Origin of the sequence: Croceitalea sp. P059 (genome assembly GCF_031846365.1) — a bacterium.
Taxonomy (GTDB): domain Bacteria; phylum Bacteroidota; class Bacteroidia; order Flavobacteriales; family Flavobacteriaceae; genus Croceitalea; species Croceitalea vernalis.
Map to the genome: position 1 here is coordinate 403700 of NZ_JAVRHW010000001.1, position 115343 is coordinate 519042.

109 protein-coding genes and 2 tRNA genes (2 of these 111 running past the window's edge) are annotated in these 115343 nt (G+C 34.9%); 72 read left to right on the plus strand and 39 right to left on the minus strand.

The genetic code is table 11. From position 1 onward, the window contains the following. The 3 genes from RM542_RS01745 to RM542_RS01755 all read left to right on the plus strand — a co-directional run. Positions 1–974 carry the 3' portion of a permease gene (locus RM542_RS01745; protein ID WP_311383985.1) on the plus strand. It extends 160 nt beyond the left edge of the window, so the window shows 974 of its 1134 coding nt (coding positions 161–1134); the start codon falls outside the window, past its left edge; it ends in the stop codon at positions 972–974. A gap of 78 nt (positions 975–1052) precedes the next feature. After that, entirely contained in the window at positions 1053–1808 is a 756-nt protein-coding gene (locus RM542_RS01750) for a DUF6090 family protein (RefSeq protein ID WP_311383986.1), read from the plus strand. Next, positions 1801–2556 (plus strand): DUF6090 family protein, encoded by a 756-nt coding sequence (locus RM542_RS01755; RefSeq protein WP_311383987.1) that lies wholly within the window; start codon positions 1801–1803, stop codon positions 2554–2556. The genes RM542_RS01750 and RM542_RS01755 overlap by 8 nt, the downstream gene beginning before the upstream one ends. Positions 2557–2576: 20 nt before the next feature. Here RM542_RS01755 and RM542_RS01760 read toward each other — a convergent pair whose 3' ends face one another. After that, on the minus strand, positions 2577–3050 hold the full coding sequence (locus RM542_RS01760; RefSeq protein WP_311383988.1) for a CYTH domain-containing protein: 474 nt from the start codon (positions 3048–3050) through the stop codon (positions 2577–2579). A gap of 27 nt (positions 3051–3077) precedes the next feature. On the opposite strand from RM542_RS01760, the gene dinB reads away from it, so the two are divergent. Further along, entirely contained in the window at positions 3078–4184 is a 1107-nt protein-coding gene (dinB, locus tag RM542_RS01765; protein WP_311383989.1) for a DNA polymerase IV, read from the plus strand. Between the two features lie 4 nt (positions 4185–4188). Here the strand turns inward: dinB and RM542_RS01770 are convergent, their stop codons facing one another. After that, positions 4189–4641 (minus strand): small multi-drug export protein, encoded by a 453-nt coding sequence (locus RM542_RS01770; RefSeq protein ID WP_311383990.1) that lies wholly within the window; start codon positions 4639–4641, stop codon positions 4189–4191. Positions 4642–4822: 181 nt separating this feature from the next. On the opposite strand from RM542_RS01770, the gene RM542_RS01775 reads away from it, so the two are divergent. Together RM542_RS01775 and RM542_RS01780 are read left to right on the plus strand one after the other, a co-directional pair. Continuing rightward, positions 4823–5401, plus strand: a complete 579-nt coding sequence (locus RM542_RS01775) for a TetR/AcrR family transcriptional regulator (protein WP_311383991.1) — start codon at positions 4823–4825, stop codon at positions 5399–5401. 274 nt (positions 5402–5675) lie between these two features. Next, a complete protein-coding gene (locus tag RM542_RS01780) occupies positions 5676–6197 on the plus strand; it encodes a PAS domain-containing protein (protein WP_311383992.1) in 522 nt (173 codons plus the stop codon). Here the strand turns inward: RM542_RS01780 and pyk are convergent. The 5 genes from pyk to RM542_RS01805 form a co-directional block, all read right to left on the minus strand. Next, on the minus strand, positions 6194–7636 hold the full coding sequence (gene pyk, locus RM542_RS01785; RefSeq protein WP_311383993.1) for a pyruvate kinase: 1443 nt from the start codon (positions 7634–7636) through the stop codon (positions 6194–6196). The two genes, RM542_RS01780 and pyk, sit on opposite strands and share 4 nt — an antisense overlap. Positions 7637–7638: 2 nt before the next feature. Further along, positions 7639–8100, minus strand: coding sequence for an IPExxxVDY family protein (locus tag RM542_RS01790; protein ID WP_311383994.1), 462 nt, complete (start codon positions 8098–8100; stop codon positions 7639–7641). Positions 8101–8213: 113 nt separating this feature from the next. Continuing rightward, a complete protein-coding gene (rnc, locus tag RM542_RS01795; RefSeq protein WP_311383995.1) occupies positions 8214–8951 on the minus strand; it encodes a ribonuclease III in 738 nt (245 codons plus the stop codon). Positions 8952–8959: 8 nt separating this feature from the next. Next, complete coding sequence (fabF, locus tag RM542_RS01800) at positions 8960–10210, minus strand: beta-ketoacyl-ACP synthase II (RefSeq protein ID WP_311383996.1); 1251 nt, start codon at positions 10208–10210, stop codon at positions 8960–8962. Between the two features lie 101 nt (positions 10211–10311). After that, complete coding sequence (locus tag RM542_RS01805) at positions 10312–10545, minus strand: acyl carrier protein (protein ID WP_047247024.1); 234 nt, start codon at positions 10543–10545, stop codon at positions 10312–10314. 156 nt (positions 10546–10701) lie between these two features. On the opposite strand from RM542_RS01805, the gene RM542_RS01810 reads away from it, so the two are divergent. The 4 genes from RM542_RS01810 to RM542_RS01825 all read left to right on the plus strand — a co-directional run bounded on the left by RM542_RS01810 (position 10702) and on the right by RM542_RS01825 (position 14855). Continuing rightward, on the plus strand, positions 10702–11274 hold the full coding sequence (locus tag RM542_RS01810; RefSeq protein WP_311383997.1) for a phosphoribosylglycinamide formyltransferase: 573 nt from the start codon (positions 10702–10704) through the stop codon (positions 11272–11274). Beyond that, positions 11267–11902 (plus strand): ribonuclease H family protein, encoded by a 636-nt coding sequence (locus RM542_RS01815; protein ID WP_311383998.1) that lies wholly within the window; start codon positions 11267–11269, stop codon positions 11900–11902. The genes RM542_RS01810 and RM542_RS01815 overlap by 8 nt, the downstream gene beginning before the upstream one ends. A gap of 86 nt (positions 11903–11988) precedes the next feature. Next, positions 11989–12915, plus strand: coding sequence for a PfkB family carbohydrate kinase (locus RM542_RS01820; RefSeq protein WP_311383999.1), 927 nt, complete (start codon positions 11989–11991; stop codon positions 12913–12915). Between the two features lie 41 nt (positions 12916–12956). After that, on the plus strand, positions 12957–14855 hold the full coding sequence (locus tag RM542_RS01825; protein ID WP_311384000.1) for an amidophosphoribosyltransferase: 1899 nt from the start codon (positions 12957–12959) through the stop codon (positions 14853–14855). Between the two features lie 656 nt (positions 14856–15511). On the opposite strand, the gene RM542_RS01830 is transcribed toward RM542_RS01825, so the two are convergent. Beyond that, positions 15512–16120, minus strand: coding sequence for a superoxide dismutase (locus RM542_RS01830; protein WP_311384001.1), 609 nt, complete (start codon positions 16118–16120; stop codon positions 15512–15514). Between the two features lie 116 nt (positions 16121–16236). On the opposite strand from RM542_RS01830, the gene RM542_RS01835 reads away from it, so the two are divergent. The 4 genes from RM542_RS01835 (at position 16237) to RM542_RS01850 (ending at position 24823) form a co-directional block, all read left to right on the plus strand. After that, positions 16237–19356, plus strand: a complete 3120-nt coding sequence (locus tag RM542_RS01835; RefSeq protein WP_311384002.1) for a UvrD-helicase domain-containing protein — start codon at positions 16237–16239, stop codon at positions 19354–19356. 2 nt (positions 19357–19358) lie between these two features. Continuing rightward, positions 19359–20552, plus strand: a complete 1194-nt coding sequence (kbl, locus tag RM542_RS01840) for a glycine C-acetyltransferase (protein WP_311384003.1) — start codon at positions 19359–19361, stop codon at positions 20550–20552. 113 nt (positions 20553–20665) lie between these two features. Then, positions 20666–22024, plus strand: a complete 1359-nt coding sequence (locus tag RM542_RS01845) for an OmpA family protein (protein ID WP_311384004.1) — start codon at positions 20666–20668, stop codon at positions 22022–22024. 63 nt (positions 22025–22087) lie between these two features. After that, positions 22088–24823, plus strand: coding sequence for a PD-(D/E)XK nuclease family protein (locus tag RM542_RS01850; protein ID WP_311384005.1), 2736 nt, complete (start codon positions 22088–22090; stop codon positions 24821–24823). Here RM542_RS01850 and RM542_RS01855 read toward each other — a convergent pair whose 3' ends face one another. After that, positions 24824–25534, minus strand: a complete 711-nt coding sequence (locus RM542_RS01855; RefSeq protein ID WP_311384006.1) for an SDR family oxidoreductase — start codon at positions 25532–25534, stop codon at positions 24824–24826. A gap of 86 nt (positions 25535–25620) precedes the next feature. On the opposite strand from RM542_RS01855, the gene RM542_RS01860 reads away from it, so the two are divergent. The 6 genes from RM542_RS01860 to RM542_RS01885 all read left to right on the plus strand — a co-directional run bounded on the left by RM542_RS01860 (position 25621) and on the right by RM542_RS01885 (position 31706). Beyond that, complete coding sequence (locus tag RM542_RS01860) at positions 25621–26688, plus strand: galactokinase family protein (RefSeq protein ID WP_311384007.1); 1068 nt, start codon at positions 25621–25623, stop codon at positions 26686–26688. Continuing rightward, the gene (locus RM542_RS01865) at positions 26685–27557 is read left to right on the plus strand and encodes a sugar phosphate nucleotidyltransferase (protein WP_311384008.1); all 873 of its coding nucleotides are present in this window, start codon (positions 26685–26687) and stop codon (positions 27555–27557) included. The genes RM542_RS01860 and RM542_RS01865 overlap by 4 nt, the downstream gene beginning before the upstream one ends. A 21-nt stretch (positions 27558–27578) precedes the next feature. Continuing rightward, entirely contained in the window at positions 27579–28157 is a 579-nt protein-coding gene (locus tag RM542_RS01870; protein ID WP_311384009.1) for a bifunctional precorrin-2 dehydrogenase/sirohydrochlorin ferrochelatase, read from the plus strand. A 4-nt stretch (positions 28158–28161) separates the two neighbouring features. Next, positions 28162–28557: a DUF7009 family protein gene (locus RM542_RS01875; protein ID WP_311384010.1), complete on the plus strand. Its 396-nt coding sequence runs from the start codon at positions 28162–28164 to the stop codon at positions 28555–28557. 233 nt (positions 28558–28790) lie between these two features. Next, on the plus strand, positions 28791–30047 hold the full coding sequence (locus tag RM542_RS01880; protein WP_311384011.1) for a site-specific integrase: 1257 nt from the start codon (positions 28791–28793) through the stop codon (positions 30045–30047). A gap of 855 nt (positions 30048–30902) precedes the next feature. Further along, positions 30903–31706, plus strand: coding sequence for an alpha/beta hydrolase (locus tag RM542_RS01885; RefSeq protein WP_311384012.1), 804 nt, complete (start codon positions 30903–30905; stop codon positions 31704–31706). Positions 31707–31860: 154 nt separating this feature from the next. On the opposite strand, the gene RM542_RS01890 is transcribed toward RM542_RS01885, so the two are convergent. Continuing rightward, positions 31861–32772, minus strand: a complete 912-nt coding sequence (locus RM542_RS01890; RefSeq protein ID WP_311384013.1) for a helix-turn-helix transcriptional regulator — start codon at positions 32770–32772, stop codon at positions 31861–31863. Between the two features lie 166 nt (positions 32773–32938). Between RM542_RS01890 and RM542_RS01895 the strand changes: the two genes are divergently transcribed. Genes RM542_RS01895 through RM542_RS01905 form a run of 3 tightly spaced genes read left to right on the plus strand, consistent with a single transcriptional unit; the run spans position 32939 to position 36153 of the window. Continuing rightward, entirely contained in the window at positions 32939–33391 is a 453-nt protein-coding gene (locus RM542_RS01895; protein ID WP_311384014.1) for a nuclear transport factor 2 family protein, read from the plus strand. Between the two features lie 28 nt (positions 33392–33419). After that, the gene (locus RM542_RS01900; RefSeq protein WP_311384015.1) at positions 33420–33881 is read left to right on the plus strand and encodes a 2Fe-2S iron-sulfur cluster-binding protein; all 462 of its coding nucleotides are present in this window, start codon (positions 33420–33422) and stop codon (positions 33879–33881) included. Between the two features lie 19 nt (positions 33882–33900). Beyond that, positions 33901–36153, plus strand: a complete 2253-nt coding sequence (locus RM542_RS01905) for a molybdopterin cofactor-binding domain-containing protein (protein WP_311384016.1) — start codon at positions 33901–33903, stop codon at positions 36151–36153. Between the two features lie 267 nt (positions 36154–36420). On the opposite strand, the gene RM542_RS01910 is transcribed toward RM542_RS01905, so the two are convergent. Together RM542_RS01910 and RM542_RS01915 are read right to left on the minus strand one after the other, a co-directional pair. Next, positions 36421–36494 (minus strand) — tRNA-Ala (locus RM542_RS01910). 52 nt (positions 36495–36546) lie between these two features. Further along, positions 36547–37344: a universal stress protein gene (locus tag RM542_RS01915; protein ID WP_311384017.1), complete on the minus strand. Its 798-nt coding sequence runs from the start codon at positions 37342–37344 to the stop codon at positions 36547–36549. A 53-nt stretch (positions 37345–37397) separates the two neighbouring features. Between RM542_RS01915 and RM542_RS01920 the strand changes: the two genes are divergently transcribed. From RM542_RS01920 to RM542_RS01945, 6 genes are all read left to right on the plus strand, one after another. Then, complete coding sequence (locus RM542_RS01920; RefSeq protein WP_311384018.1) at positions 37398–37898, plus strand: GNAT family N-acetyltransferase; 501 nt, start codon at positions 37398–37400, stop codon at positions 37896–37898. Positions 37899–37902: 4 nt separating this feature from the next. Further along, complete coding sequence (locus tag RM542_RS01925) at positions 37903–39243, plus strand: MATE family efflux transporter (protein ID WP_311384019.1); 1341 nt, start codon at positions 37903–37905, stop codon at positions 39241–39243. 28 nt (positions 39244–39271) lie between these two features. Then, positions 39272–40039 carry an enoyl-CoA hydratase/isomerase family protein gene (locus RM542_RS01930; RefSeq protein ID WP_311384020.1) on the plus strand — a complete coding sequence of 256 codons (768 nt, stop codon included), beginning with the start codon at positions 39272–39274 and terminating at the stop codon, positions 40037–40039. Between the two features lie 26 nt (positions 40040–40065). After that, a complete protein-coding gene (locus tag RM542_RS01935) occupies positions 40066–40542 on the plus strand; it encodes a DUF4199 domain-containing protein (protein WP_311384021.1) in 477 nt (158 codons plus the stop codon). Positions 40543–40744: 202 nt separating this feature from the next. After that, a complete protein-coding gene (locus RM542_RS01940) occupies positions 40745–41158 on the plus strand; it encodes a DUF3592 domain-containing protein (RefSeq protein ID WP_311384022.1) in 414 nt (137 codons plus the stop codon). A 28-nt stretch (positions 41159–41186) separates the two neighbouring features. Then, complete coding sequence (locus tag RM542_RS01945) at positions 41187–41954, plus strand: UDP-2,3-diacylglucosamine diphosphatase (protein ID WP_311384023.1); 768 nt, start codon at positions 41187–41189, stop codon at positions 41952–41954. A gap of 183 nt (positions 41955–42137) precedes the next feature. On the opposite strand, the gene RM542_RS01950 is transcribed toward RM542_RS01945, so the two are convergent. From RM542_RS01950 to RM542_RS01960, 3 genes are read right to left on the minus strand one after another with little or no spacing between them, the layout of a single operon-like run. Further along, on the minus strand, positions 42138–43397 hold the full coding sequence (locus RM542_RS01950) for an MFS transporter (protein ID WP_311384024.1): 1260 nt from the start codon (positions 43395–43397) through the stop codon (positions 42138–42140). Between the two features lie 3 nt (positions 43398–43400). Further along, positions 43401–45089, minus strand: coding sequence for a single-stranded-DNA-specific exonuclease RecJ (gene recJ, locus RM542_RS01955; RefSeq protein ID WP_311384025.1), 1689 nt, complete (start codon positions 45087–45089; stop codon positions 43401–43403). Positions 45090–45099: 10 nt separating this feature from the next. Beyond that, on the minus strand, positions 45100–45528 hold the full coding sequence (locus RM542_RS01960; RefSeq protein WP_311384026.1) for an OsmC family protein: 429 nt from the start codon (positions 45526–45528) through the stop codon (positions 45100–45102). Between the two features lie 47 nt (positions 45529–45575). On the opposite strand from RM542_RS01960, the gene RM542_RS01965 reads away from it, so the two are divergent. The 3 genes from RM542_RS01965 (at position 45576) to RM542_RS01975 (ending at position 46962) form a co-directional block, all read left to right on the plus strand. Then, positions 45576–46178 carry a carboxymuconolactone decarboxylase family protein gene (locus RM542_RS01965; protein ID WP_311384027.1) on the plus strand — a complete coding sequence of 201 codons (603 nt, stop codon included), beginning with the start codon at positions 45576–45578 and terminating at the stop codon, positions 46176–46178. Positions 46179–46360: 182 nt separating this feature from the next. Continuing rightward, entirely contained in the window at positions 46361–46765 is a 405-nt protein-coding gene (locus tag RM542_RS01970) for a hypothetical protein (RefSeq protein WP_311384028.1), read from the plus strand. Continuing rightward, positions 46762–46962 (plus strand): helix-turn-helix transcriptional regulator, encoded by a 201-nt coding sequence (locus tag RM542_RS01975; RefSeq protein WP_311384029.1) that lies wholly within the window; start codon positions 46762–46764, stop codon positions 46960–46962. The genes RM542_RS01970 and RM542_RS01975 overlap by 4 nt, the downstream gene beginning before the upstream one ends. On the opposite strand, the gene RM542_RS01980 is transcribed toward RM542_RS01975, so the two are convergent. The 4 genes from RM542_RS01980 to RM542_RS01995 are packed head-to-tail and all read right to left on the minus strand — an operon-like array spanning position 46943 to position 49264. Further along, complete coding sequence (locus RM542_RS01980; RefSeq protein ID WP_311384030.1) at positions 46943–47518, minus strand: uracil-DNA glycosylase family protein; 576 nt, start codon at positions 47516–47518, stop codon at positions 46943–46945. The two genes, RM542_RS01975 and RM542_RS01980, sit on opposite strands and share 20 nt — an antisense overlap. Beyond that, positions 47515–48186, minus strand: coding sequence for a 16S rRNA (cytidine(1402)-2'-O)-methyltransferase (rsmI, locus tag RM542_RS01985; protein WP_311384031.1), 672 nt, complete (start codon positions 48184–48186; stop codon positions 47515–47517). Before rsmI ends, RM542_RS01980 begins: the two co-directional genes overlap by 4 nt. 9 nt (positions 48187–48195) lie before the next feature. Beyond that, on the minus strand, positions 48196–48549 hold the full coding sequence (locus RM542_RS01990) for a DoxX family protein (protein WP_311384032.1): 354 nt from the start codon (positions 48547–48549) through the stop codon (positions 48196–48198). 40 nt (positions 48550–48589) lie between these two features. Further along, the gene (locus RM542_RS01995; protein ID WP_311384033.1) at positions 48590–49264 is read right to left on the minus strand and encodes a hypothetical protein; all 675 of its coding nucleotides are present in this window, start codon (positions 49262–49264) and stop codon (positions 48590–48592) included. A gap of 231 nt (positions 49265–49495) precedes the next feature. Between RM542_RS01995 and RM542_RS02000 the strand changes: the two genes are divergently transcribed. The 19 genes from RM542_RS02000 (at position 49496) to arfB (ending at position 65998) form a co-directional block, all read left to right on the plus strand. Next, positions 49496–50140 carry a thymidine kinase gene (locus tag RM542_RS02000; RefSeq protein WP_311384034.1) on the plus strand — a complete coding sequence of 215 codons (645 nt, stop codon included), beginning with the start codon at positions 49496–49498 and terminating at the stop codon, positions 50138–50140. Further along, positions 50133–51236 (plus strand): alanine racemase, encoded by a 1104-nt coding sequence (gene alr / locus RM542_RS02005; RefSeq protein WP_311384035.1) that lies wholly within the window; start codon positions 50133–50135, stop codon positions 51234–51236. The genes RM542_RS02000 and alr overlap by 8 nt, the downstream gene beginning before the upstream one ends. Positions 51237–51312: 76 nt before the next feature. Continuing rightward, the gene (gene mscL / locus RM542_RS02010) at positions 51313–51717 is read left to right on the plus strand and encodes a large conductance mechanosensitive channel protein MscL (protein ID WP_311384036.1); all 405 of its coding nucleotides are present in this window, start codon (positions 51313–51315) and stop codon (positions 51715–51717) included. Between the two features lie 164 nt (positions 51718–51881). Continuing rightward, positions 51882–52670, plus strand: a complete 789-nt coding sequence (locus tag RM542_RS02015) for a hypothetical protein (protein WP_311384037.1) — start codon at positions 51882–51884, stop codon at positions 52668–52670. A gap of 134 nt (positions 52671–52804) precedes the next feature. Next, a complete protein-coding gene (locus RM542_RS02020) occupies positions 52805–53203 on the plus strand; it encodes a hypothetical protein (RefSeq protein WP_311384038.1) in 399 nt (132 codons plus the stop codon). A 6-nt stretch (positions 53204–53209) separates the two neighbouring features. Beyond that, positions 53210–53632: a c-type cytochrome gene (locus RM542_RS02025; protein ID WP_311384039.1), complete on the plus strand. Its 423-nt coding sequence runs from the start codon at positions 53210–53212 to the stop codon at positions 53630–53632. 135 nt (positions 53633–53767) lie between these two features. Further along, a complete protein-coding gene (locus RM542_RS02030) occupies positions 53768–54955 on the plus strand; it encodes a Xaa-Pro peptidase family protein (RefSeq protein WP_311384040.1) in 1188 nt (395 codons plus the stop codon). Positions 54956–55239: 284 nt separating this feature from the next. Next, a complete protein-coding gene (locus RM542_RS02035; RefSeq protein ID WP_311384041.1) occupies positions 55240–55785 on the plus strand; it encodes a Crp/Fnr family transcriptional regulator in 546 nt (181 codons plus the stop codon). A 79-nt stretch (positions 55786–55864) separates the two neighbouring features. Next, entirely contained in the window at positions 55865–56230 is a 366-nt protein-coding gene (locus RM542_RS02040) for a hypothetical protein (RefSeq protein ID WP_311384042.1), read from the plus strand. Next, positions 56217–57029, plus strand: coding sequence for a sterol desaturase family protein (locus tag RM542_RS02045; RefSeq protein ID WP_311384043.1), 813 nt, complete (start codon positions 56217–56219; stop codon positions 57027–57029). The genes RM542_RS02040 and RM542_RS02045 overlap by 14 nt, the downstream gene beginning before the upstream one ends. Before the next feature lie 157 nt (positions 57030–57186). Beyond that, positions 57187–57837 (plus strand): hypothetical protein, encoded by a 651-nt coding sequence (locus RM542_RS02050; RefSeq protein WP_311384044.1) that lies wholly within the window; start codon positions 57187–57189, stop codon positions 57835–57837. 138 nt (positions 57838–57975) lie between these two features. Further along, positions 57976–58500 (plus strand): 2'-5' RNA ligase family protein, encoded by a 525-nt coding sequence (locus RM542_RS02055; RefSeq protein WP_311384045.1) that lies wholly within the window; start codon positions 57976–57978, stop codon positions 58498–58500. A gap of 119 nt (positions 58501–58619) precedes the next feature. Continuing rightward, positions 58620–59330 carry a DUF6090 family protein gene (locus tag RM542_RS02060; protein WP_311384046.1) on the plus strand — a complete coding sequence of 237 codons (711 nt, stop codon included), beginning with the start codon at positions 58620–58622 and terminating at the stop codon, positions 59328–59330. Between the two features lie 55 nt (positions 59331–59385). Next, on the plus strand, positions 59386–60111 hold the full coding sequence (locus RM542_RS02065; RefSeq protein WP_311384047.1) for a DUF6090 family protein: 726 nt from the start codon (positions 59386–59388) through the stop codon (positions 60109–60111). Positions 60112–60279: 168 nt separating this feature from the next. Beyond that, complete coding sequence (locus RM542_RS02070) at positions 60280–61035, plus strand: DUF6090 family protein (protein WP_311384048.1); 756 nt, start codon at positions 60280–60282, stop codon at positions 61033–61035. A 126-nt stretch (positions 61036–61161) separates the two neighbouring features. Further along, positions 61162–62151 carry an aspartate-semialdehyde dehydrogenase gene (locus RM542_RS02075; RefSeq protein ID WP_311384049.1) on the plus strand — a complete coding sequence of 330 codons (990 nt, stop codon included), beginning with the start codon at positions 61162–61164 and terminating at the stop codon, positions 62149–62151. Between the two features lie 185 nt (positions 62152–62336). Continuing rightward, positions 62337–64505: a prolyl oligopeptidase family serine peptidase gene (locus tag RM542_RS02080; RefSeq protein ID WP_311384050.1), complete on the plus strand. Its 2169-nt coding sequence runs from the start codon at positions 62337–62339 to the stop codon at positions 64503–64505. A gap of 66 nt (positions 64506–64571) precedes the next feature. Beyond that, positions 64572–65552 carry an ABC transporter ATP-binding protein gene (locus RM542_RS02085; RefSeq protein WP_311384051.1) on the plus strand — a complete coding sequence of 327 codons (981 nt, stop codon included), beginning with the start codon at positions 64572–64574 and terminating at the stop codon, positions 65550–65552. A 41-nt stretch (positions 65553–65593) separates the two neighbouring features. After that, entirely contained in the window at positions 65594–65998 is a 405-nt protein-coding gene (gene arfB, locus RM542_RS02090) for an alternative ribosome rescue aminoacyl-tRNA hydrolase ArfB (protein ID WP_311384052.1), read from the plus strand. A 5-nt stretch (positions 65999–66003) separates the two neighbouring features. On the opposite strand, the gene RM542_RS02095 is transcribed toward arfB, so the two are convergent. The 4 genes from RM542_RS02095 to RM542_RS02110 form a co-directional block, all read right to left on the minus strand. Then, on the minus strand, positions 66004–66381 hold the full coding sequence (locus tag RM542_RS02095) for a SnoaL-like domain-containing protein (protein ID WP_311384053.1): 378 nt from the start codon (positions 66379–66381) through the stop codon (positions 66004–66006). A gap of 89 nt (positions 66382–66470) precedes the next feature. After that, positions 66471–66914 carry a 3-oxoacyl-ACP synthase gene (locus RM542_RS02100; protein ID WP_311384054.1) on the minus strand — a complete coding sequence of 148 codons (444 nt, stop codon included), beginning with the start codon at positions 66912–66914 and terminating at the stop codon, positions 66471–66473. Positions 66915–66920: 6 nt separating this feature from the next. Continuing rightward, complete coding sequence (locus RM542_RS02105; protein WP_311384055.1) at positions 66921–68264, minus strand: ATP-binding protein; 1344 nt, start codon at positions 68262–68264, stop codon at positions 66921–66923. Then, positions 68264–69628, minus strand: coding sequence for a sigma-54 dependent transcriptional regulator (locus RM542_RS02110; protein WP_311384056.1), 1365 nt, complete (start codon positions 69626–69628; stop codon positions 68264–68266). The genes RM542_RS02105 and RM542_RS02110 overlap by 1 nt, the downstream gene beginning before the upstream one ends. 15 nt (positions 69629–69643) lie before the next feature. On the opposite strand from RM542_RS02110, the gene RM542_RS02115 reads away from it, so the two are divergent. The 15 genes from RM542_RS02115 to RM542_RS02185 all read left to right on the plus strand — a co-directional run bounded on the left by RM542_RS02115 (position 69644) and on the right by RM542_RS02185 (position 96776). After that, complete coding sequence (locus tag RM542_RS02115; RefSeq protein ID WP_311384057.1) at positions 69644–69793, plus strand: hypothetical protein; 150 nt, start codon at positions 69644–69646, stop codon at positions 69791–69793. Positions 69794–69930: 137 nt separating this feature from the next. Then, positions 69931–71271 carry a TolC family protein gene (locus tag RM542_RS02120; protein ID WP_311384058.1) on the plus strand — a complete coding sequence of 447 codons (1341 nt, stop codon included), beginning with the start codon at positions 69931–69933 and terminating at the stop codon, positions 71269–71271. A gap of 7 nt (positions 71272–71278) precedes the next feature. After that, a complete protein-coding gene (locus RM542_RS02125) occupies positions 71279–72529 on the plus strand; it encodes an efflux RND transporter periplasmic adaptor subunit (RefSeq protein WP_311384059.1) in 1251 nt (416 codons plus the stop codon). 60 nt (positions 72530–72589) lie between these two features. Then, positions 72590–73285 (plus strand): ABC transporter ATP-binding protein, encoded by a 696-nt coding sequence (locus tag RM542_RS02130; protein ID WP_311384060.1) that lies wholly within the window; start codon positions 72590–72592, stop codon positions 73283–73285. 34 nt (positions 73286–73319) lie between these two features. Then, positions 73320–74081, plus strand: a complete 762-nt coding sequence (locus tag RM542_RS02135; protein ID WP_311384061.1) for a GIN domain-containing protein — start codon at positions 73320–73322, stop codon at positions 74079–74081. A gap of 3 nt (positions 74082–74084) precedes the next feature. Next, the gene (locus RM542_RS02140; RefSeq protein ID WP_311384062.1) at positions 74085–76469 is read left to right on the plus strand and encodes an ABC transporter permease; all 2385 of its coding nucleotides are present in this window, start codon (positions 74085–74087) and stop codon (positions 76467–76469) included. 24 nt (positions 76470–76493) lie between these two features. Further along, the gene (locus tag RM542_RS02145; RefSeq protein ID WP_311384063.1) at positions 76494–78893 is read left to right on the plus strand and encodes an ABC transporter permease; all 2400 of its coding nucleotides are present in this window, start codon (positions 76494–76496) and stop codon (positions 78891–78893) included. A gap of 174 nt (positions 78894–79067) precedes the next feature. Continuing rightward, positions 79068–81482 (plus strand): ABC transporter permease, encoded by a 2415-nt coding sequence (locus RM542_RS02150; RefSeq protein WP_311384064.1) that lies wholly within the window; start codon positions 79068–79070, stop codon positions 81480–81482. Between the two features lie 21 nt (positions 81483–81503). Beyond that, on the plus strand, positions 81504–83888 hold the full coding sequence (locus tag RM542_RS02155; RefSeq protein WP_311384065.1) for an ABC transporter permease: 2385 nt from the start codon (positions 81504–81506) through the stop codon (positions 83886–83888). A gap of 18 nt (positions 83889–83906) precedes the next feature. Beyond that, entirely contained in the window at positions 83907–86294 is a 2388-nt protein-coding gene (locus RM542_RS02160) for an ABC transporter permease (protein ID WP_311384066.1), read from the plus strand. A gap of 170 nt (positions 86295–86464) precedes the next feature. Then, positions 86465–88825, plus strand: coding sequence for an ABC transporter permease (locus RM542_RS02165; protein ID WP_311384067.1), 2361 nt, complete (start codon positions 86465–86467; stop codon positions 88823–88825). Positions 88826–88850: 25 nt separating this feature from the next. Continuing rightward, on the plus strand, positions 88851–91229 hold the full coding sequence (locus RM542_RS02170; protein WP_311384068.1) for an ABC transporter permease: 2379 nt from the start codon (positions 88851–88853) through the stop codon (positions 91227–91229). A 25-nt stretch (positions 91230–91254) separates the two neighbouring features. Next, complete coding sequence (locus RM542_RS02175) at positions 91255–93639, plus strand: ABC transporter permease (protein ID WP_311384069.1); 2385 nt, start codon at positions 91255–91257, stop codon at positions 93637–93639. A 25-nt stretch (positions 93640–93664) separates the two neighbouring features. Further along, the gene (locus RM542_RS02180) at positions 93665–96097 is read left to right on the plus strand and encodes an ABC transporter permease (protein ID WP_311384070.1); all 2433 of its coding nucleotides are present in this window, start codon (positions 93665–93667) and stop codon (positions 96095–96097) included. 13 nt (positions 96098–96110) lie between these two features. After that, positions 96111–96776, plus strand: a complete 666-nt coding sequence (locus RM542_RS02185; RefSeq protein ID WP_311384071.1) for an ABC transporter ATP-binding protein — start codon at positions 96111–96113, stop codon at positions 96774–96776. Between the two features lie 11 nt (positions 96777–96787). Here the strand turns inward: RM542_RS02185 and RM542_RS02190 are convergent, their stop codons facing one another. From RM542_RS02190 to pdxA, 8 genes are all read right to left on the minus strand, one after another. Then, positions 96788–98464 (minus strand): amidase, encoded by a 1677-nt coding sequence (locus RM542_RS02190; RefSeq protein ID WP_311384072.1) that lies wholly within the window; start codon positions 98462–98464, stop codon positions 96788–96790. Positions 98465–98598: 134 nt separating this feature from the next. Next, positions 98599–99711: an FAD-dependent oxidoreductase gene (locus RM542_RS02195; RefSeq protein WP_311384073.1), complete on the minus strand. Its 1113-nt coding sequence runs from the start codon at positions 99709–99711 to the stop codon at positions 98599–98601. A gap of 32 nt (positions 99712–99743) precedes the next feature. Continuing rightward, positions 99744–101096 carry an acetyl-CoA carboxylase biotin carboxylase subunit gene (accC, locus tag RM542_RS02200; protein WP_311384074.1) on the minus strand — a complete coding sequence of 451 codons (1353 nt, stop codon included), beginning with the start codon at positions 101094–101096 and terminating at the stop codon, positions 99744–99746. Between the two features lie 92 nt (positions 101097–101188). Next, entirely contained in the window at positions 101189–101674 is a 486-nt protein-coding gene (gene accB / locus RM542_RS02205; RefSeq protein ID WP_311384075.1) for an acetyl-CoA carboxylase biotin carboxyl carrier protein, read from the minus strand. A 21-nt stretch (positions 101675–101695) separates the two neighbouring features. Further along, the gene (locus RM542_RS02210; RefSeq protein ID WP_311384076.1) at positions 101696–102691 is read right to left on the minus strand and encodes a beta-ketoacyl-ACP synthase III; all 996 of its coding nucleotides are present in this window, start codon (positions 102689–102691) and stop codon (positions 101696–101698) included. 173 nt (positions 102692–102864) lie between these two features. Then, entirely contained in the window at positions 102865–103065 is a 201-nt protein-coding gene (gene rpmF, locus RM542_RS02215) for a 50S ribosomal protein L32 (protein WP_311384077.1), read from the minus strand. Positions 103066–103071: 6 nt separating this feature from the next. Further along, on the minus strand, positions 103072–103605 hold the full coding sequence (locus RM542_RS02220; RefSeq protein WP_311384078.1) for a DUF177 domain-containing protein: 534 nt from the start codon (positions 103603–103605) through the stop codon (positions 103072–103074). 97 nt (positions 103606–103702) lie between these two features. Continuing rightward, the gene (gene pdxA / locus RM542_RS02225; RefSeq protein WP_311384079.1) at positions 103703–104764 is read right to left on the minus strand and encodes a 4-hydroxythreonine-4-phosphate dehydrogenase PdxA; all 1062 of its coding nucleotides are present in this window, start codon (positions 104762–104764) and stop codon (positions 103703–103705) included. Between the two features lie 49 nt (positions 104765–104813). On the opposite strand from pdxA, the gene RM542_RS02230 reads away from it, so the two are divergent. Beyond that, complete coding sequence (locus tag RM542_RS02230; protein ID WP_311384080.1) at positions 104814–105404, plus strand: riboflavin synthase; 591 nt, start codon at positions 104814–104816, stop codon at positions 105402–105404. A 26-nt stretch (positions 105405–105430) separates the two neighbouring features. Here RM542_RS02230 and RM542_RS02235 read toward each other — a convergent pair whose 3' ends face one another. Next, on the minus strand, positions 105431–106516 hold the full coding sequence (locus tag RM542_RS02235) for a heparan-alpha-glucosaminide N-acetyltransferase domain-containing protein (protein ID WP_311384081.1): 1086 nt from the start codon (positions 106514–106516) through the stop codon (positions 105431–105433). A 10-nt stretch (positions 106517–106526) separates the two neighbouring features. Further along, positions 106527–108338, minus strand: a complete 1812-nt coding sequence (locus RM542_RS02240) for a sodium:solute symporter family protein (RefSeq protein WP_311384082.1) — start codon at positions 108336–108338, stop codon at positions 106527–106529. Between the two features lie 193 nt (positions 108339–108531). Between RM542_RS02240 and RM542_RS02245 the strand changes: the two genes are divergently transcribed. From RM542_RS02245 to RM542_RS02255, 3 genes are all read left to right on the plus strand, one after another. Continuing rightward, positions 108532–109287: a sulfite exporter TauE/SafE family protein gene (locus RM542_RS02245; protein WP_311384083.1), complete on the plus strand. Its 756-nt coding sequence runs from the start codon at positions 108532–108534 to the stop codon at positions 109285–109287. 48 nt (positions 109288–109335) lie between these two features. Further along, positions 109336–109563, plus strand: a complete 228-nt coding sequence (locus tag RM542_RS02250) for a CDGSH iron-sulfur domain-containing protein (protein WP_311384084.1) — start codon at positions 109336–109338, stop codon at positions 109561–109563. 112 nt (positions 109564–109675) lie between these two features. Then, on the plus strand, positions 109676–109852 hold the full coding sequence (locus RM542_RS02255) for a hypothetical protein (protein WP_311384085.1): 177 nt from the start codon (positions 109676–109678) through the stop codon (positions 109850–109852). Positions 109853–109854: 2 nt separating this feature from the next. Here the strand turns inward: RM542_RS02255 and RM542_RS02260 are convergent, their stop codons facing one another. The 6 genes from RM542_RS02260 to mce form a co-directional block, all read right to left on the minus strand. Next, entirely contained in the window at positions 109855–110448 is a 594-nt protein-coding gene (locus tag RM542_RS02260) for a hypothetical protein (protein ID WP_311384086.1), read from the minus strand. 108 nt (positions 110449–110556) lie between these two features. Then, positions 110557–110952, minus strand: a complete 396-nt coding sequence (locus RM542_RS02265) for a response regulator (RefSeq protein WP_311384087.1) — start codon at positions 110950–110952, stop codon at positions 110557–110559. A gap of 11 nt (positions 110953–110963) precedes the next feature. Then, positions 110964–112754, minus strand: a complete 1791-nt coding sequence (locus RM542_RS02270; RefSeq protein WP_311384088.1) for a PAS domain-containing protein — start codon at positions 112752–112754, stop codon at positions 110964–110966. A 123-nt stretch (positions 112755–112877) separates the two neighbouring features. Next, positions 112878–113279 (minus strand): response regulator transcription factor, encoded by a 402-nt coding sequence (locus RM542_RS02275; protein WP_311384089.1) that lies wholly within the window; start codon positions 113277–113279, stop codon positions 112878–112880. A gap of 524 nt (positions 113280–113803) precedes the next feature. Then, positions 113804–113877 (minus strand) — tRNA-Ile (locus RM542_RS02280). A gap of 144 nt (positions 113878–114021) precedes the next feature. Next, complete coding sequence (gene mce / locus RM542_RS02285; protein WP_311384090.1) at positions 114022–114426, minus strand: methylmalonyl-CoA epimerase; 405 nt, start codon at positions 114424–114426, stop codon at positions 114022–114024. A 106-nt stretch (positions 114427–114532) separates the two neighbouring features. On the opposite strand from mce, the gene rbfA reads away from it, so the two are divergent. Continuing rightward, the gene (gene rbfA, locus RM542_RS02290) at positions 114533–114925 is read left to right on the plus strand and encodes a 30S ribosome-binding factor RbfA (protein WP_311384091.1); all 393 of its coding nucleotides are present in this window, start codon (positions 114533–114535) and stop codon (positions 114923–114925) included. A 3-nt stretch (positions 114926–114928) separates the two neighbouring features. Continuing rightward, on the plus strand, positions 114929–115343 hold the start of the coding sequence (locus RM542_RS02295; RefSeq protein WP_311384092.1) for an FtsX-like permease family protein. It continues 794 nt past the right edge of the window; the window shows 415 of its 1209 coding nt (coding positions 1–415); its start codon is at positions 114929–114931; its stop codon lies beyond the right edge, outside the window.

Genomic DNA, 115343 nt, shown 5'->3' on the forward strand with positions numbered 1-115343 from the left:
TTCAGATTGAATTGAATTTGTTGTTGTTACCCCTTTTGGCACTTGGGCTTAACCTGCTTTTATTTTTGATTTTTCCTTTAGTATTGCCCCTTTTAGGAATTAAAAAAAATACTTCAGAATTTAGAACCGCCAGATTGCTGGTACCATCATTGGCACCCGGTTTATCATGTTTTCCATTTATTCTAGAATTTTTAGGAGAAGATTATTTGGCCAAAGCTGCAATGGCAGATTTAGGTAATAAAGTCTTTGTTTTGGTCATTTTATACTTAGTTGCTATGAATTGGTACTTAAGATTGCATGACAAAAAACAAAAAGGTGGTTCTTCCAAAATAGGTTCATTACTTAAGGCCATGATTTCTGAACCCGTAAACATCTTTATTGCCGTCGCCTTAGTGTTATTAGGTTTTGGCCTAAATATGAATTCATTACCATTTGTAATAAGTGAAACTCTTGAGAAATTGAGCTTGATAATGACCCCTTTAGTACTTCTATTTATTGGGCTGGCTGTAAAAATTAAAAGAAAACAATTCGTTCAAATCTTTTCTTTATTGTCTTTAAGAGCTGGCTTAGTATTCATGATATGCGGCCTTTTTGTTCTACTTACCGGTTTACGAGCACAAAATGAAATATTACTATTACTTGCATTTGGACTAAGCGCCTGTAGTTTTTGGCCTTTTGCACATATTTCAGCTATTGATACCCTAGAAAAAGAAGGCAAAGCAAAAAAGAAAACCTTTCATAACAATTATGCTATTAGCATACTTGCAATGTCCTTTCCCTTATCCACCTTACTTATTTTGGGGGTATTAAATACAGGTACGGTTGTAACTGTTCTACCTAATATTTTTCTTATTGCTGTTATTTTAGGTGTTTTAGGATTTTCAGTAGCATTATTTTCTTGGTTAAAGAAAAGCCTAAAAAAGCAAAAACTGTTGAACCCTAAACTAGATTCAGCAAGAGCAGAGCACATCTAATCAATTTTTAGAAGTATTTGATTAACTTTCAAGAAGTTATCAATCTAAAACCTCTAGCCATAGTTGGCTATCTCTTTCATGTTTAAATTTTTTCGCCGCATTCGACAAAACGTAATTTCAGAAGGTAAAACTGGCAAATATCTAACATATGCCTTTGGGGAAATTGTGCTTGTAGTTATTGGTATTTTAATTGCATTGCAGATTAATAACTGGAATGAGGAACGAAAGACTACTGAACAACTTCATGGCTATTTAAGCGGCTTGAGTAAAAACATACAATCAGACACCCTAAAAATTAATCAGGTTAAGGCTCTTAGAATACGTCAAAACATTGCTGCAGCAGACTATATAAATTATACTTACCTAGATTCTATGCCTATGAACTTAGTGCCGCGAATAGTTCGGATACTTGGGGAACAATATTTAAATGTCAATCAATCTGGTTTTGATGCACTAAAAAGCTCTGGGTATATCGCTAACCTGAAAGGTAAACGGCTAGAAGATGCCATTTTCGATTATTACGCCTATTTTGAAGAAATACATGAAAGTGAAATAAGCTTAAACAACTTCATAGAAAATATGGAAGCAGGGCTCTATGATGTAAGCTATAAAGACATCGTAATGGTTTATAAAGTTTTTGGAAGTTCTAAAGCACCACACGAATTCTCAAAAAAAGACCAAGAAAAAGCCTTAGAGCAAATTTATCAAAACTCAAAAATGCTTGGTATCATGCAACGAGTTGCCACTGAAAAATATTTTTATGTTTATGACAGCCTAAAAATAAAAGGGCAAAGAATTGTAAAATTGATTGAAGAAGAAAAAACCAATGATTAAATTCTTTAGAAAAATTCGTCAAAACCTCCTTTTAGAGGGTAAAACTACCAAATACTTTAAATATGCAGTTGGTGAAATAGTACTAGTTGTCATTGGCATTTTGATTGCTTTGCAGATAAACAATTGGAATGAAAGCCGAATACAGGATAAACAGGAATTAAAATTATTACAACAACTAAGAGCAGATCTTTATGAAAATGAAAATGAACTTCAGATTTTAATAAAAAAGGTGAGGGTAAATGGTTGGGCTATGGATAGCTTACTTGTTCGTCTTAATGAAAAAAATTACGATAAATCTATTTCCGTTTATACCGCATTAATACATCGGAAGAGCTTTTTTAATAATTCAAACTCTGGTTATAAATTATTGGGTAATGGAATGGCAAAAATAATTTCAAATGACAGCTTGCTCAATGGTATTCTATCACTTTATGAAAAAGACTTTGCCAATATAAAAACGAGAGAGAATATTATGAATAACAAAATTGAAAATAAACTATATCCTCTAACAAACCAATTGTTTAAAATAAACCCTAATTTATCTATTCGCTTAAAAGAGTTTGATGTCGTTGCAACCGAAGTTTATAGTCCAATAAATTATGAACTATTAAGCGTTAATCACGAGTATTTAAATAATCTCTTGCAATTAAATAATACTTTTAAAACAAGACGCTCATATTTAAAAATAACAGAAAAAAGACTGGCTAATGTTCTTAAAATACTTGATACGGAATTAAACAAACATTAATTTTAAGTAATAAGTATAAGCTACCAATTAATAAAAGATTTTTTAGTTAACTGTGAGTTATAGTATTTTATTTGCCCAGTTACCTCATCACCCAACCAATCTGGTTTATCAAAGCGTTCATCTTCATTTTGTAATTCTACTTCAGCAACTACTAATCCTTCGTTCTCCCCTAAAAACTCATCTATTTCAAAAAGATGCTCACCAGCGGGCACCTCAAAACGTATTTTTTCTAGAATTCCAGGTTCGCATAAATCAATAAGATTTGTAGCATCATTAAAACTAATTTCTTTTTCCCATTCAAAACGTGTAGTGCCAGATTCGTTTCCTTTTCCTTTTATAGTTAAGTACCCCTTATTGCCTTTTATTCGAACCCGTACCGTTCTCTCTGGCGCAGTATTTAAAAAGCCTTGCACTATTCTAGTTTCTGAAGTTGCATCTTTTTTATAAGCGTCAGATACTACCAAAAACTTACGTTCTATTTCTAAATGTTCCATCAAACTAAATATACCCTAAATTTGAGTATGGAATTTGATTTTCCATTACGAAAAATCATTCATGTTGATATGGACGCCTTTTATGCTTCAGTAGAACAGCATGATAATCCTGAGCTCAAAGGCAAGCCCATTGCAGTTGGTGGGGGCTCAAAACGTGGCGTAGTTTCAGCCGCTAGTTATGAAGCGCGTAAATTTGGTGTACGAAGCGCTATGAGCGGTTATATTGCACAGCGTAATTGCCCAGATTTGATTTTTGTAAAACCACGTTATGAAAGGTATATTGAAATTTCAAAACAAGTTCGAAAAGTCTTTTTTGAATATACTGACCTAGTAGAACCATTATCCCTAGACGAGGCTTATTTAGACGTTACTAAAAACAAAAAAGGAAACCCTTCCGCAACTTTAATCGCTAAGGAAATTCGACAAAAAATACTAGATGAGACTGGTCTAACAGCCTCAGCTGGAATTTCAATTAACAAGTTCATAGCCAAAATAGCAAGTGATCACAACAAACCCAACGGTCAAAAAACTGTTAACCCCGAGGAAGTAATTCAATTTTTAGAAGATTTAGACATTCGTAAATTTTATGGCGTAGGTAAGGTAACTGCGGAAAAAATGTACAAACTGGGCATCTTTACTGGAAATGATTTAAAAACCAAATCCTTGGACTTTCTTGATGAGAATTTTGGTAAAAGTGGTAGCTACTACTACGATGTAGTTAGAGGAAAACATTTAAGCGAAGTTAAACCAGATCGCATACCTAAATCGGTAGGAGCGGAACGCACTTTTAGCGAAAATTTGAGTAGTGAAATTTTTATGCTCGAACGTTTAGAACATATTGCAAATGAGTTAGAACGTCGACTTTTAAAATCTAATATTGCGGGAAAAACAATTACCCTTAAAATCAAGTACAGCGATTTTACACTCCAAACACGTAGTAAAACCCTACCCTATTTTATTACCGAGAAAGCCTTGATTCTTGAGACAGCAAAAGAGTTACTTTACCAACAAGAACTACAAAACTCTGTTCGTCTATTAGGTATTTCATTAGCAAACCTGAATACAGAAGACAAAAAAATTAAAAAATCAGATGACCTAAAAAAGCTCTTGGTGCAGTTAAAATTTGACTTTTAAAAAACTACATAGACTTAACGGAAACCGTTAAAGCCCATATAATTATGGAAGAAAAGAAAATACCAATAGCATTAGCTATAAATGCCTTTTTTCTTTCAATTCTAAACAAGTATGATGCAATACTTCCTGCATAGACTCCTGTTCCGGGTAAAGGAATCATGACGAACAATGCTAGACCTAATACTCCAAATCGTTGAATTTTATCACCAGTACCTGTCTTAGCTCTTTTTGCAACCCATAAAGCCACTTTTTTATAAGGTCTCCATCGTACAAGACCTTTATTGATATTATCTAAAAAATACATCATTATTGGAAAGACCAATAAATTGGCCAAAAAACAGGTGATAAAAACAAGATAGCTATTCACTCCTTGAGCAATACCATATGGAATACCAACCTTGGATTCACCAAACGGTGAAATACTCCAAAGAATGGCCGTTATCAATTCTAATATCACTGTAACAATTTTTTTGCAAAACTATAGTTGAAAAAATAATTTTGAGCCAATAAAACGCTAATTCTAACTAAAGATTTTATAGAATCCCCATTTAACTACAGTTTTTTACTAACCACCGTTAGTTTTAGATTGAATATGGAAAATTTGTTTATTGACTGACCAGTCGGTTTATATTTGTAGTATGCAAAAAAGTAATATCAAAGAACACATCATTACCGTAGCGAGTAAACTGTTCTATACAAATGGTTACAACGCAACAGGTATTAACGAAATTATTGCAAAATCTGAAATTGCAAAAGCCACCTTGTATCATCATTTTAAATCAAAAGAAGATGTATGTGTAGCTTACCTTGAAGTGCGTCACCTTAAATTTATGGACGACTTAAAAAATTATATTTCAGATAAAAATGAAGGAAAACAAAAACTAGTTGGCATTTTTGATTTTTTAAGAGATTTATATAGACAAGGTGACTTCCATGGTTGTTGGGGCATTAAAACTCTGGGTGAACTACCTCCAGAAAATGAAAAAATAGTTTCGGTAATTCAACGACAGAAAAAAGAACTCCTCTTATTTTTAGGTGAAATAGTGGGTGACACAATTGCTAACATTTCATTAGCAGAAACAGAAAAAATATCAGGTGGACTATATTTACTTTATGAAGGGGCTATTACTGAGAGTCATTTGCACAGAAATGATTGGCCTATACATTTAGCAAAAAGTATTGCACCTTCAATTTTTGCTGAATCAAAATTGAAATAAGAAATATCAAATTCGAAAGTGTCAAAGTGTTAGTTTTTGTTTTTGTTTTTGTTTTTGTTTTTGTTTTTGTTTTTAACAACCTTAAAAATAGCTTCATTAACCCTCTTGAAATACTGAGTTCTTACTGATTTATTGGTGTTTATGGCCTTTAAGTCAAAAAATTCTGTTCATACTTACACGGTTTTAATACCCATTTAGCCCAAATTATTTCAACAGAACTGTTAATGATTGTTACAAACTTTTTCAAAATGCTAAATTTTTATAGTATTGAATAATGAAAGAGTTACAACATTACGATAAGGCGGCATATAATTTCTACTCTAAGCAGGGTGTTTTAAATCTACCTGTCTCTGGTTGGGATGTATTTTCGAAGTATTTCCAAAAAATGTGTGATAACCTAAGTGACTTGGGAATATTGAAGTCACTTTCTGAACAAAAGACCTGGGAGAATAAATTTCCATTCGAAAAAGAAATTATTCAAAAGGAACATATTATTGTTGTTACTGATGCGCAACTAAATATTGTACATGCGACTAAGAATATTTTTCATATGAATGGCTACACACCTGATGAAATAAAAGGTCTAAAACCAAAAATGTTCCAAGGCGAAAAAACCTGTAAAGAAACTGCCTCAAATATCGCAAAAGCTGTTAAAAATGAGCAGCCTTTTGAAGCGGTAATTTTGAACTATCGCAAAGATGGTTCAACCTACAACTGCTGGATTAAGGGTGCGCCTATTCGCAACAAAAAAGGCAAAGTAGTAAACTTTATTGCTTTTGAAAGAGAAGTTGCTTAGAAATTACTTGTCTCGATTTCTGTAACCCTCAATGTATTTACCATTCCTTTTTCTTTCATAGGCATTGCCGCTAAACTAATAAGCATATCACCATTCTGTAAAAACCCTTTTTTTAATGCAATTTGGTTTACATCTTCGATAGTCTCATCTGTTGATACGTATTTGTCATAATAGAATGCCTTAACACCCCAAAGCAAATTCAATTGTGTTAATATTCTTCTATTAGAAGTAAAAACTAGAATATGAGCGCTAGGTCGCCAAGCCGAAATTTGAAAAGCCGTATACCCACTATTTGTTAATGTCGAAATCGCTTTGGCTTGAATTTCATTGGCCATTAATGCAGCATGATAACAAACCGACTTCGTGATATATCTTTTTGTTTTAATATGAGGTGGTGTCTGAGGCACATTAATTAAACTAGATCCCTCAACACTTGATAAAATACTTGTCATTTTCTCAATCACTTGAACTGGGTAATTACCCACAGAAGTTTCCCCAGATAGCATAACAGCATCAGCCCCATCCATTACAGAATTAGCAACGTCGTTTACCTCAGCCCTTGTTGGTGTTAAACTTGTAATCATGGTCTCCATCATTTGGGTAGCAATAATTACAGGTATTCTAGCCTTTTTGGCTCTTAAAACCAATTGTTTTTGAATTAAAGGAACCTCATGAGCAGGTACTTCAACTCCCAAATCACCTCTGGCAACCATCAAACCATCACAATAAGCAACAATCTTATCTATATTCTCTACAGCCTCAGGCTTTTCTATCTTCGCAATGATTGGAATTTTGTGCTCTGAATGTTCTTTAATTAAATTTTGAAGATCTATCAAATCTTGGCTAAATCTAACAAAAGAAAGTGCGATCCAATCTACATTTTGACCAACAGCAAAAATGGCGTCTTTTATATCCTTCTCTGTTAAGGCTGGTAAAGAAATATTAGTATTGGGTAAGTTGACACCTTTTTTAGATTTTAAAGGCCCACCTTGAATAACCTTAGCCTTTACTTCATTCTCACCATTGGTAGAAACTACCTCGAACATCAATTTTCCATCGTCTAAAAGTATATTTTCTCCAGCCTTTACATCCCTAGGAAATGCTGCATAGTTCATATATACCTTTTCAGCATTGCCTTCAAATGGTTCTCCTGTTACAAAAAGAATTTCATCGCCAGGCGCAACCACCACTTCACCACCCATTACACCAACTCTTAATTTTGGTCCTTGTAAATCAGCCAAAATTGCGGTGCTCATTTGCATCTCTTCATTCAACTCACGAATCATTTTAATCCGCTCAGTAACATCATCATAACTAGCGTGTGAAAAATTAATTCTAAACACATCCACTCCTGCCAGTATCATTTCTTTTAAAACTTCCTTTTTACTGGTAGCTGGGCCGAGAGTTGCAACAATTTTAGTTTTCTTCTTAGTTGGCATTATTAAAAAATTAGGTTTTTCTTTGATTTTAAACTCCTTACATCAATATCGTAAGCAGTGACTACTTTTGGTATCTTTTTAATTGATGAAACCACCTCATTCAATGAATAATTTTCATCGACATCAATTTTTAAAAAGTAATCAACTTCTTTTCGTTCTTCAATTAGGTAGTGTGTTCTTTCTTCACTTTCCTCTTCAAAAAAACCAAAAGATTCGGTTCTTTCTATTCTCTTGATTGTGTTACTAACCAAGGTCCAATTGGTGTCATTACTATCGTCTTTCCATTCAAAAATTGGAAACGAAAAATCAGCAACGTCCAAGTCTTGTTCGCTTCTTTCTAATTTTAATTGTACAACCTTATTAATGCCATAAGCCATTGCGTAATCTCTCAAGCTACAATGCAATGCAATGAGCTTAAAAGTATCATCATATAACTCTGCAGCTATCTTATGAGTTGTTACCATCAAATTAATGCGAATTGTAAATATAGTTCTAATCCTTAAACCAGCCTAGTGTATGGAATGGTTTAGAAAATATGAAGGGCACGAAAACGTTGGAGTTTACCGTTTCTTAACGATTAATGACTTTCGATTTTGTGCTGAAGAGCAAAGTAGGCTCTTTTTGAAGCTTTTTCTTCTGCCTTCTTTTTTGAAGTAGCTCGTGCTTTTGCTAATATCTTTTCGCCAATGGTTAATTTAACTGCAAAATGTTTTAAAACATCATTGCCTGTATCTTCATAAACATCATAATGAAAACTCTTTTTTTGCTTTTGGCACCATTCAATTACCAAACTTTTATAGCTGATGACTTTACCTTCTAATTGTTCTATGTCAACATAAGGCTCAATAACCCTAGATTGAATAAATTTTTCGCAGAAAGTATAACCGCGGTCCAAATAAATAGCACCAACCAAGGCCTCAAAAACATTACCATGAATATTTTCTCCAAAATGTGATTTTGGAATCCTACTCTCCACATAATTTAATAAGCCTAAGTCTTTTCCCAGTTCGTTTAAATGTTTTCTGCTAACAATTTTAGACCTCATTTTGGTAAGATAACCCTCATCTCCCTCAGGAACACTACTGTATAGATGTCTAGAAATAATAGTGCCGAGCATGGCATCGCCTAAAAACTCTAAACGTTCATAGTTCATAGGATTACCTTCTTGATCACGTTTGTTCATGGAACGATGTAAAAAGGCTTTCTTATAGACTTCAATATTCTTAGGCTTAAAACCCAAAATACGTTTAATGCCTAAAAAAAAATCCCCATCCTGTTTAGGATGGGAATTAAATATTTTAGGAGAAAACTTCATCTATTAAATTAACTAAGTTTTTTAAATAAAACACAAGCATTGTGCCCTCCAAAACCAAAAGTATTGCTCATAGCAACATTTACTTCTCGTTTCTGAGCTTTATTCAATGTCAAATTTAATAATGGATCAATATTTTCATCAATTACACTGTGATTTATGGTTGGCGGTACTAGGCTATGTTCCATAGCTAAGATTGATGCAATTGCTTCAATTGCACCAGCCGCTCCTAATAAATGACCAGTCATTGATTTAGTAGAATTAATATTAATATTCGCTGCATGTTCACCAAATACCTTAGATATCGCTTTAAGTTCAGCGACATCACCTAATGGAGTTGATGTGCCATGTGTATTGATAGCATCAACATCTGAAGCTTTTAAGCCAGCATTTTCTAAGCAATTCTCCATCACCTTGACTACACCTATACCTTCAGGATGTGGTGCTGTCATATGATAAGCATCACTCGAAAGACCACCACCTAAAACCTCAGCATAAATTTTTGCGCCTCTGGCCTTAGCATGCTCATATTCTTCTAATACCAAAGCTCCAGCACCTTCACCTAAAACAAAACCGTCTCTAGTTGCATCAAATGGTCTTGACGCAGTTTCAGGGCTTTCATTTCTAGTTGATAGTGCATGCATGGCATTAAATCCACCCATACCAGCAATGGTTACTGCCGCTTCACTGCCACCAGTCACAACAACGTTACAATGGCCTAATCGAATATAATTCAAGGCATTAATTGTTGCATTCGCAGATGATGCACAAGCAGAAACAGTCGTATAATTTGGCCCCATAAAGCCATGTTTGATAGAGATATTACCTGGAGCAATATCTGCAATCATTTTTGGTATAAAGAAAGGATTGAACCTTGGAGTGCCATCACCAGCAGCAAAATTCAATACCTCATTTTGGAAAGTTTCTAAACCTCCAATACCAGCTCCCCATACTACACCTACTTTAAATTTATCAATTTTATCTAAGTCTAGCCCAGAGTCAAGAATTGCTTCATCAGAAGATACCAATGCATATTGTGCAAAACGGTCTAGCTTCCTAGCTTCCTTTCTATCGAAAAAATTTAAGGGATCGTAATTTTTAAGCTCGCAGGCAAATTTTGTTTTAAACTTTTCTGTATCGTAATATGTAATGGGAGCAGAACCGCTTTTTCCGTTCTTAAGTGCATCCCAATAGGTTTTGATATCGTTCCCGATCGGTGTCAGAGCACCTAGACCGGTAACTACAACTCGCTTTAACTGCATAGAACTAATTTTTAACCTATTTACGCTTGAATTTAAAAAAAATTATCCATGTGGAAGATTACCACATGGATAATTGTTAATCTTTAGTAAGATAACATAAATTACTTTGCTTCTTCTATATAGCTTATTGCTTGACCAACAGTAGCAATGTTCTCCGCTTGATCATCTGGAATTTGAATATCGAATTCTTTTTCAAATTCCATAATAAGTTCAACAGTATCCAATGAATCAGCGCCTAAATCGTTGGTAAAACTTGCTTCAGAAACAACTTCATTTTCATCAACACCTAGTTTATCAACGATGATAGCTTTTACTCTTGATGCAATGTCTGACATAATAATATCGGTTTTAAAATTTAATCTCGGCAAAAATATAAAACTTTGGATTAAAACCATCATTTGTCGATAAAATGTGCTGTAAATTACTGTTTTACCCATCTTAGGCTTAATTTAGACCCCTAGAAAAATGATAAAACCGTCTTTAAAAACACAATGAATAGAATAGTTATACTTGCTTCAGGTTCTGGTTCCAACGCAGAGAATATCATTAATTATTTTGAAAAAACTATCAAAACTAAAGTTGTTTGCGTACTAACTAATAAAGTATCTGCCGGCGTAATTGATCGTTGTAATAGACTAAAAGTACCTTGTTTATCTTTTAATAAAGCCGCTTTTATTGAAAATGAAACCGTTCTTTCAGTTTTAAAGTCGCTAAAACCTTCTCTTATCGTTTTAGCTGGTTTTCTTTGGAAAATCCCCGAAAACTTGATTTTAAGTTTTCCTGATAAAATTATAAACATTCATCCCTCACTTCTTCCTAAATATGGTGGAAAAGGTATGTATGGCGATTATGTTCACGAAGCCGTTAAACTCAATAACGAAACTGAAACCGGTATAACCATTCACTATGTGAATAATAAATACGATGATGGAACCGTCATTTTTCAGAAATCAACTCAGATTTCAATGTCTGATTCCGCTAGTGATATTGCAAGTAAAGTACATGCTTTGGAATACGAGCATTTTCCAAAAATAATTGAACAATTGCTAGAAGCTCATGGCTAAAAAACAAAAATTTTATGTGGTTTGGAAGGGCAAGCATACTGGTATTTTTGAATCTTGGGACGATTGTAAAGCTCAAATTGAAGGAATAAAAGGAGCTCAGTATAAGTCATTTTCAACTTTCGTTGAAGCCAAAAAGGCGTTTAACAGTAATTACTTAGAATACAAAGGAAAAAGTAAAGGCAAGTCAGAATTAACACCTGAAGAATTATTGAGAATAGGTGAACCCAACATGAACTCTATCTCAGTTGACGCAGCCTCAAGTGGCAATCCAGGTGTAATGGAATATCAAGGTGTTGATACAAAAACAAAAAAGCAATTATTCAAACAAGGGCCTTTTGATGAAGGCACTAATAATATTGGTGAGTTTTTGGCTTTAGTCCATGGATTGGCCTTTTTAAAACAACAGAATAGCAAGCGAATTATTTACTCTGACTCTAGAATAGCTATTGGATGGGTGCAAAAGAAAAAATGTAAAACGAATTTAAAACCTAGCTCGAAAAGTACTGCTGTTTTTAAATTGATTCAACGAGCTGAGAATTGGTTAAAAAATAACGACTACAATACGCCAATTGTTAAATGGGAAACCAAAGCTTGGGGTGAAATTCCTGCAGATTTTGGAAGAAAATAGCTCAAGAACTGTTCGGTTTATTTTTAAAAAATCACTCCTTATTTTATGTATAATTTACGGTATATTTGCAGCAAAATTCCAAGTTAATGGGTAAGCTTTTGATTGTTGGTACACTTGCCTTCGATGCTATTGAATCTCCTTTCGGAAAAACGGACAAAATTTTAGGTGGAGCGGCAACTTTTATAGGTTTAGCAGCATCCAAATTTCAAGTTGACTCGGCCATTGTTTCTGTAGTTGGAGATGACTTTCCGCAGGAATACCTTGATTTATTGACTAATAGAAATATTGATATTTCAGGAGTTGAAATTGTACAGGGTGGTAAAACCTTTTTTTGGAGCGGTAAGTATCATAATGATATGAATACCCGCGATACACTTGTAACAGAATTAAACACCTTAGCAGATTTTAATCCTATAGTTCCAGAAGATTATAAAAATGCTGATATTGTAATGCTCGGTAATTTGCATCCTTCAATTCAGATGGGTGTAATTAATCAATTGAGTACCCGACCAAAACTCATTGTTTTAGATACAATGAATTTTTGGATGGATAATGCGCTTGATGAACTTATTGAAGTGATAAAACATATTGATGTTATCACCATAAATGATGAAGAAGCAAGACAACTAACTGGTGAATACTCTTTAGTAACTGCAGCTGAAAAAATAAGTGCTATGGGTCCTAAATATGTGGTTATCAAAAAAGGTGAGCATGGTGCTTTACTTTTTGACGAAAAGAACATCTTTTTTGCTCCGGCTTTACCATTAAAAGAAGTTTTTGACCCTACAGGTGCTGGAGATACATTTGCTGGTGGCTTTTCTGGATATTTGGCAAGTACTGAAAATATTTCGTTTGAAAATATGAAAAATGCCATCATACATGGCTCTAATTTAGCTTCATTTTGTGTGGAGAAATTTGGAACAGAACGGATGCAATCGTTAAAAAAAGAAGAAGTTGAAGAAAGGCTCCATCAATTTAAAGCCTTGACACAATTTGATATTGAAATAAAATAACCCATGCCCTGAAAATTCAGGGCTTTTTTATTAGTTAGAACATGAGTGATGCTATAAAGCACGAATGTGGAATTTCGTTGATTCGATTATTAAAACCTCTTGAATATTATAAAGAGAAGTATGGTACCGCTTTTTACGGTGTAAATAAAATGTACCTAATGATGGAAAAACAGCATAATCGCGGCCAAGATGGTGCCGGTTTTGCAAGCATCAAGTTAGATATGGAGCCTGGGGAGCGATACATGAGCAGAGTAAGGTCTTCTCAACAACAACCGATTCAAGATATTTTTAAACAAATTAATGACCGTATAAATTCTGCCCTAGTTGATAGTCCTCAATTATGGGATGATGTTGCCCAACAAAAAAAGGAGATTCCATACATTGGTGAGCTATTATTGGGTCATGTTCGTTATGGTACTTTCGGTAAAAACAGTATAGAAAGCGTACATCCATTTTTAAGACAAAACAACTGGATGCATAGAAACCTCATTGTTGCAGGTAACTTTAATATGACCAATGTTGATGAGCTTTTTGGAAGCCTCATCGAACTAGGTCAGCACCCAAAAGAAATGGCCGATACCATTACAGTGATGGAAAAAATTGGTCACTTTCTAGATGATGCAGTAGCTAAACTCTACAAACAAATTAAAAAAGAAGGTTTTAATAAAAGAGAAGCTTCACCCATAATTGCTGAACGTTTGAACGTTGCCAAAGTTTTAAGGAAGGCAGCTAAAAACTGGGATGGTGGATATGCCATGGGAGGTTTACTAGGGCATGGTGATGCATTTTTACTTAGAGACCCCGCAGGTATTAGACCAAGTTATTATTACCAAGATGATGAGATTGTTGTAGTTGCTTCTGAAAGACCGGTAATTCAAACTGTTTTCAATGTGAAATATGAAGAGGTTAAAGAACTAGATCCTGGTAATGCGATTATTATAAAAAAGAATGGGAATGTATCTTTTGAAGAAATATTAACGCCAACGGAAAGGAAAGCCTGTTCATTTGAACGAATTTATTTTTCTCGTGGCAGTGATAAAGAGATTTATCGTGAACGCAAGATGCTTGGCAAACTGGTATTTCCTGAAATATTAAAAGCAATTGATGATAATCTAACAGATACCGTGTTCTCCTATATTCCTAATACAGCCGAGACTTCTTTTTTAGGTATGGTAAAAGAGGCTCAAAATTACCTCAACAATAAAAAAGAAGAACAAATATTAGCTTTAGGCAACACTATAACCAAAGAGCAGCTTCATAAAATATTAGATGTTCGTCCTCGTATTGAAAAGGTAGCAATAAAAGATGCTAAACTGCGAACTTTTATTACTCAAGACAGTAGTAGAGATGATTTAGTGGCACACGTTTATGACATTTCTTATGGCTCAGTAAAAAAGAATGACAATCTTGTTATTATAGACGATAGTATTGTTCGGGGAACTACACTTAAGAAAAGCATACTTCGAATGCTTGACAGACTAAACCCTAAGAAAATAGTAGTAGTTTCTTCCGCTCCTCAAATTAGATATCCGGATTGTTACGGTATTGATATGGCTAAACTAGAAGACTTTGTAGCATTTAAAGCCGCACTAGAGCTTCATAAAGATCATAACACCACTAATAAAATTGAAGAAATTTATCATAAGTGTGTACAACAAGTCAATTCGAAAGATAAAGATGTCATCAATTACGTAAAGGAATTCTATGAACCTTTCTCACAAGAAGAAATTTCTGATAAAATTGCTGAAATATTAAGTCCCAAATCCATTGGTGCCGAAGTAAAAGTTATTTATCAAACCATAGATAACTTACATATTGCATGCCCTAATAATCTTGGAGATTGGTACTTTACCGGAGATTATCCAACACCCGGAGGAAACCGTGTCGTCAATAGAGCTTTCATTAACTTTTTTGAGGGTAAAAACGAACGCGCATACTAAAATATGTATTTCATCCTATGGTGTATGCATTTCATCGATGAAAAATGCACTTTGACGTCTTTTTAACATTCCAGCCCTACAGCAATTTATATTAGTACTTGCCATAGCATAAGTAGGTTAAGTTCATGGTAAGATTTGGGGCAAAAAAGGTGGAGACTTCTCCACCTTTTTTATTTTATTGAATTTCTTCACCACTTGTACTCCTTTTCTTTAGCTTTTATAATCCGTTTTAGGTGTAATGGTATTTCAACCTAATAAAAGGACTTTTATCTAAAAGCTTTTACAGTGGAGAACTGTTAAGATACATTTGTAGAACCATAGCATAAGTAGGTTAAGTTCATGGTAAGATTTGGGGAAAGAAGGCGGACATTGTTCCGCCTTCTTTATGTTTGACTGCCAACGTATTATGCCCATTAAATGTTAAATTTTGGCATTTTCTAATTCTTTCGCGCTTTAAAAACTCATAAAATTTCTTTGTTATTTGCCACAATACCAGTAATTTAGTTTTGCCATAGCATAAGTAGGTTAAGTTTATGGTAAGATTTGGGACGAAAAGGGTGGAGGCTTCTCCACCCTTTTCTATTATTATATTTTGAGATTAAAACAAAAAAAGCGCAGCTAAACAACTGCGCTCTTAATTTTACAAAATATTGCTGCTATTTTCCGGCAGCATAGTTCTCAGCAACCTTATCCCAATTGATAACATTGAAAAAAGCAGAAATATAATCTGGTCTTCTATTTTGATAATTCAAGTAATAGGCATGTTCCCAAACATCTAAGCCTAATATTGGATGACCTTCGCACTCAATACCAGGCATAATAGGGTTGTCTTGATTAGCAGTTGAGCAAATCTCAAGCTTTCCTCCCTTATGAACACAAAGCCATGCCCAACCTGAACCAAATCTCGTACCTGCCGCAGCGGTAAACTTTTCTTTAAAACCATCAAGTGATCCAAAAGCATCATTAATAGCACTTGCAAGATCACCTTCTGGACTTCCACCACCATTTGGTGACATTACTTCCCAGAAAAGCGAGTGATTGTAAAAACCACCTCCATTATTTCTTACCGCACCATTACTCATGTCCATATTAGAAAGAATATCCATAATGTCTTTCCCTTCCAAATCTGTTCCTGAAATAGCACCATTCAATTTTGTTGTATATCCATTGTGATGCTTTGTATGATGTATCTCCATAGTACGAGCATCAATATGTGGTTCCAACGCATCATATGCGTACGGTAACTTAGGCAATTCAAAAGCCATAATTTTTATGTTTTTAGTTATTATTTCTGTTCATCAAAAATACTGTTTTAACAAACAAAATCGTCATAATATATGTTAACAAGATGGTAAGAATGCGTACTTTGCAATAAAACAATTTGAGTAACGTAGGCTTTAAAATTTATAATGCTTCTGCAGGTTCTGGTAAAACATACCAGCTTACCAAAAACTATCTTACACAAATACTTGCTCCAAAATCAAAATTAAAATATGCTCAACTTTTAGCCCTGACTTTTACCAATAAAGCAGTAGGTGAAATGAAAGAGCGTATTCTTCAAAGTCTTCATGAATTTAGCATGGACAATCTGCCAAAAAGCAGTCAGAGCCTTTTTGAAGACATTAAAAATCATTTAAATTTTAACTCTGAGCAACTTAGACAAAAGGCACAAAACACGTTAAAAGAGCTATTACATAATTACGCCTTTTTTGAGATTTCAACTATTGACAAGTTTAACCATAAAATAATTAGAACTTTTGCTAGAGATTTAAAAATAGCTCAAAACTTCGAGGTAGAACTTGATACGGATTCTTTACTAAACCAAGCTGTAGCCAGAGTTTTAAACCAAGCCGGAAGCAATAAAGAACTAACTGACTTTTTAATTGATTTTGTTATCGAAAAAATTGATGACAACAAAAGCTGGAATATTGCTTATGACCTTAATGAAATTGGCAAACTTTTGTTTAGAGAGCAACACATTCCTCATTTAAAAAAACTTACTACTAAAAATATTAGTGATTTTGTTGGGCTTAAAAAAAAGATAGCAACTGATATCAACACACAAAAAAATAGTGTCATAGAAAAAGCTAAAAAAAATTTAGAGCTAATCGCTGAAAGTGGTTTAGAGTTTGGAGATTTTTCTAGAAAATACTTTCCAAAATTCATGGAACAAATTAGCCAAGGTAATTTAGAAATTAACTTTGATGCTGGTTGGAAACAGAAATTTGAAACCACTCCACTCTATAACAAAAGTTGCCCAGAAAATATTAAAGCTATTATTGATGAATTACAATCAGAATTCTCTAAAAACTTTAACTATATAAAACACGCCTTTGAAAATATTTCGTTTCTGTCGAAGGCCTATAAAAAGATTGTTCCTTTAACGCTAATAAATGAAATATCTAAAGAATTAAAAAAAATACAAGAAGAGCAAAATCTATTAAATATCTCAGAATTCAACACTATCATCTCTAATGAGATAAAAAATCAGCCTGTCCCTTTTATCTATGAAAGATTAGGAGAAAAATATAGACACTATTTCATTGACGAATTTCAAGACACTTCGCAATTACAATGGGAAAATCTTATTCCATTAATTAGTAATGCTTTAGAAAGCGAAAATGAGCTGGGTCAAAAAGGCTCGCTTTTTTTGGTAGGTGATGTAAAGCAGGCCATTTATAGATGGCGCGGAGGAGAAGCCTCTCAATTTTTAAACCTGTCCTTGAAAACTGAAAAAGCTTTTGTAGTTGAACCTTCTGTTGAAAATCTTGGTAAAAATTGGAGAAGCGCCACAACACTTGTTGATTTTAATAATGATTTTTTCTCATTTATTGCCACAAAACTTAAGAATGATATATATCAACACTTATACGAAGAGGGAAATCAGCAAGAAAAAAATGACCAGTTAGGTGGTTTTATTGAGCTATCTTTTCTTGAAGAGGATAAAGAGATTGATGCTCACCCTCATAGCATTAAAACCCTTGAAAACATTAATGCCATTTTAAGTAAAGGGTATACTTATAAAGACATATGTATCTTGGTCCGAAGCAATAATCAAGGCGTTGTAATAGCCGATTTTCTCTCTAAAAACGAAATTCCGATAGTATCCGCAGAAGCTTTATTGCTAAAAAATTCAACAGAGGTAAATTTTCTTGTATCCTTAATGTACCTTATTGAGCAACCAGAAATTAAAGAACATCAATTTACCATTCTAGAATACCTAGCTAAAGATGAAACTATAAAACATGATTTCATATCAAAAAACATTGGACAATTTCCCATGTTTTTGAAGGACGTTTTTGATTTTAATATGGATGAAGCGAAACTAATGACACCTCTAGATATGGTTGAGGTCGCAATTTCAAAATTTGATTTGGCCCCTAATTCCAATGCGTATATCTCTTATTTCTTAGATGAAGTATTTGCTTTCGGAAAAAAACAAAACCTTTCAATTTTTGATTTTTTACAATTTTGGGAACGTAAAAAAAACAAGTTGTCTATCGCGGCACCTGATGATTTAGATGCGGTTAACATCATGACAATCCATAAATCTAAAGGATTAGAGTTCCCTTTTGTTATTATACCTTTTGCTGCAGCTAAGATTGATGAAAAAAGAAAGAGTAATGACCTATGGGTTCCGGTAAATGAAGAAGAATTTTATGGGTTCAATGAGCTCATGCTTAAAAACTCATCTGACCTTAAAGCTTTTTCTGAAGAGGCTGCGGTTATTTATAAGAATGAATCTGAAAATGCAGAATTAGACGATTTTAATGTGCTATATGTTTCTCTAACTAGAGCGATTAATGGCCTTTTTGTAATTACAGCTCCTCCAAGTAAAAACTCCAAAGGCGACAATAACATGTCTTATGCTTCCTTGTTTGCTGACTATTTAAAAGAAAAAGACTTTTGGAGTGAATCTCAGACCACCTATTCATTTGGCGAATTAACTGCGAACCATTCTTGTAAAACTGAGACGATACATCAATTGGCTATACCTTATATATATACTTCAAAAGATGATGCTCAATTTAACATGGTTACTTCAAAGTTTAAAAACCTAGAACCAAAACAAGAAAAGGCAATACATATTGGAAATTTATTACATCAAGCTTTAAGTCTAATTTATACGGAAGATGACATTGAATCCGTTCTTTCAAATTTTGTGAATAATGGTGAAATAAATCAGAAAGAACAATCTTATCTAGAAAGAACCTTGAACAAGGTAGTTACTCATGAATTACTAAATAAATTTTACACAAAGGGTTTAACAGTTTATAATGAAATTGAAATACTTAATCCTAACAAATCTTTAGTTAGACTAGATCGCTTGGTGATTGATGACATGAGTGCCTGCATTATTGATTATAAAACAGGAGAACCTCACACTTCACATAAAAAACAGTTAGATGATTATGAGGAGATTCTTTTAAAAATGGGGTACTTTGTAACTGACAAAATACTTGTCTATATAGATGAAAATATTAAACCAATATTTGTTTAATTATGTACGGAAAAATTAAAAAGCATTTACAGGAAGAATTAAACTCGATTGAACAAGCAGGCCTTTATAAACGAGAACGTATCATAACATCTCAGCAAGGTGCAGTCATAAAAATAAGCACAGGAGAAGAAGTTATTAATTTTTGCGCTAATAACTATTTAGGCCTATCGTCTCACCCAGACGTGGTCAAAGCAGCCAAAGACACCCTTGATTCGCATGGGTTTGGTATGTCTTCCGTTCGTTTTATTTGTGGTACTCAAGACATTCACAAAGAGCTTGAGAATAAAATAGCAGAGTTCTATCAAACTGAAGACACTATTTTATACGCTGCGGCATTTGATGCTAATGGTGGTGTTTTTGAACCTTTGTTAACGGCTGAAGATGCTATTATTTCTGATTCACTCAATCACGCATCGATTATAGATGGTGTTCGATTATGCAAAGCGAAAAGATATCGTTATGCTAATAATGATATGAGTGATTTAGAAACTCAACTCAAACAAGCTAATGCTGATGGCAATCGATTTAAGATAATTGTAACTGATGGTGTATTCTCCATGGATGGTAAGCTTGCGCCTTTAGATAAAATTTGTGACTTAGCAGATGCTTATGATGCATTGGTTATGATTGACGAATGTCATGCTACAGGTTTTATTGGCGAAACAGGCCGTGGGACTTTAGAAGATAAAAATGTTATGGGACGCATTGATATCATAACCGGAACTTTAGGTAAAGCATTAGGTGGCGCTATGGGCGGTTATACAACAGGTAAAAAAGAAATAATTGAAATTTTAAGACAACGGTCACGACCTTACTTGTTTTCTAATTCTCTGGCCCCAACAATAGTGGGAGCATCTATCAAAGTCTTTGATATGCTTCAAAATGACACTTCATTGCGAGATAAGCTTCATGAAAACACACTTTATTTCAAAAAAGGAATGAAAGAAGCAGGCTTTGATATTATTGATGGGGAATCCGCTATAGTACCAGTAATGCTGTACAATGCTAAATTATCACAACAAATGGCCGATATGTTACTGGAAAAAGGTATTTACGTCATAGGTTTCTTTTACCCTGTAGTTCCTAAAGAGAAGGCTCGTATAAGGGTTCAACTCTCCGCCGCGCACGAAAAGGAACATTTAGACAAGGCCATAAATGCGTTTATCGAGGTTGGAAAAGCATTAAAAATCGTTTAAATGCTTAAAAAAATCTATGTAATACGTTAAAAAAAAAAGAAAATTGATTTTGTTAATAGTTCTTAACAACTTACATTTGCAGCTGATAAACACTTAAACGTAAAATTTTGAACATGAAACATCTTAGCAAATTATTAGTTGTTGCCTTATTAGTTTTAGGCGTAAACAACATACAAGCGCAAGACGAGAATAATCCTTGGCAGATTAGCTTTGGTGTAAACGCAATTGACGTTTATCCAACTAATGACGCTTCTGCTTCTTACGAAACAGGTACATTATTTTCTGAGTACTTTAATGCAAACGATCACTGGAACATTATTCCTTCTGTATCTTATATCGGAGTGTCTAAGTACATTGGCGATGGCTTTTCAGTTGGCGCTAGAGGGTCTTTAAACAGAATTGAAAAACTTGGAGACGTTAGAGTTGATGACCTTTCTCACTATGCTGTAGATGGTACCATTAAATATAACATCTTAAAAAACACAAAACTTGATCCTTTCGTAGAGATTGGTGGTGGTTACACTTGGGTTGATGAAATTGGCGCAGGTACTTTTAATGGTGGTTTAGGTTTAAACTACTGGTTCAGTGACAATGTTGGTCTTACTGTTCAATCTTCTTATAAGCATGCTTTCGAAGATTACGGAGTAAAACATTTCCAACACTTAGCGGGTATTGCAATCAAATTTGGTGGTACTGATACTGATGGTGATGGTATATATGACAAAGATGACGCTTGTCCTGAGGTTGCTGGTTTAGAAGCTTTCAATGGTTGTCCTGATTCTGACGGTGATGGCATCGAAGATGGTAAAGATAGTTGTCCTGACCAAGCTGGTTCAAAAGAAATGAACGGTTGTCCTGATGCTGACGGTGATGGTATTGCTGATAAAGATGATGCTTGTCCAAACGAGGCTGGTATTGCTGCTTTAGCTGGTTGTCCTGATGCTGACGGTGACGGTGTTGCTGACAAAGATGATGAGTGTCCAAGTGAAGCAGGTCCTGCTGAGAACAAAGGATGCCCATGGCCTGATACTGATGGTGACGGAGTTCTAGACAAAGACGATCAATGTCCAGAAGTTGCAGGAACTGTTGCAAACAATGGTTGCCCAGAAGTAACTGAAGAAGTTCAAAAACAATTAAACGATTACGCAAGAACAATCTTGTTTGATACTGGTAAAGCTTCAATTAAAGCAGAATCTACTTCTGTAATGGTTGACATTATCCAAATCTTAAGTGAGTATCCAACTGCTAAGTTCACAGTAGAAGGTCACACTGATAGTGTTGGTAGTGCTAAACTTAATCAAAGTCTTTCTGAGAAACGTGCTAACTCTGTTAGAGATTTCTTAATCGACAAAGGAATTGGTTCTGATAGATTAACTGCTATCGGTTACGGTGAAGACAAGCCAATCGCAACGAACAACAATAGAGCTGGTAGAGCTCAAAACAGAAGAGTTGAAATCAACTTGGTAAAATAAGAGTTTTATTACATACTTATATAAAAGCCTCGACAATTGTCGAGGCTTTTCTTTTTTAAATACATGAGTGCATTTTTAAAATATGTAGTCCAGAACACCTATAACAAATATGGTTCTTTTGAAAATCTGGTTTTTGTTGTACCAAGTGTACGATCAAGTACCTATTTAAAAGCTCATATTGCTGAACTTATTGAAAGCCCTATTTTCAGCCCCACTATTCTCAGCATTGAACATTTTATTCAAGAAATATCGCAGCTTAATAAAACTAGCAATACCGAATTACTCTTTAGGTTATATAGTATTTACTTAAACTCAGAACTAAAAGAAAAAGACGACTTTTTCTCTTTTACGCGCTGGGGACAAACCTTGTTGAGTGATTTTGATGAGCTTGACAGGTACCTCATTGATACCAAAAGTATATTTGATTACTTAACTGCTTTAAATAAATTAAATGCTTGGGGTGGAAAAGATGGTTTAACAACTATGGTTACCGATTATGTTAAATTCACTCAAACCTTTAAATACCTCTATGACGAATTTACAAGTCATCTATTAAGTACAAAAGACTCCTATCAAGGACTGCGTTATAAACTGGCTTATAGTAAAATTCACTCCTATATAAGTCAGACTTCCAAAAAGTCCCATGTTTTTGTTGGTTTTAATGCCCTAAATAAATCGGAAGAGTACATAGTTCAAAAAATATTGGCTACTTCCACGTCAGAAATTTATTGGGATATTGACTCCTATTTTCTAAATGATCCATTGCATGACGCCAGTTATTTTATAAAAAGACACAAAAAGAATTGGCCCTACTTATCAGGTAAAAAACTTCAAGGTGTTCAATCTAATTTTCTAGAAAATAAGAACATTGAGATTATTGGTATTCCTAAAAATATTTCTCAAGCTAAGTACATCGGTTCTTTAATTTCAAACATTTATTCCTCCAATACGCAAAACAAGCCTATTGCTCTAGTATTAGCCGATGAGACTTTATTGCCAGCAATCCTTAATTCTATTCCTGAAGAAGTAAAGGAGATTAATATTACTATGGGTTATCCACTTAGTGACACTTCTATTTCTAATTTTTTTACTGTTCTTATCGACTCCTATATCAATATAATCAACAATAAATGGTACTATAAAGATATTCTTAGAATTCTTTCGAACCCTATTGCGGTTAATTTACTGAATAAAGAATCTGACTTTACCGCTAATATCATTAATAAAATACTCAAGAATAATTATACCTATTTGACTCCTGAAGAGTTGAGGTTATTGACCGACTATGACAATGATAATTTTAATCTCATCTTTCCTATTCATAAGTTGAATTCAAAAGAGTTCATCACAAGATCTCAACAAATTATTACTTTATTACAAACGTCTTATAATCAAACCCATCAACTTATTGAACTTGAAAGTTTACAATTATACCATAACCTGTTTAATCAACTTAATAAGTATGTTGCTGAGCAAGAATATTTAAATGAACTTAAAACTCTTAAATCAATATTGCTCGAATTAATTGCCGAAGAACAATTAAATTTCCAAGGAAGTACAACTGATGGGTTACAAATAATGGGGATGCTAGAAAGTAGAACTCTAGATTTTGAAACGGTTATAATGAGTTCTGTCAATGAAGATATTCTACCTGCAGGTAAAAGCAATAATTCATTTATACCCTTTGATGTAAAAAAGGAGTATAACATGCCTACATTTAAAGATAAAGATGCTGTTTATACTTATCATTTTTACAGACTTCTACAACGTGCTAAAGATGTTTATTTAACTTACAACACTGAACCAGACGTTTTAGAAGGCGGCGAAAAGAGCAGATTTATTCATCAGCTTTTAACAGATGCTAACCTGAAGAACTTTGTTAAGCATAAAATTGCCGTGCAAAACAGCATGCCTAACCCCATTGAAGAAAAAACAATAGAAAAAACCCCCAAATTAATTGATGAGATTAAAGTAATTTGTTCCTTCGGCTTATCTCCTACTTCATTGACCAATTACATTAAAAACCCTTACGGTTTTTATAAAAAACATATACTTAAAATTAGAGAACAACAGCAAGTTGAAGAGACTATTGCACACAACACTTTTGGAACAATAATTCATGATGTTCTTGAAGCTTTATACACCCCACTCATAGGGCAATACCTCAACAAAACAATTTTAGAGCAGACAAAAACTAAAATCAATAGTACCGTTCAAGAGCATTTTAAAAGAACCTATTCAGATAGGAATGTTGATAAAGGGCAAAATTTTATTGTTCTTAAAGTTATTACTAAATACATTGAGTCCGTTATTCAGTTTGAAATAAATCAAATTGAAAAACATCAAATTAAAATTCTCAGTTTAGAGCAAGAGTTAAAGGTCATACTAGATATTCCAGAACTTGACTATCCTGTAAACCTTAAAGGTAAGCTTGATCGTATTGATGAAATTGATGGGCAATTAAGAATTTTAGATTATAAAACTGGCAAGGTTACCAAAAGTGAGGTTGAAATCTTTTCTTTTGATGAACTTACTTCTGACGATAAAAAAGCAAAGGCCTTTCAGTTACTATGTTATTCTCTTCTTTCACAAAATTCAAAGCCTATAGTTTCAGGCATACTCCCAGTTAAGAATCTCAACTTGGGAATCTTAAGTTTTGCGAAAAAGTCAAATTCTAAACCTATAACTAAGGACCATTTGATTACAGATGTCGTATTAAATGAGTTTAAGTCTGAATTAAAACGCCTTATTCTAGAGATAGCAGATCCTAAAACTCCTTTTAAAGAAGTACTATTGTGATTATTTTAAATCAGGCCTAGTTGGCCTCACTTCTATTTTACTAGGCAAAGTTCTCGGATTCATTTGTAAAAGATCTACAACTAATTTTCCAATATCTTCTGGTTGTATTTTCCAAGCATCTTTTTCTGACGGCTCATTGCCATTAAAATGAGTTGCAACGGAACCGGGCATTATTGTAGAAACTTTAATTCCATACTTTCTTAAATCTAACATCACAGCTTGGGTAAAGCCAACTACACCAAACTTAGTGGCATTATAACCAGCACCAGAGGCAAAAAAATTGGTTCCCGCTAAACTTGCCAAGGTCATGAAGTATCCCTTAGAGTCCTTTAAGGCCTCAACTGAAGCCTTGAGTGTATAAAAAGCACCTGTCAAATTGGTACTCATCATTTGATTCCAAGAATCGATAGTCATTTCATCAACTGGCGCAAAATAACCTACACCAGCATTCGCTAGTACAACATCTAATTTTCCCCAAGTTTTGAGAATTGTTTGTATGGCTGTATTTTCATCTTCATACGAACCTACATCAGACTGTACACCAAGTACCGCACCTTCAAACCCTAAAGTTTTAACCGCCGATTGAACAGCAAGGTCATTTCTTCCACTAATGGCTACTTTCATTCCCCTTTCTAATAACGCAGCTGCTACACTATATCCAATTCCCTTACTGCCTCCAGTAATATAAGCCACTTTACCTGTCAAATCCATATGTAAAATTTATAGTTCAAAAATAACAAGTTAGCTTCTAAAAATCCTAATTTGTACTTCAATTCAAGCTGTGTCTATTTTTCAAAATGATTAAAATTAAAGCCCCTGGAAGAGTATGTTTATTCGGAGACCATCAAGACTATTTAGGGCTCCCTATAATTGCTTGTGCAATTAATAGACATATTGGATTAGAAGCTCATTTAAATAACTCTGAGTTGCTTAAAATACGTTTTATAGACATTAATCAAACCCGTTCCATTACGATACCTTATAATTTTAATAATTACAACCCAGAAGATACTTTTATCGCAGTTTTAAAAGTACTTGAAAGATATGGTTGTAAACCCAATCTTGGTTATGATATTTCAATCACAGGGAATATCCCTATTAATGCGGGCTTATCAAGTTCTTCTGCCTTAATTTTAATATGGATAAGTTTTTTGGTAAAGGCATTTGGCCTCAAAGTAGAATGCAATCAAGAACTACTTGCTAAAATAGCCTATGAAGCTGAAGTTTTGGAAAGAAATGGACCTGGAGGTAAAATGGACCAATTTAGCATTGCTTTGGGAAACATAATTTATTTAGAAACTGACGAAAAAGCCGCTTATAAGACTTTCAATCGAGAACTACCTGGTCTTATTATAGGAGAATCTGGTATTCCCAAAGACACACTTGGTCTTTTAGCAGATAGAAGAAGGTTAGCTCTTGAATCCATCGTTTTCCTAAAAAATTTGAATCATGGGTTTGACGTTAAGAATATTACAGAAAATACGATAGAACATTATTTAGATCAATTGCCGAATACGTTGAAACCTTATTTTAATGCAGCTGTTAGAAATCATTTAATTACTCAAAAGGCCTTATCAGAATTTGAAGAGGAATCTCTTGATATACCAATATTGGGTAAGTTGATGAATCAACATCATTCCATCTTAAAAAACGATTTAAAAATTACTGTACCGAAAATTGATAAAATGATTGACGCAGCTTTATTAGGTGGTTCTTATGGTGCAAAAATCGTAGGCTCAGGGGGGGGTGGCTGTATCATTGCTTTAGCTCCCGAGAACAAAGAACAAAAAATCATAAAACAATTGAAACTAGCAGGGGCAGTAAATGCCTATAAAGCAGAAGTGTCAGAAGGAATACTACTATGATTAATAACCTTATCATTTTAGCAGGTGGAGCTTCTTCAAGAATGAAGAAAGAAAGTACCTTAAAAGGCCTATCTGAAAAAGCCGTCCGACAGGCCAATACTCGAAACAAAGGTCTTATAGAAATCGGAGAAAAGAACACACCATTTTTACACTACCTTTTACATAACGCCAAAACAGCAGGGTACTTAAATATCTATATTGTTATTGCTGAAAAAGACGATTTATTTCAAGCAGTATATGGAAAAAACGAAGCTAATAATAGTTATAAAGGACTTACTATTTCTTTTGTTCGTCAACACATTGTAAACGGCAGGTCAAAACCTCAAGGTACTGCCGATGCTCTTTATCAAGCGCTAGAACAATATCCTATTTTAACAAAAAGCTCTTTTGTAGTATGTAATTGCGATAATTTATATTCTACCAAAGTTTTTACCGAACTAAAAAAGGTTAACTCACGAAATGCTCTAATTGGTTATGATAGAGAGGGTCTTAATTTCTCTTCTGAAAGAATTGGAAAATTTGCTTTAATGAAAATTGACGAAGATGGATATCTTATGGATATCATAGAAAAACCTTCACCCGAAGAAGCGCTTAGTTATCAAGATGAATTTGGTAAATTAAGAGTGAGTATGAACATTTTTAAATTTGACGGAAGTCTTTTTTATCCCTTCTTAAAAAATTGCCCTATTCACCCAGAAAGAGACGAAAAAGAATTACCTACAGCTTTACTTAAAATGATAAGAAAAAAGGACTATAATGTAAAAGTAATTCCCATTTCGGAACATGTGATTGACTTGACAAGTAAGGATGATATATCGGTTGTAGAAAAGTATTTAAAAGAACACTATCCCAAGGGGTTAAAATGGTAATGTCTAATAATTTGAAGCTAGATGGAACGAAATGAATTATATCCTGTATTTCTAAAAGTAAATAACCTAAACGTACTTATCGTAGGTGGTGGTAACGTCGCTGAAGAAAAACTTACCTTTTTGTTGAAATCGAGTCCTAATGCCAAGGTCGAAATGATATCGCCAATGTATAGAGAAGCTACTAAAGAACTAGCTAAAAATCATCAGGTAAAATTGTATAAAGGCAAGTATAAAAAACGTTTATTAAAGAAAAAACATATTGTAATAGCTACAACTGATAAACCTTCTGTAAATGAAAAAGTTTATGCAGATTGTAGAAAGCGTTCAATTTTAGTTAATGTTGCTGACAATCCTCCCTTTTGTGATTTTTATATGGGAGGTATTGTTACAAAGGGCAATGTAAAAGTGGCTATTTCAACCAACGGAAAATCACCGACCACAGCCAAAAGACTGCGTCAATTTTTCGAAGATGTAATTCCTGAAAATATTGATGATTTAGTTAAAAATTTAAATGAATACCGTAAGACAATCAAAGGTGATTTTGAAGAAAAAGTAGAAACATTAAATGAATTCACTAAAGGGCTAGTGAATAAAAAATAAGATAATGAAGATAAGAATTAAAGGGAATTCCGTTCGATTTAGATTAACAAAAACAGAAGTTGAATTGTTCTGTAAACAGGGGCAAATTTCAGAAGTTACCGAGTTTCAGTCAAAAAAATTCTACTATGCTTTAGAGATAAAATCTGGAATAAAATCGTTACAAGCCGATTTTACAAATGATACTATAACCCTTTTTCTTCCTGATAGTGTGCAAACTTCATGGGCAACTGATAACGTAATCGGCCATAGTAATGAAGTGGATTGGAATGACAAAAATACGCTATCATTACTAGTGGAAAAAGATTTTACTTGTTTGGATAATACTATTGAAGATCAGTCAGATAATTATCCAAATCCTAAATTAAGTAGTGAAAAATCAAAAAAGCCCTCACATTTGTGAAGGCCTGTATTTACTGAGTGGAGAATACCGGAGTCGAACCGGTGACCTCTTGCCTGCCAGTTTCCGAATTAGCATTCTTCTAAAATCTAAAAATCATTTTATTTATCTGTTTTTCAGAGTGTTACACCCATTTTCATAAAATTTGAAATCATTCAATATCATCTGATTTCAACAAAAAGTGTGCACAAACTGTGCATTTTTATTCCTAACTTGATGTTAATAAAGCATCATAATTGGCAAAAGTTAGGCTCATTTTAGACACTCGAAAGTCATCGAAAAGTTCCAATTCGGAACTATTTCCGATTGCATTACGAGTCTATCATATCAAACCTAGAATGATTCGTTTACCATATCATACTTCCAAAATTGGTTGGAACGACAAGAATCAAAGTTTAAAAAAATCAGCCGCCATAAATAAAACTTTAGATTGTGATAATATTAATCGAATACTATACAATAAACTTCATGATGCTAAAAGTCTTATTCATGAATTGGGAGACGGAATTCAATATATGGGTATTGATGTTTTAATAAATGAAATCAAAACCAGGTGGCAAGATAAAATCAGTCCACAGCTCAAAAGTAAAATGTCCAACGGTTTAATGTTATCGGATTGGGGCAAAGTAATTATTGAGCGTAAAAGAAAACTGAACAAACCAGGTTCGGCGGAATGGTATCACTATGCAATAAAAGATTTTATAAAGTTCAATAATAATAAAGACTTCCCCTTAGACCAATTAAGTGTTAGTATATTAAAAGACTTTGAGATTTATAAAGAAAGTAAAGGGCTAAAACCCAATGGTATCAATTCACATATTAGAGCATTAAGAGCTTTATTCAATGCTGCACTCTATGAAGATAAAATAGATGTGCTAAAGAATCCTTTTAAACGCTATAAAATACCTTCTTCAAATCCTACCAAGAAAAGAGCTATCCCAAAAGAAACCTTCTTGAAAATTAGGACTGTACATTATCCTGAAGGTTCTGCGTTATGGCATACCAAAAATTATGCTTTAATTATGTTCAATTGTAGGGGCATGAACCTTATCGATTTAGTAAAGCTCAAAAAGTCGAATATCAACCAAGACAGATTGTTTTATGGCAGAAGTAAAACAGGCGACCCTTTATCGGTAAAACTTACTCATGAATTGAAGCAAATTCTAAGCTACTACTTAAAACAAGAATATAATGATGGTTTCTTATTTCCATCAAACTATGATGGAAGTACTTTACATCACGAAAAATATAAAACCATCAGAAGAAGAGTAAACCAAAGATTGAAACAAATTGCTCAAGATGCAGGTATAAAAGAACATTTTACTACTTATTCCATTCGTCATTCATGGGCTACTATAGCAAAACATATGGGAATCTCCACTGCCATTATAAGCGAAGGGCTCGGACACAGTTCACTTAAGACTACAGAAATTTACTTGAAACGTTTCGACAATGCTACTTTAGATGATGCAAATGAATTAATAGTTGCCTAGTTTCAATACCTCGCTCAGTAGTATTAGTTTTAGTAAGATTTGGGCTTGCAGTACGAAACAAGGTTTCGCTCGCTTTATTTCCGTTTACAAGGAAGCTATCTTTTTGCAACAATATATTTGTCCCATTTCTTACCTGAATACTTAGCGAATGGATCCTTTTTCGATTTTATAGTGTTCGGGAAGATAAACGTAAATAAAATTGAAATAGGGCGCTCCTACTTTTGATGTTTTAATCAACTTTTTTCTTTTGCAACCATCGGGAGCAAAGCAAGATTGTCATGACAATGATACATCTTGAATTGCTGCTCTATAGCAAAAAATTTTCATGAATAAATTCTAAAAGAAGCTGCCGTTAATTCTGTTTTTTACTAAAAAATTAATTGATTTTCAGTGCGTTAAGACCGTTTTTACTAAAAAACCAAGACTTGGTAGTTTTTTGACATTGTTAAATAGCTGAATAACAAAGAATTATAAAATATAACCTGCGCTAGCAGGTTATCCTCTTGCTTCTCCAAACTTCTTAAACATTAGGTGCCGCTTTTAGAGAAAAAATATGAAGGAAAAAGTTGTATGTTAAAAGGCTAATTAACGAGAATACTAAAAAAGACCAAAAATGGGACACTCTTTGATGATTCAGGACAAACTTGTAAAAAGGTATCTTAAAACGGCAGTTTTATATGATCGATTATTTTGTTTGAATTTTCTTAAGAACGATATTGCTTCATCCTTCCAAATGTATATTATTCTGACTGATCTTCGCAATGGCCTATAAACACTAGAATATTTATATATTAGGAACATAACAACTTGTTACTATACACTATTGTTCCTACCTATTTAAAAAACGACACTAAATTGCAGAAAGAAATAAAAATTAAATTAGAAGAAATCGCAATTAAGCGAACTGACGGATTTCCCGATAGACCGACAATTATTTTCTTGCACGACTCTTTGGGATGCATAAAATTATGGCGGGATTTTCCTGAAAAAATTGGCGAGCTCACCAAATGCAACATACTAGTTTACGACCGACAAGGATATGGCAAATCTTGTCCATTTTCATATTCCAAAAGAGATAACTATTATATGGAGCAAGAGGCGGATTTGCTCAATGAATTGTTAAGCTTTTGGCAAATCGACAAGGCAATTCTTTTTGGACATAGTGATGGTGGCTCAATAGCATTGATAGCAGCAGGAAAGTATCCCGACAAAATACAAGGAATAATTACCGAAGGAGCGCACATATTTGTAGAGGACATTACCATTAAAGGAATTGAAGAAGCCATAAAGCTTTATAAAACGACTGACTTAAAAACCAAATTGGATAAATATCACGGAAACAAGACAGACGAAATGTTTTGGGCTTGGGCTTCTACTTGGACATCAGACCAATTTAGAAATTGGAATATTGAAGGGTTTTTACCGAAAATCAAATGTCATATTCTAATAATACAAGGCGAAGAAGATGAATACGGAACATTAAAACAAGTAGAAAATATCATAACACAAATCAACGGAAAATCAAATCAATTAGTTATCCCAAGTGTTAAGCATACACCACATAAAGAAGTTTCGGAACTTATTTTACAAAAAGCAAGTGAGTTTATTAACGGAATAAATGAATATAAGACGGGTGCCGAAAATGAATATAAAAAATAGGCGAAATAGCAGTAAAATCAAAGCTTTGGCTTTGTATCAAAATTCTTCGCTAGCATCGTAAATCTGCCGTTCTGTGGAACTCATACTTTTTTTAACCAGTAAAATCTCAAAAGACGCTTGTATCGGAAGTAGATGAAACTCTTAAATTCAGAACTCAATTCAGCATTCGAAACTCACTTGGCGAATACCCGACTTGGCGTTTGAACAGTCGACTAAAATGCTGTGGATACTTAAAACCTAATTCATAGGCAATTTCACTCACCGATTTGTTAGGTTCGAAAACGCGTTCTTTGGCAACAGTGATAAGTTTGTTCTGAATGTATTCTTGGGCTGATTTTCCAGTTTCCTTTTTAATCAAGTCCCCAAAATAATTGGAAGACAAATGCAATTGGTCGGCAAAATAGCTTACTGAAGGCAAGCCTTGTTTTTGTGGCTTTTCCGAAGTAAAATAATCGTTCAATAGAATATCGAATTTTTCCATGGAACTTTGGTGGGCGGTTTCCCTAGTAAGAAACTGTCGGTCATAGAAACGCATACAATAATCCAAAAAGAGTTCAATATTGGCGACTATTAATTTCTTACTGTGCTTATCTATGGTCTGCTCCAACTCAAACTGTATTTTATCCAACAAACTCACAATTACTTTGCGTTCTTTTGCTGAAATGTGCAAGGCCTCTTTTACCGAATAGGCGAAGTAATTATAAGTACGGATTTTTCTTTCCAAATCAGTGCCTGCCAATATATCTGGGTGAAATAACAGTGCATATCCCTTCGGAACAAAATTGGGGTTGTTTTTGGTCAATCCAATCTTTTGGTTCGGGCCAACAAAAACCAAAGTGCCCTCATCATAGTCATAATCTTTACCTCCATATTTTAATTTACATCCCTTAGCGTCCTTTAAGAAAATCGCGTAGCAATTAAAAAGTAGTGCGTCATGGCTTGGAGCCGTCTTCGCTTTTACATCCACAGTTTTAAAATCGACCAAACCGACCAAGGGGTGCAAGACTTCCTTGTCTCGTAATTTGAGGTAATCACTTACGGAATCGATACGATATACATTTTCCATGCTCCAATTAAATTAAAGTTAAAGATAAGCTATTGATTTCCAGATACTCCAATTACCTATCGAATAACAGTAATAGTGGTATGCATATCCGTTATTTAGGTAAGTCATTTGTTTTCAACGGATTGTACTTTTGACCAAATCGATTACAATTTTAAAATAATATGCTATGAGAACCTTACTAATCGGACTCTTTTTAATTGCCATTTGTTCGCCATCATTCGCCCAAGATGCCACCATTGAAGAAGAAATCAAGGAGCTTTCCAAAACCAAATGGCAATGGATGGCCGATAAAGATGTGGATAAACTAGCCACCCTATTTCATGACCAATCCAAATTTGTGCATATGAGTGGCTCTTGGAAAAAAGCCCGTGAACTCGAAATTATCGAAAGTGGTAGTATTTGGTATAAAAATGCCGATGTACACGACGTTGCTGTCGAAGTTTTTGGAGATGACACCGCAATTCTTTGGAACAGAATAACCCTCGTCGCCCATGTACGAGGTGATGATGTTTCGAATGAATTTACCGTAACAGAAATCTATAAAAAAGAAGGGGGCGATTGGAAACTGCTGGACTTAACCTTCAGCAAGGTTCGCGATACCCATTCAATTGAGCATTAATTTGTAACTTCAAAGAAATCATTTCATCATGGCAAAATATACTCTAAACATCAACGGAGAAACCAAAGAAGTTGATCTTGACCCATCAACACCCATGCTTTGGGTGCTACGCGACCATGTCAAATTGCTCGGAACAAAATACGGCTGTGGTATAGCTCAATGCGGGGCTTGTACGGTGCATCTAGGTGACAATGCCGTGCGCTCTTGTCAGCTAACCGTTTCGGCGGTGGGTGACCAAGAAATTACAACTATTGAGGGACTTTCAGAAAACGGAGACCATCCTGTGCAACAAGCTTGGATGGAAGTCGATGTTCCGCAATGCGGCTACTGCCAAGCGGGTCAGATTATGACCGCTTCGGCTTTGTTGAAAAGAAACCCTAGTCCATCAGATGCTGAAATTGATTCGGCAATGAATGGCAACATCTGCCGATGTGGTACCTATACGCGAATTAAGAAAGCTGTGAAAATAGCTTCGGAATCCGTGGTTTAATCCAAAAAAGAGAAATCCAATGACAGCTATAAAAACAAAATTCGGAAGACGTGCCTTTATCAAGAACACGAGTCTTGCCAGTGGTGGAATGATATTAGGATTTAATCTGTTGGCCTCTTGTAAAGACAAGACGGTTGAACAGGTCATGCAAATGCCAAAGGAGTGGTTTGAAATCAATAGCTACTTAAAGATTGGTGACAATGGTTTGGTAACGGTGTACACCCCAAACCCAGAATTCGGTCAGAACATCAGAACTTCCATGCCGATGTTGGTCGCTGAGGAATTGGATGTGGATTGGGAAAGCGTCCTTGTCGACCAAGCCCCCTATCACAAAGAAAATTTCGGATTCCAGTTTACAGGTGGCAGTCAAGGCATTCGCAGACGATGGGAATCTCTGCGAACCGCTGGCGCAACGGCCAAACATATGCTTCGCGAAGCAGCAGCTCAAACTTGGAAGGTACCGCTTGAAGAGATTACTACGGAGTCCGGAGTATTGAGCCATGCCGCCTCAGAAAAATCAGCAGGTTATGGTGAAATGGCGGCGTTGGCAGCAACCTTAGAAGTACCTGAAGAAGTAACGCTGAAAGAAGTCAAGGATTTTAAAATTATCGGTACTTCTCGTAAAAATGTAGATGCCAAAGATATTGTAATGGGCAAGCCAATGTTTGGAATGGATTATCAAAAAGAAGACATGTTGATTGCCATGATTGTGCATCCTCCGGCCTTTGGTATGACCTTAGCATCTGTAGATGGAGATGCCGCTAAAGCTATGCCGGGTATCAAAGATGTAGTCACAATAAAAAGCTATAAAGACGACTTTCAAAAAGCGGGTTTTGATACCAATGCTTTTCCCGAATTGGTGGCCATAGTGGGTAACTCCACTTGGGAAGTGATGCAGGCCAAAAAGGAACTAAAAATTGACTGGAAGCCGATAGTAGCATCTACCGAAACCATAAAGGGATTCAGAGGCGATCAAACCAAAAACATCCCAGCGGGATTGGAATCTACTATTAGCCACAAAATACAAATGGCGGAACTGGCCTCCAAACCAGGTAAAATCACCCGGAAAGACGGTAATCCGGAAAAAGCGTTTCAAGAGGCTGCTAAAGTCTTGGAACGAAGTTATTCCGCGCCTTTTTTGGCACACAACACCATGGAACCCTTAAACGCTTTTGCCCATGTACAGGGAGACAAAGTGAAACTTGCAGGGCCCATGCAAATTCCCTCATCGGTGGTACCTTCAATTAGCAGTAGTCTCGGAATTCCCGAAGAGAATATTGAGATGGACATCCCCCGTATGGGAGGTGGATTTGGCCGTAAAGCTTATGGGCATTATGTATTGGAAGCGGCCTTGATTTCCCAAAAAGTAAATGCGCCCGTAAAATTAGTCTATACCCGTGAAGATGATATGACCAACGGCATTTACCGTCCTACCTATCAAGCGACCTATCGTGCCGCTTTTGATGCGGATAATAATTTGACGGCCTTGCATGTAAAGGCGGGGGGAGTTCCCGAAAGTCCGTTGTTTGCGAATCGTTTTCCGGCAGGGGCCTTGGACAATTACATGGCCGAAGAGTGGTCGATAGATTCGAATATCACTATAGGGGCATTCCGGGCGCCACGCTCCAATTTTATGGCGGGTGCCGAACAAGCATTTTTGGATGAGATTGCGGAGACCCTAGGCAAAGACCCCATTCAATTTCGGTTGGACTTGCTCAAACGTGCCAAGGATAATCCTGTTGGGGAACAGAATGATTATGATGCTGAGCGCTACGCGGGAGTTTTAGAACTGGTTCGGGAAAAATCAGCCTGGAAAGAAAACGATGCGAGCGTCAACAGAGGGGTGTCAGCTTATTTTTGTCACAACTCTTATGCGGCCCATATATTAGATTTGACGATGGAAAACGGGAAGCCTGTCGTAGAAAAAGTATGTTGTGCTATCGACTGTGGCATTGTGGTCAACCCGGATGCTGCCAAAAATATGGCAGAAGGTGCCATTATAGATGGTATCGGAAACGCACTTTTCGGTGAACTGACCTTTGAAAATGGCGTACCCACAAAAAATAATTTTCATACTTATCGCATGATACGTGCGAGTGAAGCACCGAAGGAAATCGATGTGCATTTTGTGCAAAACGAAATTGAACCTACGGGCATGGGTGAACCGCCATTCCCTCCTATTTTTGGGGCGGTTGGCAATGCATTATATAAAGCCACAGGTCAACGACACTATGAGCAGCCTTTTGTGAAAGAGAAGCAGGTGGTTGGATAGTTAGTTTAAGCAGCAAGCTATTCCCCTAATACTAACAAACAAGGAGATGGTAATTTTATATTTTAGAGAAAGCATTCTTTAATTCATAAATATTGAGGGTAACTACTTATAGGAAAGGAGTACTTTCTTGAAAAATTTTGCACTAATTTCACGCTCTAAATGTTAAATTTTACTTGATTTCAAAGAATATTTCAAAAGTGTGCACAAACCGTGCATTAACATAAACTGAAAAAGCCCCCACATTTGTGAAGGCCTGTATTTACTGAGTGGAGAATACCGGAGTCGAACCGGTGACCTCTTGCCTGCCAGGCAAGCGCTCTAGCCAGCTGAGCTAATCCCCCGTGGTTGACAAAGGAAACACATTTTAATTTGGTTTCAAAATAGGTTTTTATGTTAGTCTTTTTTAACACTAAGAATTAATACCGGAACAGTAGCGTGAAATTCTGATTTAAGCACCGTACTTTTCTCCCATAACTTTTTGAAGAAACCTCTTTTTCTTCTAAATACACATAGCATGTCTGGGTTCTTTGCTTGAAAATGTTCTAGAACGCCGTGATAAGTCGTAGGATTTTCAGAAATAATCAGATTTTTACTTACATCTAACAAAGCGGTATTAATCTTTAAATCATCTTCGGTATAACCAGGGGTTTTGATTAATAAAAGATTGACACCTGCCTTATGTTTGCGCATAATACTAATCAATGGATATAAAACCTTGCTACGTTTAAGAATACCTGATTTGAAAGCAACCAATATACTTTTAATTGGCAGATAGCCTGTTCCTTTGGGCACCACCAATGTTGGGATATTAGTTTGCTTTACGATACGCCCAGAAGTGTTTCCTAAATACAACTCTTCATTAATATCATTACTTCTTGGAGCAATTATGATTAAGTTAATATCTAATTCTTTCGTGATTTCTTTCAAACCATCAATGATATCACCGTTATACGATGCGATCTTAACATCAACACTTTTTGTATCCATCTCAGCAACTAATGCTTTAATGTTTTCACGGTGGGTCGCTTCAACTTTTTCTTCAACTTTACCTAAGCTTCCTGCACCTATAGCAACTTGATAAACATCCATTATGAAAACATTTGCTCCAAAATCAGCAGCAAAATCAATCGCATATTTTAAAGTTTCATGCGCATCAGGCGAAGTGCCTAAGGGTACCAAAATATTATTCATGGTCTGGTTATTAGTATTATACTCTAAATTTACAATTTAATCGAAATCAAATCATGATACGACGTGCAAAGTTATCTGAAATAACTGATATTCTTTTAATGACCAAAGCATGCACCCAGTTTATGGAAAGCCAAGGCATTTATCAATGGACCCAGGATTACCCTTCCAGAGAAATATTTAATAATGATATTAAGCGTAAAGAACTTTTTGTTCTCTTAAAAGATAATCGTTTGATTGGAACCATTGTTATTTCTACTTTAATGGATGAAGAATATAAGCCTGTAAAATGGCTGACTCCAAATGACAATAACATCTATATTCATCGCTTAGGCGTACACCCGGAGTATCAAGGACAAGGTAATGCACAGCAACTTATGAATTTTGCGGAAAACTATGCGAGAGAAAATAATGTTAGCTCTATCCGTTTAGACACTTTTTCACAAAATAAGCGTAACCAAAAATTCTACGAAAAAAGAGGATATCAAAAACTAGAAAATATTTTCTTTCCTAAACAAAGTAAACATCCCTTTCCTTGCTATGAGTTAGTTTTGTAGCACGATGATAAGCAAAACGGCCATTACTTTCAAGAATATCAATAGGTTGGCTATACCGGCAACTATTTCAGGTATAGCAGAGCCGATTTTATCCATTACTGATACAGCCATTGTAGGCAATATTCCTGTTGACGGATTAGAATCTTTAGCTGCTGCCGGAATTGTAGGTTCTTTTTTATCTATGCTAATTTGGGTATTGGGGCAAACAAGAAGTGCTATTTCAGCTATCATCTCACAATACTTAGGCGCAGGTAAAATCAAAGAGGTTGAAGACTTACCAGCGCAGGCCATATTTTTAAATATCATGCTAAGTCTGATTATTTTAGCCAGTACTATTTTTATTGTAGAAGATATTTTTAAATTATTTGAAGCCTCAGGTAAGATTTTGACCTATTGCGTTTCATACTATTCTATTCGGGTTTGGGGTTTTCCTTTAACCTTATTCACTTTTGCAGTATTTGGTATTTTCAGAGGACTTCAAAACACTTATTATCCCATGTTAATTGCCATTATTGGGGCACTATTAAATATCATTCTAGATTTTATAATGGTTTATGGCATTGAAGGAGTAATCCCGGCTATGTATCTAGAGGGAGCCGCTTGGGCAAGTCTAATATCACAAGGGGTTATGGCTATTCTAGTATTCTTTTTACTAAGAGCTAAAACCGATATCAAATTAAAGCTTCGTTTTCCTCTGAATAAAGAGTTAAAACGTCTCATATATATGAGTCTTAATTTATTCGTTCGTGCTTTGGCGCTGAATACGGCTATGATTTTAGCAGTAAGAGAAGCAACGGCCTTAGGTGACCGGTTTATTGGAGCCCACACAATCGCAATAAATTTGTGGTTGTTTTCAGCATTTTTTATTGATGGTTATAGTGCAGCTGGTAATAGCATGGGCGGCAAATTATTAGGCGAAAAAGATTATGATGGACTTTGGTCTCTTGCGAAAAAAATCATGACATACGGAATGGTTGTGAGTCTTATTCTGTTATGCCTTGGTTTCCTATTCTATTTTCCGTTAGGCCGTATTTTTTCTAATGAAGAAATTGTATTGCAAACCTTTTACGGTATTTTCTTTATTGTGATTCTAAGCTTACCAATGAATACAGTAGCCTTTGTTTTTGATGGGCTTTTTAAGGGTTTAGGAGAAATGAAATATCTGCGAAATATACTACTTTTGGCTACTTTTCTTGGATTTATTCCCACCCTATATTTAAGTAAATATTTAGGTTGGGGTTTTTATTCAATTTGGATTGCTTTTGTAGTTTGGATGGCAATTAGAGGAGGTACATTGGTTTGGAAGTTTCGCCGAAAATTTCGTCCACTCTTACAAAACCAGTAACTTTCAACAACTAACTAATACATAACTTATGGGTACTAATAGACCTAATGGAAGTCTTTATACCAGTATACAAAATAAGGTAGGTACAATAGAATTCGGACATCAGGCCAGTAATTCTTTTACCTCAGAACTTCTAGAAAGATTAGTGAATGAAATCAACATACTCTCTGCTAATGATGAAGTCTCTGTAATTATTTTAAAATCAGAAGGAGAACGTGCTTTTTGTGCAGGTGCTTCGTTTGATGAGTTGGTTGCTGTTTCAAATTTAGAAGAAGGCAAAACTTTTTTTAGTGGATTCGCTAATGTTATTAATGCCATGCGAACTTGCAAAAAACCTATCGTTGGTCGTATTCAAGGTAAAGCTGTTGGCGGTGGTGTTGGTTTGGCATCAGCTTGTGATTATGTTTACGCAACCATTGATGCGTCTATAAAACTTTCAGAGATTTCTATTGGTATTGCGCCATTGGTAATTGCGCCGGCCGTCGAACGAAAAATTGGAAGAGCTGGACTTGCCGAAATGGCACTAAATCCAACGGAGTGGAAAAATGCGTATTGGGCAAAAGAAAAAGGAATGTTTTCCAAAATTTATGATACCATTTTAGAAATGGATAAAGAACTGGAACATCATGCTTCACAACTAGCCTCTTATAACCTTGATGCCCTATCCATTATGAAAAATGTGCTCTGGGAAGGCACAGAACATTGGAAATCATTGCTATTGGAAAGAGCTGAGCAATCGGGTAAATTAGCCCTGTCTAAAGCCACAAAAAAGGCCCTAAATAAGTTCAAAAAATAAGAAACCTTTATAGAAGAATCAATAAGATGAAAAATTTTAAAACAGAGATTAAATGGGCCATCATTTTTACAATTGCTGGTCTACTTTGGATGGTGCTAGAAAAGGCATTGGGTTGGCATGATGTGCACATTGATAAACATCCTATCTACACCAATTTTTTCGCTCTCATTGCGATTGCAATTTTTGTTTTTGCACTTATAGAAAAACGCAATAAAGATTTAAGTGGCAAAATGACTTGGGTTCAAGGATTCGTTTCTGGTATTATAATTAGCGTAATTGTGGCTATGCTATCACCACTTTCGCAGTACATTACACATGAATATATAAGCCCCGATTATTTTCAAAATGCCATCAATAATACTGTAGAAAACGAAATCATGACTCAAGAAAGCGCTGAGTCTTTTTTCAATTTTAATAGTTATCGCATACAAGCAGCCTTCGGAGCACTTGGCGCTGGTATTGTTACCGCAGGAATTGTGTCGTTATTTGTTAGAAAAAAATAAACTGGTCTTGACTACGTTGTAGAAAAAGAATCATTTTACCAATAATAACTCTTGACTTTATAGCACAGCATAATGGATATACTTTCCTTTTTGAATAGTGATTTAATCTTACCCGGATTAGCCTTGTTGGTTATCGGAATTTACGTTTACACACGAATTCGGAACAATCGAAGATATAAGCGTTAAACGGAAAATGAGCAGAATGAATTGGTGGATATTATTTTACGGGATACTATTTTCGATAGGTTCATTTTTAGCTTACACTGCTTATATTCAGTTTCAAAAAACACAACACCTCTTAAAAGATGGGATTAAAACCACTGCCATAGTAAAAGAGTTTGTGGTGTCTCGAGGCGAAAATAATAACCTGTACTCCCCCGTATTTGAGTTTAAAGATAGAAGTCAAGAGTTTAGAACTTTTACAAGTAAAATACAATCTTATCCGGCACCTTATAGCCTTGGTGAAAAAGTTGAAATTGTTTACAATAGAAATAAAATGGATGATGTTAAAACCATTTCTTTTTGGGGTCTATATCGAGGTAGCGTTATTTTATTCATGATTGCTAGCCCATTTTTAGTTATTGGTGGTGCTTATTTGGCATATCAGTTTTTCTAAAGGTTTCATTAGCTATATTTGAAATGCAATGAAAACCCTAACCCTAAATCAAGGTAAAAAAGTTTACTTCGCAAGTGATAATCACTTAGGGGCACCAACTGCTACTGATAGCTTGCCTAGAGAGAAAAAATTCGTAGCCTGGCTTGATAGTATTAAAGCAGATGCGGCAGCGATTTATTTGATGGGTGATCTATTTGATTTTTGGTTTGAATACAAAAAAGTAGTTCCAAAGGGCTTTACCAGAACATTAGGTAAGCTTGCAGAATTATCCGATGCTGGTATTCAAATAAGCTATTTTGTAGGCAATCACGATTTGTGGATGAACGGTTATTTTGAAGAAGAATTAAATATACCAGTTTTCCATAAACCCCAACAAATATCTATAAACGACACTTCTTTTTTTATTGGCCATGGAGATGGCCTTGGGCCTGGCGATACTGGTTTTAAAAGAATGAAAAAAATATTTACCAATCCAATTTGCAAATGGATGTTTCGTTGGTTGCATCCTGATTTAGGAGTCAGATTAGGTCAGTATATGTCTGTTAGCAATAAAATGATTTCAGGTGATGAAGACGCTAAATTTCTAGGAGAAGAAAAAGAATGGTTAGTTCAATATGCGAAACGCAAATTAGAAACCCAACACCACGATTATTTTGTGTTCGGACACCGACACCTTCCTTTGGAAATTTCTTTAAATGAAAACTCAACCTACATCAATTTAGGCGATTGGATTAATTACTTCACTTATGCTGTTTTTGATGGGAAAAAACTATCCCTTGAGAAATTAGAGGACTAAATAATTAATAAAAAAACAGCCCTCCTTTCGACAGCTGACCCAGATAAATGAATTCGTTTTCTGGTTACGATTGGGGGACTGTCTTTCTAAACTACAGTTATCAAAATTGATAGCAAAGCTTAAGACGATTTATTCGATAAAGTGATAAGTAAAATTGAGACTTACAAAAAGTAATTTTTTAAGCTATTTCTCCTTTTCATGTTCTTCCACATCTTTAGATAAGTCTAGTTTTCTAAATGTCGGTGAGACTAAAGCAGTAGTCCCAACGGTTAATAAAGTCATACAACCGCCAAAAACGACTGCGGAAACAGTACCTAAAAGTTTTGCCGCTAAACCACTTTCAAAGGCACCCAGTTCATTAGAAGATCCCACAAAAATAGAATTTACGGAGGCTACCCTCCCTCTCATTTTATCAGGTGTTTTTAACTGAAGTATAGTTTGACGAATTATCATACTTACCCCGTCAACAGCTCCACTTAAAAATAAGGCAATAACTGATAACCAAAACAGTTCAGAAATTCCAAATACAAGAATGCATATTCCAAAAGCAAAAACTGCCCAAAGTAGTTTTTTGCCTGCATTTTTATGCAAAGGAAAACGTGTTGAGCCTAACATGGTAATAGAAGCTCCTACCGCCGGCGCTGCTCTTAAAATTCCAAAACCTTCTGAACCTACGTGCAGTATATCTTGGGCATAAATAGGAAGTAAGGCCACAGCTCCTCCAAAAAGAACTGCAACCATATCTAAAGTTAAGGCGCCAAAAATTGCTTTACTGCTAAAAACAAATTTTAGACCATCTTTTAAGCTTTGAAAAACCGGTTCACCAATTTTTGGGTTAAGTATTGGTTTTTTGGATATTCTAAACAGAAAGAATAATGCTAGAACGGAAAAACCAAAAATGATACACATTGACCAGTGAACCCCTATCCAACCAATTGAAAACCCAGCAAATGCCGGTCCTAAAACCGAAGCCATTTGCCAAGTTGAACTGCTCCAAGTAGCTGCATTAGGGTATATCTTTTTAGGCACTAATAAAGCAATTAGTGAAAATATTGTCGGGCCAATAAAAGCACGAACCAATCCTCCAATAAAAACTAAAGCATAAATAGCATATAGCACTGTTTTTGAGGCATAGTCAATTGCTACAGAAGGGTGCGTTATTAAAAAGAGCCCAAAACTCACTACAGAAAAACCTAATATGCATTTGACTAATAGATTACGTTTTTCATTTTGATCAACTATATGGCCAGCAAACAATGCAATACTAACGGCTGGAATTATTTCCATCAACCCAATAATTCCTAAAGAAAGTGGGTCTTTAGTCAAAGAATAAACCTGCCATTCAATGACAATAAATTGCATAGACCACGCAAAAACCATAGCAAAACGAACCCCTAAAAAAATATTGAATTCTTTAAATCTTAGTGCTGCGTAGGGATCCATGTCTTATCGTAAATCTTTCAATTTTAGTTGCAAGCTTACGTTACCTTGCCATTCATTTTCATCTAAGGTAAAAGCAATATCAAAACGGTTCTTATTTTTTATGTGTCCAATCTTATCTCCAAGATTAAAACCAATAGCTCCAATAGGCTTAGATCCTTTTTGAGTAGCCGTTAATTTCAAATGCTTTTCATCTTCACCAACCCCTTTTGCATAACCAGTATCTTGAACATTCTCTGCCATAAAAACCGGAGTCATATTTCCTGGCCCAAAAGGAGCAAATTGACGTATAATTCGCATTAGTTTAGGGTTGATTTGTCCCAACTCAATTTGAGTGTCAATTTGTTGTTCTGGTATCAAAAGTTCTGGTGCAATACTATCTGATACTACTTTTTCAAATTGTCCTTTGAATTCATCATATTGCTCTTCTAATAGGGTAAGACCTGCAGCGTATTTGTGTCCTCCAAATTGCTCAATACAATCAGAGCATTTTTCCAGGGCATTGTACACATCAAAGCCTTTAACCGATCTTGCAGAGGCTGCTAATTTTTCTCCGCTTTTTGTGAAAACTAAGGTCGGACGATAATAGGTTTCTGTTAGTCTTGAAGCAACTATGCCAATCACTCCTTTATGCCAATTTTCATCATAAACGACTGAGGTAAAGCGTTCTTCTTCTTTGTTTTTTTGAATTTGTTCTAGCGCTTCTTTGGTAATCTCTTGGTCTAATGCTCTGCGGTCAAAATTATACTTTTCAATACCGGCGGCAAACTGTTCTGCTTGAGCTAAATCACTCTCAGTAAGCAGATTTACAGCATGCTGCCCATGCTCCATTCTACCTGCCGCGTTAATGCGTGGAGCAATAATAAAAACCACATCAGTAATGGTCAATTCTTTCTTTTTGACCTGATTAATAATGGCTTGAAACCCAATTCTTGGATTCGTATTAATTACTTGCATTCCATAATAAGCTAATACTCGATTCTCTCCAGTTATTGGAACAATATCGGCACCGATGGCAGTTGCCACCAAATCTAAAAACGGTATTAAATCATCTATTGATTCCCCTTTTTTTGAAGCTAAAGCCTGAACAAGTTTAAACGCTACCCCACAACCACAAAGCTCATCATAGGGGTAATTACAATCTTCTCTTTTAGGGTCTAAAACGGCAATAGCTTTGGGTAAATTTTCACCAGGTCTGTGGTGATCGCCAATTATAAAATCAATCCCCTTTTCATGTGCATAATTTACTTGTGTGATAGCCTTAACGCCGCAATCTAGCGCTATAATTAATGAGAAATCATTATCCTCGGCAAAATCAATTCCCTTTAAAGAAACTCCATAGCCTTCACCATACCGATCTGGAATATACGTTGCAACATTTGGGTACGACGCCAATAAATAAGAAGATAACAGTGCGACTGCCGTAGTGCCATCAACATCATAATCACCGTAAACTAAAATATTCTCATTGGTTGCAATTGCCTTTTCAATCCGAGTTACAGCATTATCCATGTCTTTCATTAAAAAAGGGTCGTGCAAATCGGATAACTCTGGGCGAAAGAATTTTTTTGCCTCCTCGTAGGTAGAGATTCCACGTTGTAAAAGTAATTGCGCGACCAAAGCATCAACCTTTAACTCTTTAGAGAGTTGGTCAATTTGAATTTGTTCTGGTCTTGGTTTTATGGTCCAGCGCAACTGGTGCTCTTTAGTCTTGATGAAAAATCGTCTTAATCTCTAATTCTGCAAACCGTCTAAACATTTCCATGACTCCACAATATTTTTCTACAGATAAATCTACAGCTCGCTGCAGTTTTTCTTCATTCAAATTAGCGCCATGAAAATGATATTCGATAACTACATGATCATAATATTTTGGATGTACATCCGTCAAATTTGCTATCGTTTCAATAGTAAAAGAATCGACTTCAAGCTTCATCTTTTTAATAAGTGATGCAACATCTAAACCGGAGCAACCTGCTAAGCCAGAAAGCATTAAAGCTTTTGGTCTTAATCCATTGCCTTCTCCACCATCATCTGGTCCAGCATCGATAGTTAAATTAAGCCCTGAAGGGTTATTGCTTTCAAAGGCCATTCCGCCAATCCATTTAGTGCTAATATGATTCGTTGTTCCCATAAATTTTTGTTTCTTGTAGTCAATAAAAATACGATAAAAGAAACCAAATGGCATTAGTACAACCCCTTGACCCGAACCACGATCCAGACACCAAAAAATTAGCTGAATTTTTTAATGAGACATTGGGTTTTTGCCCAAATTCAGTATTAACCATGCAGCATCGTCCTGCTATTTCAAAAGCTTTTATTAATCTTAATAAAGCAGTAATGGCTAATGAGGGTAGGGTTACCTCAGCCTTAAAAAGAATGATTGCATGGGTAAGTAGCAATGCAACTGGATGTCGTTATTGCCAAGCTCACGCAATAAGAGCAGCTGAACGCTACGGTGCTGAACAAGAACAATTAGATAATATTTGGGAATACAGAACTCATCCTGCCTTTTCTGAAGCTGAACGTGCAGCATTAGACTTTTCGTTACAGGCTTCACAAGTACCCAATGCAGTTGATGCTGAAATTAAAGAGCGTTTATATGAACACTGGAACGAAGGCGAAATTGTTGAAATGTTAGGTGTTATTTCTCTATTTGGATACCTTAATCGTTGGAATGATAGTCAAGGAACTTCTATTGAAAAAGGAGCCGTTGAAAGTGCCAATCAGTATTTAGGCAAACATGGTTGGGAAAAAGGGAAGCATGATGGGAGTAAGTACTAGATTATAGACCGCTACGCTTTTAGATATAAGATTTTAGACCCTGCCGACTGGTGGGGTTTTTTTTTGTAGTTCTTTTTGACACAATGAGTGCAGTCAAACTATAGACGGTAATTATAAAAAAATTCTATTTTATTTGTCATTATGTAAAGTTTTGTTTACTTTTAGACAAAAATAATAGCATTATGAGTTTTCAATTATTTCCAAATTGGTGTAAAAAACTTGGTCTAGTCATATTTTTTATTCCTTTTTTATTCGCTTTTTTTTCTGGATTCTTTGATGCATTCGAAAAGAATGAGAATCATCTAATAATTACAAAATTTTTAGGTAACTATTCAATTCAAATTATTGAGATAATAGGCTTGTTTGGTTTGCTTTTATATATGCTCTCCAAAGAAAAAATGGAAGATGATTATATTAAACTTCTTAGACTTGAATCTCTGCAAATTGCTGTAATCTTAATAATCGTTTTGTCACTACTCAATTTTATATTAAAGTTTTCGAAAGTTGATGATATCAATTTTTCTATATCAGCCCTAATTGTTATATATCTTGGAGTATTCTTTTTTAAGAAAAGGGCAATCTCATGAAAAACTTAGTTAAAGTTGAACGCGCAAGACTAAATCTTACCCAATCTGAATTAGCAGAAAAACTTCAGGTTTCAAGGCAAACTATTCATGCCATCGAAAAAAACAAGTTTAATCCATCTGTTACGCTAGCCATAAAAATGGCAAAGCTTTTTAAGCTTACGGTTGAAGATTTGTTTACTATTGATGAAGATAGTTAGAAACTTTTTTTCTCAACTGAGCCAAAACCTCATCCTCAAACCAAGGATTCTTAGTCAACCAAAACCGATTTCGAGGTGAAGGATGTGGTAACGGAAAATACTTTGGCAAATACTTTTTATAAAACCTTACTGTTTCAGTTAGGTTCTTTTCCATTGCTTCTTTTAAATAATACTTCTGAGCATAAGTGCCAATCAGAATAATCAATTCCAATTTTGGCATATTATCCCAAAGTTGTTGATGCCACAGTGGAGCGCATTCCTTTCTTGGTGGTAAATCGCCTCCCTTTGCTTTTCCCGGATAACAAAAGCCCATAGGGACAAGTGCTATTTTACTTTCGTCATAAAAAACTTCATCTGAAACTCCTAACCATTTTCGCAACTGCCTACCACTTGGATCATCCCAAGGGATGCTGGTCTCATGAACTTTAGTGCCCGGCGCTTGACCAATGATGATTATTTTCGCATCTGCATGAGCTGCAACTATCGGCCTTGGGCCGAGTGGAAGGTGTGCCGAACAGATAGTACATTCTCTTATTTCTGTTAGCAGTTCTTTCATTTTTTCCCCCCAACTACAATAACTATTTCTCCTTTAGGCGGTTTATTAGTATAATAATCAAGAACTTCGGTTGCTGTTCCACGAATGGTTTCTTCATATAATTTAGTAAGCTCTCTTGAAACAGATACCGGTCTTTCTGCTCCAAAATACTCCACAAACTGGTTCAAGGTTTTCAATAATTTATGAGGAGATTCGTAAAAAACCATGGTTCTCGTTTCTTCGGCTAAGAGCTCTAATCGGGTCTGTCTCCCCTTTTTAACAGGCAGAAATCCTTCAAAAACAAAACGGTCATTGGGTAATCCACTATTTACCAAAGCAGGTACAAAAGCAGTGGCGCCAGGTAAACATTCTACCTCAATATTATTTTCAACACAAGCTCGTGTTAACAAAAAACCTGGGTCCGATATTGCGGGAGTTCCCGCATCGGAAATTAATGCCAAGGTTGCCCCAGCTTTCAATTTATTAATAAGACTTTCCGTTGTTCGATGCTCATTGTGCATATGATGACTATGCATTTGAGTATTGATATCATAATGCTGTAAAAGCTTACCACTAGTTCTAGTATCTTCTGCTAAAATTAAATCTACTTCTTTAAGAACAGTAACCGCACGAAACGTTATATCTTGTAGATTACCAATTGGTGTAGGCACCAAAAATAATTTTCCCATAAAACAAAGTTACGGCCTTACATGTTTACCAGTAAAATAAGATGTAATCACGGCGATAGCAGCAATCAGCGCTCCCATATGTTCACCATCGCTGACCATATAATGGGCAAAAAAGGCAAGTACAACATTAAAAAAGAACCCAGCATAGGCCCATTCTTTTAGTGACTTTGAAAAATTACCCCATAAAGCAATTAAACCTAAAATTTTAGCGATAGCCAAAGGGTAAATTAGATATGTTGGATAGCCCATATTTTCAAAAAAACCAACAATGAGCTCGTGGTTAAAGAAATAATTATAAACAGAAAACAGCATGATTAGGGTTAATATGCCTGTTGATACCCAATAAAGAATCTTTTTTAACATAGTACATTCAGATGATTATCTAAATGTACAAAAAATGAAATCAGGCAAATTTACGCTCAATTAGAGCCATAAAACGTTCTGCATATTCGTCTTTACCTTCCCAATTATTATATTCAGGTTTAACCATATTATTGATAAAAGCCACGGAACGTTCTTCTGTATCAATTGTAGTTAATTGTGATAATGCTCTGGTATAATCTTCCATGTTATTATTGAAAAGATGTTTTACAAAAGCGAGCTTATCATTAAGGCCAATCTGAAGTTCTTTATTCAACTTGTCATTTAGCGACAAGTTCTTAGTTACTTCTTTTTCAATGGCTATTTCTGGTTCTTTTTCCTCTTTTTCATTCTTCAATGGTTTGGTCATAAAATCACCAAAAATATATTCCAAGGCTTCGGTTGGCATTTCAGAGACCATTCCTTTAATCGTATCCATACCAGGTGTAATAATATCTTCTTCGTGAGGGCTATTTTCAGGTACGGCTCTATTTTCGTTCATAACTGCCCCTGCCATTTTCTCAAATCGTGCTGCAAGAACATTCTTTGATACGTCAACCTCAACATCATTTAATTTTTCATCAATAAACTTGAGTACTGCAAGTTTTTCATATAAGTTTTTTGCGACCTCATATAGATCAGTTAATTCACTATCCTCTCGTGAAGTAATAATATCTGTAGAAAGTTTGACTAACTCTTCTCTTAGCTTTCTTTTCATCGCTATATTTTTTTTATGCTATAATGGAGATTTAATTGCCCCGACGATTGTATTCTTAAATTTTATTAGCCCTTATAAGGCACTGCACTATAAATGTACTATCTATTCTTAACTAACTATAAAAACAAAAGGTTAAATTCTTCACGGAAGTCAAAGGCGTATTTTTACTTAATTTTGTACTTCACACCAATTAAAACGATCAAACCTCTTAATTTAGTTTAAAAGTACAATATGTTTCTTGAAAACACCGTAAACCCTAAAGAACAGTTTGGATGGATAGAAGTCATTAGCGGTTCTATGTTTTCAGGAAAAACCGAAGAGCTCATTCGAAGGCTAAAACGTGCAAAATTCGCGAAACAAAAAGTAGAAATTTTTAAACCACAAGTTGATACTCGGTACAATGAAGAAATGGTGGTTTCACATGATGCCAATGAAATTCGCTCTACACCGGTACCTGCAGCAGCCAACATTCGAATTTTGGCCGATGGGTGTGATGTAGTTGGTATTGACGAAGCTCAATTTTTTGATGATGAAATTGTCACTGTTTGTAATGATTTAGCGAATCGCGGGGTTCGGGTTGTTGTAGCCGGGTTAGATATGGATTTTAAAGGCAACCCTTTTGGTCCTATGCCAGCTTTAATGGCAACAGCGGAATATGTAACCAAAGTTCACGCAGTCTGCACAAGAACAGGAAACCTAGCCAACTATAGTTTCAGAAAATCTAACAATGATAAACTTGTGCTATTAGGCGAAACAGAAGAATATGAACCGCTAAGTCGTGCAGCCTTTTACAAGGCAATGCTGAAAGAAAGAGTTAAAGACATCACTGTTGAAGCAGAAAAAGTAGCAGTAAAAAAGAGAACATCCAATGAGTAAAATTGGAGAAACTACCCTTGAAATTAATCTTTCGGCCCTCGAGCATAATTTCCATTTTTTTAAATCTAAACTAAAAAAGAACACCTTGTTTTTAGGGGTGGTTAAGGCTTTTGCTTATGGTAGTGATATGGTCGCTATTGCTAAAAAACTAGAAGCACTTGGTATTGATTACTTTGCTGTGGCCTATGTAAAAGAAGGCGTATTGCTCAGAGATGCAGGTATTACAAGCCCTATTTTAGTTTTGCACCCACAACCTTCAAATTTTGAAGAACTTATTGATAGGTGTCTTGAACCTAGCATGTATTCTCCAAGAATTTTAAAGCTATTTTTGGCAACGGCCAAAGATAAAAACCAAGTAAATTATCCGGTGCATGTAAAGTTTAACACAGGCTTAAACCGATTAGGATTTTGGGAAAGTGATATCAATTTCATTGTAAATACACTTGAAAAAAGAGATGAACTAAAAATTAAATCTGTCTTTTCACATTTAGCGGCATCTGAAGATGAAAACGAACGTGATTTTTCGTTAGGTCAAATTTCATTATTTGAAAAAATTACTACAGAATTGAGTGATAAACTTCCTTATGCTTACATTAGACATACGCTTAATTCTTCTGGAATTCTAAATTATCCCGAGGCCCAGTATGAAATGGTTCGCAGTGGCATTGGACTATACGGTTACGGCAACCATTCTGAAATTGACAAAGCACTAAAACCAGTCGCTAGCCTCAAAACGGTTATTTCTCAGTTACATAAAATTGAACCTGGTGAAAGTGTTGGTTACAATCGCGGGTATACTTCCCTTGGTTATCGTGTCACTGCAACCTTGCCCATTGGGCACGCCGACGGTATTAGCAGACAATACGGCAATGGCAGAGCAAGCGTTCTCATAGGAGGCAAAAAGGCTCCCATTATTGGTAATGTTTGTATGGATATGATTATGGTTGATGTAACTAGTATTGAATGCCAAGAAGGCGATGAAGTTATCATATTTGGTTCAGGATTATCTGCAGAGGCATTTGCTAATTCAAGCGGAACAATTTCTTATGAGATTTTAACTGCAATCTCTCAGCGCGTTAAAAGGCTTGTTGTTTAAGCAAAGTGTGTGTTTACTTAACATTTCTTTTAGATTTTGTACATTGCAATTGTATTAACCTAAAACTATAAATACAATGCTTAAAGAATTTAAGAATTTCATTATGACTGGCAATGTTATTGACTTTGCCGTTGCCGTTATCATGGCTGGTGCCTTGGGTGCTGTTATCAACGGTTTTGTGAACAATATCGCAATGCCTTTTATCGGGTATTTTGCTGGCGGAATGAATTTTGAAGACTTGCACTATGCAATGGATGGTAATGAGTACGCTACCCTTGCAGCTGCTAAAGAAGCAGGTGGTGCTGTAATTGCTTATGGTGCTTGGATTAACACCATCGTGAACTTATTAATTGTTGGTTTTGTAATGTTTTTAATTGTTAAAGCATACAACAAAACAAAAGCTCCGGAACCAGAAGCTGCTCCTGCAGGCCCAACTGCTGAAGAGTTACTTGCTGAGATTCGTGATTCACTTAAGAAATAATAGTTCTTAGAATTTTCTAAGAATACCGTTACATCAGATTTTTAACCTTTAAACCGGTAGCTTGTTAGCGAAACAAGCTGCCGGTTTTTTTTGGTATTTTAGTTCCGCATATAAAAGAAATATAGTTAATAACTATATCCATTTGTTACCACCAAATTGAAAAAATGAATAGACTAAAACAAACTTTTCTACTAGTATTCACAATATCGCTTTTTACAGGTTGTGATTTTATTAATAATGTATCGACATATAAAGACACAACTCAAGGATTTGTAGAGTCTCTAATTGAAGAAGATTATGAAAAAAGTGTGTCATTTATGGCTATCGAAAACGAGGCTTATAAAAACACGAACATTGATACGCTGAAATTAAGTTTAGGGAATTTTCGGAAAATAATTGTAGACAATTTTGGAAAAAAATTAGACTATAAGTTTATGACCGCAAATAAGACCTTTTCAACAGTAGAAGGAGAAAGTACTGCGCCAAATACAACTTTAGCACAAGTTGAATTTTCAAACGACACAGAGTTTGGAGTATTTGAAATCACTTTTGATGATAAATCAAATAAAATATTACATATTAAAACTCTCGACTTAAAAGAGAAAATTCCGAATATGATTTGGTTTTGGTTATTCGGAATTTTAGCAATATGCGTTCCGATTTTTAATATTTGGATAATTAGAAAAATTAAGAAAAGTAATCTGAAGAAAAAATGGCTGAAATATATAGCAGTAATATTCCTGAATGTTCCAGCGATAACTTACAGCGCAGTTTACGGACTTTCGTTTAGTTTATTAAGTTTTCAAATATTGTTCGGAATTAGTTTTTCATATATGGGCTATTTAAGTTCGGCTTGGACTTTTGGAATACCTCTTGGCGGACTTTATTGGTTATGGAAATTGAATAAAAAAACGGAAGACGATACAACCGAAAATGAAAGAATAGCGAAATAAAAACTGGTGGCAACAATGGCTATAGCCCATTCCTATCGCTTTGTTATTTTTTCCGAACTTCAAAATATAAAAAATGTCTGGCGCTGGCCACAGGCCATAGCCGAGACTGTTGTGCGTAATTTTGAACAAGATAAATGATTAAACATTTTATCAAAAGACTTATTGATTTCCTTTTCAGAAAAAAATCTCTTTTAAGCTGTTTGTATATAGTAATTGTGTTTTTTCTCAGCCAACTTTCTTTAATAGGACAGAGTGGAGAAATAACAAATTATTGTAATCGGATTCAGCAAAATAATCCAGATAATTGGAAATACGATTTGGCTGAAATAGTTAAAATTTTATATGCAGATGGCAATATTCTGGCATTAGTTATTTCCGGACTTTTAATCCTTATTTTAATCGGCCTAATTGTAAAGAAAAATCGTCAAGTAAAATCGGAAGTTGATTTTTTAAAAGTATATCAAGAGGCTAGAGATGGAAATCCCAATATTATCACAGATAAATCGTTTGAAGACTTACCAGAACTACCTTAAATAATCATGAAATTAAAAACAACAACAAATCGGATTCTGATGCTAACAGTTGGGTTTTTGATTTTAACTGTTGTAATAGGAGCTTTTCTTTACAAGTTCAATGATGAAAAACAAGCTATTGGCGGAAACGAAAAGCCCGAATTCTTTTGTGGAACTGAATCACCAAATTATTCTGAAAATGGATTGGAAGGGCGACAAATTTTTAATGCAAATTGCGCGGCATGTCATCAAAAAAATCGAAAGATGACAGGACCTGCTTTAGCTAAGGTAGATTCAATCATTCTTTTTAATTGGCTCAAAGACCGTAACGCAAAAGTGGATTCAACTAAGTATAGAGAATATGGGAAAGATTTCCACTTAGCAACTTTTCAACATTCTATCCAAATCGAAGATGTTCAACAAATCCTTGAATATTGTTGGACGGAATAAAAACTACGTACAACACAACCTATAAACAATACAGGCTTTGGGTTTAAACGTCAAGCTTTGCGTATTTTTATGATGACCGCAAAATCTTAGGGATTTTGCTTTGGACAAAAAAAGAAAAAACAAGAAGACTACAATTTGAACATAAGTACATCAGAATACAAGCAGAGAATACAATTAGTTCAGAAGACTATTAAAGCTAGCGGAATTGACACACTAATCATTTCGGAAGAAGAGAATATTTACTACTTAACTGGCTTGACTTATAAAAGCCTTGAAAGATTATTTTTATTAATAATTAAAGCAAATAACGTGAGTTTTATTGTTCCTAAAATGGAACTCGCTCATCTTAACAAAGTTGACAATGTCAATGAAATAAAAAGTTACTGGGAATATCCTGCGCCAAAACCAGAACGTTGGCAAGATATTCTTTTAGAGCAGGTAAAAGACAGTAAACTAATTGGCATTGGTGGTAAAACACCTTTTGAAGTATCAGATTTCTTGGCATCAGTTAATATAAAAACAGTAGCGAACACGATACTAGAAAAACATAGATGGATTAAGAGTGATGCGGAAATTGAATTAATTAAACAGGCTTCAAAGTACTGTGATATTAGTATCGATAAATTAAATAAGAATGCCTATTTCGGAATGTCGGAACTTGAGGTTTTTTCGATTGGACGTTCTATTCAACAAAAAGTAATCAAACAAACACCTTTTGACTATTTATCAACAAATATTTTGGTTGCGGCTTGGCCTAGTCGAATTTCTTATCAACCTCACGGAATACCAAAAGTATCAGATTTACTAGTCGAAGGCTCACATATTAGTTTAGCATTTTTAAGAGTAAATGGATATTCTGCTGAACTGGAAAGAACATTTTTCACCAGTAAACCAACAAAAGAACAAGAAGAAGCTTTTGAATTAATGATGGAAGCGAGAAGAAGAAGTTACTCTGTTTTAAAATCTGGCACAGTTGCAGAGGATGTAGATTTAGCTGCCAAACAATTTTTAATTGACCAAGGATTAAAAGAGAATTTGATGCATAGAACTGGTCACGGAATAGGTCTAGGGAATCACGAAGGTCCTTTTTTAGCAGAGGGAGACAAAACAGTTCTAAAAGAAAATATGGTTGTTAGCATTGAACCTGGAATTTATATCGAAGGCGTTGGAGGTTTTAGACATTCTGACACCGTATTAATAACAAAAAACGGTTATCAGATATTAACGGACTGTCCTGATGATATAAATAGTTTAACTTTTACAAACTCAAAACCATTGCAAAAGTTAAAGGGAAATATTATCAAAAAAATGTTCGGAATATAAATAACTACAGCCAACAATGGCTATAATTCATAACTAGCCATTTAAGGGGCTTTCAAGAAATTCTAACGAATTTCTAATACGCAGTACTCTTTTTGCTAACTTTAGTTCTTCGGCTACAAAATCATAGCCGAGACCGTTCGAGTCAATTCACCTACGGTGAACTTTAATCTGCGCAACTACGTTGCAACTCATCTTTAAGAATCGACTCGAATTACAGCACTACGTTTAGCGCTGTGGTTAAGTACAATTGTAAAATCATAATCCAATAACTGATTTAGATAATTTTGAACCTGAAAAATTTATATAAGTTATTCAGAAATTCTAAGATAAAATCCTTTGATAAAGAGGATGCAATTATTGCTGCAAATTCTAAAGAAAAGAATGTCTTTTTTATTCGGAAAGGAATAGTGCGTAGTTATATTATTAACGAAAAAGGTGAAGAAGTTACATTTCAAGTGTATGCCGAAACTAACATATTTACCAATGTTCATTCTATTTTATTCAATGAACCCTCGAAATTTACTTACGAGGCTATAGAAGCGACCAAAGTTTATGTTATTGATTATGATTTATTTTTAGAAATTACTTCAAAAAACCCAAACCTTTTAGAATGGAATCGAACCTATTTTGGTAAAAGAATCATTAAGCGGGCATTTCAACGCTCAGAATCATTTGTTTTTCTTTCTCCAGAAGAACGCTACAAAAAATTTGTCATAGACAACCCAAATATTGTCAACAGAATACCAGACATGTATATCGCTAATATAATTGGTATAACTCCAGTTTCTTTGAGTAGAATAAGGTCTAGAATAGTATCAAAGAAAGACTAACCCATATTCATTTCTTATCTTTTGTTAAGTGGTTGTATAATTCATCAATTTTATTTTTGTGCTAATAAAATCATTTATAGTGAAAAACATAGCAACAATTTTTTTTCTTCTTTTTGGAATAATTACCATGAACGCACAATCTTTAGAAGGCTTGTGGAATACGGGAAAAGAAAACACAACGGTTAAAATTAAAAAAACAGGTGATTTGTTTGAAGGGTTACTAGATTCTTCAGATAATAAAGAAGCACCCATCGGAAAACTTCTAATCAAAGACATCAAGAAAAGTGATGACTTTTACGAAGGGAAAATATATGTTGTAAAAAAGGAAAAATGGTACAACGCTAAATTTGAGCCAAAAAATAACGTATTAATTATTACCATTTATTCAGGATGGATGAAGAAAACTGTTGAATGGAAAAAACAAAATAAAGATGAACACAAATAACATTCAATACTATTTTGCAGGTATCGTTTTGGTTGCCTTGGTCATTGAAATAATTTGGTCAAAAACCAAAAACAAATCGGTTTATAATCTAAAAGAAAGTCTCGGTAATCTTGGGATTTTTATTGGCAACAATATTATGAAACCAATTTCTTTAGGTTGGAAATATCTAGTATTCGGCTGGGTAGCAGAATACCATTTTTTTAGTATTCCTACTAATGCATTTACGATAATTCTAGCTTTTCTTGCTGCTGAATTAGGTTTTTATTGGTATCATCGCCTAAGTCATGAAACGCCATTATTATGGACATTGCACCACACACACCATTCTGGCATGCACATGAACTTAAGTACTGCAGTTCGGTTAAACTGGATTGGGGCTTTTGTAAGTCCAATTATTTACATCCCTTTTGTCTTACTTGGTTTTTCTCCTGAAATACTTATAATCTGCATAACTTCAGGCTTATTTTTCCAGTATTTTTTGCACACAGAAGCTGTGAAAAAATTGGGCTTTTTTGAAGGATTGTTTTTCAATACACCTTCGGCTCACCGAGTTCACCACGGTTCAAACGAAAAATATATTGATAAAAATTATGGAGGAACCCTCATTATTTTCGACCGATTATTTGGTACATATCAAAAAGAGACTGAAAAAGTAAAATATGGAGTTACAACTGGATTTTACAGTAATAACCCTTTTAAACTAAATTTTCTGCCGTTAGTTGAGTATTTTAAAGGAAATTGGAAACGAGAAAAACAACATATTAAAGAAAATAAAAATAAGCTGGATCTAAAAAATTAAAAATAACTGTACCTATCAATGTATAAAAATAATAGCGGTTTCGGTGCTCAATCGAAATCGCTTTTTTTATATTTAATTCAGGTTTAATCCGAATGGTTCGTGTTTCAAAATTCGATAATATTCTTATACGAGACCGCTGGATACAAAAAATACTGCGATGAGAAAAAGAAAAGAATGGGTAAATCATATACTTAATTTTATTGCCGTAATACTTGGTGTTTACTTAGCATTTTTCTTAAATGAAAAATCAACGATTAACAAAGAAATAAAGGAGGGGCAACAGTTAATGAATTCTCTTATAACTGACCTTTCAGAAGATATTACAACCTATGAGGAGTATCATATTCCAATAAATATTAAACAACAAGAAAATCTTAGAAAACTGATTGAGTTATTATCGAAAGATAAGCTCTCGAACATAGAAAAAGAATTGTTTACAGTTTTTCAAGTTGACAATTTCACACCTACAAAGACAACCTATAGTTCAATGAAGTCTTCTGGTAAATTAAAATTAATAGATGATTTAAGCCTTCGTAAGAAAATAGATGATTATTATGAAGGAATCGTTCTTGAAAGTGTGAAAAAAGGTGATTTTCAAGTAGAGTATTTTACAAATGAATTATTAAAATGGTTAACTGGTAATGTGGATTTAATGGAAATGACATTATTAAGAAAAGATGATTTAATAGGCCTACGCAATAAAATAATTGTTTATGAGTCATTGGTAAAGCAAAAAGTAAATGCTTATCAATTGGTAGTAGAGGAATCTAAAAAATTAAAGTTAAATCTGGAATCCCAACTAAAATAGAATATGAAAAATTCAACATCCAGCTATGGTTTTAAATCACTGCATATTCTCCCCTACTTCTGAAAATCCTCGCGGATTTTCTGTTTAGTTTGTAATTACTGAGTTAAGTTGTAACCAACACAACTAATCATAGCCGAGATGGAAAAAATTAGAAGACAATTGACTTTGTTTATTAACGAACCGAATGATATTATCGAGAAAATTCGAGCCAAATTTAATCCAGAACAATACAATCTAATTCCTGCACACGTTACACTTTGCCGTGAAGACGAAATTGAACCAATCGTAAAAACCATTGCTCGAATAGAATCCATTAGATTAGAAAAACCAATCCGAATTGAATTCGGAAAAGCATTACGATTCTCGGACGGAAAAGGTGTTTACCTATCATCATTTGGCCATAACAAAGAGTTTAAAGAATTAAGGAAGTTAGTTTTGGGACCAAATGAATTGAAAAAAGAGCAGGTTCCTCACATAACCCTAATGCATCCAAGAAATTCAACATGTACCGATGAGAAATTTGAAAGGATTGAGAATTATAGCTTGCCTAAGGTGTTGGAACTTGGAAAAATAAGCCTCATTGAGCAAAAAAATGGTGGAAAATGGAATGTGCTTCGGGAATTTAATATAGTAAAAAATAACGCTAGCCATCAACAACTATAGCTCAAGGCCACACACTCGTTAAAGCAATCATGTTTTACTACCTTTAAGCAGCTGGATTTTCCTTTGATAGAAAGCACAATCTAAACGTTGTGTACTTAATTATCAAAAATCGCTAACCAATGATAAAATTCTTTAGAAAAATTAGACAAAACTTACTTTCAGAAGGAAAAACTGGAAAGTATTTTAAATATGCTATTGGGGAAATTGTGCTCGTAGTTATTGGAATTCTAATTGCGCTTAGCATAAACAATTGGAATGAAAGAAGAAAAACTAAGAAGTTTGAACATGAAATATTAAAAGATATTGCAAATGGAATTGAAGGTAATTACTTTCAAATAGACTTAAGTTTAAGAAACAATAATGCTTCTATAAAATCTGCTAAAATTATTCTCAATGCTTTAGAAAACAATTTACCCTATAATGATTCTTTAGATCTACATTTTTCTAAATCCATATCATGGGTAAGTGTAAAATTCAATAATAATGGATATGAGAGCCTTAAGTCTTATGGTGTTAATTTAATAACTAATGATACAATTAGAGATATTGTAAACATTTATAATATTGGATGGATGGAAACTTTAGCAGAAAGGCAAGAAAATTATTTTTATAATACTGCATCACCAATTTTAACAGAGTTATTTGATAAGGTTGCTATGAGAACTGAAATGAAGCCTTTTGATTACAATAGTTTGAAGGATTCTAAGAAATATATTAGCGTCTTAAAAACATCTATAGCAAATAGAGAAGACCAATCATTTTGGTATAAAGAGTGGAAAGTATCACTGGATAAACTTTTGCAAACAATCAATAATGAATTAAAAAAATAACCAAAGCACAACAATGGCTATGAGTAAGTGCTTCATTACAACCAACCGCTAACCAATGATTAAATTCTTTAGAAAAATTAGACAAAGATTACTGACTGAAAATAAATTTAGTAAATATCTGATATATGCCATAGGAGAAATCATTCTTGTTGTTATTGGAATTTTGATTGCGCTTCAAATCAATAATTGGAATGAAGATCAGAAAAACAAGGCGCTAGAAAAATACATGCTGGAGAATTTAGCTGAGAATCTGGAACAAAACTGCGATAAGCTAAAAAGTCGAATCCAATCAATTGATTATTATCGTAAATCGGGATCCATCATTATTTCAGCCATTGAAACCAAGTTGATTAATCGCGATTCTTTGGGGAATTACTTTCATCAAGCTTTAATGGGTACATCGGATGTTGGACTATCAGAAGTTGGTTATAATGTAATAAAGGATAATGGGTTTGAAATTATCAAAAACCAAGTCTTAAAAAAAGAAATAATGGTTTTTTTTGAAGATACCCAACCACACCTACAAGCTGATTTAAACTGGGGAACAATTGATAGGGTAAACAGAGAGAAATTTGTGGACGAAAACTTTATTCAGATACCGAATAAGGGAGGAATAACCTACAAGGCATTTGATCTGGAAAGTCTTTTAAAAAATCAATATTTCGTAGCACTTGTCCATAAAACGGACGTTCAAAGGATATGGTTCTCAAATATAATGGAAAGACATTATATGGAAAGTCAAAGAATTCTGGAACTGATTAATGAAGAACTAAATAAATAACGCAAGGCTAACAATGTGTATAATTAATTGCGAGTGGCTTCCTTAAACTAAATCATTTGCAATTAACTATCTTCTGGCGGACATTTTCCGTTGGAAAAGTCCGCAACTAATCATACTCGAACTACAGCGCTACGTTTAGCGCTATAGTTGTGCCTCATATAAAAAACAATGATAAAATTCTTTCGAAAAATAAGACAACGATTATTGACAGAAAATAAATTCAGTAAATACTTGGTTTATGCTATTGGAGAAATCATCCTCGTTGTTATTGGAATTTTAATAGCGCTACAAATCAATAATTGGAATGAAACTTCCAAAATGAAAATGAAATCTATCTCTTATTTAAAACAATTTAAAGGTGATATTGAAAGCGATACCATAAGATTAAGTCAAAATATTGACTGGAACGAAAAGACATTAGTACATATTGACTCCATTTGGAAAAATCTTTCGAAAGAGGGTGATTTAAAAAATGAAGATAAAACTTCATTTACCACATATCATAAGAGATTGATATTGGAAACGTATTTTGTTGCTGAAAAAAGTACTTATAACTTATTTTTATCTAGTGCAAATGATATTAAACTTGATAACTCTGAACTTCAAAAAGAGCTTTATCGATACTATTCTTTTGAGCTTGTTACGGAAAAAAATGTAGAGCAAAGTTTACAACTATATCAGCACCAACATATTACTTCTTCTGTTCTTGAAAATGTACTAACAACAACTGAAGGCCTTCAAGAAATAAACATTACTAATGCCGGACTCGATCTAAATATTGAAGCGCTTCGAAAAAACAAAGAATATTTAGCTAATCTCAGACTTAAAATGCGAATGACCTCTGGGCAAAATGGACATTATAAAAACAAAATGAAAATGGCTAAAAAACTTCTTGCCTCGTTAGCAAAGGAATTAAATCAATAAAAAGTGTTGATTCCTTATTAAAGGTTTGTTACAAATATAACTTTTTGTTGTATTTTGATTTTTACTTCATTCTTGTTTGTTTATCACTATGGTAAAATTACCTTTGTCTTTTCAAATTAAAAAAGAATGAAAGTAGCAGTTGTTGGCGCCACAGGTATGGTGGGTGAGGTAATGTTAAAAGTATTAGCCGAACGTAATTTTCCTATAACAGAATTACTCTTGGTAGCTTCAGAACGTTCTGTTGGTAAACAGTTGAATTATAAAGGTGAAGCACATACGGTTATTGGTTTACAAACGGCCGTTGATGCGCAACCAGACATCGCAATTTTTTCGGCTGGCGGAGATACTTCTTTGGATTGGGCACCTAAGTTCGCCGAAGCAGGCACCACAGTAGTTGACAACTCTTCAGCATGGCGAATGGACCCAACTAAAAAATTGGTAGTCCCAGAAATCAATGCGTCTGAATTAACTGCAGAAGATAAAATTATAGCAAACCCAAACTGTTCTACCATTCAGTTGGTAATGGCATTAAATCCGCTACACAAAAAATACCAAATGAAACGTGTAGTTATTTCTACCTACCAATCTGTTTCAGGTACCGGAGTAAAAGCTGTAAAACAACTAGAAAATGAAATGGCGGGTATTCAAGGTGAAATGGCCTATCCTTATCCCATTAACAGAAATGCTTTGCCGCATTGCGATGTGTTTTTAGAGAATGGCTACACTAAAGAAGAAATGAAATTGGCTCGTGAACCACAGAAAATATTAGATGACCGTAAGTTTTCAATTTCTGCAACAGCTGTTCGTATTCCAACTTCTGGCGGCCATTCAGAGTCAGTTAATGTTGAGTTTCAAAACGATTTTGAATTGTCCGAAGTCAGAAAATTATTAAATGAAACATCAGGGGTAACAGTGCAAGACAATCCAGATACCAATACCTACCCAATGCCAATTTATGCGCATGATAAAGATGATGTTTTTGTGGGGCGTATTCGCCGTGACGAAACGCAACGTAATACATTAAATATGTGGATTGTATCTGATAATCTTAGAAAAGGTGCCGCGACAAATGCAGTACAAATTGCAGAATATTTGGTTGAAAATAAATTGGTTTAAAAACCTCCCTTTACCTAAGCGAGGGAAGGGAATGAACAAAGTCCATGACTTATAAAGACATCAAAAAACAAGTCTCTTTAGCTTCAATTTGGACAAGGGCTTTCGTTAAAAAAAGTTAAGCCTTTAAACATTTCAAGTATTTCTCATGTATTTCCGCTATTTTGAGCTAGCTAAATACTCAAGAAATGAAAAACTTAACTTCTTTATGTGTAGTACTTCTTTTTATCTGCGCACAAACAATCATGGCACAAAACAAGGTCATTAAAGATTTAATAAAAGTGAACTACCCATACACCAGCAAAATTGGACAATCAGACACGTATTTTGGAACATCAGTTGAGGATCCTTATCGCTGGTTAGAAGATGATCGTAGTGAAGACACTGAAAAATGGGTTAACCAACAAAACAATGTCACCTTTGGCTATTTAGATAAAATACCTTTCAGAAAAGACATCAAACAAAGACTTGAAAAGCTTTGGAATTATGAAAAAATAGGCTCCCCGTTTAAAGAAGGTGAGTATACCTATTTCTATAAAAACAATGGTCTTCAAAATCAATATGTAGTTTATAGAAAAAAAGGCGGTGGTGAAGCAGAAGAGTTTCTGAATCCAAACAATTTTTCTGAAGATGGCACCACATCATTAGCAGGGTTGAGTTTTACAAAAGATGGTTCTTTAGCCGCTTACCTAATTTCAGAAGGTGGTAGCGATTGGAGAAAAGCTATTGTTATTAATACTGAAACAAGAGAACAGGTTGAAGATACTTTGGTCGATATTAAATTCAGTGGCCTATCTTGGAAAGGTAATGAAGGCTTTTACTATTCTAGTTATGACAAGCCTGAAGGCAGCGAACTCTCTGCAAAGACTGATCAACACAAACTCTATTTTCATAAACTTGGAACATCACAATCTGAAGACCAGTTAGTTTATGGGGGCACCCCTGAAGAAAAACACCGTTATATTGGTGGGCGTGTTTCTGAAGACGAGCGGTTTTTATTCATTTCTGCCTCGGTTTCTACATCAGGAAATAAGCTTTTTCTTAAAGACTTAAACGCCCCTAACAGCAGTCTTGTGACCGTTTTAGATCATACAGATTCCGATACTTATGTGATGGAAAATGAAGGTTCAAAACTATTCTTAGTGACTAACCTGAATGCACCGAACAAAAAAATTGTAATTGCAGATGCTGCAAATCCGACTTCAGATAATTGGACAGACTTTATTGCTGAAACAGAAAATGTATTAACTGCTGGCAGTGGTGGTGGGTTTTTCTTTGCTGAATATATGGTCGATGCCATTTCTAAAGTCTATCAATATGATTATGATGGAAACAAAGTGCGTGAAGTAAAATTACCAGGTGTAGGTAGTGCTGGTGGTTTTGGTGGTAAAAAAGAAGATAAAGAATTCTACTTTTCGTTTACCAATTATAGCACCCCAGGTTCATCCTACAAGTATAATGTAGAAACTGGTGAATACACCCAATATTGGAAGCCAGATATTGATTTTGACCCTTCCGATTATGTTTCTACTCAAGTTTTTTATACCTCTAAAGATGGTACAAAAGTGCCCATGATTATCACACATAAAAAAGGAGTTCAACTTAATGGTAAAAACCCGACTATCCTTTATGGTTATGGTGGGTTCAATATTAGTCTAACTCCAAGGTTTAGTATCACGAATGCCGTATGGATGGAGCAAGGTGGAGTTTACGCAGTGCCTAACCTTCGTGGAGGTGGTGAATATGGCAAAAAATGGCACGATGCAGGTACTAAAATGCAAAAGCAAAATGTGTTTGATGACTTTATTGCTGCAGCTGAATATTTAATAGCTAACAAATACACTTCAAAAGAATATTTAGCAATTCGTGGAGGTTCAAACGGAGGGCTTCTAGTTGGGGCAACCATGACCCAAAGACCAGATTTAATGCAAGTAGCTTTACCTGCGGTTGGGGTACTTGACATGTTGCGCTATCACACTTTTACAGCTGGCGCAGGCTGGGCCTATGATTATGGAACAGCTGAAGAGAGTAAAGAAATGTTTGAATATTTAAAGGGATACTCCCCCGTTCATAATGTAAAGTCCGGGGTAGCATATCCTGCAACTTTGGTGACAACAGGTGATCATGATGATAGAGTTGTACCTGCTCATAGTTTCAAGTTTGCCGCAGAATTACAAGAGAAACAATCCGGTAATAACCCTACGCTGATAAGAATAGAGACAAATGCCGGTCACGGAGCCGGAACCCCTGTAGCAAAAACTATTGAGCAGTATGCTGATATTTTTGGGTTCACTCTTTTTAACATGGGCTTTGAATCTTTACCTAACCAAATAAAAATTACTGACGGTACTGATTAAGCGTTCTAAAATAATTCTAATAGAAAATCCGTTTCAAAAGAAACGGATTTTTCTTTTCCCCTTTTTATGTTAAACGTTGATAGCATTTCTTTTTCATTTCAAGATGAACTTATTCTCAATAATATTCAGTTCACACTTAAAGAAGGCAAACATCTTTCAGTCATTGGCGAAAGCGGTTGTGGCAAAAGCACACTATTAAAAGCGCTATATGGGCTATTAGAATTGAATTCGGGGAACATTCATTGGAAAAAAATTGAAGTATTAGGGCCAAGTTATAATCTTGTTCCGGGTGAAAAATACATGAAGTACGTGGCACAAGATTTTGATTTGATGCCTTTTACTACCGTTGCCGAAAATATTGCCGAACATTTATCTGCCTTTGAGTTAGATACACATCAACAACGTATTGATGAATTACTTGAGGTGATTGAGATGAAAGATTATTCAAATGTCAAAGTAAAAAGCCTCAGCGGAGGTCAACAACAGCGCGTTGCATTGGCTAGAGCTTTGGCACAAGAACCCGAAGTTTTATTGCTAGATGAGCCGTTCAGTAGTATTGACCAATTCAAAAAAAATGAACTGCGCTATAAAATATTTCCGTACTTAAAAGAAAAGGGTATTACCGTGATTAATGCCAGTCATGATCCAAACGATGTTCTAGCATTTTCTGATGAAACCTTAGTGCTTAAAAATGGTTCCATAATAGCTCATGAACCCACAAGACAATTGTATCAAAAACCAAAGACAAAATATGTGGCTTCTCTTTTTGATATTGTTAATGAAGTTCCAGTGTCTTTACTAAAAGAATACAGCGCGGTTGCCAAGTCAATTTTAGTATACCCACATGAGTTCGAAATCTCAAAAGAATCAGGGTTCGAAGTGTATGTAATTAACAACCATTTTAAAGGAAGTCATTATTTAATTGAAGGGCTTTCCAATAAAGGTTTAAACATCTTTTTTACAAATCGACATGCCTTGCAAGTAAATACTCAGGTGTTTCTTAATGTATCACTACAGCTTGTAAATAAGAGGCTTTCTATAGATTAATTTGAATTTGGTTATTAGTTATATTCGTACAAACTCATCTTTTGGATAAAGAAACCATTATAAAAGAATTAAAATTCAAAGCTATTCGTAGCAGTGGTGCTGGTGGGCAACACGTAAACAAGGTTTCTTCAAAAGTAGAGTTAAGTTTTGATGTAAAAAGCTCATTGGGCTTATCATCACGAGAAAAAGAACGGCTTATTTTAAAATTGTCAAATCGTTTAAACAAACAACAATTACTTCTTTTACAGTGTGATGAGGCAAGAAGTCAGCACAAAAACAGACAATTAGTTATTCATCGCTTTTTTGATGTATTAAAAAAGGCTTTACATGTTCCAAAAAAAAGGAAACCAACAAAGCCCTCAAAATCATCAATTGAAAAGCGTCTTACCTCTAAAAAAAGAGCCGCTACTATAAAGTCTTTTAGAAAAAAGCCCAATCTCGATTAAAAAAATTACATCCCTTGACCCATTTCTGGCACTTGATAATGATAGGTCGCTCGTGTAATTTGGTCATTTTCGACTTGGTATACACATAGCTCGTCTATTTTTTGTCTACCCCTGTCCTTAAAAGTTGCATCCATTGACATAGGTACAACAAAGTGGTTACCTGCGACCATATGCTCACCGACGTCACCACCATGCATTTCTTCAATATTCTCAGCCCACTGCTGATATTCCTTTATAATATTCTCTCTTCCTTTGGTTACATGATTAGGAATACCTGGCATTTCTTCACTTACCGCATTTTCTGCATACATTCCATAAGCTTCATCATACTTTCCTTCTTTACATAGGCCCACAAATTTGTCTGCCACTTCTTTTGTTGTCATAATTGTTCTGTTTATTGATTTATATTCTTAAATATAAAAAAGAAAACAACAACTCATTTTAAAGAATAGTTAAATGAAAAACACCGTACCTAACTGATTGCTATTATTTTAGAGCTAGTTCCGTTAAAACTTATAGTGTCGTTTACTACTTTACCCAATAGTAGCTTTGCAATCGGGGTATTTGCCGAAATACAAAAAATTAACGCCTCATCAATTTCGCATTTGCCAGCAGAAACTGCTATATAATAAGTAGCCTTTGTAGTTTGCACTAGACTGCCCAATACTACTTTTGCATTGACAGTTTCTAATGGGACTTTAGACAATACTTGTTGCATTTTTTCAGCCTCTAATAATTGTTGCCCTAGTTTTTCTCGCTCTAATTGTAACATCGCTCTACCTGTTTCATGTTTATCTCCAGCTGTACTTTTTGATTCAGAAGTTAGCGAAGCTTTAACCTCATTAATTTGATTTTGAATACGATGTATTCTCGCACTAATGTAATTTTCACAAAATAGATAAAGAGCTTTTTTCATTTTAAATCAAAAAGTCAAGGTAAAACTGGTCTCAATATCAGGATTAGAATAAAGTTTTAGGGTGCCGCCATGCAATTGTATTATTTGCCTGGAAAGACTAAGTCCTATACCTGTACCTTTCTCTTTTGTAGTAAAAAAGGGTACAAAAATTTCATCAATCATTTCTTCAGGTATTCCTGGGCCATTGTCCCGAACAACGATATATTTCCGATTTTTATGATCAAGCCCAGCAATTACTTTAATTAGGCCAGAAGGACTGTCTTCTAAAGAATGAACCGCATTTTTCACAAGATTGATTAGTACTTGTGTAAGTTGTTTTTCATCAATAAAAAATTCAAGCTCCGGTGTTTCTATCATCCATTCTATTCGGGTAGTCTCATCCGCATCTAACTGCATCAAAATCTTGACTTTCTCAAAAAACTCGTCGGCTTTTACAAATGATTTATCTGGTTTGGGCACATTAAGAAAGCTGCGATATCCTTGTACAAAATCCATAAGATTATTTCCTTGACCTTTTATGACTTCGAGGCCTTTTGCTGCACTTGCAATCTTTTCCTTATCTAATTCTTCAACAACTTGACCGTTGCTATTTTGGTAGTATTTAAGAATAGATTCTGATATGGAGGTTATTGGCGTTATGGTATTCATAATTTCATGGGTTAAAACGCGAATTAATCTAATCCATGAATCTGTTTCCTTCTCGTTTAACTCTTCATTGATATCTTGAATAACTACAAGTAACAACTGGTTTTCATCGAGAACTACCGGAGTAGACTTTAAAGCCAACTGTATTTGTTCTCTTTCATTAGTTAATTGAAATAGTTTACGTTCAAAAGGCTTAAATGATTCAAAAACCTCGTATAATTTTTCATCAATTTGCTTCAGCTGTTTGATATGGTTTAAAGGACGGTAGTTAAGGAGGTTTTCTAAGGTTGGGTTTGAAAAGAGAATATGGCCTTTTTGATTAAAAGTCATTATTCCAATATTGGCCTGCTTCAAAATCTCTTGATAATATTTTTCTCTTATTTGAAGCTGTAAATGAACTTCTTGTATTAATCCATTAACTCTATTCAAACTCTGGTTGAGCTCTTTGAAAGATTTAATAGTGACTCGTTCTGGAAAACGGAGTGTGAAATCTTCATTCTTTATAGCATCAAAAAAATAGGCAATTTTCCGGTTTGTACTATTTATAAAACGAATTAAGTCAAACACCTGTGAAACCAAAGCGATAACGGAAACTACTAATAATAAATACCAGGCGCTTGTTATACAAAAAGCCATAAATACTGCGGTCGCAGTGATAAGTAGGACTCTGATTATTAACTGAATATAAAAATTTCTACTCGCCATTATTTATTGAGCTTCTTCATTTTATTATAAAGGGTTTGCCGTGAAACCCCTAACTGATCAGCGGCTGCGCTGTAGTTTCCATCATACAATTCTAAAGCTTTAGAAATCATGTGATATTCCATTTCATCCAAAGTTGTAAGTTCGTTTTCAAATGACTGTGTTGGTTTTGAATGCAATAAAAAATCAGTTGGTTTGAGCACATTGCCCTCTGATAAAATTACCGCTCTTTCCATTGTATGTTGCAATTCTCGAATATTTCCAGGCCATTGATATTCTATAAGTTTTTCTTGTGCCAGATTGTTGATTTTTAAACTTGACTTATCATACTTATGAGCAAACTGTTTTAAAAAGAAATCTGACAGAATTAGAATATCTCCTTCTCTTTCTCTAAGGGGTGGCACTTCAATATGAATGGTGTTAATTCGATATAATAAGTCTTCTCTAAAAAGACCATCAGTTACCATTTTATCAAGGTTACAATTGGTCGCACAAATCAATCGAATATCAACGTCAATTTGTTTGTTAGAACCTACTCTTACTATTGACTTATTCTGAATTGCCGATAATAGTTTTGCTTGCGTTTGTAAAGAAAGATTTCCCATCTCATCTAAAAACAAACTGCCTTGATGTGCCGCTTCAAATTTTCCAGCCCGATCTTCTTTAGCATCGGTAAAAGAACCTTTAATATGACCAAAAAGTTCGCTTTCAAATAAATTGTCTGAAATTGAACCCATATCTACGTTTATAAAAACCTCTTCTTTTCTTCGAGATAATCGATGTAATTCGCGGGCAATTAATTCTTTACCTGTTCCGTTCTCCCCTGTGATGAGCACATTAACATCAGTTTTAGCAACTTTTCGAACAAGGTTTAATACCTCGGTCAAAGCCCTGGAGTTCCCTATGATATGATTTTTGTCATCATTAATAAACTGTTTAAGGTTACTCTCTTTCTTTTTGAGCTTATTAATTTCAAGTTTTGACATGCGCAACTCATAAGCAGATTTTACGGTAGTCAATAAACGTTCATTATTCCAAGGTTTTAAAATAAAATCTGAAGCACCTTGCTTTAAAGCTTTGACAGCTAAATCGACAGCACCGTATGCTGTCATCATAATTACAGATGTATTTGGAGATTTCTTTTTAATCTCATTAAGCCAAAATAATCCCTCATTACCTGTGTTTACTCCTGCCGAAAAGTTCATATCAAGCAATACAATATCAATCTCCTTTAAATTAGGAAAAGAAGAGATTTGATTAGGGTTAAATAACGTTTGTACGCTCTTATATTCAAACTGTAAAAGAATCTCTAAGGCGCTCAAAACGCTTTTATTATCATCTATTACTAAAATATTTGCTTTGGTCATTTTTAATTTCTTCTTATGAAATTCGAAACAAAAGACATACCAGTTTTTATAAGCTTTTTACTTTTTTGGGGTATTCCTTTTAAAGAGCATTGTTTAAAGGCCCTTGAGCAGATTCGATATTTTTTAAAACTACAACTTGATTTTTCAACAAATGCCAGTTTGTAAAATTATTTTACACTTTTTGTATAAATATTTTACACATTAAAATTTAAATTAAAAACAGAAACTATTTAACTTACTGATTTTCAGTTAATTATTTTTATGGCATGACAATAGCTTTATCATTGGCATAGTAGTCTAATATGAATTTAAAGAAAATCTTTTTTATACTATCATTTGCGAGTTGGTTCACAACAATTGCACAGCAAGTCTGGTCATTGGAGGAATGCGTTGATTATGCCATAGAGAATAATCTTCAATTGAATGATTTTGAATATACAGAACAGTCTAATAAAGAAACCTATCGTCAATCAGTTAGAAACCTTTTACCAAATATAAATGGTTATGCAGATTATAACATCAGCTTTGGTCGCCAGGTAAATCCGAATGATAATAGTATATCTAATACTGAGTTCTTTTCAAATAACTATTCTATAAGTGGCTCTTTTGATGTCTTCCAAGGCTTTCAGAAAATTAATAGCATTAAAGCTTCTAAATTTCTGTATCGGGCTGCTAAAGAAGAAAGTGTGCAACAAAAATATCTTTTAGCTTTTAGAGTCATGCGTGCTTTTTATGATATTCAATTTATAGAAGGCCTAATCATAATTTCAGAGGAGCAAGTTGAAATATCAAAAACCAATTTTGAATTGGTAAAAAAACAAATTGAAGTTGGGCTTATGGCTGGAGCTGATTTATATGAAGCAGAATCTTTACTTCTTGCGGACGAGTTGTTATTAACTCAGAATAATAATCGGTTAGCTGCAGCAAAACTTACCCTTATTCAAGCCATGAACTTAAAGGGAGAAACTGATATCTTGATTCGTCCAGAAATTGAAAACTCTGAAAAAGAAGAAAATTTGAAGATGACATCAGATTCAGTTTTTAATACGGCAATGACTTTTATTCCTTTAATCAAAGCTCAAGAGCTAAGGGTTAAAGCAGCAAAAAAGCAAGTGGCTATAGCACGGGGTAATTTAGCCCCATCAATTGCAATACAAGGTGGCTATGGCACAGGTTATTTTGAAACTATTACGGATACCCTTGGTGTAACTATTCCATTTAGATCACAGTTCCGCGATAATACCAACCAATTTGTTGGGGTGTCACTTAACGTTCCTATAAGCAATGGATGGTCTGGTCGATCTAGAATCAAACAACAGAAAATTGCCTTAGCAAGAGCTAAAAACAATTTTGAAATTCAAGAGCAAGAATTGTATCAATTGATTCAGCAATTGGTTCAAGAATATAATGCCTTAAATACTGAAGTGCTTCAAACCGCAAAAAGGAGCAATTCACAAGAACTAGCATTTGAAATTGCACAGAAAAGATACGAGAAGGGGCTTATTAACGCTATTGAACTAGGAAGAGCAAAGACCCTTTTTGCAACGGCACAAAACGAAAACTTACAAGTTAGACTTCGCTTAAAAGTCAATAAGAGTACACTAGATTTTTATAACAATCTATCTATTTTCAATATTAATTAAATAAGTCATGGATATACAACTCGAAAAGAAAAAAGGATTACGCCCTAAACATTATGGCTATATCGCCATTGGCTTAATTTTGCTATTTGTTGGTTGGAAGTTATTTTTTGGAAGCTCGGTTTCAACTTTTAGAACCGAGAAAGACAGGCTTTCTATAGCCCAAATAACTGAAGGAAAATTTGATGATTATATTACCATAAACGGTAATGTAGCTCCAATTGCAACCATTTATATGGATGCCTATGAAGGCGGTAGAGTATCTGAAAAGCTTATTGAAGAAGGTACAATGGTCAAGAAAGGAGATATTATCTTAAAACTTGAAAATATGAATTTGTATGAGCAAATTCTAGCGAGTGAAAGTAACCTAGCGCTCAAACAAAATGATTTGCGTTCAACCAAACTTACCTTTGACTCAAGACAAGTTGAAGGACGAAGATCTTTAGCAACTGCTAGCACAGATTTGCAACGCTTAAAAAGAAACTTTGAACAAAATAAAGCCCTTTTTGAAGATGAGTTAATCTCAAGAGAAATTTATTTGACTTCTAAAGAGAATTATGAATTGGCTCAAAAACAATATGACATTGTTAAAGTTCAAACAGAACAGGATGATGAGCTACGTGAAACCTCCCTTTCAGGTCTTGATACTGACCTTAGCCGTATGCAACAAACCCTATCAATGGTTTATGAAAGATTAGACCATCTTAATGTTCGAGCACCTGCAGATGGTCAGTTAGGTTTTCTTGATGCTGAAATTGGCCAAAATATTGCTCAAGGGCAGCGAATTGGTCAAGTTAATGTATTGACTGATTTTAAAATAGAAGCTGAAATTGACGAGCATTATATTGATCGCGTAAAACGTGATTTATCTGCAAGTCTTGAGCGTAATGGTAAAGAATTCTCTTTAAGATTAAGAAAAGTATACCCAGAAGTGCGCAATGGAAGGTTCAAAGTTGACTTGGTTTTTACAAATGAAAAACCAGAAACAATTAGGTCAGGTCAAAGCTATAATATTAAATTACAGCTAGGTGCCTCTAGTGATGCGCTGTTATTGCCAAAAGGAGGGTTCTTTCAAAGCACCGGTGGGCAATGGATTTTTGTTGTGAACCCAGGCGGTAGCGAAGCCTTAAAAAGAAATATTAGAGTTGGCAAACAGAACTCTAGGTACTACGAGGTTTTAGAAGGATTAGAACAAGGAGAAAAAGTGATTACAAGTAATTACGACAGCTTCGGTGAAGCTGAAAGAATTGTATTAAAATAAATATAAACTGTCACATCAAGCGTCGTCGCGATGTCTTTAACTAATAGAAACAACAAAGAAATGATAACAATCAAAAATTTAAGAAAGAGCTTTAGAACAGAGGAAGTTGAAACATTGGCCTTGAACAATGTAAACCTTCATGTTGAAAATGGTGAGTTCGTTGCAATAATGGGACCATCAGGGTGCGGAAAATCTACTTTATTAAACATTATAGGAATGCTTGACAATCCTACAGAAGGTAGTTACAACTTTGCTAATCACGAAGTTGCTGGATTAAAAGAATCTCAGCGTACTCAACTCCGAAAAGGTAATTTAGGTTTTGTGTTTCAAAGCTTTAATCTGATTGACGAATTAACGGTTTATGAAAATGTAGAATTGCCTTTGATTTATTTAAAAATGGGAAAGGCAGAGCGAAAAGAAAAGGTTATGCAAGTGCTAGAGCGCATGAAGATTGCACATAGAGAAAAACACTTTCCGCAACAGTTATCTGGGGGTCAACAGCAACGTGTTGCAATTTCTAGAGCCGTAGTGACTAATCCGAAATTAATTCTTGCCGATGAACCTACAGGTAATTTAGATTCTAAAAATGGCATTGAAGTAATGAATCTTTTAACAGAGCTTAACCAAGAAGGAACAACTATTGTAATGGTTACGCACTCAGATAGAGATTCACATTATGCTCACCGTGTAGTTAATTTATTTGATGGTCAGATAGCAACTGAAAGTCAAAACCGAGCCATTGGGGCAACCGTTTAAAAGGCGTTTATTCATCAATCAAAAAACGAAAAACATGAAATCATCAATCAACCTTATTAGTGCAAAACTTTTTATCATTGGTTTTGCACTAATTTCTACAAATTCTTTTGGGCAATTAAAAACTATTGAAGTTGATAGTTATAAAAAGATAATCGTTAGTCCTCACATCGCGGTAACTTTTATTGAAGGCAAATCTGAAGCTGTCACCATTCATTCCAGTACTGAACCTTTAGACAAATTGAATGTTGAAGTGGTTGGTTCAACACTTCGTTTATACCTTGACGGTGCTAAAACCTACACAGACAGTAAAAATGTGAAGGGTGATAATTATGATTATAAAGTGCCTATTTACAAAGGAACAGTTATTACGGCAACTGTGACTTATAAGACAATTGAAGAACTTTCGTTGCGAGGTGAACAAAAATTTTTATGTGAAAGTCCAATAAATCAATCAGGATTTAGATTGAAAATATATGGTGAATCAGAGGTTTATTTTAACGAAGTTCATTTAGAAAACCTAACAACAACCATCTACGGCGAGAGCTTTTTAGAGCTTAAGAGCGGAAGGGTAGATAAACAAAAAATTACAGCCTATGGTGAAACAACAATCAATACTCTTGAAGTTGACACCAATAGCACTAGAATTACGGCATTTGGTGAAGGTAGTTATCGTATTGCTGTTAAAGACAAATTAAAAGTGACCGCTTATGGCGAAGCGACCATAGCTTATGAAGGTTCTCCTGAGGTTAACAAAGGAATTGTAATTGGTGAAGCAAAAATTCAAAAAATCAACTAAGCTATGTTTAAGAACTATTTAAAAATCGCTTGGAGGAACTTATTAAAAAGAAAAGTATTCGCAGCCATAAATGTTTTAGGTCTAGCCATAGGATTTGGTGGTTGTATCCTAATTTTTCTATTTCTCAATTATCATCTGTCATTTGATAATTTTCATACCAACGCTGACCGCATTTACAGAATAAATACAGAAGAAATCACCGATGATATAGAGTACAATGCTAGCGTACCCCCCGCATTTTCAAAGGTATTTAGAGAAGAATATGACTATGCTGAAAAAGTTGCCAAAATTGTACAACGAAACGATATAATACTTGATATCAATGAAAACGGAAAGCTCAAAAAGCTAAAAGAGAATGTCGTTTTTGTAGAAGAAGATTTTTTTGAAATCTTTAATTATCCTTTGATTTATGGTGGAGAAAAAGTACACCTTGCAGCCCCAAATACGGCCGTACTTACTGAAGATATGGCTATCAAAATGTACAGTAGAGCAGATGTTGTTGGCAATACCTTCATTTTGGAGAATGATAAGACCATAACAATTACCGGAGTGCTGAAAAACCTGCCCCAGTCCACTTTTTTAGATAGGGAACTCTTTATCAGTTTTGAAAATCTAGCTGATAATGCTAGGTTTGCGGCCAGTGAAAGCTGGGGAGGCATTACCGGTAATTTGCAATGTTATGCTTTATTAAGACCTAATCAGAATATTGCCAATATCGAAAAAGCTTTAATTGAGCTACCTAAAAGGCACCGGCCAAATAGCAAGAACAAACATGTATACAAACTACAAGCACTTTCTGACATCCATTTTAATGCTGATTACGGGGGGCTTAACCCTGTACTCCTATGGGTCTTTGGTATTGTTGGCCTCTTCCTAATCGTCATCGCCAGCATCAATTTTATTAATATCTCTACTGCACAGGCTTTCTACCGATCTAAAGAAATAGGTATTAGAAAAGTGTTGGGTAGCTTTAAACAGCACCTATTTTGGCAATTTTTGTCAGAAACATTTATTATTAGTCTTATTGCGCTCTTCATAGGCTTTGTGCTTTCGGTTTTGTTTTTGCCATCTTTCAATGATCTTTTTAATATTGAACTAGCTATTAATGATTTATGGACTCCTAACTTTATAGGTTTCATTGCTCTTGTATTAGTAGTAGTTTCCTTTTTCTCAGGAAGTTATCCCGGTATTCTTATGAGCCGAATAGTTCCCGTATTGGCACTGAAAGGCAAATTGGGCCATAATGATACTGGTGGTGTAGCCACCCGAAAGGTTTTGGTAGTGACTCAGTTTGTCATATCCATAGTTCTTATCGCAACAACAATTATTATCTCAAGACAAATTGATTATGCTGTGAACTCCGATTTGGGTTTTGACAAAGAGTCCCTTGTTATGGTAGAAATCCCAAGCAATATAGAAGAAGCCCAACTCTATAGTCTCAAAGAACGGTTAAAACAAATTCCAAGTGTGAGAGAAGTATCAAGTTGTTTTAGTAGTCCTGGTGCGTCAAGTAATAATTGGGGCACAAACATTAGATATGGTACAAGGCCAGAAGATGAAGAGTTTAGTATCAATGCTAAATTTGCTGATGAAGATTACATTAATACTTTCGGTCTAGAGCTTGCGTATGGCAGAAACTTCTTTAAAAAGGATTCTATTGATGAGGTGGTGGTTAATGAAAGATTAGCCGAAAAGCTGGGCCTTTCTTCTCCAGAAGATTTGTTGGGGCAACAGATTGCAATAAACGGTGGAACTATTCAGGGAACTATTGTAGGTGTCATAAAAGACTTTCATAACAGCAGCTTTACAGAAGGTATCAGCCCCGTAATTATAACGCCTTTAGCCGATACTTATGGTGAGATAGCATTAAAAATAAATAGTAAAAATACGAAACAGGCCTTAGCTCAAATAGATGAAAAGTGGTCAGAAACTTTTGATGGATATCTTTTCGAATATCGATTCTTAGATGATAGAGTGGCTGAACAATATGAACAAGAGCAACGTTACTTGTCCCTTTCAAAGGTTTTCTCGGGTCTTGCCATTTTTATCGGCTGTTTAGGCCTTTACGGTCTTATTCTCTTTTTCGTAGGGCAGCGAACCAAAGAAATTGGAATTAGAAAAGTGCTAGGTAGTAACATGACTAATATTCTAGCTTTATTATCACAAGATTTTCTCAAACTTATACTTATTGCCGGTATAGTAGCCACTCCTATTACTTGGTATTTTATGGCGCAGTGGCTTCAAGGATATACCTATAGAACAGAGATTCATTGGTGGTATTTTGCCATTGCTATTTTAGCAATCATGATAATTACAATGGCAACAATAAGTTACCAGACTTTAAAAGTGGCCATCAAAAGCCCCGTTGACAGCTTAAGAACGGAATAAGAACATCAATCAAAAATGAAAACCATGTTTAAGAACTATTTTAAAATCGCCTGGAGAAACCTCTTAAAAAATAAAGGATATTCCATAATAAATATTGGAGGTCTTGCTTTGGGCATGGCAGTAACTTTGATCATTGGTTTATGGATGAATGATGAGTTAACACACAATAATAATTTTGAAAATAAAAGTCGTTTTGCACAGGTTTTTCAATCACAAACTTTCAATAACAATACGGGAACAGGCCCAGCAATTCCGTTGCCACTAGAACCAGCTTTAAGAGAGCGTTATGGGGACAATTTTAAGCACCTTATAATGTCTTCTTGGAACACTAGTTCTTACATCAAATACGGTGAAGTTAATCTTTCTCGCCTTGGCAATTATATGCAGCGTGAAGCTCCTGAAATTCTCGGATTGAATATTCTTAAAGGAGAAAAAGATGGGCTTAGAGAGGTGAATGCTATCATGCTTTCAGCGTCTACGGCAGAAGCATTTTTTGGCGAAATAAACCCAATTGGTAAAACTGTTCGAATAAGTAACGAACATGATATGATGGTGACTGCTGTTTATGAAGATATGCCTTATAACTGTTCGTTTAGTGATTTAGATTATATCATGCCTTGGGATCATTATTACAATACCCAAGAGTGGATGCAAAATTCCAACGATAATTGGCAAAACAACTCCTTCCAAATGTTTGTTGAAATTGCTGATAACACCACCATGGAAGGTATAACCAATGCCATAATTGACATTAAGAAAAATGCGGATGAAGATGTGGTACAATACAATCCTAGAATTTTCTTGTTCCCTATGGATGATTGGTATCTAAAAGGCAATTTTGAAAACGGTGTTCAAACTGGTGGTCGTATACGCTATGTTTGGTTATTCGGAATCATTGGTGCTTTTGTACTGCTTTTAGCCTGCATCAATTTTATGAACTTAAGTACAGCTCGTTCCGAAAAACGAGCCAAAGAAGTTGGAATTAGAAAATCTATTGGTTCTCAAAAAGGTCAATTAATCTATCAGTTTTTAAGTGAATCTTTTTTGGTTGTCCTGTTTGCTTATATAATGGCTGTTATAATTGTTTTACTGTGTTTAAGCGGTTTTAATGACTTAGCAAGAAAGGAAATTGAGTTTCCATGGACAAGTAGCATATTTTGGCTAATCTCACTAGGGTTTATAATATTTACCGCACTATTAGCCGGTAGTTATCCTGCACTGTATTTATCTTCATTCAAACCAGTAGATGTGCTAAAAGGCACATTCAAAGCAGGCAGATATGCCGGTCTTCCTAGAAAAATTTTAGTGGTAGTTCAATTCACTGTTTCAGTGGCCTTTATAATCGGAACTGTCATTGTAATGCAGCAAATCAACCATGCTAAAAATAGACCTATAGGTTATGATAGAGAAGGTTTGATTCAAATTCCAACCTTTAGTCAAGATTTTAATGGTAAGACGGATTTAATGCGTGAACAATTCATCAGTTCTGGCGCTGTAGTTGAAATGGCTACTTCAAGTAGCCCAACAACTCGTATCTGGTCCAATAGGAGTGGTTTTACCTGGGAAGGTAAACCAGATGGTTTTCAAGAAGATTTGGCTTGGACCGAAGTATCAGCAGAGTACGGAAAAACTTTAAATCTAAAAATAATTGAGGGGCGAGATTTTTCAAGAGAATTTGCCTCAGACTCTCTTGGGGTTTTGATTAACGAAACTGCAAAGACCTATTTAGGAATGGAAAACCCTGTAGGTCAGTTATTACGAGATACCGATGAAGAAGATCCTAGTCCTCCTTTAAAAATAATCGGAGTAATAGAAGACATTATAGCGCAATCTCCTTACGAGCCAGTAAAGCAGGGTGTTTATGTTTATGATAGACATGATAATTTTAGTTATTATAACCTAAGATTAAATCCAAACCAAAGTGCGAATCAAAGCATTGCAGTAATTGAAAGAGTTTTCAAGGAAAATTTCCCGGCAATACCATTTGAATATGATTTTGTCGACGAAGAATATGCCGCAAAATTCGCTGCTGAGCAGCGCATTGGAACCTTATCAGGTATTTTTACTGGGCTGGCCATCTTAATTAGTTGTTTAGGTTTATTTGGTCTTACTTCATTTGTCGCAGAGCAGCGTACTAAAGAGATTGGAGTTAGAAAGGTCTTAGGAGCAAGCGTCTTTAACGTTTGGAATATGCTATCTAAAGATTTTTTAAAGCTAGTTGTCATTTCATGTTTCATTGCTGTTCCTATAGCTTATTACGTTATGAATGGATGGTTACAAGAATATCCATACCGAGTCATTTTAAAATGGTGGATTTTCGTATTAGCCATGTTTGGAGCAATGGGTGTTACTGTGTTAACAGTAAGTTTTCAAGCCATAAGAGCTGCAAAACAAAACCCAGTTAAGAGTTTACGTACTGAGTGATATAGTCTTAGGCGAAAGATTTTAAAATCATGTAAAATATCTATACAAAACTTGTCCAAAAAATTTACACTTTCAGTTCTATTTTTACATCTATACTATTGTTTTTCAGAGTTTTAACTGTTTGGCATGGTAATCGTTAATGCCTTTGTAACTAAAATCAGAACACAACCGATTATGTTTAAAAACTATATAAAAATAACATGGCGAAGTCTTGTCAAGAATAAAACCTTTACCATTCTAAACATTGTTGGGTTGTCTGTTGCAATTGCTGTAGCCATACTATTATCAATGGCTGGATTCTTTGACTTATCGTATGATCAGTTTCATGCCAATTCAAAAGACATTTACAAGGTTTATTCCATGTGGCAAAACCCAAAAGGTCCTCAAGTAAGTGTAAGCCATTCTGCCCCATTAATGCCCACTATCAAAGATGAGGTGCCGGGCATAGATAAAGCTACTCGTCATCTACAACAAGAAGCTGTACTAACTTATGGTGATAAAGAAATTAATATGGATGCCATTTGGGTCGATGCCGATTTCTTCAATATGTTCACCTTTCCTGCAATTGCAGGAAAACTGAATAATCCATTGGAAAAACAATCAGACATTGTAATAACTGAAGATGCGGCAAAATCATTATTCGGAAATGAGGAAGCCATAGGTAAAACAGTTCAAATTCTAATCAATGGAAAAGATGAGCCTTTTACCATAGGTACCGTAGTAGAAAATAACCCTTCACAGAGTACCTTGGAATTTGAAATTGCAGTTCGGTTTGAAAAAGAAGCCGATTATCTTGAAAGCCAAGATAATTGGAGCGCTAGATACCATGATGTATATGTACAACTAGCAAAAAATGTCGCTCCGGGTCAGTTTAATTTGGCAACCCGTTCGCTAGTCGAGAACAATTTCCAAGAACGTATTGAAAATGCTAAACGTGATGGTGCACAACCAGACGCAGATGGGCTCTTTTATAAGTTTGAGCTTTTACCACTACTTAATGAACATTTTGCAACCTTTAAAAATGGATATGTTGAAGTCAGTCGCGGTAATACCTATTTGGTACTCGGAGTTGCTTTTCTAATTCTTTTTATCGCTTGTGTCAATTTTGTAAATATGAGTATCGCAAGAAGCGGGCTACGTCTAAAAGAAATTGGTATGCGAAAGACTCTCGGAGCCAAAAGAAAACAACTCTTTTTACAGTTTTGGACAGAAAGCTTGATTGTCTTTCTATTCTCTATAGGTATTGGATTATTGATAAGCATTTTGCTTCTTGATGAATTTAAAACCATTTTCAGAACTGAAGTCTCTTTTGAATTAATTCTATCTCCTTTAAGCATTCTACTTTTTCTGTTTAGTATTTTATTAATTACGCTTATCGTAGGGGGTTATCCAGCATTGTTATTGAGCAAATTAGGGACTATACAATCTTTAAAAGGAAAGATAGACACCTCAGGCAAAAACAAAGTACGAGACGCTTTAATGGTGCTGCAATTTGGTATCGCTATTTTAATGATTACTGGGACTCTGGTGCTACACAGTCAGTTGGATTTTATGCGGAACAAAGATCTTGGATTTAATAAGGAACAGGTGCTGTCATTTCCATTAGATGGGAAAAAGAATAGTTATGAGGCGCTAGAGTTATTACGCAATGAATTGGCAGGTAATACGGATATCTTAGAAATATCAGGAGCAGACAACAATTTAGGATATGGAAAAGATGGAAGTGTTTCCAGTAGCATGTTCGGTTTTGAATATAAAAACAGAGTCATCAACACTAACTATCTCACCGTTGATTATGATTATGTTGAAACCTTAGATTTAGAGCTAGTTGCCGGTCGTAACTTTAGCAGGGAATTTGCAAGTGATAGGTCCGGGGCTGTTATTAATGAGGCAATGGCAAAAGAATTTGGAGAAAAAGACCCTTTAACTGCTTACATTAGTTTTAGTGATTCATTGCGATTTCCTATCATTGGAGTGGTCAAAGATTACCATTTCGAAAATTTAGATAAGGTTATTGCACCCATCACTATGATGATGAGTCGAGATTATGATTTATATTATGCTTATGTAAAAGTGGCTCCAGTTAACCTTGCTAAATCCTATGATGCTGTCGAAAAAACTTGGGCAAAAATTTCACCGAATTCAAAATTTTTAGGCTCATACCTAGATGAGAATATCAACAGAACTTTTAGGAAAGAGGAACAAATAACTACAATGATTACTAGTGGTTCCATACTAGCTATTGCTTTAAGTTGTATTGGTCTTTTTGCCATTTCCTTATTGATTGTAAATCAACGAACCAAAGAAATTGGAGTTAGAAAAGTGATTGGTGCTAGTGTCACAAATATTACTTTTTTATTAACCAAAGATTTTTTGAAATTAGTTGGTATATCATTTTTAATTGCAGCACCAATAGCTTGGTGGTTTATGAAAGAGTGGTTGAAAAATTATCCTTTCAAAATAAATTTAAGCCCCTTATTTTTTATTGTAGCAGGTTTGTTAGCAACAGTAATTGCCCTATTTACAGTTGGTAGCAAAACCATTAAAGCTGCAAAGCAAAACCCGGTAAAAAGTTTACGTACAGAATGAGATAATTAAAAAACAAGTGTCATGTTTAAGAGCTATCTAAAAATCGCATGGAGAAACCTAATAAAGAATAAAAGCTATCTGGTTATTAATTTAACCGGATTAACGGTAGCGATGACATGCTTCGTGCTCATAGCATTGTTCATTCAATTTGAAATGAGCTTTGATAAGCATCATGAAAATTCAGAAAAAACTTTCAGGATAATTCAACAACAAAGAGGTAATAGTTATCAAGGAACGGATATGTTCGCAGTTGCTCCTTTGCCTTTAGGAGAAGCTTTATTAAACGATTTTCCGGAAGTTGAAAATGTAACCAACCTCAATACCGGAGGCGCACTATTACTTAAAGATGAACTATCAATTGTTCAGCAAGGACTCTATACAGATAGCTCATATTTTGACGTGTTTACAACTCATGTTGTAATCGGAGATGCTAAAACTGCTTTAAAAGACCCAAATAATATTCTGATTACTGAATCTCTCGCGACTAAACTATTCGGAGAAAAATCTCCCATGAATCAAGAAATAGAATTTGGTAATGGCACGTCTTTTACAGTTAAGGGAATTCTTGAAAACGCTCCTAAAAACCAGCATTTTACTTACGATTTTATTGTTTCATACAAAAGCCAGGGATACTATGCAGAAGATGTTGGTTTTTGGGTAAGTAATAACTATCATACCTATATCACCTTAAATGATCCAAGTCAATATAAGACCTTGGAAAACAAGATGAAAGTATATGAATCAATCACTAAACCAGCATACGCAAATCAGGGTTTTAAATTCTATCCAGAATATAAACTTCAACCCTTGGAAGATATTCATCTTAAATCAAAAGTAAACATAGAACTTGGTCAAAATGGCGATGCGAAATACATAAATCTTTTTGCTTTAATTGCGATTATCATTCTTGTTTTAGCAGCCATAAATTATACCAACCTTGCTACTGCCAAATCGGCCAAGCGAGCAAAAGAAGTTGGTGTAAATAAAATGTTGGGGGCGAAAAGAGGTGGGCTAATAGTTCAATATATTGCAGAGTCTTTGTTTTTAACTTTTACAGCTTTAGTATTAGCATTATTTCTCTCATCTTTTATTTTACCATACTTCAATGAACTCTTAAATCGAGAAATTAGTTTCAATATTACTTCCAATATTCAAATCTTAGTAATTCTGTCAATTGCCGCAGTATTAACAGGAGTATTTTCAGGTCTATACCCTGCCTTTTTTCTCTCTGGAATTGCACCTATTAAAGCGCTAAAAGGAAACTTTTTAAAAAGTCATAAACAAGGAGGTTCCTTAAAAAGCATTTTAGTTATAAGTCAGTTTGCTGTAGCTATTGGTTTAGCCATAGCTAGCGTTATAATCCAACAACAGTTACAATACGTTCAAAATAAAAATCTTGGATATAGCAATAATCAATTAGTTCATGTTCGATATTTTGAATCTGAGATTACAGAAAAACAAGAGGTTTTAAAAGAACTATTATTACAAAACCCAAATGTGAACAAAGTTTCTTTGAGTTCTCAGCTGCCTTTCAATGTCAATAGTCAAGGTCCTGTTACCAATTGGGAAGGTAATTTTGAAAACGAGCCATTATATATTTATCGAACTTATGTCGACCAGGACTTTCTAGATATTTTCAAAATGGATATTATCGAAGGAAGGGGCTTTTCAAAAGAAATTGCCTCCGACTCTTTGGCATATTTACTTAACGAATCCGCGGTTAAATCTCTTGGATGGGAAACGGCAATTGGCAAAGATTTCGCTAATGGTAAGGTTATCGGTGTACTTAAAGATTTTCATCTTAAAACCTTTGATCAAGCCATAGAGCCGCTTTTTATGGCCTTAAGAACTCCAGAGTATACGCGAATTTTTGGAGAAGTTATTTTACAGGTTAATATGGAGAACTTCAAAGAAACATCAGATTTCATTGTCAAAACCCTGAAAACAATTGTGCCACACGTACCCTATGAGGTTAAATTTGTCGAAGAATCTTATATGCAATTTTATGATGAGGAAAAGCGATTAGGCAAGGCTTTCAATATTTTTACATTGTTAACACTTTTTATAGCGGCTATGGGCCTATTTGGAATGGTATCTTTTCAAATAACTCAACGCTCCAAAGAAATAAGTATTCGCAAAGTTCTAGGTAGCTCGGTTACTAATATTTTAAAACTTTTAGCAACTGGCATCTTTAAACAAATTATAATTGCGCTCATAATAGCTACTCCTCTCGCTTATTATTTCATGGAAAATTGGTTACAAGCCTATGTATATAGGATTTCTTTACAATGGTGGGTTGCCATAATTGTTGGTATTATAGCTATGTCTCTAGCTTTTTTATCAATAGGGTTTCAGAGTATAAAAGCGGCAACCCAAAACCCGGTAAAAAGTTTACGAAACGAATAAAATCAATAAATTCATAGAATGCTTTTAAAATATGCCTATCGTAATCTCAAGAAAAGACCTGTTTTAAACGGAATAAAAATCATTGGACTTTCTCTTGGGCTTTGCGGTGTTTTATTCATTGCTCTTTTTGTAAAGAATGAATTAGACTATGACAAGCAACATGAAAAAGCAAATCAAATATTTAGGTTTACGGTAACAACACCAAATGTATTTGAAAACAATCATTTCGCTCGATTTTACTCGGCAGAACTATTACCCGAACTAATAGCTCCAATACCAGAAATTGAAAATTTCGTTCGTCTGCAACCGATCCGAGGAAAGTTAATCCGTAACCAAGAACAGTATTTTGGCATTGAACAAGGATACGCCATTGACCAGAATTTCTTTGAAGTTTTTGATGTGCAACTTAACAGCGGTAATACTTCACAAGCAATTAAGAACCCTGGTTCCGTTATTATTTCAAATGCATTAGCGAAGAAGGTTTTTGGTGATTCCGATGCTATTGGTCAAGTAATTTCATTACCAAAAGGTCACTTTAATGCTGACAAAGCTGATTTTGAAGTAACCGGAGTAATGGAAAACATGCGGCAGCAAAGTCATTTTCATCCTGATATTTTGTTTCTCCCTGGAAAAAATAAGATTGAAGGTTGGGCATACCAATATGTGCTTTTAAATGGTAGTGCTGCTCCTAAAACCATCGCAAACAAACTAACTGAACAGCTCTCAGCTTTTTATACTCCCGAAGGGGCTGCCGTAAGGGCAAAAGTAGTGGCACATTTAACGAACATTACAGATATTCATTTGAATTCAGATTTGTTTCGAGAAATTGAACCTAATAGTTCTTGGTCAAATATTTGGGTTTTAGTTTTAGCCGGTGTCATCTTGTTGTTTATCTCACTTAGTAACTTCGCTAGCCTTAATTTGGGCATGGCTGGTTACCTTTCCACTTTCATAGCACTCAATCAAATTCTAGGATCATCAAAACGAATTATGGGTATTTATTTTATTCTTGAAAGTAGCATCATAATTCTTTTCACCATAGCATTAGTCTTATTTGGAATGTTGGAATTTAACACCCTAATTTTTGAGAGTTATCAATTAAATCTACTCGAAGGCAATGGTTTATTTGTGGTAGCAACCATGTTGATTTGTTCACTGTTAATGCTAATAGCAGGGCTGCAACCCGTACTTAAAAATCGTTTTGAACATTTAACTTTAAATCAAACCCTCCAAAAAGCAGGTAAAGTTAAAGGCCATAAAGTACTCCTGGTCACGCAGTTTACATTGGCCATTGTGCTTTTAATTGGTGTTGTAGTTATTTCAAAACAAACCAACTATGGCCTAGATAATGCTATGGGGGCAAAAGAAAGTATTCTTTGTTTACCATTGGTCCATTCAGAAGTCCAAAAAGACTTTACTGTTTTTAAGGCTGAGCTTTTAAAAGAAAGTGCCATAAAGTCTGTCTCCGCAATGATGGATACACCAGGAAGTGAAACTCACGATATGTTTGCTTATACTCTTGAAGATGCTCCCGAAAGCGAACCTGGAGCAAATGTAATTGGAGTTTTTGCAGCGGATTACTCCTTTGCCGATGTGTTCGGGTTAACTTTTTTAAGTGGAGAAAATTTTAAAAAAGATAATGCAGATGAAAACGGTAATGGAGAATACCTCATCAATGAAAGTGCCTTAAAACATTTAGGTTTTCAAGATGCCAATGCAATTGTCAACAAAGATTTTGCCCTAGTTTCTCCTGTTCCGGATGTTGATTTACCAAAGGGTAAAATTATTGGAGTAGTTGAAGATTTTCACTTATCAGGCCTTCAAAGTAAAGTAGAACCTTTGGTGTTATTTAAACGAGAAAATAGCTGGTTAAACAGTATCGTTGTCTCTTACAATTCTAACTCACAACAAGAGGCAGTAAACCGTATTGAAAGCATCTGGACTAAAATGTTTCCTGAATATCCTTTGGAATATGAACAAGTCAACACTATTTATGAGAATGTTTATAAAACCGAGTTACTTCAAAAAAGACTCATCTTATTATTTGCTTTAATTTCGATTTTCGTTTGCATTATGGGCGTTTTAGGCCTGTCTTTAATGGTGGCACAAAGTAGATATAAAGAAATTGGTATTCGTAAAGTAAATGGCGCCAGTAAAACAGAAATATTGAAGCTTCTGAATAGTAACTTTTTAAAATGGCTGCTTTTGGCGTTTATTTTGGCAATGCCATTAGCCTACTACGCCGTCACCTTTTGGCTAAAGGGTTTTGCGTATAAAATTTCATTAACTCCTTGGATGTTCCTTTTTTCTGGTGGAACAGTAATTTTAATGACGCTTTTGACCGTAAGTTGGCAAAGTTACAAAGCCGCTAATCAGAATCCCGTTAATAGTCTTCGCTCAGAATAAATAATAGCCATTTTGAAGTGTAAATATATTGTACAAAACATGTCCAAATATTTTACACTTTTATAAAATGTAATTTATGTAATTAACTGTTTATCTGATAGTTAAGTCTTTGGCATGAAAATCGATTTTATATTAATGTGAGCCATTAATATTTTAACAAACTCAATATCATGTTTAAAAATTATTTCAAAATAGCCTGGCGCATCTTAATACGAAACAAGGGTTTTTCTTTCCTAAACATTGTTGGTCTATCAATTGGTTTAGCAGTGACGGGTTTGATATTGTTATGGGTCAATTTTGAACTAGGTTTTAATCAATTTCATGACAAAAAAGACCGGATTTACGAAGTTTACAATAAATACGAAGTAGATGGGGAAATTTGGACATGGAACTCAACCCCAAAGGTTATGGCTTCGGTCATCAAAAAGGACTATCCCGAAGTTGAGCATGTTTCTAGGTATTTCTACGAAAATATATTCTTGTTTTCAAAGGACGAGAAAAAAATAAAGGCTAATGGTACAATTGTAGATCCTAATTTTTTGAAAATCTTCAGCTTTCCGCTTATAGAAGGAGATATAGAAACCGTTTTCGAAGATGTAAATTCCTTAGTAATTACTGAAGATTTTGCAAATAAAATGTTCGGAGATGAATCAGCTGTGGGTCAGGTCATAACCGTTGACAATACCGATAGTTTTAAAGTTACGGGAGTGTTGAAAAACCTCCCTGTTAACACAGAGTTTAATTTCGAGTATCTCATGCCCTGGTCCTATTTAAAGCAAAAAGGTTATGATGATAAAAATTGGAGCAATAATTCTATTGCAACATATGTCTTACTTCAAAAAGGAACTAACTATGATATTTTCTCAGAAAAAATAAAATCACTGCGTGAATCTTATGATAAAGAAGCGCCTGAAATGGTGACTTTTTTGTACCCATATACGAGGTCTCATCTATATTCTGAATTTGAGAACGGTCAAGAAATCGGCGGACTTATTGACATCATTCGCTTATTTGGTATTATCGCACTAATAGTGTTAGTTATCGCCTGCATAAATTTCATGAACCTTAGCACAGCTCGAAGTGAAAAAAGAGCCAAGGAAGTCGGTGTTCGTAAAGTAGTCGGTGCACGTCAAAATGCGTTGATTTTTCAATTTTTAGGAGAATCAGTTTTAATTTCTTTTATAGCAGCAGTATTAGCTTTGATTATTGTTGTTATTGCCCTGCCTTCCTTTTCAGAACTTATAAATGAAAATCTTAGCGTTAATTGGAAAAGTCCCTGGTTTTGGGGATTAGTTTTTGGTGCAATTCTAATTACTGGATTATTGGCAGGCAGCTATCCAGCACTGTATTTATCTGCATTCAAACCTTCATCTGTTTTAAAAGGCACTTTTAATAAAGTAAATACTTTAATTACACCAAGAAAAGTTTTGGTCATTGTTCAATTCTCTGTTGCTATTGTTCTAATTACAGCGACTATTGTTGTAAAAGAACAAATTAGTACAGTTCAAAATCGTAAACTCGGTTATAATAAAGAAAACCTAGTTTACATTCAAATGGAAGGTGATGTAGAAAAAAATTATGCTTCCATTAAATCCGAATTATTAGAAGGCGGTATTGCCACTTCAATTTCAAAAACTAATTCGCCAATCACCGAAAGTTGGAGTAATAGTTGGGATATTCAATGGAAAGGTAAAAGTGACGACAACAAAACCTTAGTCCATAGATTAGTGGCGGATGATGCTATCATCAGAACTATGGGTTTACAGCTAGTTGAAGGGCGGGATTTTGAATTAGATAAATATCCAACCGATTCCACGGCAATAATCCTCAACAAATCTGCTGTTAAACTTATGGGGTTTGAAGAACCCCTTGGACAAACCATAAAAGATAATGGTACTGATTGGCATGTTATAGGAGTTGTCGAAGATTTTGTTTTCAATTCACCATTCCAAAAAATAAGTCCTATGGTTATTGAAGGTGCAAGAGCTTGGTTTAATTTAATACATATTAAACTTGATTCACAAAATAGTACGTTTGATAACTTAAAATCTACTGAAGCTATATTTAAAAAGTACAACCCAAATTATCCTTTTAATTATGAGTTTGTTGATGAAGATTACGCACAAAAATTTGCTGATGAGCAACGAACAGAAAAATTAGCAAGCTTATTTACAATTCTAACCATTTTAATTTCTTGTTTAGGTCTATTTGGTTTAGCAAGTTATATGGCGCAAAATAGAATTAAGGAAATTGGTATTCGGAAAGTATTGGGTGCTTCAGCAACTGGAATAACTAAACTTTTATCCATTGATTTTTTAAAACTGGTTTTAGCCTCAATGCTTATCGCAATTCCGATTTCTTGGTATACTATGAACCAATGGTTACAAGACTTTGCTTACAAAATCAATCTCTCATGGTGGATGTTTGTTATAGCAGGGGTTTTGGCATTGGCCATTGCCTTTATTACAGTTAGTTATCAAGCCATTAAGGCTGCCAGATCTAATCCAGTAAAAAGTTTGCGCACAGAATAAATCATCAATCAAAAAACGAACAATCATGTTTAAAAATTATTTCAAAATCGCATTTAGAAGCCTTTGGAAGAACAAAAAATTTAGCGCGCTGAACATCTTCGGGCTAGCCATAGGCATTACCTGTGCCTGTTTGATTTTACTCTGGGTAGAAGATGAAGTTAATTATGACGGTGTTTTTCCAAATCAAGACTTACTTTATTACGTGCCCACGAACCAAACTTTTGAAGGAGAAGTATATACTTATAACGTTACCCCTGGACCGCTTGCCAAAGATTTAAAAGAAGAAGTACCTGGAATTGCAAAATCTGCCGCAACATTTGGGGAGAAGATGTTGCTCACAAACGGGGAAACGGGAATAAACAGATTTGGAAGGTACGTGCAACCTGATTTTCTCGATATGTTCAGTTTAGAATTTTTGGAAGGAGAAAAGGACAAAGCGCTTTCAACCCCTGACGGAATTGTGTTGACACAGAAAACCGCAATAGCGCTTTTCGGCACCGATAAAAACGTCTTGAATAAAGTACTACAATTGAATAGTGAGTTTTCCTTTATCGTAACCGGTATCATTCAAGATTTACCAAGTACGATTACCTATAAATTTGATTGGCTTATACCCTTTCAACGTTTCCAATTGGGACAAGAAAATATGGCTTGGGCCGAACGATATGGTGGAAATTTTGCTGATACTTTCGTAGAACTTACTCCAAATACCGACTTTAAAACAGTAGATAGCAAGGTCAGGAAAATGATAGCTTCCAAAATAGAATATGAAACGGAAGTTCCAAATGAGGCATTTTTACATTCCATTAAGGATTGGCACCTACGTTCCGAGTTTAAAGAAGGGAAAATTGTTGGTGGCAAGATTACTTTGGTAAGGTCGCTGGCCTTCATCGCTTTGATTATTCTCGTAATTGCCTGTATCAATTTCATGAACCTCTCTACGGCGAGAAGTGGTAAGAGGGCCAATGAAGTTGGTGTGCGAAAAGTATTGGGGTCTAGTAAAAAAAGATTGATAGGTCAGTTTTTAACGGAGTCTATGATTTTAGCCGTTATGTCGGCGACATTAAGTGTTGTTCTTGTAGTGCTATTACTCCCGTACTTCAATACTCTAGTAGAAAAGCAGATAGCGCTTAAATTGGTTGACCCTACTCATGTTCTTTTTCTTTTGGGCATTACGTTGATTTCCGGTCTTTTAGCAGGCTGGTATCCCGCCCTGTACTTATCCTCTTTTAGACCTGCAGAAGTACTTAAAGGTACAGGCAAAAACCTAGGACACACAACAATAATTCGTAAAGGTTTAGTGGTTGCTCAATTTGCGGTTTCCATCATGTTCATCATTTGCAGTACAATCATCTATCAACAGATAGAACATGCAAGCACTCGGGATGTAGGTTATAGTAAAGGAACATTACTAAATCTACCTGTAAGCGGCAATATGATTGAGAAATTTAAACCCATTAAAGAAGAAATGATAGCATCAGGTCTAATAGATAATGTGGCGCTGACCAATGCAAACATGCTAACAGGGGGTTTTAATGGGCAAGGATATCGATGGCAAGGGGGTCAGAATAGCAAGAATGTATTGGTAAGATATAGGTTTGTAAGTCCAAACTTTTTTAGTACGGTAGGATTAAATTTACTTGAAGGTCGTAGCTTCAACAACGATGCTATGATAGACAGTACCAATGTTATAATAACCCAATCTTTTGCTAAATTGATGGGAGAAGATAGTGCTATCGGAAAAACTATAACGGACGAGGATATCAACTATAATGTAGTAGGTATAGTAAACGATTATGTGTATGGAGACGTATACGGTAATAACAATACAGGACCGGTTATTTTTTATAATTATTCGGACAATGCGAACACCATGTATGTGAACCTAAAAGCAAATGTGTCATCGGTGGATGCCTTGACCGTGGTGCAAAACGTACTTAAAAAGTACAATCCTACATTCCCATTTGAATACCAATTTGAAAATGATTTGTTCAATTCAAAATTTAAGAATGAGGCGCTTGTAGGCGATCTGGCCAAGATTTTTGCAGCATTGGCCATTATTATCTCTTGTTTGGGTCTATTTGGTTTGGCAGCTTATACCGCAGAACAACGCAAAAAAGAAATTGGCGTAAGAAAGGTATTGGGATCTAGTGTATCAGGCATTGTTCGATTGCTTTCAAAAGATTTTATGCGTCTGGTACTGATTGCCCTTTTTATTGCCATTCCTTTCGCATGGTGGTTTATGAATAAATGGTTGGAAAGTTTTGCCTATAAAATCACCATTGATTTATGGGTATTTGTAATTGCTGGAGTGGTGGCCATTAGTATCGCTTTGTTTACAGTAAGCTTTCAGGCTGTAATGGCAGCAATAGTAAATCCGGTAAAAAGTTTGCGCACAGAATAAATCATCAATCAAAAAACGAACATCCATGATTAAAAATCATATTAAAATATCGCTTCGTAATCTTTGGAAAAACAAAACACTTTCCTTGTTAAATCTTGTTGGCTTAAGCATTGGTGTCTCAAGTGTGTTGACCCTATTGTTCTCGGTATATGCATATTATACAGCCGATAGTAGCATCCCCGAAAAAGATGATATTGTGTATTTAAAAACACAACTTAAAGATGGTAATTCGTATAGAGAGGTGCCTTATCCACTCATGGAGAAAGTGGTTGGTACTTCACCCGAAGTGCTTGCGGGAACACATTTGCATGGTTGGGGTAATATTTGGTTAGAAAACGGCGAAAAAGAGTTTCAAAACCGTACAGATTATGCTGATGCTGATTTCTTTAAAGTATTTAACCTCCCTTTAAAATACGGAAATAAAGAAACCGCTTTAAAAGAAAAATATTCTATCGTTCTTACCAATAAAGTAAGCCAACAGATGTTCGGTGATGAAAACCCTATTGGCAAAACTATAATAGGAGCTGACACTTTAAATTTAAAAGTTTCTGGTGTTCTCGAACCAATTAGTCCCTATTCTTCTTTTCGATTAGGTGTGGTTTTACCAAATACCTTATTAAAAGATAATCCTACTTTTATAGCTCAAACTAATTGGGCAAATAGTTTTTCTCCTGTTTATTTTAAGCTTCGCCCAGATACCGATGTAACCGCACTTAAAAGTCGAATTGAACAACTGGTTAAAGAAAATTATACTGACCCATCTCTAATTGCTGGAATGGATGTAATGCCATACGCCGAAATGCGTACAGATATTATTCCAGTTGTTGACACAATTATTGGAGGTTCTATAGCAGCGTCAGTGTTTGTTTTACTAATCATTCTGGTAAATCTATTAAACCTCAACACATCAACAATGTTTAAACGCACCAAAGATATTGCCGTGCGTAAAGTTCTAGGAAGCAATAAAAAAAGCATTATCATTCAATTTTGCGTTGAAAATGGAATTCTTGTTTTTATATCCCTGGTTATTTCCTCTATTCTTTTTCTACTGGTTAATTTACCAAGATTGAACGACACATTTGGCCCTGAGTTCGGCACTATTTCTTTTGACCTTTTTAAAGATTACCCAGTAGTTATTGGGATTGTAGGAGTGGGAATTTTAGCAACTTTAACGGTAGGTATACTCCCAACACTTCGATTTATAAAAATACCCGTATCTATAGGTATCAAAGGGAAAATAGACCAATTAAAAAGCAATTTCATTCTGAGAAACTCATTTATTATTTTACAATTTACAATTGCCATCTTATTCATCAGCATTGCCATTATCTTAAACCAACAAATTGGTTTTATGAAGAATGCGGATTTAGGATTTGAACGAAATAATATTTTAGTAGGTAATATTGATTTAGACTATAAAAATCTTGACGCTGCTACGTCAAAATTCAATGCACTTATAAATGACCTGGAAGCAAATCCGTATGTAAAAAACGTAGCAACTAGCGAATCAATTCCATCAGATTATTATTTTAATTACACCACATATTACGATGCGTCTCGAGATAAAGATGTACGAATTAGAAGGTCTTATGCCGACGATAGTTATTTAAAAACGCTCGAAATTCCTATTATAATGGGTAGAAATTTTGAAAGAAATCTGGATAATAATGAAGAACGACCAGTGATTATAAACGAGGCCACAATGAGAGCTTTTGGGTGGAATACTATTGAAGGTAAACGTTTAAAATATAAATTCGATGAAGGTTCAGGCTCCCCAATTGTTGGAGTGGTTAAAGACTTTCATTACCAAGATATGCAGAATGCTGTTGAACCTTTAGTACATATTTATCGTGATAAAAGTGCCCTCGATAGGCATCGATTCTTATCTGTTAGTGTCGTTGATGGTCAAGAAAAGCAAGTAGCGGCCAAAATCACAGCTGTCTTTAATACAATTTCGTCTAGAAGGGCATACGAGCAATCACGATTAGCCGATAAGGTGAGTGCTCAATATCAACTTATTGAAGGCATCTTAAAATCTGTCAATGTTACCGCCATATTAACCATATTTATTTCATGCTTAGGTATGTTTGGTTTAATATCATTTATGGCCAAAAGAAAGGTTAAAGAAATTGGTATTCGAAAAGTGCTTGGGGCTGGAGTAACAAAAATTGTGATTCTATTGTCAAAAGACTATATCATTCTAGTGGGAATCGCCGCCGTTATAGCTTTCCCTATTGCTTGGTATGTTATGAACGCTTGGTTGGGTAGTTTTGCTTATAGTATATCAATTCAATGGTGGATGTTTGGTTTGGCTGGGATTGTCGCCCTTCTTATTACAGCATTCACCCTTGGTCTCCAAGCAATAAAATCAGCAGTTGCTAATCCAGTAAAAAGTTTGCGCACAGAATAAAACATCAATCAAAAAACGAACAATCATGTTTAAAAATCATATTAAAGTTGCTTGGAGAAGTTTAAGGCGACAACCCTTTTTTACTTTTTTAAATATTTTCGGACTAGCCACCGGCATGGCAGGGGTATTACTCATCTCTTTATATATCTACAATGAGTTAAGTCATGACAAAATGTTTGCTGATGCTGATCGCATTCATAGGATAAATGCTGATATAAAATTTGGTGGTGATGAAACCATATCTGGTGAAACTGCTGCTCCAATGGCAGCCGTATTAGAAAACGATTTTTCGCAAGTTGAAATCGCCACTAGAATTAGAAACCTTGGGAGCGTTCTTATAAGAAAAAGTACCACAAACAATAATATCAAGGAAATAAATACTGCCTATGCAGATGCAAATTTCTTTGATATGTTTGGTCTTGACTTATTGGTGGGGGATCCTAAAACTGCCTTAAAAGAACCTAATACTTTAATCCTAACAAAAACCGCAGCAGAAAAGCATTTTGGAGTCAATAATGCAGTTGGTCAAGAATTACTTCTTGATAATATCAATAATTATGTAGTTACAGGTGTAATTGATGATTTTCCCAAGAACTCGTTGTTGCGTGAGCATAGTGTTTTTATGGCAATGTCAGGTTATGAAGATGCCCAAGAAAGCGAATGGGGGAGTCATAATTACTTCACCTTTATTAAATTGATTCCAAGCGCAAGTGTTGAAGATTTTCAAGCACCCCTTCAAGAAATTGTTGGAGATTACTTAATTCCTTGGGTTCAACAAATTTATCCTGGAATTACAGAAAAAAACTTTATTGCAAGCGGCAATTATGTAAATTATTATTCAATTCCATTGACCGATATACATTTATACTCAGATGCTCAATTTGAATTAAGTGCTAACGGATCGATACAGAATATTTATATTCTTTCTTTTATTGGTCTATTCTTAATCCTATTGGCAAGTGTTAATTTCATGAATCTATCAACCGCCCAATCTTTGAAGAGAGCAAAAGAAGTAGGTATTCGGAAAACCCTTGGTTCAAATAAGGCCGGTTTGGTTAAGCAGTTCTTAACCGAATCTAGTCTATTATCATTTATTTCACTTTTAGTTGCTATAGGAATAGCCGTGGTGGTAATGCCTTTTTTTAATGACCTAGCAGGTACTGAAATTAGCCTCCCTTTTCTGAATCCTGTGTTTTGGCTCATTGTTCTTTTTGCAACTATTTTATTAAGCTTGTTTTCAGGATGGTACCCAGCTTTTTTTATGTCGCGTTTTATACCAGTTAAAGTTCTTAAAGGAATAGGTAAATCGAGTGTTGGTGGGGGTAATATTCGAAATTCCCTAGTCATTTTTCAATTTGCGATCTCAGTCTTCTTAATCGTAGGTACACTCGTTGTATTCAACCAACTGGAATATATCCAAAATAAGGAATTAGGTTTTTCAAAAGATCAAGTTTTAATCGTACAGGATTTCTATGGGGCTGGAACAAAAGGTGAGGCAATTAAACAAGAGGTGAAAAAAATAGCCCAAGTAAAGAACGCTTCAATAAGCAGTTTTTTGCCCACACCCTCATCAAGGTCTGATTATACTTATTTTAGAGAAGGCTTTACTAACCAAGAAGATGCGGTTAACATGCAGCGATGGCTTGTTGACTATGATTATTTAGAAACTTTAGATATTACGCTTAAGGCTGGTCGTAATTTTAGCCAAGAGCGAATGACCGATTCCACAGCCATAATCATAAATGAAACCGCGGTCTCTCTATTGGGAGTAAGTACTGAAGAGGCGCTTGGTTTAAGAGTTTCAAGTGATCTGGGAGACGAAAATGGAGAATATTTCACCATAATTGGTGTTGTAGACAACTTTCATTTTGAAACCTTACGAGATGATATCGGCGCGCTTGGTTTAAGATTAGGAACCTCAACTGGAAATATGGCCGTCAAAATAAGTGGAGGAGCTTTTTCTTCTACATTAACTGCAATTGAAGAAGTTTGGAATAAGAATATTCCTGAACAGCCTTTGATTTATAATTTTATGGAAGAATCCTTCAATGACACCTATCAAGCAGAACAGCGCCTTGGACGTATCTTTATGGTATTTACTATTCTATCGTTGTTCATTGCATGTTTAGGGTTATTTGGTCTAGCTGCGTTTAATGCAGAAAAGAGAACTAAAGAGATTGGTGTCAGAAAAGTATTAGGAGCAAGTGTTGGGCAAATATCATACCGCCTTACCTTAGATTTTCTAAAATTAGTTGGAATTTCAATCCTGATTTCTTTACCAATTGGGTGGTATGCAATGGAACAATGGTTACAAGATTTTTCATATAGAATAGAAATCAATTGGTGGATGTTGGCATTCGCAGGATTATTAACAATAACAATTGCAATCCTTACCGTTGGTTATCAAAGTATAAAGGCAGCTATTGCTAGTCCTGTAAAATCATTACAAGTAGAATAAATTAAATAATACTATGCTATTACAACTCAACAACATTTTCAAGTGGGTCAACTCAGGTGGACAACGCATTTTTTTATTAAAAGATATCAATCTGGAGGTTGAAGAAGGAGAATTTATTTCTGTAATGGGGCCTTCTGGTTCTGGAAAATCGACCTTATTGAATGTTATTGGTATGCTCGATACTTTTGACGAGGGAGAATACAATTTTTTACACGAATCTGTTCATACACTCAAAGAAAAGCACCGCTCTAATCTCTACAAAGAGTACATCGGGTTCGTGTTCCAATCTTATCATTTATTAGATGAATTGACCGTGCAAGAAAATCTTGAAATGCCCTTACTTTATAAAAAGTACAAAGGAAGTGAACGTAAAGCCATGGTTGCCGATATGCTTGACCGATTCAATATTGTTGGCAAAAAAGACCTATTTCCTGCGCAGTTAAGCGGTGGACAGCAGCAATTGGTTGGTGTAGCTAGGGCGCTTATTGCTAACCCAAAATTAATTTTGGCAGATGAACCAACTGGTAATCTAAACAGTCAACAAAGTGAGGAAATCATGGAGCTCTTTAAAAAACTAAACCAAGAAGATGGAGTTACCATAATTCAAGTAACCCATTCAGAAAATAACGCCGCCTATGGATCACGAATAATCAATTTATTGGATGGTCGAAAAGTATAGTTTATGAATTGCTAATCAGTATATCCTTCAGGGTGCATTTCATCAAAATCGGTGCTGTCTTGAAAAGCTTTTGCTAATAATAAAATACTAGCTTCATCGTATAAATTACCTACTAAAGTCATACTTGTAGGGTGTTTTTCTTTATCTAAGCCAGTTGGTATAGCAATTACCGGGTGACCAGTTAAATTAGTAATAATTAATTGCTTATTACCAAAAGTTGGAGAGATAAGTACATCATAATCCTTCATGATGGCTTGCATTTTCTCTATAAGTACCTGTCTTTGTCTATTAGCTTGAATGTACTCTACAGCAGGTATAAAGCGCGCTTGACGTAATGAGTTTGCTCTTGAACGTTGTGTTTGTTCTACCATCTTATCCACTTCTTTTGAACGAACTAAATCATCAAAAAAAGCCCCAGCTTCTGCTCTTAAAATAACATCAAAACTAGTATAAGGAACTTCTTTAGGTAACTCAACTTCATCTAGTCTTAGGCCCAAATCTCTAAATGTCTTCAAGGCCTTTTCAAGGTTATTCTTGCTAAGTGAAGTGTCTTTATCAATATCTTTTTTTAAGTAAGCTATACGCAACGATTTATAATCCTTGTTAGGTTCAAATCCGTCAGGGTAATCAGTTGTCATTGCATCTTTTGGATCCTTGCCAGCGATGATACTATATACTATGGCGCAATCTTCAGCACTTCTAGCCATCGGGCCCACTTTATCCATAGACCAGCTTAAACTCATAACGCCATGTCTACTGACTCTTCCGTAAGTTGGACGTAAACCGGTAATTCCGTTTCTATTACTAGGGGAAGTAATAGAGCCTAATGTTTCTGTTCCTAGTGCATAAGGCACCAAACCTGCTGAGGTTGCGGAGCCTGATCCTGCAGATGAGCCTGACGCACCTTGTTTAATATCCCAGGGGTTTTTTGTCTTTCCACCAAACCATACATCACCTCGGGCTAAAGACCCAGAAACTAGTTTGGCTATTAAAACACCACCAGCATCTTGTAGCTTTTGAACCACCGTTGCATTCATTTCAATTTGTTGGTCTTTATAGGGTTCTGCACCCCATGTGGTCTTGTAACCTTCAACAGCCATTAAGTCTTTTACTCCGTAAGGTATACCATGTAAAATCCCACGATAGTTTCCGGCTGCTAGTTCATCATCTAGAATTTTTGCTTGCTTCAAGGCCATTTCTTCTGTAATGGTAATAGTACATTCCAAAACCGGATTGTATTTTTTTATTCGAGCGATAAAAAACTCTGTCAATTCACGAGAACTAATTTTTTTGTTTTTAATAAGAGATGCTAGTTGAGGTATAGTGTAAAAAGCAAGGTCCCCATGATTTTTGGGGAGTTCAACTGCATTAGGAATTTTCCATTCTGGAAAACCGGTTTGTACCTTTGGTTTAAAATTTGAAGGTAATGGGTCGAACCTAACTGCTGGAATTACATTAATATCTAATGTGTATTTGCGAAGCGAATCAAATCCTTCCTTATTTCGTTTAAGATAAGGATACAAGGTGTCAATATATTTTTTATCAAAATCTAATCCTACCAGCTTCTGAGATCTCTTTACATCTTTTTTTGAAAATTCAGTTTTAGAGCTCGAACAAGATGAAATAATAAAGAAACTTAAAAGACTAAAGAATAATAGCTGATATCTTCTTTTTGCTGGTTGGTTCATATCTGTTGATTTTTTAAAAAGAATTCCATTTATGGTTTTGAATGGTTTCTATTTATCAATAAATTATCTCATGAAGATAGGTAAAAAGGGAAAGGGTAAGACACATTTACTACCTCGATAAAACAAAAAAAAATTTAAAGTAAGTCAGCCAATTGCTTGCCTACTGAGCTTCCTATAGCAATACCCATTCCACCCAAACGTACTCCACAAAGGACGTTGTTTGACAACTGTTTTACGATTGGTTTCTTTTGTTGACCAACACCCATAATCCCGCTCCATCCGTAATCTATTTCAAAATCGATATTAGGTAAAATCATTTGATGAAGAAGACGTTCTAACGATGTTTGAACAATCTCTGTTTGACCAAAGTCATCAGTTTTCTCTGATTGAAAATCAAGATTTCTTCCACCACCAAAGAGAATACGATTATCAATATTTCTGAAATAGTAGAAACCCTCATCAAAATGAAAAGTTCCCTTAATTTTCAAATTTTTTACGGGTTTTGTAATCAGTACTTGTGCTCTTGCAGGTTCCACTTGTTCCTTTAGCAATTTTGAAGCAAAACCATTAGTTGCAATTAGCAGCTTTTTGGTGTGAAACTCAAAGTCTGCTGTTTTTACAACTACACTATCGATTTTCTCTTCAAACTCTTCTACTTGTAATGAGTTCAAAATTGAAACTCCCTTTTTTTGAACAAGTGAAAGCAACGAGGTCATCATACAACCTGTATCAATTTGACCTTCTTCAGTATGTGTGATTATGTCTTGGTTGACCTTGTTAAAGCCATAAGTGTTCGATGTAATTTGAAAAACAGATTTTTTAAATACAGGTTTTAGAAGTTTATTAATATGGGAGATGGATGATTGACATTTTTCAAAAAGATGAAGGTCTTTGTTTAGAAAGAGTTCATGACCTCCAAGATTTTCATAACCAATATTCTTATCTCCTAAAGTGTTTCGTAACAATTGAATGCCAGTAAAGCGCTGCTGTGCTAATTGAATGACTTCTTGTTCTGTATGTGACTTTAAATCTGATAAAATCTCAGAGATACTTCCAAAACAAGCAAAACCAGCGTTTTTTGTGCTTGCTCCCTGAGGAAGAATACCTTTCTCAAGAATTAGAATTTTAGCTTTTGGAAAACGAATCTTAAGGTGTAAAGCACAATTTAAACCAACAATTCCACTGCCAACAACAGTAAAATCTACATTGGTTAACCATGATTTATTTTCCCAATAACTTAATTCCATAGCCAAAAAACCCCGATTAATCGGGGTTTATATTAGTAGTCGTATTTTTCATCCATTTGAAAGTCTTCCATAAACTTGGTAGTATAATTACCAGCCAAATAATCGGGGCTATCCATCAATTGTCTATGAAACGGTATTGTGGTTTTAACACCTTCAATAACAAATTCATCTAAAGCACGCCTCATTTTATTTATGGCCTCTTCACGGGTTTGTGCGGTTGTTATCAACTTAGCTACCATAGAGTCATAGTTTGGTGGAATTATATATCCTCCATAGACATGAGTATCTAATCGAATACCATGTCCACCTGGAGTATGTAAGGTTGTAATTTTTCCTGGTGATGGTCTAAAGTTGTTGTAAGGATCTTCCGCATTTATTCTGCACTCAATAGAATGTAATTTTGGGAAGTAATTTTTCCCAGAAATAGGCACTCCTCCCGCAACCAATATCTGCTCGCGAATCAAATCATAATCTACTACTTGTTCCGTTATCGGGTGCTCAACTTGAATACGTGTATTCATTTCCATGAAATAGAAATTTCGGTGTTTATCAACCAAAAATTCTACGGTACCAGCACCTTCATATTTAATATACTCTGCAGCTTTTACTGCGGCTTTACCCATATCATCCCTTAACTTATCAGTCATAAAAGGCGAAGGGGTTTCTTCGGTTAGTTTTTGATGCCTTCTTTGAACAGAACAATCGCGCTCTGAAAGGTGGCACGCTTTGCCATATTGATCACCAACAATTTGAATTTCTATATGACGTGGCTCTTCGATAAGCTTCTCCATGTACATGGCGCCGTTACCAAATGCAGCCGAAGCCTCTTGAACTGCACTATCATACAATTCTTCCATTTGGTCTTCGCTCCAAACCGCTCGCATGCCCTTACCACCACCTCCGGCGGTTGCTTTAATCATTACCGGATAGCCCATTTTTTTGGCTGTCTTTTTAGCATCAGCTACATTTTTCAACAAACCATCTGAACCAGGTACACAAGGAACGCCTGCTTTTTTCATGGTTTCTTTTGCTGTTGCCTTATCCCCCATTCTGTCTATTTGATCGCCGGAAGCACCAATAAACTTAATCTTATGTTCTGCACAGATTTTAGAGAACTTAGAATTCTCAGACAAGAAGCCGTAACCAGGGTGAATAGCATCAGCATTTGTTATTTCAGCGGCAGCAATAATATTAGGAATCTTTAAATAAGATTCGCTACTTGGTGCTGGACCTATACATACAGCCTCATCTGCAAAACGAACATGCAAACTTTCTTCATCGGCCTTAGAGTATACGGCCACAGTTTTAATGCCCATTTCTTTGCACGTTCGTATAACACGTAGTGCAATTTCACCTCTATTTGCAATTAATATTTTTTTAAACATGCTTTTCAGTTTAAGAGTTTATGGTTTAGCAGTTTATTGGTTTAAACACAAATGATTTAAACGTTAAAACTTTAAACTTCTAAACTTCTAATTTAAGATGGGTCAACCAAGAACAATGGTTGGTCAAATTCAACCGGAGAAGAATCATCTACTAAAATTTTAACAATTTTACCAGATACTTCAGATTCAATATCATTGAAAAGCTTCATGGCTTCAATAACACATAGAACATCTCCTTTATTAATGTCTTGTCCTACCTCAACAAAAGAAGGTTTGTCAGGAGAAGGTTTTCTATAAAAAGTACCAATGATTGGAGACTTGATAGTAATGTATTTTGAATCATCTTCAGCTGGAGCAGGAGCAGCCGGTGAAGCAGGTGCTTCGGCAGCCACTGGAGCAGGAGCAGCAGCCATAGGTGCTTGTGCCATTGGAATTTGCTGAACAATAGTGGTTTCTGGAGCAGTAGAAGAATCACCTGTTCTAATGGTAATTTTAATATCTTCCATTTCCAACTTCACTTCACTTGCGCCAGACTTGGCCACAAATTTTATCAAGCTTTGAATTTCTTTAATATCCATTGATTTTGATTTAGTTAGTTCTTATGAGTTATAGGCCCATTTCAAATAAATAGAACCCCAAGTGAATCCGCCACCAAAAGCAGCAAACACCAAATTATCTCCTTTTTTCAGTTGTTTCTCGTAATCGTATAATAACAAAGGTAATGTCGCTGATGTCGTATTCCCATAACGATGTATGTTCATCATTACCTTAGAATCTTCAACCCCCATGCGTCTTGCTGTTGCATCTATAATGCGTTTATTGGCTTGGTGAGGCACCAACCAATGTACATCATCATGAGAAAGCTTATTACGTTCCATTATCTTACCAGAAACATCAGCCATATTTGAAACGGCAAATTTAAAAACAGACTTCCCATCCTGATAAACATAATGTTGATTGTTTTTCACGGTATCTTCTGTAGCAGGTAAAATAGAACCACCTGCATCCATTTTTAGAAAATTTCTACCAATTCCATCAGAACGTAAATACTCATCTTGAAGTCCGAAACCTTCATTGTTGGGTTCAAACAAAGCCGCTCCTGCACCATCTCCGAAAATGATACAGGTAGCCCTATCGGTATAGTCAATAATTGACGACATTTTGTCCGCGCCGATTAACAGTACTTTTTTATAGCGCTCTGATTCTATATAACTAGCTGCGGTAGACATCCCGAACAAAAAACTTGAACATGCCGCCTGTAAATCATATGAAAAAGCATTAACTGCACCAATTTCAGATGCAACATAGGCAGCGGTTGAAGCTACCAGCATATCTGGTGTAGCAGTTGCTACTAAAACCAAATCAATTTCCTCTACATTAAGATTCTTCTTCGTAATAAGATCTTCAGCAGCCTTTATCGCCAAATAAGAAGTGCCTTGCCCTTCTTCTTTTAAAATTCTTCGTTCTTTTATTCCAGTCCTACTAGTTATCCATTCATCATTGGTTTCAACCATAGTTTCCAACAGTTGATTGGTCAAAATGAAGTCAGGCACATAACCTCCGACAGCTGTAATTGCTGCTGTTTTTTTATTCATGCGTTTGTCCGTTTTTGGTCAAAAAGATTGAAAAATGACTAAAAATCATCGAAAAATAGTCATTTTCTACGACTTTTTGCTGAAAAATCGCTTTTTTGAAAAAAAATCAAATTCATAAAAAAACTCCCGATTACGAAGAAGCGGGAGTCAATACTTTGATTTTTAAAAAGAAACTATGCAGCAGTCTCTTCTTCAGATGCGTCAACAAGAACTTGACCTCTGTAATATAATTTACCTTCATGCCAGTGAGCTCTGTGATACAAGTGCATTTCACCTGTTGTAGAATCCTTTGCGATAGTTGGCGCAACAGCTTTGTAATGCGTACGTCTTTTATCTCTTCTGGTTTTCGATATTTTTCTTTTAGGATGTGCCATTGTTACCTATTTATCCGTTAATAATTTTTTTAATCCATCCCATCTGGGATCTATATTGTTATTTTCTTCTTTTGTTTCTTTTAATTCCAACTCTTCAAGTTTGTCTAAGGCTTCAGATTGCAACGTTCCATCAAGTACACCGGGATGCACTCTTTTATGAGGGACAGCTAAAACCAACATTTCATACACGTATTGAGCAATATACAATTGGTACTCACCATGAGGAATAATTAAAATTTCATCATTCTCATCATTATATTCTTCACCAAACTTTACAACCAACTGCAAATCTGACAAAATAACTTGGTCATAAGGCTCTCTTGTTAAATCGCAATCAACATTGACTGATCCCTTAGCCTTGAAGTCAAGTTCCATCATGGTGCTAGTCTTATTTAACTCAACTTCAACATCAATTAAAGTAGCGTTAAACTCTTGATAATCAAAAGATTCAAAGAACTTATTTTCAATCTTATACTCAAACTTATGCTTTCCTAATTTCAGTCCTGAAAAAGGAATAAAAAACTCCTTCAACTTCATCATGTAACTCGTATAGTTTGTGTACCAGCCGTTAAGGCGGGTGCAAAGATAGTATTTATTTGTAAAAACCCAATCTTTTGTCAAAAATAAAGGAAGAGCATTATGCTGATTTCCTTGGGTTTTGTCGTTTCAAGGGGTTTTTTGTTAATTCTAAGAATTCAGTTCTGTTTTTAAATACCTTGATAGCGCTAAAAACAGCCTCTTTAAAAGAACTTTCATCTGCTTTGCCCTGTCCTGCGATTTCATAGGCTGTTCCGTGGTCAGGAGATGTTCTTATCCCATTTAATCCTGCAGTAAAATTTACCCCTTTTCCGAAAGAAAGGGTTTTAAACGGAATTAAACCTTGATCATGATAAGCAGCTAAAATAGCATCAAAATTTTGATGCGAATTAGAGCCAAAAAAACTATCCGCGGAATAAGGCCCGTAAACCAAATCTCCTTTGTCAAAAAGTTCTTGTATTGCGGGTTTTAATATTTTTTCATCTTCTTGACCAATAGTACCGTTGTCTCCACTATGGGGATTAATGCCTAAAAGAGCAATCTTAGGTTTGCGAATACCAAAATCCATTTTCAAAGATTTTAACATCGTTTTTACCTTGTCTTTAATGAGTTTAGTTGTTATAGCTTGAGCTACATCTTTAACCGCGATATGATCCGTTAGCAAGCCAACTCGAAGCGTATCCGTAACCATAAACATTAGGCTCTCTCCTTCTAATTCTTGAGCAAGAAAATCAGTATGACCTGGAAACTTAAAATCTTCTGCTTGAATATTGTTTTTATTAATGGGAGCCGTTACTAATACATCAATCTCTCCCTTTTTTAAAGATTCAACCGCTGCTCTTAACGATTTAATGGCATGCTTGCCTCCTTCTGGCGTAGCTTTTCCGAACTCTATTCTAGGAGATTCTTTCCAAATATTCACCACATTAATTTTGCCGTCTAATACCTTTTTTAATTCGTGAACTCCATGAAAATTGAGGTTTAAACCAAGTTGCTGCTTCTGAGTAGATACCGTTTTATTCGAAGCGAAGATTACTGGTGTGCAAAAGTCCAGCATTCTTTGATCTTCAAAAGTCTTTAAAGCTACCTCACAACCTATTCCATTTAAATCTCCTATCGAAATTCCTAACTTTATTTTCTTTCCTTCTGACTTAGAATCCATATTTGAATACCTATTTTTACATTACAAAGCTAGTTAAATTGAAAGAGACATGTTTACAGGCATCATTGAGACATTAGGTACCGTTTCAAATCTTGAAAAAGATGGTGGTAACCTTCATATTACAATATCATCGGCTATAACACAAGAGCTTAAAATAGACCAAAGTGTCGCTCATAATGGAGTATGTTTAACGGTAATTGCTATAGATGGCAACAATTATACAGTAACTGCTATTCAAGAAACGCTAGACAAAACAAGTATTGGTGAGCTCCTATTAAATGATCGTGTTAATCTTGAACGCGCTATGCTTTTGGGAACGCGATTAGATGGGCATTTAGTGCAGGGTCATGTGGACCAAACTGCATTTTGTACAAAGATTGAAGAGAAAGACGGTAGCTGGTTTTTTAGCTTTCAATATGATGCTGAGCTAAATAATGTCACCATTGAAAAAGGATCAATTACCATTGATGGAACAAGTTTAACCGTGGTAGATTCAGAACGAGACAGTTTTAGTGTTGCTATTATCCCTTATACCTTCGAACACACGCGTTTTAACACCTACAAAGTAGGAACAAAAGTGAATTTAGAGTTTGATGTGATTGGTAAGTATGTGGCTAAACTACTGCAGTCTCATTCTTAAATTTTTCTCTAAACACGTGCCAATTCTTAAACTTTAATAAAAATCTTTCTTTTGTACAGGACATATGCCAAAAGACAATAGAAGGCTACAACACTTAGCCCATAAAGTAAAGAAGACGTTTCCATTGACATAAAGTCTTGCACATAAATATTTTGAAATAACCATCCATGTAATGAGGTGTCGCCAATTCTAATCTGACCCATGATTTTACTAATGAAGCTCGAAAGAAAATAAACTACGATGGCATTAGCCCCGGCATATCTGAAAATACTACCAAACTTAATCTTCTTAATATCCGTTAAATAATAGATTAGGGCAAGAATAATATTGGCCCAACCAGCCGTAACCATAACAAAACTACTTGTCCAAAGAGCCTTGTTAATCGGGAAAATTAAATCCCATAGATGACCAATTAATAGCAATGCTCCACCTAAGCCAAATAAAATAGTAGCCTTCTTTTTTTGCTTAGATAAAAGAATAAGCCCGGTGAATATTCCTAATAATGAACTTGCAATAGATGGGATTGTGCTTAAAAAGCCTTCAGGGTCATAATCAGTTTTGTAATTATGTGAACCAAAAATCTGAACATCTAACCAATTAGCTAGATTATTAGGAGCTCTATCCAAAGTTGATTCAATTCCGTTTACAGGTATTAGCGTCATTAACAACCAATAACCTACTAGTAAACCAACCGTGATACCAATTAAGGTTTTCCATTTAAAATTCAAAAATAATAGTGACGCAAAAAAGAAAACTAGACCAATACGCTGCAATACCCCTGGAAATCGAATGTTTGCAAACTCTTTAAAGAATGGAAAACTAATTGTGAAAGCGCCCAAAAACAGCCCCAATCCTATCAACTTTAGTGTGCGAATACTTATTTTTTTATAGGTGCCACTATTTGTTTGCTTGTATTGATAAGCAAAAACAATAGAAGTTCCGACAATGAACAAAAAGAAAGGAAACACCAAATCTGTTGGTGTGTACCCGTGCCATTTCGCATGTAATAAAGGTGGAAAAACATTAGACCATGTGCCTGGTGTGTTCACCAAGATCATTAAAACAATGGTCGCCCCTCTAAATATATCAACTGATTGAATCCTGTCTTTCATATCGTAGTATTTATAATATATGTTCTTTCATACCTTTCCAAACCTTCATCAGAGACAAGCCAGAGACCAAGGCTATACCAGTTCCAATTAATGCAGAAGTAGTTTCCCCATAAATCCAATACCCGGTGGAGAACATTGCTGAATAAACCAGAGTAACTCCTAAAAGCATCGCAGTTATTCCAGAAGGCACACTCCATTTTTCTTTCGTGTTTACAATTTCGATATTGTCCTTAGTAGCATTTGCAACGACTTTTGCCCATCCTGGCCCACCTGGTTGTATTTTTTTATAAAATGATTGCAAAGTTGCGTCTGATTCAGGTTTAGTCATTAAGGTAACTGCCACCCAAATAGCTGTCGTAACAACTACCACAAAAGGATAATTTGCCCATTCAGGTAATAAGCCAGTTGTAGGATTAAATAAGATTTCTCCTAAGTTTGTTTTTACCAATAGAATTGAAATAATACCAGAAACGAACATTGCAGTGATTTCACTCCAAGCATTGATGCGCCACCAAAACCATCTCAAAATAAAAACTAGTCCGGTCCCTGCTCCAAAAGTCACTAACAAGTCGAATACCTCAAAAGCATTTTGTAGGGTGAGAGCTAATAAGGCGCTCAATAACATTAAAACAACCGTAGAAATTCTGCCCACAGCGACCATTTCTTTTTCTGTAGCGTCAGGCTTAATCTGTTGCTTATAAAAATCAAAAACGATATACGAGGATCCCCAATTAAGCTGTGTAGAAATAGTACTCATATAAGCTGCAACTAGTGAAGCCAAAACAACCCCAAGCAACCCACTTGGTAATTTTGTAAGCATCGCTGAATACGCCAAATCATGTCCTAATTTATTGTCAGCCACATCAGGAAAAGCTTCTGCTATACTAGCAATGTCTGGGTATACCACCAAAGATGCTAGTGCAACTAAAATCCAGGGCCAAGGTCGCAAGGCATAATGCATAATATTAAAGAAGAATGTTGCTCCAATGGCGTGGTTTTCATCTTTAGCCGCTAACATTCGTTGCGCAATATAGCCTCCACCACCAGGCTCAGCTCCAGGATACCAAGAACTCCACCACTGCACCGCAATCGGTATTATAAACATGGTGACTAAAACACTTGTATTATCAAAATCAGGAAGTATATTCAGTTTGTCAGCAACATTTTCATGTGCAATTAAAGCTTCAATTCCACCAACTTCAGGTATGTTAACTAAATAAAAGGCGGCTCCTATTGCCCCTGCCATGGCAACAAAAAATAACAGAAAATCAGTATAAACAACTCCCTTAAAGCCACCTAATGCGCTAAAAACAACCGTAATTAAACCAGCTCCAACCACAGTCTCCCAAGGCTCTAAGCCTAGCATTATTCCTCCAATTTTTATAGCGGCTAAGGTCACAGAGGCCATAGTGATAATATTGAAAAGAGCGCCTAAGTAAATTGATCTGAATTTTCTTAAGAAACTGGCGGGTTTACCGCCATAGCGCATTTCATAAAATTCAAGGTCTGTTTTAACATTAGACTTGCGCCAAAGCTTGGCATAAACAAAAACGGTTAACATGCCTGTTAGTAAAAAACACCACCAAACCCAATTTCCAGATACCCCAGAAGTTCTAACAATATCCGTAACTAAATTAGGGGTGTCCGTTGAAAATGTAGTCGCCACCATTGACAAACCAAGGAGCCACCAGGGCATGGTTCTGCCAGAAAGGAAAAACTCTGAAGAGTTCTTACCTGATTTTTTTGAAACATAAATTCCGATTCCTAATACAAGAGAAAAGAATACAATTATAAAGCTGTAATCGAGCGTGCTGAGTTCCATAGTTGGTTATTGGTTGATTTTTAAAGATATAATTTTTTTATAACCAGTACTTTTTAGAGCATCATTATGCCATAATTCTAGCACTATTTGACAATTTTCAATAGAATTCTATTCTACACCTTGTCTAAATTTCATCTTATAATTATTCGCTTCTACTATTATCCTTTACTTTTAGCCCTATCATTTCATCATAATGTCTACAATTGATTTTGCTGAAGTATCTTCAGTAGGTTGGGTCTTTGCCTGTACTGCTGCTTTTTTAATGGGTATTTCAAAAGCAGGGTTAAAAGGGCTTTCTATTTTTAATGTTACCCTGATGGCGTTAGCTTTTGGAGCAAAACAGTCTACTGGTTTTATTATACCGCTCTTACTAGTAGGAGACCTTTTTGCTGTTATTTATTATAACCGTCATACTAAATGGAATTATATCATAAAACTGCTTCCATGGATGATTATTGGTATTTTAATTGGTGCAATTGTCGGTAAAGATTTACCCGAGCATCAATTTAAATTAGCGATGGTAGCGCTCATTTTAATTAGCCTAGCAATTATTGTTTATTGGGATAGACGAAAGTCTAAAAAGGTGCCGACACATTGGACGTTCGCCGGCAGTACTGGAATTGTTGCAGGTATTTCAACTATGGTAGGTAATCTGGCTGGGGCCTTTACAAATCTTTTCTTTTTAGCCATACGATTACCAAAAAACGAGTTTGTAGGCACCGCTGCTTGGTTGTTTTTAATCACCAATCTTTTTAAACTGCCATTTCACCTTTTTGTTTGGAAAACCATATCCGCCGAAACATTAGTAGTCAATTTAAAGTTGCTTCCTGCCATTTTTATCGGGCTCTTTTTCGGGGTTAAATTAGTTAAAATGATTAACGAGAAACAATACCGCCGTTTCATTATCGCCGTGACCATAATTGGAGCAATCGCCATTTTATTTAGATAGATTCCACGTTTGTATTTTCTTATTTTTAATAAAATTGATTTTAAACTTATGGAAAAGAAAAGTTATAGTCCATTACAAGTCGCTTTAGAAAAAGATAAACGCTACGCCTGGTGTACTTGCAGCCATAGTACTAATCAGCCATTTTGTGATGGCTCTCATAGAGCCCACAATGCTACTCCATCAATGGGGTTTAGTGTTGAAGAAAATAAAGAGGCTTATTTATGTACTTGCAAGCGAACAAGTAATCCTCCTTACTGCGATGGCTCTCATAAGTAGCAAACTGAACTTATTTTGTAATGTGTTGGTTAGCTGCAAATTGAAATTGTTAAGGGTTTGTTAATTTGTGTTAAAAGTGTTAACTTACACTCAGCTAATTCAACCAACCGCCATGAAAACTTCAGAAAAATTACTCTCAGCTAGAATTTTAACCATTTGTTTGACCATCAGTGTGTTGTTGATTGGTTTTGTAGCCTATGACGCATATGCTCTTGAAATTCAAGAAGAAGTAACTGAAGCTGTTTTAAACACTTTACCTGATTTAGATAATAGCTTGGCCAAACTTTAAGCCTATTCTAACAATTGGGGGCGTATGATATATTGATTACTACCTTCATAAGCTTCTGCCAATAAATCTGAAATCCCTGAAATAAAGCTCGAATATGTGTTTTCGGTAATAGAACCAACTCGATTTAAATTAGCGACTCCTGGTCCTGTAATTCCAAAAGTGTGCATGCTGAATTTAACGGTGGCCTTTCCAAAAATTACGCTAGCGGTAATCTGTTGAGGAGTATCCAATCTTGCCTTTTTTTTATGACTAGTAACCCTCATCATGAGTCGCGCTCCAATACCATACTTTTTTACTTTACCGTCACAATCTAAAGAGCCTTTTTGCAAGTATTCAATTACTGTAATTCTTTCTTGTTTTTTTATATCAACATTAAAAAACCCAAGTAAGCTTAAAGCTTTTTCATCTCCATCAAAAAAATCATAGGCATCTATAATAACTCCGTCTTTGAGGTCATGTATGCCAACCTCTGTTGGCAAAATACAATCAGTGATTTGTCTTATACTATTATAATCTAAATGTTTAGAGACGTTTGGACTTACTGCGGTCAATTTAAAAATGACGAAAAGTTGAAAAGTGAATAGGATAGTCTTCATACTTAGTTGATTTCCTATCAAACTAAACACAATTGACAAATCATCAAAGTGAAAATGAGTAAAGCCTTTAAAATGCTTAGGGAACGGGGCATTACCCCTATACTTGTTCTAAGACAAGGTGTTTTTTAAATTCTCAATGTCGCTAGTTGTCAATGGTTTGGTTACATATCCATTTATGAATTCGTAGGTTTTTGACAAGTTCAAATCTTCTGGAGCAATTGAAGATGTTAAAATTTGAATATTTACCTTTTGTCTTATTTGAGCGGGAGCTGATTTTAATTCTTCCAACAATTCCCAACCATTCATTACTGGCATATTAATATCTAAAAGCAAAAGCTCCGGCAAAAGCTCAGCGGTCTCTACTAAATCAATAAGCTTTTCATAAACACTTAATCCATTTTCAAACTGAACAGTTTCATATTCTGGTAAGTTCAGACCCAATAGAACAGTGGCTGCTGTTCTAAAAATTTCATCATCATCTACTAAAAACAATTGCTTACTCATTATAATAATCGCTAAATATCCTTAGAAAAATAAAGATGAAATATACTCCCCTCATTCAGTTTACTTTCTACTTGGATTTTACCGTCCATGGCCTCCATATGGTTCTTTGTAATAAACAGACCTATGCCTTTAGCATCTTTATTATTGTGGAATGTCTTATACATGCCAAAAATCTTTGAGCCATTTTTATTTAAATCAATGCCGATGCCATTGTCAATAAATGATATCACCGTTTGATTGGGAAGAGCCTTTGCCTTTATTTCAATTTTAAGCTGTTTATTCGGTTTTCTATATTTAATACTATTAGTTAGTAAGTTCATAAAAACGCTTGTCAAATAAGGTTTGACAGCATTTACTTTTAAGTTATCATCAACCTTTAAATGAATTCTTGCAGAAGATTCTAAAACAAGACCATTAATGCTATCTAAAACCTTATTAAAAATCTGTTTTACATTAATTTGATTGATTTCACGACTATCTGTGGCTTGAATTTTTACGATTTCATTTAATTGAACTATTGTTTCATCAAGCCTTTCTGAGGAGGTTTGAATCATCTCAATGAACTTTTTTTGTCTATCCGCGGGTAAGTTAGAATTTAACATTCCGGACAACATAGAGATATTGCTTGAATTGGACCTTAAATTATGAGAAACTATATTGGTAAAATCAAGAAGTCTTTGATTCTGTTTTTCGGTAACATTTAAAAGCTTACGAAGGCGGTCATCCCTTCTTTTTATTCTTGTAACATCTGTATTTGCACCAATTAGTCTATAGGGTTCACCTTTTTTATTGTGAAAAACTTTCGCTTCTGCATGAATATAAGCGATAGTTCCGTCTTGTTTTATAATTCTAAACTCCGTGTCAAGCTCCATTTTACCTTTAATGGCCTGCTCAACTTCAAAAGCAGCTTTCTCTTTATCATCAGGGTGAATTGTGCGCTCCCAAGCATCGTAAACTCCCTCAAAATCAGCTTTATTTACACCGTATAAATCATACATGCGTTCATCCCAAAACAAGGTGTTTTCAATAATATTAAAATCCCATACCCCAACATTAGCACTATCTACGGCTGCTCTTAAGCGGTCATTTAGCTCATCATATTCGCCTCTTTGGCGTTTAGCTTCGTCAATATCTTGAAAAACTCCACTAAAGCCAATTGTTTTGCCGTTAAACCGTTCTGCATTACCAATTGCTCTCACCCACTTTTCATTGCCTTTTGCTGTTATAATAACAAGCTCTAAATCATAACCTTGGCCCGATTCTATACATTCAGATACCGCTTCTATTATTAAATCACGGCTTTTTCCTTCCTTATAAAAATTAATGCCTGTTTCTAAATCTGGAATGAAATTATTTGGAACCTCGTGTATTGCTTTTGTTTCTTCTGACCAATACAAAGAATTTTCTATCAAATTCACACTCCAACTTCCAATTTTAGCTATTTTTTTTGCTTTTTGATCAAGGTCATACTTTAGTTTTTCTCTAGAAATATCATGAAAACATATTTGAAAAAGGTTTTTATCGGTTAGAATAGGAAAAAGGCTAAGCTTAATCCACCTCAAACTCCCATCTTTTGAAATGACCTCATAAACCTCTGAAAACTGCTCCTTATTTTTAATCTTATTTTTAAAATTCAAGGATAAATCTCCTAGTAAGTCATGAATAGAATTAATTTGAACATCAGAACGATATTCAAAAAAGGTATTAATCACCTTTGATGACGTAATAATTTTTCCTTTTTCTTCTATTATAAGTAAAGGAATGGGTGAATTCTCTAAAGAAAAAAGGGTTTTGGTTTGCACTTAAAGATTGGTTTAAATAGAAAACGTAGGAATTTTCTTATTATTTCAATTATATGAACTTATTGAACATGTTTAAATTTCTTAATTCTAAACCCCTATCTGATAAAGCATTAATAAAATCACTTATACCAATAGGGATTCACTAATATGTTTTAAATCTGCCGAAGTAATTGGTTTTCTTATATACCCTTTTATAAAATCGTAAGTCTTCGAAAGGTTCATGTCTTGTGGTGCAATTGAAGATGTTGAGATATGAATTTGCACCTGGTTTTTAATGCGTCCTTTATGGTTCTTAAGCTCTTCTAGTAGCTCCCAGCCGTTCATAACAGGCATATTAATGTCCAAAAGCATAATCTGAGGTAGGCCGCTTTGGGTAGTTTCAATTTCTAATAATCTTTCATAAACTTCTAGACCGTTTTCAAAATGAATAATTTCAAAATCAGGAAAGTGTGTAGAAATCAGAATTTCTGCAGCCGTTCTAAAAATTTCATCGTCATCTACCAAAAAAATCTGTTTCGACCTCATATGAACTTATTATTTACTATTGTGTTTTGAATAGCAGTCTTAAAATTGAAATTACTGCTAATCTTATTTAACCCCTCTCTTATAGAATATGTTGTTTTTGACAATAATGATTGGGACGAGTATCTAATTAATTTTAAAAGCGAGAGGGGTCGCTCTTGAGCTAAAATGAAATACTAACATAATTTCTATTTTGTTTAATAGTCTTGCTATCGTTTTTGAGATATAATTAATTATTAAATAGGTGTAAATATACTCAACATAAAACTTGAAACGTCATTTTTAGGAGTTAAATTGTATTTTATAAGCTTTAATTGTTTAAAAATGCGTTTTAAACACTTCGTGTTTTTTTGTGATTCTCTTTAAAAAGTTAAACAAAAAGAGGTTTTATAAAGTTTTTTTATAAAATGAAGTGGTTCTAAAACAACTATTGTTTGGCTTAATTAATAACTAAGGCAAAAGTAATAGCCCCATTTTACGCATAAAAATAGCCTTAGCAACTGCTAAGGCTATTTAGTATAATAATGTGGTCCCACCTGGGCTCGAACCAGGGACCAACTGATTATGAGTCAGCTACTCTAACCAACTGAGCTATAGGACCCGATTTGGAAATTCCAAATCTCAAAATATCAATTCAGATAAAAAATCAGAATTACTATTTAAGGTGCGCAAAATTAGGATATATTTTTTAAGGGAACAAAGTTTCTTTACCCTAGTTGCTTGACTTTTGTTTAATCCTTGAATTTCAGCTTGAGGCTTCTTGGCATAGTTCTACCAAAACACCGTTAGTCTCTTTAGGATGCAAAAAAGCAACTATTTTATTATCCGCTCCATTTTTTGGGAACCCAGGCAAAATCTTAAACCCTTCTTGTTTTAATCGTTCTATTTCTTTCTCTAAATCTCCTACAGCAAATGCAATATGGTGCACACCTTCGCCTTTCTTGTCTAAAAAATTGGCTATTGGGCTTTCATCGTTAATCGCTTCTAGTAATTCAATTTTGTTTGGGCCCGATTTAAAAAAAGAAGTTCGAACGCCTTCCGAAGCAACCTCTTCTGTTTTGTACGACGGTACTCCAAGTAGTTTTTCAAAAAGCGCATTCGAGACGGCTAAGTCTTTAACAGCAATACCTATATGTTCGATTTTGTCCATAACATTCTAAATCAGAATAAGCTTTAATGCTAATTACAGCATCTAAAGTTAGCAAATCATGAGCTTCGTAAGTATTTGCCTTATTTTTGTATAGAATTAATGGATTATGGAAACACAGCGTCAGAAGAAAATAGCAGGTATTATTCAACAAGACATGGCCGAGGTTTTGCAGCGAGCGGCAACAGACGGGGGATTAAAAGGCACCCTAATCTCAGTATCTAAAGTCTATGTGACTTCTGACCTTTCAATTGCTAAAATATATGTTAGTATTTTCCCAAACGACAAGGCATCAGAACTATTAGAAGGCATGAAGTCTAATGAACCTCTTATCAAGCATGAATTGGCACAACGCACTAGAAATCAATTGCGAAGAGTTCCTCACCTGAATTTCTATATAGATGATTCTTTAGATTATATTGATGGAATTGAAAAATCATTAAAAGGTGATGAAAACCCGATTGAAAACAGAGATTTATTGCCTAAAAGAAAGAAATCATAGCCTTTGAATTTTCCACTTTACATCGCTAAGCGGTATATACGCTCAAAGAGCAATCAAAGTGCTGTAAACATTATTAACTTTATTACCTTTTTAGTTATTGTAATTGGCTCTGCTGCCTTATTTATTGTGCTTTCTGCCTTTGCAGGGTTAAAAACCTTTAGCCTGCAGTTTTCTAACACCTTTGACCCAGACCTAAAGGCAATTGCAACTACCGGAAAGTTTTTTTCTCTTCATGAAGATGATGCAAAAAAGCTATCGGAAATAAATGGTATTGCCAATTATTCTAAAGAAATTGAAGAGCGAGTTTATTTAAGTTTTAAAGAAAAAAATCACATAGCTTATATCAAAGGCGTTGGAGAAAACTATCGAAGTGTTACAGGACTTGACAGTACCTTATATTATGGGAATTGGAGTGATA

Coding starts and splice junctions, on each gene's coding strand:
- RM542_RS01915 (WP_311384017.1), bottom strand. CDS start 37,344: ATGAATAATATTTTGGTACCCTTAGGCACTTCGCCTGATGCGCATGAA.
- RM542_RS02170 (WP_311384068.1), top strand. CDS start 88,851: ATGTTTAAAAATTATTTCAAAATCGCATTTAGAAGCCTTTGGAAGAAC.
- RM542_RS01815 (WP_311383998.1), top strand. CDS start 11,267: ATGGCTAAAAAACAAAAATTTTATGTGGTTTGGAAGGGCAAGCATACT.
- RM542_RS02250 (WP_311384084.1), top strand. CDS start 109,336: ATGGAAAAGAAAAGTTATAGTCCATTACAAGTCGCTTTAGAAAAAGAT.
- RM542_RS02155 (WP_311384065.1), top strand. CDS start 81,504: ATGTTTAAGAGCTATCTAAAAATCGCATGGAGAAACCTAATAAAGAAT.
- RM542_RS01965 (WP_311384027.1), top strand. CDS start 45,576: ATGGCATTAGTACAACCCCTTGACCCGAACCACGATCCAGACACCAAA.
- RM542_RS02075 (WP_311384049.1), top strand. CDS start 61,162: ATGAAAGTAGCAGTTGTTGGCGCCACAGGTATGGTGGGTGAGGTAATG.
- RM542_RS02235 (WP_311384081.1), bottom strand. CDS start 106,516: ATGAAAGACAGGATTCAATCAGTTGATATATTTAGAGGGGCGACCATT.
- RM542_RS01860 (WP_311384007.1), top strand. CDS start 25,621: ATGATTAAAATTAAAGCCCCTGGAAGAGTATGTTTATTCGGAGACCAT.
- RM542_RS01865 (WP_311384008.1), top strand. CDS start 26,685: ATGATTAATAACCTTATCATTTTAGCAGGTGGAGCTTCTTCAAGAATG.
- RM542_RS02120 (WP_311384058.1), top strand. CDS start 69,931: ATGAATTTAAAGAAAATCTTTTTTATACTATCATTTGCGAGTTGGTTC.
- RM542_RS01810 (WP_311383997.1), top strand. CDS start 10,702: ATGAATAGAATAGTTATACTTGCTTCAGGTTCTGGTTCCAACGCAGAG.
- pyk (WP_311383993.1), bottom strand. CDS start 7,636: ATGCCAACTAAGAAGAAAACTAAAATTGTTGCAACTCTCGGCCCAGCT.
- RM542_RS01830 (WP_311384001.1), bottom strand. CDS start 16,120: ATGGCTTTTGAATTGCCTAAGTTACCGTACGCATATGATGCGTTGGAA.
- RM542_RS02025 (WP_311384039.1), top strand. CDS start 53,210: ATGAAATTAAAAACAACAACAAATCGGATTCTGATGCTAACAGTTGGG.
- RM542_RS01935 (WP_311384021.1), top strand. CDS start 40,066: ATGAAAAATTTTAAAACAGAGATTAAATGGGCCATCATTTTTACAATT.
- RM542_RS01930 (WP_311384020.1), top strand. CDS start 39,272: ATGGGTACTAATAGACCTAATGGAAGTCTTTATACCAGTATACAAAAT.
- RM542_RS01975 (WP_311384029.1), top strand. CDS start 46,762: ATGAAAAACTTAGTTAAAGTTGAACGCGCAAGACTAAATCTTACCCAA.
- RM542_RS02115 (WP_311384057.1), top strand. CDS start 69,644: ATGAAATTCGAAACAAAAGACATACCAGTTTTTATAAGCTTTTTACTT.
- RM542_RS01820 (WP_311383999.1), top strand. CDS start 11,989: ATGGGTAAGCTTTTGATTGTTGGTACACTTGCCTTCGATGCTATTGAA.
- RM542_RS02095 (WP_311384053.1), bottom strand. CDS start 66,381: ATGACAACAAAAGAAGTGGCAGACAAATTTGTGGGCCTATGTAAAGAA.
- RM542_RS02105 (WP_311384055.1), bottom strand. CDS start 68,264: ATGGCGAGTAGAAATTTTTATATTCAGTTAATAATCAGAGTCCTACTT.
- RM542_RS01900 (WP_311384015.1), top strand. CDS start 33,420: ATGGCAAAATATACTCTAAACATCAACGGAGAAACCAAAGAAGTTGAT.
- RM542_RS01875 (WP_311384010.1), top strand. CDS start 28,162: ATGAAGATAAGAATTAAAGGGAATTCCGTTCGATTTAGATTAACAAAA.
- RM542_RS01895 (WP_311384014.1), top strand. CDS start 32,939: ATGAGAACCTTACTAATCGGACTCTTTTTAATTGCCATTTGTTCGCCA.
- RM542_RS01825 (WP_311384000.1), top strand. CDS start 12,957: ATGAGTGATGCTATAAAGCACGAATGTGGAATTTCGTTGATTCGATTA.
- RM542_RS02070 (WP_311384048.1), top strand. CDS start 60,280: ATGATAAAATTCTTTCGAAAAATAAGACAACGATTATTGACAGAAAAT.
- RM542_RS01920 (WP_311384018.1), top strand. CDS start 37,398: ATGATACGACGTGCAAAGTTATCTGAAATAACTGATATTCTTTTAATG.
- RM542_RS01855 (WP_311384006.1), bottom strand. CDS start 25,534: ATGGATTTGACAGGTAAAGTGGCTTATATTACTGGAGGCAGTAAGGGA.
- RM542_RS01870 (WP_311384009.1), top strand. CDS start 27,579: ATGGAACGAAATGAATTATATCCTGTATTTCTAAAAGTAAATAACCTA.
- RM542_RS01950 (WP_311384024.1), bottom strand. CDS start 43,397: ATGGATCCCTACGCAGCACTAAGATTTAAAGAATTCAATATTTTTTTA.
- RM542_RS01905 (WP_311384016.1), top strand. CDS start 33,901: ATGACAGCTATAAAAACAAAATTCGGAAGACGTGCCTTTATCAAGAAC.
- RM542_RS02125 (WP_311384059.1), top strand. CDS start 71,279: ATGGATATACAACTCGAAAAGAAAAAAGGATTACGCCCTAAACATTAT.
- RM542_RS02140 (WP_311384062.1), top strand. CDS start 74,085: ATGTTTAAGAACTATTTAAAAATCGCTTGGAGGAACTTATTAAAAAGA.
- alr (WP_311384035.1), top strand. CDS start 50,133: ATGAGTAAAATTGGAGAAACTACCCTTGAAATTAATCTTTCGGCCCTC.
- RM542_RS02230 (WP_311384080.1), top strand. CDS start 104,814: ATGTTTACAGGCATCATTGAGACATTAGGTACCGTTTCAAATCTTGAA.
- RM542_RS02130 (WP_311384060.1), top strand. CDS start 72,590: ATGATAACAATCAAAAATTTAAGAAAGAGCTTTAGAACAGAGGAAGTT.
- RM542_RS01775 (WP_311383991.1), top strand. CDS start 4,823: ATGCAAAAAAGTAATATCAAAGAACACATCATTACCGTAGCGAGTAAA.
- RM542_RS02275 (WP_311384089.1), bottom strand. CDS start 113,279: ATGAGGTCGAAACAGATTTTTTTGGTAGATGACGATGAAATTTTTAGA.
- RM542_RS02190 (WP_311384072.1), bottom strand. CDS start 98,464: ATGAACCAACCAGCAAAAAGAAGATATCAGCTATTATTCTTTAGTCTT.
- RM542_RS01850 (WP_311384005.1), top strand. CDS start 22,088: ATGAGTGCATTTTTAAAATATGTAGTCCAGAACACCTATAACAAATAT.
- accC (WP_311384074.1), bottom strand. CDS start 101,096: ATGTTTAAAAAAATATTAATTGCAAATAGAGGTGAAATTGCACTACGT.
- RM542_RS01760 (WP_311383988.1), bottom strand. CDS start 3,050: ATGGAACATTTAGAAATAGAACGTAAGTTTTTGGTAGTATCTGACGCT.
- RM542_RS01960 (WP_311384026.1), bottom strand. CDS start 45,528: ATGGGAACAACGAATCATATTAGCACTAAATGGATTGGCGGAATGGCC.
- RM542_RS02045 (WP_311384043.1), top strand. CDS start 56,217: ATGAACACAAATAACATTCAATACTATTTTGCAGGTATCGTTTTGGTT.
- mscL (WP_311384036.1), top strand. CDS start 51,313: ATGCTTAAAGAATTTAAGAATTTCATTATGACTGGCAATGTTATTGAC.
- RM542_RS02220 (WP_311384078.1), bottom strand. CDS start 103,605: ATGATGAAGTTGAAGGAGTTTTTTATTCCTTTTTCAGGACTGAAATTA.
- RM542_RS02160 (WP_311384066.1), top strand. CDS start 83,907: ATGCTTTTAAAATATGCCTATCGTAATCTCAAGAAAAGACCTGTTTTA.
- RM542_RS01790 (WP_311383994.1), bottom strand. CDS start 8,100: ATGGTAACAACTCATAAGATAGCTGCAGAGTTATATGATGATACTTTT.
- RM542_RS01970 (WP_311384028.1), top strand. CDS start 46,361: ATGAGTTTTCAATTATTTCCAAATTGGTGTAAAAAACTTGGTCTAGTC.
- RM542_RS01945 (WP_311384023.1), top strand. CDS start 41,187: ATGAAAACCCTAACCCTAAATCAAGGTAAAAAAGTTTACTTCGCAAGT.
- RM542_RS02185 (WP_311384071.1), top strand. CDS start 96,111: ATGCTATTACAACTCAACAACATTTTCAAGTGGGTCAACTCAGGTGGA.
- RM542_RS02055 (WP_311384045.1), top strand. CDS start 57,976: ATGGAAAAAATTAGAAGACAATTGACTTTGTTTATTAACGAACCGAAT.
- RM542_RS02080 (WP_311384050.1), top strand. CDS start 62,337: ATGAAAAACTTAACTTCTTTATGTGTAGTACTTCTTTTTATCTGCGCA.
- RM542_RS01995 (WP_311384033.1), bottom strand. CDS start 49,264: ATGAAAAGAAAGCTAAGAGAAGAGTTAGTCAAACTTTCTACAGATATT.
- mce (WP_311384090.1), bottom strand. CDS start 114,426: ATGGACAAAATCGAACATATAGGTATTGCTGTTAAAGACTTAGCCGTC.
- rpmF (WP_311384077.1), bottom strand. CDS start 103,065: ATGGCACATCCTAAAAGAAAAATATCGAAAACCAGAAGAGATAAAAGA.
- RM542_RS01750 (WP_311383986.1), top strand. CDS start 1,053: ATGTTTAAATTTTTTCGCCGCATTCGACAAAACGTAATTTCAGAAGGT.
- RM542_RS01845 (WP_311384004.1), top strand. CDS start 20,666: ATGAAACATCTTAGCAAATTATTAGTTGTTGCCTTATTAGTTTTAGGC.
- RM542_RS02020 (WP_311384038.1), top strand. CDS start 52,805: ATGATTAAACATTTTATCAAAAGACTTATTGATTTCCTTTTCAGAAAA.
- RM542_RS02260 (WP_311384086.1), bottom strand. CDS start 110,448: ATGAAGACTATCCTATTCACTTTTCAACTTTTCGTCATTTTTAAATTG.
- rsmI (WP_311384031.1), bottom strand. CDS start 48,186: ATGGGAAAATTATTTTTGGTGCCTACACCAATTGGTAATCTACAAGAT.
- RM542_RS02150 (WP_311384064.1), top strand. CDS start 79,068: ATGTTTAAAAACTATATAAAAATAACATGGCGAAGTCTTGTCAAGAAT.
- dinB (WP_311383989.1), top strand. CDS start 3,078: ATGGAATTTGATTTTCCATTACGAAAAATCATTCATGTTGATATGGAC.
- RM542_RS02175 (WP_311384069.1), top strand. CDS start 91,255: ATGATTAAAAATCATATTAAAATATCGCTTCGTAATCTTTGGAAAAAC.
- RM542_RS02050 (WP_311384044.1), top strand. CDS start 57,187: ATGAGAAAAAGAAAAGAATGGGTAAATCATATACTTAATTTTATTGCC.
- RM542_RS02065 (WP_311384047.1), top strand. CDS start 59,386: ATGATTAAATTCTTTAGAAAAATTAGACAAAGATTACTGACTGAAAAT.
- RM542_RS01890 (WP_311384013.1), bottom strand. CDS start 32,772: ATGGAAAATGTATATCGTATCGATTCCGTAAGTGATTACCTCAAATTA.
- accB (WP_311384075.1), bottom strand. CDS start 101,674: ATGGATATTAAAGAAATTCAAAGCTTGATAAAATTTGTGGCCAAGTCT.
- RM542_RS01980 (WP_311384030.1), bottom strand. CDS start 47,518: ATGAAAGAACTGCTAACAGAAATAAGAGAATGTACTATCTGTTCGGCA.
- RM542_RS02100 (WP_311384054.1), bottom strand. CDS start 66,914: ATGAAAAAAGCTCTTTATCTATTTTGTGAAAATTACATTAGTGCGAGA.
- fabF (WP_311383996.1), bottom strand. CDS start 10,210: ATGCAGTTAAAGCGAGTTGTAGTTACCGGTCTAGGTGCTCTGACACCG.
- rnc (WP_311383995.1), bottom strand. CDS start 8,951: ATGAAGTTTTCTCCTAAAATATTTAATTCCCATCCTAAACAGGATGGG.
- RM542_RS01925 (WP_311384019.1), top strand. CDS start 37,903: ATGATAAGCAAAACGGCCATTACTTTCAAGAATATCAATAGGTTGGCT.
- RM542_RS01805 (WP_047247024.1), bottom strand. CDS start 10,545: ATGTCAGACATTGCATCAAGAGTAAAAGCTATCATCGTTGATAAACTA.
- RM542_RS01940 (WP_311384022.1), top strand. CDS start 40,745: ATGAATTGGTGGATATTATTTTACGGGATACTATTTTCGATAGGTTCA.
- RM542_RS02000 (WP_311384034.1), top strand. CDS start 49,496: ATGTTTCTTGAAAACACCGTAAACCCTAAAGAACAGTTTGGATGGATA.
- RM542_RS02255 (WP_311384085.1), top strand. CDS start 109,676: ATGAAAACTTCAGAAAAATTACTCTCAGCTAGAATTTTAACCATTTGT.
- rbfA (WP_311384091.1), top strand. CDS start 114,533: ATGGAAACACAGCGTCAGAAGAAAATAGCAGGTATTATTCAACAAGAC.
- RM542_RS02180 (WP_311384070.1), top strand. CDS start 93,665: ATGTTTAAAAATCATATTAAAGTTGCTTGGAGAAGTTTAAGGCGACAA.
- RM542_RS02245 (WP_311384083.1), top strand. CDS start 108,532: ATGTCTACAATTGATTTTGCTGAAGTATCTTCAGTAGGTTGGGTCTTT.
- RM542_RS01990 (WP_311384032.1), bottom strand. CDS start 48,549: ATGTTAAAAAAGATTCTTTATTGGGTATCAACAGGCATATTAACCCTA.
- kbl (WP_311384003.1), top strand. CDS start 19,359: ATGTACGGAAAAATTAAAAAGCATTTACAGGAAGAATTAAACTCGATT.
- RM542_RS02135 (WP_311384061.1), top strand. CDS start 73,320: ATGAAATCATCAATCAACCTTATTAGTGCAAAACTTTTTATCATTGGT.
- RM542_RS02110 (WP_311384056.1), bottom strand. CDS start 69,628: ATGACCAAAGCAAATATTTTAGTAATAGATGATAATAAAAGCGTTTTG.
- RM542_RS02265 (WP_311384087.1), bottom strand. CDS start 110,952: ATGAGTAAGCAATTGTTTTTAGTAGATGATGATGAAATTTTTAGAACA.
- pdxA (WP_311384079.1), bottom strand. CDS start 104,764: ATGGATTCTAAGTCAGAAGGAAAGAAAATAAAGTTAGGAATTTCGATA.
- RM542_RS02015 (WP_311384037.1), top strand. CDS start 51,882: ATGAATAGACTAAAACAAACTTTTCTACTAGTATTCACAATATCGCTT.
- RM542_RS02085 (WP_311384051.1), top strand. CDS start 64,572: ATGTTAAACGTTGATAGCATTTCTTTTTCATTTCAAGATGAACTTATT.
- RM542_RS02145 (WP_311384063.1), top strand. CDS start 76,494: ATGTTTAAGAACTATTTTAAAATCGCCTGGAGAAACCTCTTAAAAAAT.
- RM542_RS02060 (WP_311384046.1), top strand. CDS start 58,620: ATGATAAAATTCTTTAGAAAAATTAGACAAAACTTACTTTCAGAAGGA.
- RM542_RS02165 (WP_311384067.1), top strand. CDS start 86,465: ATGTTTAAAAATTATTTCAAAATAGCCTGGCGCATCTTAATACGAAAC.
- RM542_RS01780 (WP_311383992.1), top strand. CDS start 5,676: ATGAAAGAGTTACAACATTACGATAAGGCGGCATATAATTTCTACTCT.
- RM542_RS01755 (WP_311383987.1), top strand. CDS start 1,801: ATGATTAAATTCTTTAGAAAAATTCGTCAAAACCTCCTTTTAGAGGGT.
- RM542_RS02210 (WP_311384076.1), bottom strand. CDS start 102,691: ATGAATAAAAAAACAGCAGCAATTACAGCTGTCGGAGGTTATGTGCCT.
- RM542_RS02240 (WP_311384082.1), bottom strand. CDS start 108,338: ATGGAACTCAGCACGCTCGATTACAGCTTTATAATTGTATTCTTTTCT.
- RM542_RS02195 (WP_311384073.1), bottom strand. CDS start 99,711: ATGGAATTAAGTTATTGGGAAAATAAATCATGGTTAACCAATGTAGAT.